The organism is Pseudocitrobacter sp. 73 (genome assembly GCF_008369545.1).
Taxonomy (GTDB): Bacteria; Pseudomonadota; Gammaproteobacteria; order Enterobacterales; family Enterobacteriaceae; genus Pseudocitrobacter; species Pseudocitrobacter vendiensis.
This window is the reverse complement of the sequence record NZ_VTZO01000016.1, coordinates 57,672-173,014: the sequence shown is the minus strand read 5'-3', so window position 1 is coordinate 173,014 and position 115,343 is coordinate 57,672. Positions and strand designations below refer to the sequence as shown.

Annotated in this window: 104 protein-coding genes (2 of these 104 cut by a window edge); 34 read left to right on the top strand and 70 right to left on the bottom strand. The window is 55.1% G+C overall.

The genetic code is table 11. From position 1 onward, the window contains the following. The 4 genes in view from F0Q32_RS18100 to mdcA are tightly spaced (at most 9 nt apart) and all read right to left on the bottom strand, a layout consistent with a single transcriptional unit that may run on beyond the window. A protein-coding gene (locus tag F0Q32_RS18100; protein ID WP_149464176.1) for a biotin-independent malonate decarboxylase subunit beta crosses the window boundary here: on the bottom strand, positions 1-786 show its 5' portion. 48 nt of this gene lie to the left of the window's left edge; 786 of the gene's 834 nt are visible here — the first part of the coding sequence; its start codon is at positions 784-786; its stop codon lies beyond the left edge, outside the window. Continuing rightward, positions 779-1,078, bottom strand: a complete 300-nt coding sequence (mdcC, locus tag F0Q32_RS18095) for a malonate decarboxylase acyl carrier protein (RefSeq protein WP_149464175.1) — start codon at positions 1,076-1,078, stop codon at positions 779-781. The genes F0Q32_RS18100 and mdcC overlap by 8 nt, the downstream gene beginning before the upstream one ends. Before the next feature lie 9 nt (positions 1,079-1,087). Next, positions 1,088-1,954: a triphosphoribosyl-dephospho-CoA synthase gene (locus tag F0Q32_RS18090; RefSeq protein WP_149464174.1), complete on the bottom strand. Its 867-nt coding sequence runs from the start codon at positions 1,952-1,954 to the stop codon at positions 1,088-1,090. Further along, a complete protein-coding gene (mdcA, locus tag F0Q32_RS18085) occupies positions 1,954-3,609 on the bottom strand; it encodes a malonate decarboxylase subunit alpha (RefSeq protein WP_108476626.1) in 1,656 nt (551 codons plus the stop codon). Before mdcA ends, F0Q32_RS18090 begins: the two co-directional genes overlap by 1 nt. Positions 3,610-3,858: 249 nt before the next feature. Between mdcA and F0Q32_RS18080 the strand changes: the two genes are divergently transcribed. From F0Q32_RS18080 to F0Q32_RS18070, 3 genes are read left to right on the top strand one after another with little or no spacing between them, the layout of a single operon-like run. Beyond that, on the top strand, positions 3,859-4,881 hold the full coding sequence (locus F0Q32_RS18080) for a hydrolase (protein WP_149464173.1): 1,023 nt from the start codon (positions 3,859-3,861) through the stop codon (positions 4,879-4,881). Continuing rightward, positions 4,878-5,096 carry a YheU family protein gene (locus tag F0Q32_RS18075; protein WP_015962712.1) on the top strand — a complete coding sequence of 73 codons (219 nt, stop codon included), beginning with the start codon at positions 4,878-4,880 and terminating at the stop codon, positions 5,094-5,096. Before F0Q32_RS18080 ends, F0Q32_RS18075 begins: the two co-directional genes overlap by 4 nt. A gap of 26 nt (positions 5,097-5,122) precedes the next feature. Beyond that, positions 5,123-5,992, top strand: coding sequence for a phosphoribulokinase (locus tag F0Q32_RS18070; RefSeq protein WP_149464172.1), 870 nt, complete (start codon positions 5,123-5,125; stop codon positions 5,990-5,992). A gap of 131 nt (positions 5,993-6,123) precedes the next feature. Here the strand turns inward: F0Q32_RS18070 and F0Q32_RS18065 are convergent, their stop codons facing one another. After that, positions 6,124-6,528, bottom strand: coding sequence for an OsmC family protein (locus F0Q32_RS18065; protein ID WP_149464171.1), 405 nt, complete (start codon positions 6,526-6,528; stop codon positions 6,124-6,126). 302 nt (positions 6,529-6,830) lie between these two features. Here F0Q32_RS18065 and crp point away from each other — a divergent pair, with 302 nt between their 5' ends. Beyond that, positions 6,831-7,463: a cAMP-activated global transcriptional regulator CRP gene (gene crp, locus F0Q32_RS18060; RefSeq protein ID WP_000242758.1), complete on the top strand. Its 633-nt coding sequence runs from the start codon at positions 6,831-6,833 to the stop codon at positions 7,461-7,463. Positions 7,464-7,511: 48 nt separating this feature from the next. Then, positions 7,512-9,587 carry a YccS/YhfK family putative transporter gene (locus F0Q32_RS18055; protein WP_149464191.1) on the top strand — a complete coding sequence of 692 codons (2,076 nt, stop codon included), beginning with the start codon at positions 7,512-7,514 and terminating at the stop codon, positions 9,585-9,587. Here F0Q32_RS18055 and F0Q32_RS18050 read toward each other — a convergent pair. The 5 genes from F0Q32_RS18050 to ppiA form a co-directional block, all read right to left on the bottom strand. Continuing rightward, entirely contained in the window at positions 9,580-10,797 is a 1,218-nt protein-coding gene (locus tag F0Q32_RS18050) for an aspartate aminotransferase family protein (protein ID WP_149464170.1), read from the bottom strand. The two genes, F0Q32_RS18055 and F0Q32_RS18050, sit on opposite strands and share 8 nt — an antisense overlap. Before the next feature lie 88 nt (positions 10,798-10,885). Next, complete coding sequence (pabA, locus tag F0Q32_RS18045; protein WP_149464169.1) at positions 10,886-11,449, bottom strand: aminodeoxychorismate synthase component 2; 564 nt, start codon at positions 11,447-11,449, stop codon at positions 10,886-10,888. Between the two features lie 181 nt (positions 11,450-11,630). Then, positions 11,631-12,227, bottom strand: a complete 597-nt coding sequence (locus tag F0Q32_RS18040; protein ID WP_149464168.1) for a putative adenosine monophosphate-protein transferase Fic — start codon at positions 12,225-12,227, stop codon at positions 11,631-11,633. After that, a complete protein-coding gene (locus F0Q32_RS18035; protein ID WP_149464167.1) occupies positions 12,217-12,384 on the bottom strand; it encodes a YhfG family protein in 168 nt (55 codons plus the stop codon). Before F0Q32_RS18035 ends, F0Q32_RS18040 begins: the two co-directional genes overlap by 11 nt. Positions 12,385-12,614: 230 nt before the next feature. Next, positions 12,615-13,187: a peptidylprolyl isomerase A gene (ppiA, locus tag F0Q32_RS18030; RefSeq protein ID WP_149464166.1), complete on the bottom strand. Its 573-nt coding sequence runs from the start codon at positions 13,185-13,187 to the stop codon at positions 12,615-12,617. Between the two features lie 279 nt (positions 13,188-13,466). Here ppiA and tsgA point away from each other — a divergent pair, with 279 nt between their 5' ends. Beyond that, positions 13,467-14,645: an MFS transporter TsgA gene (gene tsgA / locus F0Q32_RS18025; protein WP_149464165.1), complete on the top strand. Its 1,179-nt coding sequence runs from the start codon at positions 13,467-13,469 to the stop codon at positions 14,643-14,645. Positions 14,646-14,743: 98 nt separating this feature from the next. Here tsgA and F0Q32_RS18020 read toward each other — a convergent pair whose 3' ends face one another. Then, positions 14,744-16,024, bottom strand: a complete 1,281-nt coding sequence (locus F0Q32_RS18020; protein WP_149464164.1) for a cytosine deaminase — start codon at positions 16,022-16,024, stop codon at positions 14,744-14,746. A gap of 237 nt (positions 16,025-16,261) precedes the next feature. On the opposite strand from F0Q32_RS18020, the gene nirB reads away from it, so the two are divergent. The 3 genes from nirB (at position 16,262) to cysG (ending at position 20,637) form a co-directional block, all read left to right on the top strand. After that, positions 16,262-18,805, top strand: coding sequence for a nitrite reductase large subunit NirB (nirB, locus tag F0Q32_RS18010; protein WP_149464163.1), 2,544 nt, complete (start codon positions 16,262-16,264; stop codon positions 18,803-18,805). After that, a complete protein-coding gene (nirD, locus tag F0Q32_RS18005) occupies positions 18,802-19,128 on the top strand; it encodes a nitrite reductase small subunit NirD (protein ID WP_149464162.1) in 327 nt (108 codons plus the stop codon). Before nirB ends, nirD begins: the two co-directional genes overlap by 4 nt. 135 nt (positions 19,129-19,263) lie before the next feature. Continuing rightward, a complete protein-coding gene (gene cysG, locus F0Q32_RS18000) occupies positions 19,264-20,637 on the top strand; it encodes a siroheme synthase CysG (protein WP_149464161.1) in 1,374 nt (457 codons plus the stop codon). Between the two features lie 74 nt (positions 20,638-20,711). Here the strand turns inward: cysG and trpS are convergent, their stop codons facing one another. The 12 genes from trpS to F0Q32_RS17940 form a co-directional block, all read right to left on the bottom strand. After that, positions 20,712-21,719, bottom strand: coding sequence for a tryptophan--tRNA ligase (gene trpS / locus F0Q32_RS17995; protein ID WP_149464160.1), 1,008 nt, complete (start codon positions 21,717-21,719; stop codon positions 20,712-20,714). Next, positions 21,712-22,473, bottom strand: coding sequence for a phosphoglycolate phosphatase (gene gph / locus F0Q32_RS17990; RefSeq protein WP_149464159.1), 762 nt, complete (start codon positions 22,471-22,473; stop codon positions 21,712-21,714). The genes trpS and gph overlap by 8 nt, the downstream gene beginning before the upstream one ends. Then, positions 22,466-23,143, bottom strand: a complete 678-nt coding sequence (rpe, locus tag F0Q32_RS17985) for a ribulose-phosphate 3-epimerase (protein WP_108476607.1) — start codon at positions 23,141-23,143, stop codon at positions 22,466-22,468. Before rpe ends, gph begins: the two co-directional genes overlap by 8 nt. Positions 23,144-23,159: 16 nt before the next feature. Continuing rightward, positions 23,160-23,990: an adenine-specific DNA-methyltransferase gene (gene dam, locus F0Q32_RS17980; protein WP_149464158.1), complete on the bottom strand. Its 831-nt coding sequence runs from the start codon at positions 23,988-23,990 to the stop codon at positions 23,160-23,162. A 74-nt stretch (positions 23,991-24,064) separates the two neighbouring features. Next, entirely contained in the window at positions 24,065-25,411 is a 1,347-nt protein-coding gene (gene damX / locus F0Q32_RS17975) for a cell division protein DamX (RefSeq protein WP_149464157.1), read from the bottom strand. 85 nt (positions 25,412-25,496) lie between these two features. After that, the gene (gene aroB, locus F0Q32_RS17970) at positions 25,497-26,591 is read right to left on the bottom strand and encodes a 3-dehydroquinate synthase (protein WP_149464156.1); all 1,095 of its coding nucleotides are present in this window, start codon (positions 26,589-26,591) and stop codon (positions 25,497-25,499) included. Between the two features lie 72 nt (positions 26,592-26,663). Continuing rightward, positions 26,664-27,185, bottom strand: coding sequence for a shikimate kinase AroK (aroK, locus tag F0Q32_RS17965; protein ID WP_108476603.1), 522 nt, complete (start codon positions 27,183-27,185; stop codon positions 26,664-26,666). A 269-nt stretch (positions 27,186-27,454) separates the two neighbouring features. Continuing rightward, entirely contained in the window at positions 27,455-28,687 is a 1,233-nt protein-coding gene (gene hofQ, locus F0Q32_RS17960; protein WP_149464155.1) for a DNA uptake porin HofQ, read from the bottom strand. Beyond that, positions 28,629-29,003, bottom strand: coding sequence for a HofP DNA utilization family protein (locus F0Q32_RS17955; protein WP_149464154.1), 375 nt, complete (start codon positions 29,001-29,003; stop codon positions 28,629-28,631). Before F0Q32_RS17955 ends, hofQ begins: the two co-directional genes overlap by 59 nt. Further along, positions 28,993-29,424, bottom strand: a complete 432-nt coding sequence (locus tag F0Q32_RS17950) for a hypothetical protein (protein ID WP_149464153.1) — start codon at positions 29,422-29,424, stop codon at positions 28,993-28,995. Before F0Q32_RS17950 ends, F0Q32_RS17955 begins: the two co-directional genes overlap by 11 nt. Continuing rightward, entirely contained in the window at positions 29,411-29,947 is a 537-nt protein-coding gene (locus F0Q32_RS17945) for a PilN domain-containing protein (protein WP_149464152.1), read from the bottom strand. The genes F0Q32_RS17950 and F0Q32_RS17945 overlap by 14 nt, the downstream gene beginning before the upstream one ends. Beyond that, entirely contained in the window at positions 29,944-30,732 is a 789-nt protein-coding gene (locus tag F0Q32_RS17940) for a pilus assembly protein (protein WP_149464151.1), read from the bottom strand. Before F0Q32_RS17940 ends, F0Q32_RS17945 begins: the two co-directional genes overlap by 4 nt. A gap of 119 nt (positions 30,733-30,851) precedes the next feature. Here F0Q32_RS17940 and mrcA point away from each other — a divergent pair, with 119 nt between their 5' ends. After that, complete coding sequence (mrcA, locus tag F0Q32_RS17935) at positions 30,852-33,404, top strand: peptidoglycan glycosyltransferase/peptidoglycan DD-transpeptidase MrcA (protein WP_188016885.1); 2,553 nt, start codon at positions 30,852-30,854, stop codon at positions 33,402-33,404. A gap of 96 nt (positions 33,405-33,500) precedes the next feature. Here mrcA and nudE read toward each other — a convergent pair whose 3' ends face one another. After that, positions 33,501-34,061 carry an ADP compounds hydrolase NudE gene (gene nudE / locus F0Q32_RS17930; RefSeq protein ID WP_149464149.1) on the bottom strand — a complete coding sequence of 187 codons (561 nt, stop codon included), beginning with the start codon at positions 34,059-34,061 and terminating at the stop codon, positions 33,501-33,503. Positions 34,062-34,366: 305 nt separating this feature from the next. Between nudE and F0Q32_RS17925 the strand changes: the two genes are divergently transcribed. The 4 genes from F0Q32_RS17925 to hslO all read left to right on the top strand — a co-directional run bounded on the left by F0Q32_RS17925 (position 34,367) and on the right by hslO (position 38,568). Further along, the gene (locus F0Q32_RS17925; protein WP_149464148.1) at positions 34,367-36,514 is read left to right on the top strand and encodes an intracellular growth attenuator family protein; all 2,148 of its coding nucleotides are present in this window, start codon (positions 34,367-34,369) and stop codon (positions 36,512-36,514) included. A 71-nt stretch (positions 36,515-36,585) separates the two neighbouring features. Further along, positions 36,586-37,254 carry a GMP/IMP nucleotidase gene (gene yrfG / locus F0Q32_RS17920; RefSeq protein ID WP_149464147.1) on the top strand — a complete coding sequence of 223 codons (669 nt, stop codon included), beginning with the start codon at positions 36,586-36,588 and terminating at the stop codon, positions 37,252-37,254. A 10-nt stretch (positions 37,255-37,264) separates the two neighbouring features. Next, a complete protein-coding gene (hslR, locus tag F0Q32_RS17915; RefSeq protein ID WP_149464146.1) occupies positions 37,265-37,666 on the top strand; it encodes a ribosome-associated heat shock protein Hsp15 in 402 nt (133 codons plus the stop codon). Between the two features lie 23 nt (positions 37,667-37,689). Next, entirely contained in the window at positions 37,690-38,568 is an 879-nt protein-coding gene (hslO, locus tag F0Q32_RS17910; protein WP_015962680.1) for an Hsp33 family molecular chaperone HslO, read from the top strand. A gap of 70 nt (positions 38,569-38,638) precedes the next feature. Here the strand turns inward: hslO and F0Q32_RS17905 are convergent, their stop codons facing one another. Then, a complete protein-coding gene (locus F0Q32_RS17905) occupies positions 38,639-40,354 on the bottom strand; it encodes a DUF4153 domain-containing protein (RefSeq protein WP_149464145.1) in 1,716 nt (571 codons plus the stop codon). Positions 40,355-40,732: 378 nt separating this feature from the next. Here F0Q32_RS17905 and pckA point away from each other — a divergent pair, with 378 nt between their 5' ends. Beyond that, positions 40,733-42,349 (top strand): phosphoenolpyruvate carboxykinase (ATP), encoded by a 1,617-nt coding sequence (pckA, locus tag F0Q32_RS17900; protein ID WP_108476591.1) that lies wholly within the window; start codon positions 40,733-40,735, stop codon positions 42,347-42,349. Between the two features lie 207 nt (positions 42,350-42,556). Here pckA and envZ read toward each other — a convergent pair whose 3' ends face one another. Then, positions 42,557-43,909 carry a two-component system sensor histidine kinase EnvZ gene (gene envZ / locus F0Q32_RS17895; RefSeq protein WP_149464144.1) on the bottom strand — a complete coding sequence of 451 codons (1,353 nt, stop codon included), beginning with the start codon at positions 43,907-43,909 and terminating at the stop codon, positions 42,557-42,559. Then, complete coding sequence (gene ompR / locus F0Q32_RS17890) at positions 43,906-44,625, bottom strand: two-component system response regulator OmpR (protein WP_001157751.1); 720 nt, start codon at positions 44,623-44,625, stop codon at positions 43,906-43,908. Before ompR ends, envZ begins: the two co-directional genes overlap by 4 nt. 215 nt (positions 44,626-44,840) lie before the next feature. Between ompR and greB the strand changes: the two genes are divergently transcribed. From greB to feoC, 5 genes are all read left to right on the top strand, one after another. Further along, a complete protein-coding gene (gene greB, locus F0Q32_RS17885) occupies positions 44,841-45,314 on the top strand; it encodes a transcription elongation factor GreB (protein ID WP_015962674.1) in 474 nt (157 codons plus the stop codon). Positions 45,315-45,417: 103 nt separating this feature from the next. Then, on the top strand, positions 45,418-47,751 hold the full coding sequence (locus F0Q32_RS17880) for a Tex family protein (protein ID WP_149464143.1): 2,334 nt from the start codon (positions 45,418-45,420) through the stop codon (positions 47,749-47,751). A 379-nt stretch (positions 47,752-48,130) separates the two neighbouring features. Next, complete coding sequence (feoA, locus tag F0Q32_RS17875) at positions 48,131-48,358, top strand: ferrous iron transporter A (RefSeq protein ID WP_149464142.1); 228 nt, start codon at positions 48,131-48,133, stop codon at positions 48,356-48,358. Between the two features lie 31 nt (positions 48,359-48,389). Continuing rightward, positions 48,390-50,702: a Fe(2+) transporter permease subunit FeoB gene (feoB, locus tag F0Q32_RS17870; RefSeq protein WP_149464141.1), complete on the top strand. Its 2,313-nt coding sequence runs from the start codon at positions 48,390-48,392 to the stop codon at positions 50,700-50,702. Between the two features lie 9 nt (positions 50,703-50,711). Then, entirely contained in the window at positions 50,712-50,948 is a 237-nt protein-coding gene (feoC, locus tag F0Q32_RS17865) for a [Fe-S]-dependent transcriptional repressor FeoC (protein WP_015962670.1), read from the top strand. 139 nt (positions 50,949-51,087) lie between these two features. Here feoC and F0Q32_RS17860 read toward each other — a convergent pair whose 3' ends face one another. Together F0Q32_RS17860 and bioH are read right to left on the bottom strand one after the other, a co-directional pair. After that, positions 51,088-51,357, bottom strand: coding sequence for a YdgH/BhsA/McbA-like domain containing protein (locus F0Q32_RS17860; RefSeq protein ID WP_149464140.1), 270 nt, complete (start codon positions 51,355-51,357; stop codon positions 51,088-51,090). A 121-nt stretch (positions 51,358-51,478) separates the two neighbouring features. After that, positions 51,479-52,252 (bottom strand): pimeloyl-ACP methyl ester esterase BioH, encoded by a 774-nt coding sequence (gene bioH / locus F0Q32_RS17855; RefSeq protein ID WP_149464139.1) that lies wholly within the window; start codon positions 52,250-52,252, stop codon positions 51,479-51,481. 37 nt (positions 52,253-52,289) lie between these two features. Between bioH and gntX the strand changes: the two genes are divergently transcribed. From gntX to gntT, 3 genes are all read left to right on the top strand, one after another. Next, positions 52,290-52,964, top strand: coding sequence for a DNA utilization protein GntX (gene gntX / locus F0Q32_RS17850; protein WP_149464138.1), 675 nt, complete (start codon positions 52,290-52,292; stop codon positions 52,962-52,964). A 58-nt stretch (positions 52,965-53,022) separates the two neighbouring features. Then, entirely contained in the window at positions 53,023-53,598 is a 576-nt protein-coding gene (gene nfuA / locus F0Q32_RS17845; RefSeq protein WP_015962666.1) for a Fe-S biogenesis protein NfuA, read from the top strand. A 472-nt stretch (positions 53,599-54,070) separates the two neighbouring features. Further along, complete coding sequence (gene gntT / locus F0Q32_RS17840; protein WP_149464137.1) at positions 54,071-55,387, top strand: gluconate transporter; 1,317 nt, start codon at positions 54,071-54,073, stop codon at positions 55,385-55,387. 135 nt (positions 55,388-55,522) lie between these two features. On the opposite strand, the gene malQ is transcribed toward gntT, so the two are convergent. Beyond that, entirely contained in the window at positions 55,523-57,604 is a 2,082-nt protein-coding gene (gene malQ, locus F0Q32_RS17835) for a 4-alpha-glucanotransferase (protein ID WP_149464136.1), read from the bottom strand. 10 nt (positions 57,605-57,614) lie between these two features. Next, complete coding sequence (gene malP / locus F0Q32_RS17830) at positions 57,615-60,005, bottom strand: maltodextrin phosphorylase (protein ID WP_149464135.1); 2,391 nt, start codon at positions 60,003-60,005, stop codon at positions 57,615-57,617. A gap of 625 nt (positions 60,006-60,630) precedes the next feature. Between malP and malT the strand changes: the two genes are divergently transcribed. Together malT and F0Q32_RS17820 are read left to right on the top strand one after the other, a co-directional pair. Further along, complete coding sequence (gene malT / locus F0Q32_RS17825; protein WP_149464134.1) at positions 60,631-63,336, top strand: HTH-type transcriptional regulator MalT; 2,706 nt, start codon at positions 60,631-60,633, stop codon at positions 63,334-63,336. A gap of 187 nt (positions 63,337-63,523) precedes the next feature. Then, on the top strand, positions 63,524-64,882 hold the full coding sequence (locus F0Q32_RS17820) for a glycoside-pentoside-hexuronide (GPH):cation symporter (RefSeq protein ID WP_149464133.1): 1,359 nt from the start codon (positions 63,524-63,526) through the stop codon (positions 64,880-64,882). 87 nt (positions 64,883-64,969) lie between these two features. On the opposite strand, the gene F0Q32_RS17815 is transcribed toward F0Q32_RS17820, so the two are convergent. From F0Q32_RS17815 to glpE, 3 genes are read right to left on the bottom strand one after another with little or no spacing between them, the layout of a single operon-like run. Further along, complete coding sequence (locus tag F0Q32_RS17815) at positions 64,970-65,734, bottom strand: DeoR/GlpR family transcriptional regulator (RefSeq protein WP_149464132.1); 765 nt, start codon at positions 65,732-65,734, stop codon at positions 64,970-64,972. Positions 65,735-65,752: 18 nt separating this feature from the next. Further along, positions 65,753-66,583, bottom strand: a complete 831-nt coding sequence (gene glpG / locus F0Q32_RS17810) for a rhomboid family intramembrane serine protease GlpG (protein WP_149464131.1) — start codon at positions 66,581-66,583, stop codon at positions 65,753-65,755. Between the two features lie 56 nt (positions 66,584-66,639). Then, on the bottom strand, positions 66,640-66,969 hold the full coding sequence (gene glpE, locus F0Q32_RS17805; protein ID WP_015962658.1) for a thiosulfate sulfurtransferase GlpE: 330 nt from the start codon (positions 66,967-66,969) through the stop codon (positions 66,640-66,642). Between the two features lie 201 nt (positions 66,970-67,170). Here glpE and glpD point away from each other — a divergent pair, with 201 nt between their 5' ends. Further along, positions 67,171-68,679 carry a glycerol-3-phosphate dehydrogenase gene (glpD, locus tag F0Q32_RS17800; protein WP_149464130.1) on the top strand — a complete coding sequence of 503 codons (1,509 nt, stop codon included), beginning with the start codon at positions 67,171-67,173 and terminating at the stop codon, positions 68,677-68,679. Between the two features lie 43 nt (positions 68,680-68,722). Here glpD and F0Q32_RS17795 read toward each other — a convergent pair whose 3' ends face one another. The 9 genes from F0Q32_RS17795 to asd all read right to left on the bottom strand — a co-directional run bounded on the left by F0Q32_RS17795 (position 68,723) and on the right by asd (position 82,054). Next, positions 68,723-68,938 carry a hypothetical protein gene (locus F0Q32_RS17795; protein WP_149464129.1) on the bottom strand — a complete coding sequence of 72 codons (216 nt, stop codon included), beginning with the start codon at positions 68,936-68,938 and terminating at the stop codon, positions 68,723-68,725. A gap of 1 nt (position 68,939) precedes the next feature. Further along, on the bottom strand, positions 68,940-69,653 hold the full coding sequence (locus F0Q32_RS17790) for a hypothetical protein (protein WP_149464128.1): 714 nt from the start codon (positions 69,651-69,653) through the stop codon (positions 68,940-68,942). Position 69,654: 1 nt separating this feature from the next. Continuing rightward, positions 69,655-71,154 (bottom strand): PstS family phosphate ABC transporter substrate-binding protein, encoded by a 1,500-nt coding sequence (locus tag F0Q32_RS17785; protein ID WP_149464127.1) that lies wholly within the window; start codon positions 71,152-71,154, stop codon positions 69,655-69,657. Positions 71,155-71,280: 126 nt separating this feature from the next. Beyond that, positions 71,281-73,728: a glycogen phosphorylase gene (glgP, locus tag F0Q32_RS17780; RefSeq protein ID WP_149464126.1), complete on the bottom strand. Its 2,448-nt coding sequence runs from the start codon at positions 73,726-73,728 to the stop codon at positions 71,281-71,283. Positions 73,729-73,745: 17 nt separating this feature from the next. After that, complete coding sequence (gene glgA / locus F0Q32_RS17775) at positions 73,746-75,179, bottom strand: glycogen synthase GlgA (protein WP_149464125.1); 1,434 nt, start codon at positions 75,177-75,179, stop codon at positions 73,746-73,748. Then, on the bottom strand, positions 75,179-76,474 hold the full coding sequence (gene glgC / locus F0Q32_RS17770; protein ID WP_149464124.1) for a glucose-1-phosphate adenylyltransferase: 1,296 nt from the start codon (positions 76,472-76,474) through the stop codon (positions 75,179-75,181). Before glgC ends, glgA begins: the two co-directional genes overlap by 1 nt. A gap of 55 nt (positions 76,475-76,529) precedes the next feature. Then, positions 76,530-78,506, bottom strand: coding sequence for a glycogen debranching protein GlgX (gene glgX / locus F0Q32_RS17765; RefSeq protein WP_149464123.1), 1,977 nt, complete (start codon positions 78,504-78,506; stop codon positions 76,530-76,532). Beyond that, entirely contained in the window at positions 78,503-80,689 is a 2,187-nt protein-coding gene (glgB, locus tag F0Q32_RS17760) for a 1,4-alpha-glucan branching enzyme (protein WP_149464122.1), read from the bottom strand. Before glgB ends, glgX begins: the two co-directional genes overlap by 4 nt. A 258-nt stretch (positions 80,690-80,947) precedes the next feature. Further along, positions 80,948-82,054, bottom strand: a complete 1,107-nt coding sequence (gene asd / locus F0Q32_RS17755; protein WP_149464121.1) for an aspartate-semialdehyde dehydrogenase — start codon at positions 82,052-82,054, stop codon at positions 80,948-80,950. 231 nt (positions 82,055-82,285) lie between these two features. On the opposite strand from asd, the gene F0Q32_RS17750 reads away from it, so the two are divergent. Next, positions 82,286-82,879 carry a YhgN family NAAT transporter gene (locus F0Q32_RS17750; RefSeq protein WP_108476567.1) on the top strand — a complete coding sequence of 198 codons (594 nt, stop codon included), beginning with the start codon at positions 82,286-82,288 and terminating at the stop codon, positions 82,877-82,879. Between the two features lie 155 nt (positions 82,880-83,034). Here the strand turns inward: F0Q32_RS17750 and gntU are convergent, their stop codons facing one another. From gntU to F0Q32_RS17725, 5 genes are all read right to left on the bottom strand, one after another. Continuing rightward, on the bottom strand, positions 83,035-84,375 hold the full coding sequence (gene gntU / locus F0Q32_RS17745; protein WP_108476565.1) for a gluconate transporter: 1,341 nt from the start codon (positions 84,373-84,375) through the stop codon (positions 83,035-83,037). Beyond that, positions 84,372-84,905 carry a gluconokinase gene (gene gntK, locus F0Q32_RS17740; protein ID WP_149464120.1) on the bottom strand — a complete coding sequence of 178 codons (534 nt, stop codon included), beginning with the start codon at positions 84,903-84,905 and terminating at the stop codon, positions 84,372-84,374. The genes gntU and gntK overlap by 4 nt, the downstream gene beginning before the upstream one ends. 135 nt (positions 84,906-85,040) lie before the next feature. Next, the gene (gntR, locus tag F0Q32_RS17735; protein WP_015962646.1) at positions 85,041-86,036 is read right to left on the bottom strand and encodes a gluconate operon transcriptional repressor GntR; all 996 of its coding nucleotides are present in this window, start codon (positions 86,034-86,036) and stop codon (positions 85,041-85,043) included. A 102-nt stretch (positions 86,037-86,138) separates the two neighbouring features. Beyond that, positions 86,139-86,834 carry a pirin family protein gene (locus F0Q32_RS17730; protein WP_149464119.1) on the bottom strand — a complete coding sequence of 232 codons (696 nt, stop codon included), beginning with the start codon at positions 86,832-86,834 and terminating at the stop codon, positions 86,139-86,141. A 120-nt stretch (positions 86,835-86,954) separates the two neighbouring features. Then, positions 86,955-87,992, bottom strand: a complete 1,038-nt coding sequence (locus tag F0Q32_RS17725; RefSeq protein WP_149464118.1) for an oxidoreductase — start codon at positions 87,990-87,992, stop codon at positions 86,955-86,957. 402 nt (positions 87,993-88,394) lie between these two features. Between F0Q32_RS17725 and yhhY the strand changes: the two genes are divergently transcribed. Beyond that, positions 88,395-88,898: an N-acetyltransferase gene (gene yhhY, locus F0Q32_RS17720; protein WP_149464117.1), complete on the top strand. Its 504-nt coding sequence runs from the start codon at positions 88,395-88,397 to the stop codon at positions 88,896-88,898. A gap of 90 nt (positions 88,899-88,988) precedes the next feature. Here yhhY and ggt read toward each other — a convergent pair whose 3' ends face one another. Continuing rightward, positions 88,989-90,740, bottom strand: coding sequence for a gamma-glutamyltransferase (gene ggt / locus F0Q32_RS17715; RefSeq protein WP_149464116.1), 1,752 nt, complete (start codon positions 90,738-90,740; stop codon positions 88,989-88,991). A gap of 121 nt (positions 90,741-90,861) precedes the next feature. On the opposite strand from ggt, the gene F0Q32_RS17710 reads away from it, so the two are divergent. Further along, a complete protein-coding gene (locus F0Q32_RS17710) occupies positions 90,862-91,302 on the top strand; it encodes a DUF2756 family protein (RefSeq protein ID WP_149464115.1) in 441 nt (146 codons plus the stop codon). Here the strand turns inward: F0Q32_RS17710 and ugpQ are convergent. From ugpQ to livK, 10 genes are all read right to left on the bottom strand, one after another. Further along, entirely contained in the window at positions 91,299-92,039 is a 741-nt protein-coding gene (ugpQ, locus tag F0Q32_RS17705; RefSeq protein WP_149464114.1) for a glycerophosphodiester phosphodiesterase, read from the bottom strand. The two genes, F0Q32_RS17710 and ugpQ, sit on opposite strands and share 4 nt — an antisense overlap. Then, entirely contained in the window at positions 92,036-93,106 is a 1,071-nt protein-coding gene (locus F0Q32_RS17700) for a sn-glycerol-3-phosphate import ATP-binding protein UgpC (protein WP_149464113.1), read from the bottom strand. Before F0Q32_RS17700 ends, ugpQ begins: the two co-directional genes overlap by 4 nt. 1 nt (position 93,107) lies before the next feature. Next, positions 93,108-93,953 carry a sn-glycerol-3-phosphate ABC transporter permease UgpE gene (ugpE, locus tag F0Q32_RS17695; protein WP_149464112.1) on the bottom strand — a complete coding sequence of 282 codons (846 nt, stop codon included), beginning with the start codon at positions 93,951-93,953 and terminating at the stop codon, positions 93,108-93,110. Then, positions 93,950-94,837: a sn-glycerol-3-phosphate ABC transporter permease UgpA gene (gene ugpA, locus F0Q32_RS17690; protein ID WP_149464111.1), complete on the bottom strand. Its 888-nt coding sequence runs from the start codon at positions 94,835-94,837 to the stop codon at positions 93,950-93,952. The genes ugpE and ugpA overlap by 4 nt, the downstream gene beginning before the upstream one ends. A gap of 124 nt (positions 94,838-94,961) precedes the next feature. Continuing rightward, the gene (gene ugpB / locus F0Q32_RS17685; RefSeq protein WP_149464110.1) at positions 94,962-96,278 is read right to left on the bottom strand and encodes a sn-glycerol-3-phosphate ABC transporter substrate-binding protein UgpB; all 1,317 of its coding nucleotides are present in this window, start codon (positions 96,276-96,278) and stop codon (positions 94,962-94,964) included. Positions 96,279-96,567: 289 nt separating this feature from the next. After that, entirely contained in the window at positions 96,568-97,281 is a 714-nt protein-coding gene (gene livF, locus F0Q32_RS17680) for a high-affinity branched-chain amino acid ABC transporter ATP-binding protein LivF (RefSeq protein ID WP_015962635.1), read from the bottom strand. Between the two features lies 1 nt (position 97,282). Next, positions 97,283-98,050, bottom strand: coding sequence for a high-affinity branched-chain amino acid ABC transporter ATP-binding protein LivG (gene livG, locus F0Q32_RS17675; protein ID WP_149464109.1), 768 nt, complete (start codon positions 98,048-98,050; stop codon positions 97,283-97,285). After that, positions 98,047-99,324 carry a high-affinity branched-chain amino acid ABC transporter permease LivM gene (locus F0Q32_RS17670; RefSeq protein WP_149464108.1) on the bottom strand — a complete coding sequence of 426 codons (1,278 nt, stop codon included), beginning with the start codon at positions 99,322-99,324 and terminating at the stop codon, positions 98,047-98,049. The genes livG and F0Q32_RS17670 overlap by 4 nt, the downstream gene beginning before the upstream one ends. Beyond that, a complete protein-coding gene (gene livH, locus F0Q32_RS17665; protein WP_149464107.1) occupies positions 99,321-100,247 on the bottom strand; it encodes a high-affinity branched-chain amino acid ABC transporter permease LivH in 927 nt (308 codons plus the stop codon). The genes F0Q32_RS17670 and livH overlap by 4 nt, the downstream gene beginning before the upstream one ends. A 54-nt stretch (positions 100,248-100,301) precedes the next feature. Further along, positions 100,302-101,411: a high-affinity branched-chain amino acid ABC transporter substrate-binding protein LivK gene (gene livK / locus F0Q32_RS17660; protein WP_149464106.1), complete on the bottom strand. Its 1,110-nt coding sequence runs from the start codon at positions 101,409-101,411 to the stop codon at positions 100,302-100,304. Positions 101,412-101,831: 420 nt separating this feature from the next. On the opposite strand from livK, the gene panM reads away from it, so the two are divergent. Continuing rightward, a complete protein-coding gene (gene panM / locus F0Q32_RS17655; protein WP_149464105.1) occupies positions 101,832-102,215 on the top strand; it encodes an aspartate 1-decarboxylase autocleavage activator PanM in 384 nt (127 codons plus the stop codon). Here the strand turns inward: panM and F0Q32_RS17650 are convergent. The 7 genes from F0Q32_RS17650 to ftsY form a co-directional block, all read right to left on the bottom strand. Then, entirely contained in the window at positions 102,181-102,717 is a 537-nt protein-coding gene (locus tag F0Q32_RS17650) for a GNAT family N-acetyltransferase (protein WP_149464104.1), read from the bottom strand. The genes panM and F0Q32_RS17650 overlap by 35 nt on opposite strands. A 3-nt stretch (positions 102,718-102,720) precedes the next feature. After that, positions 102,721-102,990 (bottom strand): DUF1778 domain-containing protein, encoded by a 270-nt coding sequence (locus tag F0Q32_RS17645; RefSeq protein WP_149464103.1) that lies wholly within the window; start codon positions 102,988-102,990, stop codon positions 102,721-102,723. Positions 102,991-103,140: 150 nt separating this feature from the next. Then, complete coding sequence (gene livJ, locus F0Q32_RS17640) at positions 103,141-104,244, bottom strand: branched chain amino acid ABC transporter substrate-binding protein LivJ (protein ID WP_149464102.1); 1,104 nt, start codon at positions 104,242-104,244, stop codon at positions 103,141-103,143. Positions 104,245-104,583: 339 nt separating this feature from the next. Beyond that, positions 104,584-105,438, bottom strand: coding sequence for an RNA polymerase sigma factor RpoH (gene rpoH, locus F0Q32_RS17635; RefSeq protein ID WP_015962625.1), 855 nt, complete (start codon positions 105,436-105,438; stop codon positions 104,584-104,586). Between the two features lie 243 nt (positions 105,439-105,681). Then, the gene (gene ftsX, locus F0Q32_RS17630) at positions 105,682-106,737 is read right to left on the bottom strand and encodes a permease-like cell division protein FtsX (protein ID WP_149464101.1); all 1,056 of its coding nucleotides are present in this window, start codon (positions 106,735-106,737) and stop codon (positions 105,682-105,684) included. Then, positions 106,730-107,398: a cell division ATP-binding protein FtsE gene (ftsE, locus tag F0Q32_RS17625; RefSeq protein WP_015962623.1), complete on the bottom strand. Its 669-nt coding sequence runs from the start codon at positions 107,396-107,398 to the stop codon at positions 106,730-106,732. The genes ftsX and ftsE overlap by 8 nt, the downstream gene beginning before the upstream one ends. A 2-nt stretch (positions 107,399-107,400) precedes the next feature. Continuing rightward, a complete protein-coding gene (gene ftsY / locus F0Q32_RS17620) occupies positions 107,401-108,990 on the bottom strand; it encodes a signal recognition particle-docking protein FtsY (protein ID WP_149464100.1) in 1,590 nt (529 codons plus the stop codon). Between the two features lie 192 nt (positions 108,991-109,182). Between ftsY and rsmD the strand changes: the two genes are divergently transcribed. Further along, positions 109,183-109,779, top strand: coding sequence for a 16S rRNA (guanine(966)-N(2))-methyltransferase (gene rsmD / locus F0Q32_RS17615; RefSeq protein ID WP_149464099.1), 597 nt, complete (start codon positions 109,183-109,185; stop codon positions 109,777-109,779). Beyond that, positions 109,769-110,041, top strand: coding sequence for a DUF1145 family protein (locus tag F0Q32_RS17610; protein ID WP_149464098.1), 273 nt, complete (start codon positions 109,769-109,771; stop codon positions 110,039-110,041). The genes rsmD and F0Q32_RS17610 overlap by 11 nt, the downstream gene beginning before the upstream one ends. A gap of 89 nt (positions 110,042-110,130) precedes the next feature. Here the strand turns inward: F0Q32_RS17610 and F0Q32_RS17605 are convergent, their stop codons facing one another. Continuing rightward, the gene (locus tag F0Q32_RS17605; protein ID WP_149464189.1) at positions 110,131-110,499 is read right to left on the bottom strand and encodes a DUF2500 domain-containing protein; all 369 of its coding nucleotides are present in this window, start codon (positions 110,497-110,499) and stop codon (positions 110,131-110,133) included. A 135-nt stretch (positions 110,500-110,634) separates the two neighbouring features. Between F0Q32_RS17605 and F0Q32_RS17600 the strand changes: the two genes are divergently transcribed. Beyond that, a complete protein-coding gene (locus F0Q32_RS17600; RefSeq protein WP_149464097.1) occupies positions 110,635-111,261 on the top strand; it encodes a lysoplasmalogenase in 627 nt (208 codons plus the stop codon). A 78-nt stretch (positions 111,262-111,339) separates the two neighbouring features. Next, a complete protein-coding gene (gene zntA / locus F0Q32_RS17595) occupies positions 111,340-113,541 on the top strand; it encodes a Zn(II)/Cd(II)/Pb(II) translocating P-type ATPase ZntA (RefSeq protein ID WP_149464096.1) in 2,202 nt (733 codons plus the stop codon). A 35-nt stretch (positions 113,542-113,576) separates the two neighbouring features. Here the strand turns inward: zntA and F0Q32_RS26200 are convergent, their stop codons facing one another. The 3 genes in view from F0Q32_RS26200 to F0Q32_RS17585 are tightly spaced (at most 10 nt apart) and all read right to left on the bottom strand, a layout consistent with a single transcriptional unit that may run on beyond the window. Then, on the bottom strand, positions 113,577-113,720 hold the full coding sequence (locus F0Q32_RS26200; protein WP_188016884.1) for a hypothetical protein: 144 nt from the start codon (positions 113,718-113,720) through the stop codon (positions 113,577-113,579). 5 nt (positions 113,721-113,725) lie between these two features. Further along, positions 113,726-115,009, bottom strand: a complete 1,284-nt coding sequence (locus tag F0Q32_RS17590; RefSeq protein ID WP_149464095.1) for a TRAP transporter large permease — start codon at positions 115,007-115,009, stop codon at positions 113,726-113,728. A 10-nt stretch (positions 115,010-115,019) separates the two neighbouring features. After that, a protein-coding gene (locus F0Q32_RS17585) for a TRAP transporter small permease (RefSeq protein ID WP_149464094.1) crosses the window boundary here: on the bottom strand, positions 115,020-115,343 show its 3' portion. It continues 186 nt past the right edge of the window; the window shows 324 of its 510 coding nt (coding positions 187-510); its start codon lies off the right edge, out of view; its stop codon occupies positions 115,020-115,022.

Sequence of the window (115,343 nt, the reverse complement as noted above, 5' to 3'; positions counted from 1 at the left end):
CTGTTTGCGGGTGTCGAAATTCGTCAGGCGATCCAGATACCAGTCGTAGTTATCGGTGCGATGTTTCGCCGGTACGCCTTTGGCAATCGCGTCGTTCATCGCCGCTTTCACCGCGTTAACGCCGTCACCCACCAGCGCATCGACCAGACCGCTTTGATAACGCACTTCGCCACCGGTCATGCTCCAGATAAACGGACGATCGCGGGAGTCATATTCGGCAATCCCGGCTTCCTGTTCGATAACCTGCGGGCCGTTCAGACCAAGACGCGCTTCGCGGGTGACAATCAGATAGCTGCACAGCGCGGCCGCGATAGACATCCCGCCGAAGCAACCCACGGTACCGGCAACAATTCCCACTACCGGGGTATAACGGCGCAGGTCAACAATCGCGGCATGGATATCGGCAATCGCCGCCAGACCGAGATTCGCTTCCTGTAAGCGCACGCCACCGGTTTCGAGGCAAAGTACCGCCTGCGTCGGGATACCCTTACGGTTATCTTCCGCCGCCAGTTCAAGCGCCGCCGCCATTTTTGCGCCGGAAACTTCACCCATGCTACCGCCCTGGAACGCGCCTTCAATCGCCACAACCACGGCAGGTTGACCGTTGATGGTACCTTTGGCGACAACCATGCCGTCATCGGCCTGCGGCACGATGCCCTGCGGCCCAAGCCACGGAGAAACGATGCCTTCAAACGGGTCCAGTAGTTCGCGGTAGCTGCCGTCATCCAGCAGCGCGTGCGCACGCTGACGTGCTTTTAATTCGATAAAACTGCGGTCATCACGCATAGCTCACCTCCTCAAAGACCTGTTCGATACGAATGCGAGCCACGCCAGGGGTTGCGCCAAAATCGTGGACAACCATCTTGCCGGAGGGCAGTTCGCTCACAAGGCTCAGGCGGTTGAACAGCGCTTCCCAGCGGGCGCGGCTGTTGTCCACCGAGGTGGTGATATCAATCGTCAGGGTTTTCTCCTGGTCGGCGGTGAATAACACCTCCATATCCCCGGAGCCCACAACGCCCGCCAGTGCTTTGCCGCTTACAGTGCGGCTGGCAGGCAAAGAGATCGTAATGTGTTCCATAACATCCTCTTAATTCGGTAAATAAGGCGCGGAAGACGCGTCAATACGGTCGAGAAACAGCGTGGCGGCCAGCAGGTCGGCAGCGCCGCCCGGTGACGCGTTGAGCGCCAGCATTTGTGCATCGAGTATGGCAAGCGCCTCGCGGCCTTCAGGCTGTGCGGTGCCGCCAGCAAGCAGGACAGCACGCGCGCCGTTTTGCATGGTTTCAAGGCCTTGCATTCCGCTGCGCGAGAGCACGCAGGTGTCGCTGAGCGAGGTCATAATCGCCATCAGCGCATCCAGCCTGGCGTGCGTTTCGCTGCTGCCGTTGAAGCGGCTTAAACGAAGCTGAGGTAAAGCGCGCTGCATCACGTGCGGAAAAGCCTGCTGCGCTTCTTCCCTCGCCCCTGGCACGCGATAGCGGTGCGTGGCGCGAAGCCCTTTGCTGAACACTTTCGGCGCGACAGCATCCGGCAACATCGCCAGTTTCGCCGCCGTGGTGCTGATGGCTTTCGCCGTACCGGCACCGCCGAGCATCGCCACCGCGCTGACCAGCAGGCCCAGCGCCCAAATCGCGCCACGGTGAGTATTCACACCGTTCGTGGCAGCCATCATCTGTTGCTCGCCTTCGCGTCCCAGTCGCCCAATGGTTTGTCTGAGCGCGACATCCGCCGGACGCTGCCAGCTTTGCTGCGCCAGGGCATGAAACGTCGGGGTCAGGCTGTGGGCGGAACGCTCCATCAGCGCCAGCGTCAGGTCGTGATGCGCCCCGCTGCCCCGGCTGTCCACCAGACCGGGTTTCGGGCTTAAACGTGCTTCGTCGACAAGACATTGCGTGGCGGTTCGCGCCAGCCATTCGGCACCGCCTTCAACCTGAATCTGTGGCAGAAGTTTCATTACCAGCTCCGGAATTTCGCAGGTGGGTTGTACAAACCACCGGACCATTCCACCAGGTCGGACACGCTGCTGGCAGCCAGCAGGGAACGGGTGGCGTCGGTACGGCGAATACCCATATCTTCCGGGTAAACCACTTTGCCGCTCTTACGCAGCTCAGCAACACGTTTGGCATCTACGCCCAGGCCAATATCGGTAATACCGGCAACGGCGGCGACCATCGCGCGGCGCTCTTCCAGGCTTTCCGCACGGTAGAGGTAAGCGATACCTTCTTCGGTCAGCACGTGGGTCACGTCATCGCCGTAAATCATGACCGGCGCCAGCGGCATCCCGGAGGATTTCGCCACTTCAACGGCATCCAGCGTTTCGACGAAGGTCGGTTTCACACCCGCCTGGAAGGTTTCCACCATCTGGACGACGAGTTTTTTACCGCGCTGCATCGGGTCTGGTTCGGTGATCATGTTCAGCCAGGCAGGCGTTGCATGACGACGACCGTGTGGGTCATGGCCCATGTTTGGCGCGCCACCGAAACCGGAGAGACGACCACGGGTGACGGTCGAGGAGTTGGCGAGGCCATCAACCTGTAACGTTGAACCGATAAACATATCCACCGCGTACTGACCTGCTAACTGGCAGAACGCGCGGTTAGAACGCATTGAACCGTCGGCACCGGTAAAGAACACATCAGGACGGGCGCGGATGTACTCTTCCATCCCCAGTTCGCCACCGAAGCAGTGCACGCTTTCCACCCAACCGCTCTCAATCGCCGGGATCAGCGTCGGATGCGGGTTAAGCGTCCAGTGTTTACAGATTTTGCCTTTCAGGCCGAGCTGTTCGCCGTAGGTTGGCAGCAGCAGTTCAATCGCGGCGGTGTTAAAACCGATACCGTGGTTGAGTGACTGCACCTGATGCTCTGCGTAGATGCCTTTAATCGCCATCATCGCCATCAGGATGTGTTCTTGTTTAATCAGACGCGGGTCGCGGGTAAACAGCGGTTCGATAAAGAACGGTTTGTCTGCGACGACCACGAAATCAATCCACGAGCCGGGAATATCCACGCGCGGCAGGTCGCATTCGTCGTCCACCAGTTCGTTTACCTGTGCGATGACGATACCGTCGTGGAAGGCGGCCGCTTCAACCAGCGCTGGCGTATCTTCAGTACTGGCGCCGGTGTAAAGGTTGCCTTTGCTGTCGGCTTTAAAACCGGCAATCAGCGCCACGTTCGGGGCCAGGTCAACATAAAGACGGGAGTAGAGTTCGATGTAAGTGTGAATCGCACCGATCTCCAGCAAGCCATCTTCCAGCAGTTGCGAAATACGCAGGCTCTGCGTGCCGGAGAAAGAGAAATCCAGCTTATGAGCGATGCCTTTCTCGAAGATGTCGAGGTGTTCACTGCGACCTACGCTTGGCATGATCATATGCAGGTCATGAACAATCTGCGGGTTCACTTCAGCAAGGGAACGAGACAGGAAATCTGCCTGTTTTTGGTTATTCCCTTCTAATACCACTCTGTCGCCCGGCGCGATCAGTTTTTCCAGCATTGCGACAAGGTCTGCCGTCGGTAGCACCTTGCCCTGCACCGGTACAGACGCCAGGCGGCGCTGTTTCTCAGTGCGTCGCGTGTTCCATACCCGTGCGGGTGTTTGCCCAGATAACATTATTAACCTCCTGATTCAGCGAATCATTTTGATTTGCTTAACACTGAGAAGAGTCTGAACCCTGGTGAGAAAGTCATCAATTAAGCTTAGGAAGGAATCATTAGCCTGAGAGTAATAATCACATTAAAAATTTGTGACGCAGGTCAACTCAAAAAGGGGTAAAAGAGGCTACCACCGCCCATTTTCTTAAACAGAATCAAAAAGTGACGGTATAGTAGTCAGCAGATTAAAAGAGAACATCGCAACGTTATGGCCCAAATTACTCCCGCAGAGTTTGCTGTCCCACAGGACGATTCTTCCACGTTTCGCCCGATGCCCGGCATCAGCAACCCGCATCTGCAAACCATGCTGCCGAGGCTCATCCGCCGTCGGCTACACTTTACGCCGCACTGGCAGCGCCTCGATTTACCCGACGGCGACTTTCTGGATATCGCCTGGAGCGAAGATCCCATGCAGGCGAAGCACAAACCCCGCCTGGTGGTGTTTCACGGTCTGGAAGGCAGCCTGCACAGCCCCTATGCACACGGTCTGATTCAGGCAGCGAAAGAACGCGGCTGGCTCGGCGTGGTGATGCATTTTCGCGGCTGCAGCGGCGAACCGAATCGCCTTAACCGTATTTATCACTCCGGTGAAACAGAAGACGGCACCTGGTTTTTAAACTGGCTGAAGCAGGAACTGGGCGATGCGCCCACGGCGGCGGTCGGTTATTCACTCGGCGGCAACATGCTGGCCTGCCTGCTGGCGAAAGAAGGCCCTACGGTTCCGCTGGATGCTGCGGTGATTGTCTCCGCGCCATTTGTGCTGGAGGCCTGTAGCTATCATATGGAAAAGGGCTTTTCGCGGGTGTATCAGCGCTATTTGCTCAACCTGTTAAAAGGCAACGCCTCGCGCAAACTGGCGGCGTATCCTGGCACGCTGCCGGTCGATTTGCGCCAGCTTAAGCGCGTGCGCAAAATCCGTGAATTTGATGACTTGATTACTGCCAAAATTCACGGTTTCGCCGACGCTATCGACTATTATCGTCAATGTAGCGCCATGCCGTTGCTCAATCAGATAGCCATTCCAACGCTGATTATTCATGCGAAGGACGATCCCTTTATGGATCAACACGTTATCCCCGATGCCGACTCACTCCCCGCCTGCGTCGAATACCAGTTAACGGAACATGGCGGCCATGTCGGCTTTATCGGCGGCACCTTCCGCCGACCGCAAATGTGGCTGGAGCAACGTATTCCCAACTGGCTGATGCCGTGGCTTGGAGGTGAAAAATGATCATTCCGTGGCAAGACATCGACGCTGAAACGCTCGATAACCTGATTGAAAGCTTTGTGTTGCGTGAAGGCACCGATTATGGTGAATATGAACGTTCACTTGCGCAAAAGGTCGCCGACGTAAAACAGCAACTACAACGCGGCGAAGCGGTACTGGTGTGGTCGGAACTTCATGAAACCGTCAACATCATGCCCCGCAGCCAGTTTCGCGGTTAATCTTACCGACTCGGGAGTTGTTCGCTATGTCTGCCAAACATCCGGTTATCGCCGTCACGGGTTCCAGCGGGGCGGGAACCACCACCACCAGCCTCGCGTTCCGCAAGATTTTCGCCCAGCTTAAACTCCACGCCGCAGAGGTGGAAGGCGACAGCTTCCACCGCTACACGCGTCCGGAAATGGACTTAGCGATTCGTAAGGCGCGCGATATGGGGCGTCATATCAGCTACTTCGGCCCGGATGCCAACGACTTCAGCCTGCTGGAACAAACCTTCCGCGAGTACGGGTACAGCGGCACCGGACAATCGCGAAAATATCTGCATACCTATGATGAAGCGGTGCCGTGGAATCAGGTGCCGGGAACCTTCACCCCGTGGCAGCCGCTGCCTGAGCCGACCGACGTGCTGTTTTATGAAGGGCTGCACGGCGGCGTGGTTACGCCGCATCACGATGTGGCGAAACATGTCGATTTACTGGTGGGCGTGGTGCCAATTGTGAACCTGGAGTGGATCCAGAAGATGATCCGCGACACCAGCGAGCGGGGTCACTCCCGCGAGGCGGTGATGGATTCCGTGGTCCGTTCGATGGAAGATTACATCAACTACATCACCCCGCAGTTCTCGCGCACACATCTTAACTTCCAGCGCGTGCCAACGGTCGATACCTCCGATCCCTTCGCCGCCAAAGGCATTCCGTCGCTGGATGAAAGCTTTGTGGTGATCCACTTCCGCAATCTCGACAATATCGACTTCCCATGGCTGCTGGCAATGTTGCAGGGCTCGTTTATCTCGCATATGAATACGCTGGTGGTGCCTGGCGGCAAGATGGGGCTGGCGATGGAATTGATCATGACGCCGCTGGTGCAGCGGTTGATGGAAGGGAAGAAGATTGGGTGAAGGGTGCAGGCTGGGCCCCTCACCCCGGCCCTCTCCCGCAGGGAGAGGGAGAAAATCAGCGCAGAACCTGAACACCGCACGGTCAGTCCCCTCTCCCTGCGGGAGAGGGTTAGGGTGAGGGGTGTCTCAACTTACCCCTCCACCACCTCATAAGAATGGGTAATGTTCACCGCTTTGCCCAGCATCAGCGCCACTGAACAGTACTTCTCTGCCGACAAATCCACCGCGCGGGACACCGCAGCATCTTTCAGTTCTTTACCCGTCACGATGAAGTGCAGGTTGATGTGGGTAAAAATACGCGGGGCTTCTTCGCGGCGTTCAGAGGTCAGTTTAACTTCACAATCGGTCACGTTATAACGCCCCTTTTGCAGAATCGACACCACGTCGATAGCGCTACAGCCGCCCGCTGCCATCAGCACGATTTCCATCGGGCTTGGTGCTTTATCACCTGAGTTGCCATCCATCAAAATCTGGTGCCCGGAAGCTGATTCACCCAGGAAGGTTAACCCTTCAACCCATTTCACACGCGCTTGCATAGTTGTCACTCCAAAGTTGCAAATTTATTGTCAGATTACGCGCACATAACAAATCTCGCAACGGAAGTAGACCTGGGTCATGCTGAAGCGAGACACCAGGAGACACACGGCGAAAGCTATGCTAAAACAGTCGGGATGCTACAGAGATACATAAACGTACTGCATGTATGCAGAGGACATCACATACTGGTCGCGACAATCTTTGACGACCGACTTCCCAGGTAGAGGGAAGGATATTATTTCAACCAGTGGCGGCCTGATTTATGCCGCTGGCGATAGCTTATAACAGAGGATAACCGCGCATGGTGCTTGGCAAACCGCAAACAGACCCGACTCTCGAATGGTTCTTGTCTCATTGCCACATTCATAAGTACCCATCGAAGAGCACGCTGATTCACCAGGGTGAAAAAGCGGAAACGCTGTATTACATCGTTAAAGGCTCCGTGGCAGTACTCATCAAGGATGAGGAAGGCAAAGAGATGATCCTTTCCTACCTCAACCAGGGCGATTTCATCGGTGAACTGGGCCTGTTTGAAGAGGGCCAGGAACGTAGCGCCTGGGTTCGAGCGAAAACCGCCTGTGAAGTGGCGGAAATCTCCTATAAGAAATTCCGTCAGCTTATCCAGGTTAACCCGGATATCCTGATGCGTCTCTCCTCTCAGATGGCGCGCCGTCTGCAGGTGACCTCTGAGAAAGTCGGTAACCTGGCGTTCCTCGACGTTACCGGTCGTATCGCACAGACGCTGCTGAATCTGGCGAAACAGCCGGATGCCATGACCCACCCGGACGGTATGCAAATCAAAATAACCCGTCAGGAAATCGGTCAGATCGTTGGTTGCTCCCGTGAAACGGTGGGTCGCATCCTGAAGATGCTGGAAGATCAGAATCTGATCTCCGCACACGGTAAAACGATCGTCGTTTACGGCACGCGTTAATCCCGTCTGACGGCGTATTGTTCACGCAATACGCCGTTTTTGTCTCTTATGTGGCGCAGGCTGATTTACCACCCGGAAGTCAACTATGCACTGCGGCAAACGCTGGTGTTATGTTTGCCGGTCGCCGTCGGCCTGATCCTCGGCCAGCTTCAACACGGTTTACTGTTCTCTTTAGTGCCTGCCTGCTGCAACATCGCCGGGCTGGATACTCCCCATAAACGCTTCTTCAAACGCCTGATTATTGGTGGATCGCTGTTCGCCGGATGCAGCCTGATTGTGCAATTGCTGCTGGCTGATGATATCCCGCTGCCGTTTATCCTCACGGGTCTGGCGATGGTGCTGGGTGTTACCGCCGAAATCAGCGCACTGCACGGGCGATTGCTTCCGGCTTCGCTGATTGCCGCGATTTTTACCCTAAGCCTGGCGGGTAACATGCCCATCTGGGAGCCGTTACTTATCTACGCACTCGGCACGTTGTGGTACGGGCTGTTTAACTGGTTTTGGTTCTGGTTGTGGCGCGAACAACCGCTGCGCGAATCGTTAAGCCTGCTCTATCGCCAACTGGCGGAGTACTGCGAAGCCAAATATAGCCTGCTGACGCAACATACCGACCCGAACACCGCCCTGCCGCCGTTGCTCAACCGTCAGCAGAAAGTGGTCGATCTTATCTCCCAGTGCTATCAGCAGATGCACATGCTGGCGGCGAATCAGCACAATGATTACAAGCGCCTGCTACGCGCCTTCCAGATGGGGCTGGATTTGCAGGAGCACATCTCGGTGAGCCTGCACCAGCCGGAAGAGGTACAAAAACTGGTCGAGCGCAGCCACGCCGAAGTGGTGATTCGCTGGAACGCACAAACCGTCGCCGCGCGCCTGCGGGTCATGGCCGATGACATTCTTTATCACCGCTTCCCGACGCGCTTCAATATGGATAAGCAAATTGGCGCGCTGGAGAAAATTGCCCGCCAGCATCCCGATAACCCGGTTGGGCAGTTCTGCGCCTGGCACTTCAGCCGCATCGCCAAAGTGTTGCGTTCTCAGCGCCCGCTTTATCCGCGTAATCTGATGGCCGATAAAGAGCGCCGCCTGCCGTTGTTCCCGGCGTTGAAAAGCTATCTGTCACTGAAATCACCCGCCCTGCGTAATGCCGCGCGTTTAAGCGTGATGTTGAGCATCGCCAGCCTGATGGGGGCGGCACTGCATCTGCCAAAACCTTACTGGATCTTAATGACCGTGCTGTTGGTGACGCAAAACGGCTACGGCGCGACGCGCGTGCGTATCTTCCACCGTGCAGCGGGTACGCTGGCGGGGCTGGTGATTGCCGCTGCAACGTTGCACTATCATTTCCCGGAAGGGCTTGCGCTGGCCGCGATGCTGGTGATCACCCTGATAAGCTATCTGATCATTCGCAAAAGCTACGGCTGGGCAACCGTGGGATTTACCATTACGGCGGTATATACCCTGCAATTGCTGACGCTCAACGGTGAGCAGTTTATTGTCGCACGTTTCGCCGACACCATTATTGGCTGCCTGATCGCCTTTGGTGGCATGCTGTGGCTGTGGCCGCAGTGGCAAAGTGGTTTGCTGCGGAAAAATGCGCATTCAGCGCTGGAAGCGGATCAGGAGGCAATCCAGTTAATTTTGAGTGACGACCCTGCCGCGGAAAAACTGGCGTATCAACGTATGCGCGTCAACCAGGCCCATAACGCCTTGTTTAACTCGCTCAATCAGGCGATGCAGGAACCGGGCTTCAATACGCACTATCTGGAAGATATGAAACTGTGGGTGACGCACAGCCAGTTCATCGTTGAGCATATCAACGCGATGACCACGCTGGCGCGTGAGCACGATACGCTCTCGCCGGAACTGATGCAGCGTTATCTGGAATCGTGTGAAGTCGCCCTGCAACGCTGTCAGCAGCGTCTGGAGTATGATGAATCGGGCAGCAGCGGGGATGTGAACATCATGGAGTCGCCGGATACGCTGTCCCATGGGCCACTCAGCACCATGGAACAGCATCTCCAGCGTATTCTGGGCCACCTCAACACCATGCACACTATTTCGTCGGTGGCATGGCGTCAGCGGCCACGGCACGGTATCTGGCTAAACCGCCATATTAACTAACGACCTTTGCCACTGCCTGAGCAAAGCGCGTCATGCCGTCGTCGATGTCTTTTTCTTCCACCACCAGCGACGGCGCGAAACGCATCACGTCCGGCCCGGCGTTCAGCACCATGACACCCGCCTCGGCGGCGGCGTAAAGGAATTCACGCGCGCGGCCTTTGTACGGCTCTTTCAGTTCGGCGCCAATCAGCAGCCCCATTCCGCGAATATCGCTGAAGATATCAAACTTCGCGTCAATATCCTGCAAATGCTTCACGAAACGCTCGCGTTTGGCGTGAACGCCATCGAGCACGTCAGGCGTGTTGATAATATCGAATGCCGCACCCGCCACAGCACAGGCCAACGGGTTACCGCCGTAGGTCGAGCCGTGGGAGCCGACGTGAAATGCGCTGGCAATATCTTCAGTCGTGAGCATGGCGCTAATCGGGAAACCACCGCCCAGGGCTTTCGCGCTGGTAAGGATATCCGGCGTCACGCCATAGTGCATATAGGCAAACAGCGAGCCGGTACGGCCCATCCCGCTCTGCACTTCATCAAACACCAACAGCGCCTGATGTTTATCGCACAGGTCACGCAGCCCCTGTAAAAATTCCGGGGTCGCGGCCAGCACGCCGCCTTCGCCCTGAACGGGTTCGACCACAATCGCGCAGGTATGGTCATCAATTACCGCTTCAACCGCATGCAGATCGTTAAACGGCACGTGGACGATATCCGCCGGTTTCGGGCCAAAGCCATCGGAATATTTCGGCTGACCGCCGACAGAAACAGTAAACAGCGAGCGACCATGGAAGGCATTATGGAAGGCAATAATCTTACTTTTGTACGGGCTATGACGCGTAGAGGCGTAGTAACGCGCCAGTTTGAACGCGGTTTCGTTGGCTTCTGTACCGGAGTTCATGAACACTACGCGCTCGGCAAAGGTGGCGTCCACCAGCTTCTGCCCCAGACGCAGCGCCGGTTCGTTGGTAAACACGTTACTGGTGTGCCACAAGGTTTCACCCTGCGATTTTAGCGCCTCTACCAGCGCCGGATGGCAATGCCCCAGCGCCGTTACCGCAATCCCGCCGGCGAAATCGACGTACTCTTTCCCCTGCTGATCCCACACGCGGCTGCCTTTACCTTTTACCGGGATAAACTCCGCCGGTGCATAAATTGGCAGGATCACCTGATCGAATGTCGCGCGGGTAATTGCAGGTTGTTTGGTTGTCATGTCATGCCCTTCTGTGATTATGCAGCAATGATTATGAAATTATAATCACAAAATATGCATAAAAGATCACTTGATAGCAATGACTAAATTAGCGATTAAGAAAGTTTGCCAGCAGCGCATGCCCTTGTTCGCTGAGAATACTTTCCGGGTGGAACTGCACGCCTTCAAGATCCCACTGGTGATGGCGAATGCCCATAATCTCACCGCTTTCACTGCGCGCGGTCACCTCGAAGCTTTCAGGTAGCGTATCCGGGTCAATCAGCAGGGAATGGTAGCGAGTGACGGTCAGCGGGTTATTCAGCCCCTGAAAAACGCCCTGCCCGTTGTGCGTGACAGGTGAGGTTTTGCCATGCATCACTTTTTGCGCCCGCACGATGCGCGCGCCAAACGCCTGCGCAATCGCCTGATGCCCCAGGCACACGCCCAGCAGCGGCGTTTTTCCTGCGTAATGGCGAATGACCTCCAGCGAAATACCCGCGTCATCCGGCGTACAGGGACCGGGGGAGATAACAATTTTCGCCGGGCTAAGCGCATCGATTTGCGCGAGGGTGATGTCATCGTTGCGCTTCACGAGTACCTCAGCACCCAGCTCGCAGAAATACTGGTAAAGGTTCCAGGTAAAGGAATCGTAGTTATCAATTAGCAGGATCATGGCGGCTCCGGTTACAGCAAACCGGAGCATTCTACCGTTTGTGCCGCGTCTGGACGATGAAAAGGTGCGTTTAGATACCCCTCACCCCGGCCCTCTCCCGCAGGGAGAGGGAGAAGGGCTCGATCGGTTCCCTCTCCCTGCGGGAGAGGGTTAGGGTGAGGGGAAACAAGCTGCGCCAATATCAAACACGCCCTTCCCTCACCACCTTAGTAAACAGTGCCAGCAGCGGCTTCAAATCCCCCATCGCCCCCTGCTGGTTGGCGTCGTTCCAGCGTAGCGGTTCAATCTCCCGCCAGTCCAGCGCGTAACCCGCGTGAATAGCCAGTTGCTCAAAGAATATACGCTGCGCCAGGCCACTGCCAATGCGAAACGGATGCAGTACGTTGATTTCGCAGTAATACCACGTTAGCCGCTCAATAAACGCGTCTTTTTCCAGCCCCGACAGCCAGTCCTCGTCTTCCAGTTCCTGCATCAGGGCGTTGCCCTCTTTTTCAATGCGCGTGAAATGACAGAACGGTGTATCGCCGTGGTAGATATTGATTTCCCGATATTTTCCGGCCCAGTCAAACACATCCTGATAGAGCTGATAATGAATGGCGCACAGCCAGGGAAGCCCGCGCACCTGCGGGCCCAGTTCGAGGGTCGCGGCACGTAGTGAGGTAAGCTCCAAGGCGGCCTGTTCAAGGCGAGTGGCTTCGCGGATGCCCAGTTTATTACGCATCACGTTTAAACCAGGGAACAGATAAGGGTCGCGGTCGTTACCGAATTTATCGCTCATAGTGCCCCCGCAGTTGTTCAATGCGTGTCAGCGCGTCTTCGGCACTGAGGGTGACCAACGGGATATCAACACCTTCCAGGCGGCGACTGGCCTGAAAATTCTCGTTGCGTGTTTTTTCCCAGAGCTGAGCTTTTTGCTTATCGGTGAGTTTTTTCATGCAGCCTCCCTGAACTGATCCCGTTTGCCACAAGTATAAGCAGCAATTGCAGGTTATACACATCATCATTCAAGCTGCCTCTGCGTTGGCTGCACTCGTTCACCCCAGTCACGTACTTATGTACGCTCCAGGGGATTCACTCCCTTGCCGCCTTGATGCAGCTCGAATGATTTTGTGTATATGCAGGAAGGCAAAAACGCGCGGACGGCATCGCCCGCGCGAAGAAGAATTTACGGCAGGACTTTTGCGGAGAGGATAACAATCGGTTTGGTCGGCACATTCTGGTACGGGCCAACGTTATGGGACTGCACCTGAGAAATTTTATCAGCAACATCCATCCCTTTGACAACCTTACCAAATACCGCGTAGCCAAAATCACGCTGACCGTGATCGAGGAAGGCATTATCCGCTACGTTGATGAAGAACTGGCTGGTTGCGCTATCTTTATCAGCAGTACGCGCCATTGCGATAGTGCCACGGGTGTTACGCAGGCCGTTGTCAGCTTCGTTTTTGATTGGCGGGTTCGGCTGTTTCTGCTGCATCTGCTCATTAAAACCGCCGCCCTGCACCATGAAGCCCGGGATCACGCGGTGAAAAGTGGTGTTGTTGTAGAAACCGCTGTTGACGTAGTTCACGAAGTTTTCAACGGAAACCGGCGCTTTCTGGCTGTTCAGCTCCAGCTCAATATTCCCTGCGGAAGTCGTCAGCAGCACATGCGGGTCGCCAGTCGCTGCAAGAGCTGCCGGGGAGATCGCTGAGAGTGCAAAAACAGCCGTCATGGCCGCCAGAGTTGATTTGAGCATGAGAATTCCTTAACGGGTGCAGTAAAGAAGGCAAGTGGCTTGATTCTAAAGAGGGTTTGCACCCCAGGCCAGACTTTTACTTAAGTTTACTTAGTTGAAACAGATGTAACCAGCACGGCGCTGAAATCTACACATTTTTAATGTGACGCGCATCACGTTAGCTGGTGCAATAAATAACATTGATGCAATAAAACTAGGAATGCATCACTTAAATGAATAAAATCTGCGCACCCGGCGGGGTGTCAACGCGTTTTACGTTTCTATTCATACAGGCCAGTCATGACTAACAGCAACCGTATCAAGCTCACATGGATCAGCTTCTTCTCCTACGCCCTTACCGGTGCGTTGGTGATTGTCACCGGGATGGTGATGGGAAATATCGCCGATTACTTCAATCTGCCCGTTTCCAGCATGAGTAACACCTTCACCTTCCTGAACGCCGGGATCCTGATTTCTATCTTCCTGAACGCGTGGCTGATGGAAATCGTGCCGCTGAAAACGCAGCTCCGCTTTGGCTTTGTGCTGATGGTGCTGGCGGTTGCCGGTCTGATGACCACGCACAGCCTGGCGCTGTTCTCCGCCGCGATGTTCGTACTCGGCCTGGTCAGCGGGATCACCATGTCGATCGGTACATTCCTGATCACCCACATGTATGAAGGTCGCCAGCGCGGCGCGCGTCTGCTGTTCACCGACTCCTTCTTCAGCATGGCCGGGATGATCTTCCCGATGGTCGCCGCGGTTCTGCTGGCGCGCAGCATCGAATGGTACTGGGTGTATGCCTGCATTGGTCTGGTTTACGTGGCTATCTTTATTCTGACCTTCGGTTGCGACTTCCCGGTTCTCGGCAAAAAAGCCGCGCCCGATGCGCAGCCTGTGGTGAAAGAAAAATGGGGTATCGGCGTACTGTTCCTGTCGATTGCCGCGCTGTGCTACATCCTTGGTCAGCTCGGGTTTATCTCCTGGGTGCCGGAATACGCCAAAGGCCTGGGCATGAGCCTGAACGACGCGGGTAAACTGGTGAGCGATTTCTGGATGTCATATATGTTCGGTATGTGGGCGTTCAGCTTCATTCTGCGCTTCTTCGACCTGCAACGCATTCTGACCGCGCTGGCGGGCCTGGCAACCGTGCTGATGTACTTCTTCATTCACGGCGAGCCGCAACATCTGGCGTGGTTCATCCTGACGCTGGGTTTCTTCTCCAGCGCGATTTACACCTCAATCATTACGCTGGGTTCGCTGCAAACCAAAGTGGCCTCGCCGAAGCTGGTTAACTTTGTACTGACCTGCGGCACCATCGGCACCATGCTGACCTTTGTGGTCACCGGCCCGATTGTGGCCCACAGCGGCCCGCATGCGGCGCTGGTAACCGCCAACGCTCTCTACGCTGTGGTCTTCGTGATGTGCGTCATCCTCGGCTTCGTTAGCCGCCATCGCCAACACGGCGCGGCGTCTCACTAAGACGATTGTTGTTGTACCCGGTGGCGCTGCCGCTTACCGGGCCTACGAGGCGTGTCGCCTTGCAGGCCCGGCAAAGCGCCATCCGGCATTTCATCGCCTCATGTGTTTCGCGCGAAATTCACGCGCTCTCCCCGCACCCAGGTTTTCGCCAGCTGGGTTTCCGCAATCACCGTCCCTTCTCTTATCGACCAGCGTACCGGCACCTGACGGCGTACCGCCTCAAAACCATTCTCCGCCGGTAAAATTATCAGGTTAGCCCTATTCCCCGACGCGATGCCGTAATCCGTCACGCCAAACGTCCGCGCGCTGTGGTGCGTAATCAGCTTCAGCCCCTCGTTGATTTGCTGATACCCCATCAACTGGCAAACGTGCAGCCCCATATGCAGCACCTGCAACATATTCCCGGTGCCGAGCGGATACCACGGGTCGAACACATCATCATGCCCGAAGCAGACGTTAATCTCTGCCGCCAGCATCTCTTTCACGCGGGTAATACCGCGACGTTTCGGATAATCGTCAAAACGACCTTGTAGATGAATATTCACCAACGGGTTAGCGACAAAGTTAATGCCCGACATCTTCAGCAAGCGGAATAAGCGCGAGGTATACGCGCCGTTATAGGAGTGCATCGCCGTAGTGTGGCTCGCCGTCACCCGACTGCCGATGCCCTCTTTCAGCGCCAGTGCCGCCACGGTTTCGACAAAGCGTGACTGCTCATCGTCGATTTCATCGCAGTGGATATCCAGCGGGCGGTCATATTTCTGCGCCAGACGAAACGCGATATGCAGCGACTCCACGCCATACTCGCGGGTAAATTCAAAATGCGGGATTGCCCCCACCACATCCGCGCCGAGCTTGAGTGCCTCTTCCAGCAGCGCTTCACCGTTGGGATAGGACAGAATCCCCTCCTGCGGGAAGGCCACGATTTGCAGGTCAACCCACGGCGCAACTTCCTGCTTCACTTCCAGCATCGCTTTCAGCGCCGTAAGCGACGGGTCAGAGACATCCACATGGGTACGCACATATTGAATGCCGTTCGCCATCTGCCACTTCAGGGTCTTCCACGCCCGAGCTTTCACATCGTCGTGACTGAGCAGCGCTTTGCGCTCGGCCCAGCGTTCAATACCCTCAAACAACGTGCCGGACTGATTCCAGTTTGGTTCACCCGCCGTTTGCGTGGTGTCGAGGTGAATATGCGGCTCAATAAACGGCGGCAGCGCTAAACCGCCCTCAGCATCGAGCACCTGTGGGTCGTCAGCCCGCACCACCTCCATGGGGGTAATCGCGCCAAACCGGCCATTTTCTATCGCGATTTGCCAACATCCTTCCTGATTCGGCAAACGCACATTCTGGATTAAGCGAAGCGGTAGCGTTGTCATTCCTTTCTCCCAATTTAGTCGCTGTTTTTTTCACCAGCACGAAATGTTCATTTACCACTATTTTGTACATAAAAAGAGCAACCTGGAAAAGCGTGTCTTTTCCGTAACTTATAAAAATACTGACAAATCAGTGATATACCCATTAAGTGGTAGGCAAAGGTGTATTTGATTTGTATCAATAATCGCCATAGCTGAATCGTTAAGGTAGGCAGTAATAGAAAAGAAATCGAGGCAATAATGAGCAAAGTCAGACTCGCAATTATCGGTAACGGCATGGTCGGCCACCGCTTTATCGAGGATCTTCTCGATAAGTCCGACGCCAGCCTTTACGACATCACCGTGTTCTGTGAAGAACCGCGTAAAGCCTATGACCGCGTGCACCTTTCTTCCTACTTCTCTCATCATACAGCGGAAGAGCTGTCGCTGGTGCGCGAAGGTTACTATGAGAAGCATGGCGTTAAGGCGCTGATTGGCGAACGCGCCATCACCATTAACCGTCAGGAAAAGGTGATCCACTCCAGCGCCGGTCGTACAGTATTTTATGACAAATTGATCATGGCGACGGGTTCGTACCCGTGGGTCCCACCGATCAAGGGCTCTGAAACGCAGGACTGCTTTGTTTATCGTACCATCGAAGATCTTAACGCCATTGAATCCTGCGCACGTCGCAGCAAACGCGGCGCGGTGGTTGGCGGCGGGCTGCTCGGCCTGGAAGCGGCTGGCGCACTGAAAAGTTTAGGCGTAGAAACCCACGTCATCGAGTTCGCGCCCATGCTGATGGCTGAACAGCTTGATCAGATGGGCGGCGAGCAGTTGCGTCGTAAGATTGAAAGCATGGGCGTGCGCGTGCACACCAGCAAAAACACCAAAGAGATCGTTCAGGAAGGCAAAGAAGCGCGCAAAACCATGCGCTTTGCCGACGGCAGCGATTTAGAAGTCGACTTTATCGTCTTCTCTACCGGTATTCGTCCGCGCGATAAACTGGCGACCCAATGCGGCCTGGCCGTGGCGCAGCGCGGCGGTATCGTGATTAATGATACCTGCCAGACCTCCGACCCGGATATCTACGCTATCGGTGAATGTGCCAGCTGGAATAACCGTGTTTACGGCCTGGTGGCGCCTGGCTACAAAATGGCGCAGGTCGCCGTTGACCATATCCTCGGTACGCAGAACGCATTCCAGGGCGCAGACCTCAGCGCCAAACTGAAGCTGCTGGGCGTTGATGTCGGCGGTATCGGTGATGCGCACGGCCGCACACCGGGGGCACGCAGCTACGTTTACCTCGACGAAAGCAAAGAAGTCTACAAACGTCTGATCGTCAGCGAAGACAACAAATACCTGCTCGGCGCAGTGCTGGTGGGCGACACCAGCGACTACGGCAACCTGTTGCAGCTGGAGATGAACAAGATTGAGCTGCCGGAAAACCCGGACTCCTTGATTCTTCCTGCACATGCGGGCAGCGGTAAACCGTCTATTGGCGTCGATAAACTGCCGGACAGCGCACAAATCTGTTCCTGCTTCGACGTCACCAAAGGTGACCTCGTCGCGGCGATTAACCGTGGCTGCCACACCGTTGCGGCACTGAAAGCGGAAACCAAAGCCGGTACCGGCTGCGGCGGTTGTATCCCGCTGGTGACGCAAGTGCTGAACGCGGAACTGTCAAAACAGGGCATCGAAGTAAACAACAACCTGTGTGAACACTTCGCCTTTACCCGCCAGGAGCTGTATCACCTCATCCGCGTGGAAGGGATTAAATCCTTCGACGAACTGCTGCAAAAATACGGGAAAGGCTACGGCTGCGAAGTGTGTAAACCGACTGTCGGTTCACTGCTCGCCTCCTGCTGGAATGAGTACATTCTCAAACCAGAACATACGCCATTGCAGGATACCAACGACAACTTCCTGGCGAATATCCAGAAAGACGGGACCTATTCCGTTATCCCACGCTCTGCGGGCGGTGAAATCACCCCGGAAGGGCTGGTCGCCGTGGGCCGTATCGCGCGTGAGTTTAATCTGTACACCAAAATCACCGGTTCTCAGCGTATCGGCCTGTTTGGCGCACAAAAAGACGACCTGCCGGAAATCTGGCGTCAGCTGATTGATGCTGGCTTCGAAACCGGCCATGCATATGCGAAAGCGCTGCGTATGGCGAAAACCTGCGTGGGCAGCACCTGGTGCCGCTACGGCGTAGGCGATAGCGTGGGCTTCGGCGTTGAGCTGGAAAACCGCTACAAAGGCATCCGCACGCCGCACAAAATGAAATTCGGCGTCTCCGGCTGTACCCGTGAATGTGCGGAAGCGCAGGGTAAAGACGTGGGCATCATCGCCACCGAGAAAGGCTGGAACCTGTATGTCTGCGGTAACGGCGGGATGAAACCGCGTCACGCGGACCTCCTGGCGGCTGACCTCGATCGCGATACGCTGGTGAAATACCTCGACCGCTTCATGATGTTCTACATTCGCACAGCCGATAAGCTGACGCGTACCGCGCCGTGGCTCGATAATCTGGAAGGCGGGATCGACTACCTGCGCGCCGTGATTATCGACGACAAACTGGGCCTGAACGAACATCTGGAATCTGAAATTGCCCGTCTGCGTGCGGCCTTCGCCTGCGAGTGGACTGAAACCGTCAACAACCCGGCGGCGCAGGTGCGTTTCAAACACTTTATCAACAGCGAACAGCGTGACCCGAACGTGCAGGTTGTGCCTGAACGTGAACAGCATCGCCCGGCCACGCCGTACGAACGCATCCCGGTCACCATGGTGGAGGAAAACGCATGAGCCAGTGGGTAAACATCTGCAAAATCGACGCTATTTTGCCGGCAACCGGCGTTTGCGCCCTGCTGGGCGACCAGCAGGTGGCGATTTTCCGCCCCTACGCTGACGACCAGGTTTACGCCATCAGCAACATCGACCCGTTCTTTGAGTCCAGCGTGTTATCTCGCGGCCTGATCGCAGAACATCAGGGCGATTTATGGGTCGCCAGCCCGCTGAAAAAACAGCGTTTCCGCCTGCGCGATGGTCTGTGTATGGAAGATGAAAGCCACTCTGTCGCCCATTTTGAGGCCCGCGTCAAAGACGGCCAGGTGCAGCTTAAAGCCTGACGTGACAGGTCATAGGTTCCTCCTATGACCTCTTAGAGGTAACAGCAGGAAAAGTCGTATGTTTCATACGGCTTCTGCTGTTATTCTACTCACCATTATCCCCCCCCTGATTCTGTCCATTTAAGAGGCTACACCGTGGATCACTTACCTATCTTCTGCCAGTTACACGACCGTGACTGTTTATTGGTTGGCGGCGGTGATGTTGCTGAACGCAAGGCGCGTCTGCTGCTTGATGCAGGAGCTCGCTTGACGGTCAACGCGCTGGAGTACGTTCCTCAGTTCAGGATATGGGAAGATGCAGGTATGTTGACGCTGGTTGAGGGCGAATTTGCTCCGTCGCTGCTTGATACCTGCTGGCTGGCGATTGCCGCCACGGATAACGATGTGGTGAATCAGCAGGTCAGCGAAGCGGCGGAAGCGCGGCGCATTTTCTGCAACGTGGTCGATGCCCCGAAAGCCGCCAGTTTTATCATGCCGTCGATTATCGACCGCTCGCCGCTGATGGTGGCGGTCTCTTCCGGCGGCACGTCTCCGGTGCTGGCGCGTCTGCTGCGCGAAAAACTGGAATCGCTGCTGCCGTTGCATCTTGGCCAGGTAGCACACTACGCGGGCCAGCTACGTTCACGGGTGAAAAAGCAGTTTTCCACCATCGCTGAACGCCGCCGTTTCTGGGAAAAACTGTTCAGCCATGACCGTTTAGCCCAGTCGCTGGCAAATCAGGACAACGTTGCCATTAATCAGGTCACTGAACACCTGCTCACCGAACCGCTTGATCATCGCGGTGAAGTGGTGCTGGTTGGCGCCGGGCCGGGCGATGCGGGCTTATTGACGCTCAAAGGGCTGCAACAGATCCAGCAGGCGGATGTGGTGGTTTATGACCGTCTGGTCTCTGATGACATTATGAATCTGGTGCGTCGTGACGCGGACCGCATCTTCGTCGGAAAACGTGCCGGTTATCACTGCGTGCCGCAGGATGAGATCAACCAGATCCTGCTGCGCGAAGCGCAGAAAGGGAAACGCGTGGTGCGACTGAAAGGCGGCGATCCGTTTATCTTCGGGCGCGGGGGTGAAGAACTGGAAACCCTCTGTGATGCGGGAATCCCCTTCTCCGTTGTGCCGGGTATTACGGCGGCATCCGGTTGCTCGGCGTATTCGGGTATCCCACTCACGCACCGCGACTATGCGCAAAGCGTGCGTCTGGTCACCGGCCACCTGAAAACCGGTGGTGAGCTGGACTGGGAAAATCTGGCGGCAGAGAAACAAACGCTGGTGTTCTACATGGGGCTGAATCAGGCAGCAACCATCCAGGAAAAACTGATTGAACACGGTATGTCGGCGGAGATGCCGGTGGCGATTGTGGAAAACGGTACGGCCATTAAACAGCGCGTCGTTGACGGTACGCTGTCTGAGTTGGGTGCACTGGCGCAGCAGATGGAAAGCCCGGCACTGATTATCGTAGGCCGGGTGGTTGGGCTTCGCGAGAAGCTGAACTGGTTCTCAAATCATTAATGCATTTTGAGCTGCCGATTGGCTGCTGCACCAATGATTTAAAAGCCGGGAATATTCCCGGCTTCAATCATTTATTATAAAGGCTTACCGACAAAACCAATCGCTTCATACACCGCTTTCAGGGTTTGCCCTGCGCGCGCGCTAGCTTTGTCCGCGCCCTCTTTCATGATTTTGTTGAGCAGCGCTTCATCGTTACGGAAGCGATGATAGCGTTCCTGAAGCTCGGTCAGCATGCCGGAAACGGCTTCCGCCACTTCGCCTTTCAGGTGGCCGTACATTTTGCCTTCGAAGTGTTTTTCCAGCTCCGGAATGCTCTGGCCCGTCACGGCAGAGAGAATATCCAGCAGGTTGGAAACGCCCGCTTTCTCTTTCACGTCATAACGCACCACCGGCGGCTCTTCCGAGTCAGTCATCGCGCGTTTGATTTTCTTCACGACGGATTTCGGATCTTCCAGCAGGCCGATAACGTTGTTGCGGTTGTCATCCGATTTGGACATCTTTTTGGTCGGCTCCAGCAGCGACATCACGCGCGCGCCGGATTTCGGAATGAACGGCTCTGGCACTTTAAAGATATCGCCGTAAATGGCGTTAAAGCGCTGGGCAATATCGCGGCTCAGTTCCAGGTGCTGTTTCTGATCTTCACCCACCGGGACCTGATTGGTTTGATACAGCAGGATGTCTGCCGCCATCAGCACCGGGTAGTCAAACAGACCGGCATTGATGTTTTCCGCATAACGTGCGGATTTATCTTTAAACTGGGTCATGCGGCTCAGTTCACCGAAGTAGGTATAGCAGTTCAACGCCCAGCTCAGCTGCGCGTGTTCCGGCACGTGAGACTGAACGAAGATGGTGCTTTTTTCCGGGTCGATGCCGCAGGCCAGATAGAGCGCCAGGGTATCTAACGTTGCTTTGCGCAGCGCCTGCGGGTCCTGACGCACGGTGATCGCGTGTTGGTCAACGATGCAGTAGATGCAATGGTAATCATCCTGCATGTTTACCCACTGACGCAGCGCACCCATGTAGTTGCCAATGGTCAATTCACCTGACGGCTGTGCGCCACTAAAAACGATGGGCTTAGTCATTTTCTAATTCCTGATTTTCACTGTGCGGAAGCCCGAGCGCGGGCAAGAGTTCGTTAAACTGGTCGAAGATATAATCGGGCGAGCTGAGCGCGATAGATTCGCCATAGTTGTAGCCGTAGGTCAGCCCCACAGAGCAGCAGCCCGCCGCCTGTGCCGCCTGAATATCGTTGCGTGAATCACCCACAAACAACAGTTCAGCCGGTTCAATTTCCAGACGCTTCGCTACCAGCAGCAGCGGCTCCGGATGCGGCTTCTTGTTCTGTACGTCATCGCCGCCAATCACCACGCTAAAGAAGCGCGCAATGCCCAGCGACTCAAGCAGCGGCGCGACGAACGGCGTCGGCTTGTTGGTCACCAGCGCCAGCGGCAGGCCTTTGTCATGCAGCGCCGCCAGCGTCTGTTCAACATGCGGGAAGAGGAAACTGCCTTCTTCGGCAAACTCGGCGTAGTAGCGATCAAACAGGCGACGCAACACGCGCAGCTGTTCATCCTGCGGAATATCCGCATGGTCCACGGAAGGTTTCCCCTGGGCGGCTCGTTGAGTCGCTCGCTCCTGACGAGACCAGACCAACGCCCGTTCCATCAGGACATCAGCACCGTTGCCAATCCAGGTCACCACGCGTTCTTCGCCTGCGACAGGGAGTTCCAGCGCATAAAGCGCGCTATCTACCGCCGCGGTGAGCCCCGGCGCGCTATCCACCAGTGTGCCGTCGAGATCGAAGGCCACGCCGCGGAGGTTTTGCAATTTATCCATGACTTACCTTTGCCAGTTCACTGCGCATTTCATCTATCACTTTTTTGTAATCTGGCTGATCGAAAATCGCAGAGCCTGCGACAAACATATCTGCCCCGGCGGCAGCGATTTCGCCAATGTTGTTCACCTTCACCCCGCCGTCCACTTCCAGGCGGATATCATAGCCAGATTCGTCAATGCGACGGCGCACCTCACGCAGTTTATCGAGGGTGTGAGGAATGAAGGACTGGCCGCCAAAGCCTGGGTTCACCGACATCAGCAGGATCACGTCCAGCTTATCCATTACATAATCGAGATAGCTCAGCGGCGTCGCCGGGTTGAATACCAGCCCCGCTTTACAGCCGTGTTCTTTGATCAGCTGCAGCGTGCGGTCAACGTGCTCAGAGGCTTCGGGATGGAAGGTAATAATGCTGGCGCCTGCTGCCGCAAAATCGGGAACAATGCGATCAACCGGTTTCACCATCAGGTGAACGTCGATAGGCGCGGTAATACCGTATTTGCGCAGGGCTTTCAGCACCATCGGGCCGATGGTCAGGTTCGGCACATAGTGGTTATCCATAACATCGAAATGAACCACATCCGCACCGGCTGCCAGTGCGTTGGCGGTGTCTTCACCCAGGCGGGCAAAATCAGCCGACAGAATTGAGGGGGCAATCAAAAACTGTTTCATCCGCATCTCCTAAAAACTATTTTTTATCTGCCGGACGATACAACGCCAGCAGCTCATCCACCTTATTACGCGTGCCGCCGTTGCGACTAATGCTGCGTCGCACTTTTACGACGTGCTGTACTGCGTTGTTATACCACGCCACCGTCTCGGGTGTGCGATGGTTTGAAATCAGTACCGGAATACGCTTCGCCACCAGCTCTTCTGCTTTATCAGCCAGCAGCTTTTGCTGTTCACTGCTGAAGCTATTGGTGTGGTAGGCCGTAAAGTTGGCCGTTGCAGAGAGCGGCGCGTATGGCGGATCGCAATAGACTACCGCTTTCTGTGCCTGATGGGCGCGATCCATACACACTTCATACGACTCGCAATAGAACTCTGCGTTCTGCGCTTTTTCGGCGAAATGGTACAGTTCGGCTTCCGGGAAGTAGGGCTTCTTGTATCGGCCAAACGGCACGTTGAACTCGCCGCGCAAATTGTAACGGCACAGGCCGTTGTAACCGTGGCGATTCAGGTACAAGAAGAGAACCGCACGGCGCATTTTATCCGTGCTGGCGTTAAATTCGCTGCGAAACGCATAGTAGCTATCGGCGTTATTCGTTTCAGGCGCAAAAACCTTGCGCGCCTCGGCGACATAGTCATCAGGCTGGTTTTTAACAATCTTGTACAGTTCGATAAGATCGCTGTTGATATCAGCAAGGATATAACGAGAAAAGTCGGTATTAAGAAATACCGACCCGGCGCCCACGAAGGGCTCCACCAGGCAGTCACCTGATGGCAAGTGATGTCTAATATCTTCGAGCAGGGGGAACTTTCCCCCTGCCCATTTTAAAAAAGCGCGATTTTTTTTCATGCTGCCTAACTAATTACACTTTCTCCGGCTGTGGAGAAAGCTCCGACAGCATCCTGCGCTTGTAGCACGTCACATTACTTCAGATCAGACTGCACCTGATGCAACGGTTTCGCCCACGGATTTTTTGCCTGAACATCGGCAGGCAGCGTGGTGACCGCGCGTTTCGCTTCATCTTTAGACGCGTAAACACCTGTTACCAGCACATACCATGGCTGACCATTACGTGTGGTCTGATAAACCACGTAGTCTTTCAGATTCTCTTTCTTCGCCCAACCATTCAGATTGTTGTAGTTGGAAGAGGAGCTGAGCTGCAGCGTGTAATGACCGCCAGGCGCAGATTTCAGTGAGTTCACATCACCGGCGGATTTCGCCGCGCTGCTGGCTGCCGGAGCGCTGGTTGCCGCAGTGGCAGCCGGTGCAGTGGTCGCCGCAGGAGTCGTCGTCGATGTTGCCGCAGGAGCCGTGGTGGTTGCCGTTGCAGCCGGTTTCGCCGGAGCGGTAGAGGTGGCTGGCGTTTTCGCTGGCGTGCTCGTGGCTGCGGTTTCAGTGTGTTTCGGCTGCTGAGCAACTGGTTTAGGCGTTGTCACCGGAGCCGGTTTCGCCGCCGCGGTGGTTTGCGGTTTGCTCTGCGGTTTCGGTTCAATCACAGCTTGTTTACGCTCAGGACGCGTAGCCGCCGTCTGCTGGCGCGGTGCCGTTTCCGTTGCCGCCGGGCGAGAAGACGCGCCATGGCGAACAGGCGCAACGGTAGCCGGTTCGGTTGGCAGCGTGGAATTCACAACCACGTTGTAAACCTGGCCCTGCTGCTGAGTCAGTGCGTTGTTCAGATCGCCCTGTACTTCCACACGCTGCTGGCCTTCAGCCGTTGCGGCTGGCTGACCCTGAGTCGGCGTAGAAGAGATTGGCGGCAGAGAAACGTCCTGCTGCGGGTTAGCGCCTGCGGTCTGTTCTGCGGGAGTGGTGCCTGGCGCAGGCTGCGTGCCATTTGCCTGATCGGCAGCATCACCGGAGAGATCGATATTTTTCTCCGCTGACGCGCTCTGGTCGCTGGAAGAGGAAGACGGCGACTTCAGCGCCGAGCCGATGCCAACGATCAGCAGCAACAGCACCAGAATCCCGACGCCCATCATAATGTACTGGCGGGAAGCCGGTTTACGCGGTGGGGATTTACGTTTACGCGGACGACGCTCAACGACTTCTTCCGCCTCTGCGTCATCTTCGTCGTCATACAGCTCATCTTCGGGCTCGACATCTTCACGTGCCTTGCGGCTACGGGCCGGACGGCGCTCATCCGCTTCCAGCTCCACATCATCAAAATTGATCTGCGGCTCATTGTCACGATCGGAAGATTGACGAGAGCGACCAGTACGACGATCGCTGGGATCGGGTTTCAGCTCGTCTTCTGGTTTAAATTCATCCATTTAACACCCCACTAAAAGGCTCACGCCCACAACTATTGCACTTCACCTGAAGATAAAACGCCGCGCGAACGCGGCTTGACCTTTCTTATTGTTGCGCCCGCTGAGTATCAGCGATAGCGCCAAGAACCACATCATGCGGCACACCGCCGCGCACTTCACTTTTACCGATTGCCAGCGGGAGGACGAGTCGCATCTCACCAGCTAAAACTTTTTTGTCGCGCATCATATGCGGCAGATAGGCTTGTGCCGTCATCTCCTGCGGGCCCGTGACCGGCAGGTTTGCGCGCTTGAGCAGCGCAATAATACGCTGTGTCTCTTCCGGCTTAAACTGACCTAAGCGTTCAGAGGTATGCGCCGCCATGACCATGCCAGCAGCAACCGCTTCACCGTGAAGCCAGTTACCGTAACCCATCTCGGCTTCAATCGCATGTCCAAATGTATGTCCAAGATTGAGTAAAGCACGTAAGCCGGTTTCGCGCTCGTCCGCAGCGACAACTTCTGCTTTTAATTCGCAACAGCGACGAATGCAGTACGCCATGGCTTTCTCATCGAGGGCCATCAGGGCATCGATATTCTCTTCCAGCCAGTCGAAGAACGGCGCGTCGAGGATAATGCCATATTTGATGACCTCAGCGAGTCCAGAAGAGAGTTCACGCGCAGGCAGGGTTTTCAGGCAGTTCAAATCGACAACCACGGAAGCCGGTTGCCAGAACGCGCCAATCATATTCTTGCCAAGGGGATGGTTTACGGCTGTTTTGCCGCCAACCGAGGAATCTACCTGCGAAAGTAGCGTGGTAGGAACCTGAATAAAGCGCACGCCGCGCTGATAGCTCGCCGCCGCAAACCCGGTTAAATCGCCAATGACGCCGCCGCCAAGGGCTACCAGAGTCGTATCGCGACCGTGCGGTTTTTGCAGGAGTGCAGTAAAGACCGTGTCCATCACGGCCAGGCTTTTGTACTTCTCGCCATCGGGAAGGATCACGCTATCGACCTTGACGCCAGCCTGTTCTAACACAGAACGGACCTTATCAAGATAGAGCGGCGCCAGCGTTTCGTTGGTGACCAGCATAACCTGGCAGCCAGACTTGAGCGGTAAGAAGGAAGCTGGATCGTTAAACAAACCAGCCGCGATGGTTATCGGGTAACTACGTTCCCCGAGAGTTACAGTAAGCCTCTCCATAACGCGACGTCCACCTTGGTTACTTATATTCGCTTAAACGCTTTACGCTGACGCTGTGTTCGCTGCCCAGTATCAGTTGCTTTCCAGCATGTGAATGATCTGGTTCGCGACCACTTTTGCACTCTGATCGTCAGTACGGATAGTGATGTCGGCAATCTCTTCATACAGCGGGTTGCGCTCATCGGCCAACGCCACGAAGACATCGCGCTGCGGTGCATCAACCTGCAACAGCGGACGTTTTTTATCGCGCTGCGTACGTGCCAGCTGTTTTTCGATGGTCGTTTCGAGATAAACCACCACACCGCGGGCGGAGAGACGATTACGCGTTTCGCGAGATTTAACAGAGCCACCACCCGTCGCCAGAACAATGCCCTGCTTTTCGGTCAGCTCGTTGATGATCTTTTCTTCGCGGTCACGGAAACCTTCTTCGCCTTCGACATCAAAGACCCAGCCCACGTCAGCGCCTGTCCGTTTCTCAATCTCTTGATCAGAATCGTAAAATTCCATATTGAGCTGTTGGGCTAACTGGCGCCCAATAGTGCTTTTGCCGGCACCCATAGGTCCAACCAGAAAGATATTGCGTTTCTCTGCCATTTTTTTGGTACTACTAAGACTATTCGTTAATGATAAATCCGCGCCGCAAACATTCTGGCGTCGCCGGACATGAACTGAAACCTCTTGTGCGATACTGCGAGAGTCAGACTGAAAATTATCTCAATACTCCGGCTGGTTTGGCAACAGAATAAATTGCCGTCTTAAAGGAGACGGGAAAGAGGCGCCGACGCTCAAATCGGTACTCCTTGTATGCTAAATCCTGTCTCACGTCAAACACCTGACGCCAGTTCGTAAAGAAATTTCAGTGATTAGCGAGCTGAAATGATCCGTGGTGTGATAAATACCACCAGCTCTCGTCGCTCATTATCTTTGCCGTCATGGCGGAAAAGCTGGCCCAATAGCGGGATATCGCCCAATAAAGGTATACCATCCCGCGCGGTTTTGTTTTTTTGCGAGAATATTCCGCCCAGCGCCAGCGTTTCGCCGCTCTGAACTTCCACCTGGGTTTCTATCTCTTGTTTGTCGATAGCCAGCACTTCGCCATCGGCCTGTTGCAGTACCTGCCCTGGCATATTCTCACTGATGTGCAGTTTCAGGCGCACACGGTTTTTCTGTAGCACTGTAGGGGTCACTTCCATCCCCAGCACCGCCTCTTTAAATTCTACCGAGGTCGCGCCGCTTTCGCCGCTGGAGACCTGATACGGAATTTCGCTCCCTTGTTTGATGCTGGCAGGCTGTAGGTGCGAAGCCAGTAAACGTGGGCTGGCGATAATTTCCAGTTGCTGCTTTTGTTCCAGCGCAGAGAGTTCCAGCTCCAGCAGGCGGCCATTAATGCGGCCAATGTTAAACCCCGCGCGGGTGGTCGCATCCGCCACGGACAAGTCGCTACTGAGGGTGGTCACTTTGCCCAGCCCCGGCGGATTGGCTGCATCCGCCAGCGTCCACTTCACGCCAAGCTCGCGCAGGCTCTTTTCATTAATGGTAACGATGTGCGCCGCCAGCTCAACCTGGCCCACAGGAATATCCATTTCGCTGGCCCAGCTATCAAACAGTGGCAGATGATTTTCATCGTCACGCAGAATGAGCCGATTAGTGCGTTTGTCGACGGTAAGGGTACCACGTGGGCTCAACAACTTTTCCCCGGCTTTGGCGAGTTCCGCTGCATCCGCGTGATACAGCACGATGCTGCGGCTTTTTAGCGGAAGCGCCTGCTGGCGTTTTTCCTGCTCGGCCTGCGCACGCTGCTGACGAGCTTCCTGCCAGGCCTGCGAATGAATGGCGATAACGCTGCCTTGCTGGGTCATGGTTAAACCGCTGCTGGTTAACACGGTTTGAAGCGCCTGCTTCCACGGCACATTTTTCAGCTGCAACGACAGCGTGCCCTGCACATCGGGCGCAATCACCATATTGCGCTGCTCCAGATCGGCCAGGCTTTGCAGCACCTGCGCCACCGGCACCTCATCGACAACCAGCGACACATTTTTACTGGCGGCCAGCAGCGGCAGCAGTAACAGCGCCAGCAGGCTTATCCTTTTTTTCATGCTCTGTTTCTCCTTTAATGATTCGCCACTGCGACGGTTCGCAGGCTTCACCCGTCTCCATCGTCAGGCTTTCCGTCGCGATCGCCGTAATACGCCAGCCTGGCAGGGGGGCATCTTCTCGCTCTACCCGCTGCCACTTACCTTTTTCATCACGCAAAAATGCAATCTGTCGTTGCCCGCTATCAATATTGCCCGCGTACTGCAACTGGCTGAGCTGCACGGTTCGACAGGGATCGTCTACCGGCAAAAAGGGGTCGCGCATACCCAGCAGCAACGGGAGGAACAGCATTAGCGCGCCGTGTAAATTATTCTGCATCGATGCCCTCCAGTTGCAGCGTCAGCACATGCCGCGTCTCGCCAGCCTGAAGAGTGAATGCCGATAATCGCATTCCCCGTTCAGCCAGAAGCATAAACACCGATGGCACCTGCTCCCATTCCGTTTCCAACACCAGCTCACCGCCCCGCCCGGCAGGTGTCCAGCTCATCAACTCAGCCCCTGGACGTTGAAAATCGACAGGGGAAAAGGGTTTAGTCGCCGCCAGAGTGGTGTCAGCGGTAATGTTCAGCGCCGCCTGTAGCGGCATCACGCTCTGCCAGCGGGCGATGCGCAGTCTCTGCTGTTGCTCCCACGCGGCGTTCTGCGGAGCAGATGCAGATTGCAGCAGAAACGCCACACCACCCACCGCCATCAACAGCAAACCAGCAAGCCCGACATGCCAGCGTTCAGGGCGCAACATCGGCAACTCTCCTTTTCATCTGATAGTGGAACAGCCAGCGTCCGTCTTTATCGCGCGCCATTTTTCCGGCAATGGCAGGCCCGAAACCGTCGATACGCTGCATCTGCTCATCAAGAGAATGGAGGGCGGAAAAACGCGCCAGCACGCCGGAAAGCGAAAGAACGTCTTTCTGGTAGCTCAGGCCGGTCAGCCACGCCTGCGCGGGCAACTGTTCGGCAAGCTCCACCAGCCGTGCCTGCCAGGCGAACGTTTGCTGCCGCGTGGCCTGTTGACGCTGCAACAGCGCGCGCTCCTCCAACTGTTGCCTGAAGTGCTCTTCGCGCTGGGTTAGTGCGCGAATCAACTGACGTTCGGCATCAATGCGGCAAACCAGCAACGCTTCTTGCAGGCGCGATTCCACCTGCCTGCTTGCCCCAGCCACCAGAAGCGCCAGCACGACGCCAGTCACGATGAGGCATGCAAGACGGAGCCGTTTTCGCTGACGAGATTGTCGCCAGGGCAGAAAGTTAACCGACGCACTCATTTATGAGCTCCCAGCGCCAGGCCAATGGCGATGGCAAACGCATCGCTGTCGGCGGGCAACGGCGGCTGAATCTGCCCAATAACACTCCAGGGATCGAAGCGAGGAGTGCCTTCAGCCTGCGCGGTACAGCACATCAGTTCAGGCATAGACAGTCGCGTGCTAAGTTGATGCAACGAGGACGCTTCAGACCGCAACACGCTTCCCCAGCCTGCTGCGCTGGCCCACAGCCAATGCGCATCGTCCTGCCATGCCAGCGCGCTCGCCCCGTGGGAAAGCCAGGGAAGAAAGTGGCGCAGCGCACAGGCGTCAGGCGTAATCGCCGTCACATGCAGGCGAAGCGCGCGCGCGACGCGCTGCAACGGTTCAACATCCTTACGCTGAGCCGCAGTGACGCTCCAGCCTTCTGCCTGCATGTTTGGCTGATAATCAAAACAGAGGGCAGAAGGCTCCATCGCCACCTGTTGCGCCATCGCGCCGGCGATCCACTGCGCCTGCTCACTGTCACGTAGCGTCATCGACGCCTGCGGCAACGTTTTTTGTAAGGTGCGATACGCCGGAAACGCCAGGCTAACCGCATGCTGCCACGGAAGCTCGCGCCGCCAGGCCGAGAGGACCGCCACCAGCGCGTTTTCCGCCTGTGAGGGTGAAAATGTGGAGAAATCAGCAGGAAGCGGCAGAAGCCACCAGCGTCGCAGCGCCCAGCCGCCGCGCACGCGCTGGAGCGCAAGGGCCGCAATTTTATCCTGTTGAATGTGAAGACCTATTTGCCAGCATCCGAAAGCCATTTCGTGATATCCCTTAAACGCCATCATGGTGACGGCTATATCAATGCATCTGGCTTGCCTTTATACTACCGCGCGTTTGTTTATAAACTGCCCAAATGAAACTAAATGGGAAATCTCCGGTGAAGTTCGTAAAGTATTTATTAATCCTTGCAGTCTGTTGCATTCTGCTGGGAGCAGGCTCGGTTTATGGCCTCTACAAGTATATTGAGCCCCAGCTTCCTGATGTTGCGACGCTCAGAGACGTGCGTCTGCAAATTCCAATGCAGGTTTACAGCGCAGATGGCGAGCTGATCGCCCAATATGGCGAAAAACGGCGTATTCCGGTCACCCTCAGTCAAATGCCGCCTGAGCTGGTGAAGGCGTTTATTGCCACGGAAGACAGCCGTTTCTACGAGCACCACGGGGTTGATCCGGTGGGGATTTTCCGTGCCGCCAGCGTCGCGCTGTTCTCCGGCCACGCGTCGCAGGGGGCGAGTACCATCACCCAGCAGTTGGCGCGTAACTTCTTCCTCAGCCCTGAAAAGACGCTGATGCGTAAAATAAAGGAAGTGTTCCTGGCCATTCGCATCGAGCAGTTGCTGAGCAAAGATGAGATCCTCGAACTCTATCTGAACAAAATCTACCTCGGCTACCGTGCGTACGGTGTGGGCGCTGCGGCGCATGTTTACTTCGGTAAATCCATCGATCAACTGAGCCTGAGCGAAATGGCGGTGATCGCCGGCTTGCCGAAAGCGCCTTCCACCTTCAACCCGCTCTATTCTATGGATCGCGCCACGGCCCGTCGTAACGTGGTGCTGTCGCGCATGCTGAACGAGGGGTATATCACTCAGGCACAGTACGATCAGGCACGTAATCAGCCGATAGATGCCGACTACCATGCCCCGGAAATAGCCTTCTCTGCCCCGTATCTGACCGAAATGGTGCGCCAGGAGATGGTGAAACGCTACGGCGAGCAGGCGTATGAAGACGGCTACCGCGTTTACACCACCATCACACGTAAAAACCAGCAGGCCGCGCAGTTGGCCGTGCGGACCAACGTGATGGATTACGATATGCGCCACGGTTATCGCGGCCCGTCTAATGTGCTGTGGAAAGTGGGCGAGACGCCGTGGGACAGCAAAAAAATTACCGATTCCCTGAAAGCGCTGCCGACTTACGGGCCGCTGCGTCCGGCGGTGGTAATGTCAGCCAGCGCAACGGAAGCGACCGCACAGCTGGCTGATGGCAGTTCTGTCTCCCTGACAATGGAAGGCGTTCGCTGGGCGCGCGCCTGGCGTTCAGATACATCACAGGGGCCAACCCCGCGTCGCGTTAGCGAAGTCGTTCAGGCCGGGCAGCAGATTTGGGTGCGTCAGGTTGGCGAAAACTGGTGGCTGTCGCAGGTGCCGGATGTGAACTCGGCGCTGGTTTCCATCAATCCGCAGAATGGCGCGATCATCGCGCTGGTCGGCGGCTTCGATTTCAACCAAAGCAAATTTAACCGCGCCACGCAGGCGCTGCGTCAGGTGGGCTCCAACATCAAGCCGTTCCTGTACACGGCGGCAATGGACAAAGGCTTAACGCTTGCCAGCATCCTGAATGACGTGCCGATTTCCCGCTGGGATGCCGGGGCCGGTTCAGACTGGCGTCCGAAGAACTCCCCGAACGAGTACGCGGGCCCGATTCGCCTGCGTCAGGGTTTAGGTCAGTCGAAAAACGTGGTGATGGTACGCGCCATGCGTGCGATGGGCGTCGATTATGCGGCGGAGTATCTCCAGCGCTTTGGCTTCCCGTCGGAGAACATCGTTCGCACAGAATCACTGGCGCTGGGCTCGCCGTCATTCACTCCGCTACAGGTCGCGCGCGGCTACGCCGTAATGGCGAACGGCGGTTTCCTGGTTGACCCGTACTTTATCAGCAAGATTGAGAACGATCAGGGCGGCGTGATTTTTGAAGCGAAACCGAAAATCGCCTGTCCGGAATGTGATATTCCGGTGATTTACGGCGAAACGCAGAAATCCGACGTGCTGGAAAACAAAAACGTTGAGGATGTCGCCGCATCACAAACACCGCAGAATGCCAGCGTACCGATGCCACAGCTTGAACAAGCTAATCAGTCGCTGGTGGCACAGACCGGCGCGCAGGAGTATGCCCCACACGTGATCAACACGCCGTTATCGTTCCTGATTAAGAGCGCGCTGAATACTAACATCTTCGGCGAGCCCGGCTGGCAGGGTACCGGCTGGCGCGCGGGTCGCGATCTGCAACGTCACGATATCGGCGGTAAAACCGGGACCACCAACAGCTCGAAAGATGCGTGGTTCTCAGGTTACGGCCCAGGTGCGGTGACTTCAGTGTGGATTGGCTTTGACGATCACCGCCGCGATCTCGGCAGAACGTCTGCTTCTGGCGCGATTAAAGATCAGATTTCCGGTTACGAAGGCGGTGCGAAAAGCGCGCAGCCTGCGTGGGATGCGTTTATGAAAGCCATTCTGGCCGGAGTGCCGGAACAGCCGTTAACGCCGCCGCCGGGTATCGTCACTATCAATATCGACCGCAGCACCGGCCAGTTGGCCAGCGGCGGCAACAGCCGTGCCGAATACTTTATCGAAGGCACCCAACCGACGCATCAGTCGATTCGCGAGGTGGGAACGGAGATTATTGATAACGGGGAATCGCAGGAATTGTTCTGACGGCCCCGAAAATTGCCTGATGGCGCTTTGCTTATCAGGCCTACAAGCACTATGAATTGTAGGCCGGGTAAGCGAAGCGCCACCCGGCTAATCTCTTTAAACCCTGCCCTGCCCCTTCAGCCATTCCCGCACTAAAAACAGCGCGCTCACATTACGGGCTTCGTTGAAATCCGGCTCTTCAAGCAGTTCCATCATATTGGCGATAGGCCAGCGCACCTGCGGCAGCGGTTCCGGTTCATCGCCTTCCAGCGATTCGGGATAGAGGTCTTCCGCCACCACGATATTCATCTTACTGGAGAAGTAAGACGGCGCCATACTGAGCTGTTTCAGGAAGGTCAGGTTGTTGGCCCCGAACCCTACCTCTTCTTTCAGCTCGCGGTTAGCCGCTTCAAAGACGGTTTCACCCGGGTCGATGAGCCCTTTTGAGAACCCCAGCTCATAGGATTCAGTACCCACTGCATACTCACGGATGAGAATTAAGTGATCGTCCACCACCGGCACAATCATGACGGCTTCACGCGACGACGGTTTCATGCGTTCATAAACGCGGCGTACTCCGTTACTAAACTCCAGATCTACGCTTTCAACATTAAACAAACGGGAGCGCGCGACCGTTTCAACATGGAGAATCGTGGGTTTTTGTAATGGTTTACTCATTGGACCGTTCTTTGCTGTGATGACTGTTGTCATTGTGAGCCAGGAGGCGCATTCCGGCAATTTAAAATGGCTGCTATTTACATTTTCGTAACTATTGTTTTTAACAACCCTCATTTGTTCCAAAAAGTCAAGAAGTTGAAACAAATTTGAGAATTTGCTGATATTCGCCGCAAGAGGGGTTTGTTATCCTCGCGAGTTACGATAGTGTGCAACAAATCTTTTAAGACCTGGGTCATTCGTATTAAAAGTGAATAATAAAAAAGACGAATGAAGCGACCGACAAAAATAAGGATAATGGCAATAGCATGGGCACATTGACTCTCTTTACCGCGGCAATTCTGGTCTGTGCCTTACTGGCGGGCTGGTTTATTCGCCTGCGCGCAAAGCGACGCCGTTTACCCTGGCTGCATGCATTCCCTGGCGCGACCACGCGCAAATTAACCGACGATGAGCGTCGCGGCATTGAGAACTATCTTGAAGATCTCAACCAGAGTCAGCAGATCCCCGCATCGGGTTCCACGGTCGCCCCGGCGCTTATCTCGTTAAATGCGCAAAGCAATACCGTTTTCACCCTGACCCGCGCCATTACCCGCTACGGCATCACGACCGACGATCCCAATAAATGGCGCTATTTCCTCGACTCCATCGAAGTTCATCTGCCGCCATTCTGGGAGCAGCACATCAATGACGAAAACAGCATCGAACTTATCGTCACCGATGATATTCCGCTGGTGATTGCCCTCAACGGTTATTCGCTGAAAGAGTACACCCTTGAAGGCCAGCGCAAGGCGCTGGAATCCCCCACCTCGACGCAGGCGTCTATTCGCGGCGAAGAGAGCGAACAGATCGAACTACTCAACATTCGTCAGGAGACGCATGAAGAGTACGCACTAAGCCGCCCGGACGGGCTGCGGGAAGCGCTGCTGATCGTTGGCGCATTCGTCCTTTTCTATTGCAGCCTCGTCCTGCCCGGCGTCTTTACGCCCTGGCTGCTTGGCGGTGGCGTTTTGCTGCTGCTGGCGGGCGTGTGGGGCCTGTTTGCACCGCCCACCAAAACGTCGCTGCGTGAAATTCACTGCCTGCGCGGCACGCCAAAACGCTGGGGTTTGTTTGGCGAAAACGATCAGGAACATATAAATAATATTTCACTCGGCATTATTGACCTGATCTACCCGCGTCACTGGCAGCCGTTTGTCGCGCAGGATCTTGGTCAGCAAACCGATATTGATATCTATCTCGACAGGCATGTAGTGCGTCAGGGACGTTTCCTGTCGCTGCACGATGAGGTCAAAAACTTCCCGCTTCAGCACTGGTTGCGTAGCGCCGTCATTGCCGGTGGCGCGTTGCTGGTGGTGGTGATGCTGTGGGTGAGCGTGCCGCTCAACATGCCGTTTAAATTCACGCTCTCCTGGCTGAAAGGCGCGCAGGTGATTGAAGCCACCACCGTCGATCAGCTCGCTAAAGCAGGCGTGCGTGTAGGCGATACGCTACAGCTTCAGGGCACCGGGATGTGTAATATTCATTCGCCCGGTACCTGGACGGCACAGGAGAGTTCACCTTTCCTGCCGTTCGATTGCTCGCAAATTATCTGGAATAACGCGCCGCGCCTGCCGCTACCAGAGTCTGATATCGTCAACAAAGCCACGGCGCTGGTGCAGGCAGTGAACCGTCAGTTGCACCCAACGCCGGATGACAACTCTCGCGTCAGCCCGGCGCTACGCTCAGCGATTCAAAAATCAGGCATGGTGCTGCTGGATGACTTCGCCGATATCGTGCTGAAAACAAAAGATCTGTGCTCGACGGCGGACGAGTGTTCGCGTCTTAAAAATGCCCTAGTAAACCTTGGAAACACGCGCGATTGGGAAACACTGGTCAAGCGCGCCAATTCGGGGCGTCTGGACGGCGTGAATGTGCTGTTACGCCCGGTCAGCGCCGAGTCGCTCGATAACCTGGTTGATACCTCCACCGCGCCGTTTATTCTGCGGGAAACCGCGCGCGCGGCACAGGCCCTGAACAGCCCGGCACCTGGTGGTTTTCTTATCACCAGTGATGAAGGCAGCGATCTCGTTACTCAACCTTATCCGACGATGAGCCTGTATGACTTCCCGGCACATCAGCAATGGAGCGAGTTCCAGCGTCTGGCGGGTATGCTGATGCACACTCCGTTCCACGCGGAAGGCATCGTCACCAATATCTTTACCGACGCCAACGGCACGCAGCATGTAAACCTGCACCGCATGCCGGACAGCAGCGGCTTGTGGCGCTATCTGGCGACCACCCTGCTGATGATTACGATGATTATCTGCGCCGTCTACAACGGTATTCAGGCGCTGCGCCGTTATCAGCGTCATCGCGAGCGTTTGGCCGAAATTCAGAAATATTACGAAAGCTGCACCAACCCCGTTTTGCTCTCCAACCCTGAGGATTATGAGCAAAATATGCCGCATCATTGATCCCATCCGGCATGAAGCAAAGCGGCAGGTTGTGCTAACCTGTCGCGCAATTCTATGGCTGGAGGCTCCTCATGCATTTTGACATCGCCTGGCAGGACGTCGATACCGTCCTGCTGGATATGGATGGTACGCTGCTCGACCTCGCATTCGATAATTACTTCTGGCAAACGCTTGTGCCTGAGACCTACGGCAGCCAGAAGGGCCTGACGCCGCAGGAAGCGCGCGACGCGCTGCGCCAGGAGTACCACGATGTGCAGCATACGCTAAACTGGTACTGTCTTGATTACTGGAGCGACCGGCTGGGTTTGGATATTTGTGCGATGACCCGCGAGCAGGGGCCACGTGCGGCGCTGCGTGATGATACTGTGCCATTTCTCAATGCCTTACAGGCGAGCGGTAAGCGGGGCATTCTGCTGACGAACGCGCATCCGTACAATCTTTCCGTCAAGCTGGAGCATACCGGTCTTGATGCACACCTTGATTTATTACTTTCCACCCACACATTTGGTTATCCGAAAGAGGATCAGCGGTTGTGGCAGGCGGTAGCGGAACATACAGGGCTGAAAGCGGAGCGCACGCTGTTTATCGACGATAGCGAAGCGATTCTGGACGCGGCGGCGACATTTGGCATTCGCTACTGTTTAGGCGTCACTAACCCGGACTCCGGTCTGGCGGATAAAAGCTATTTACGTCATCCCGCCCTGAATGATTACCGTCGTCTGATCCCCTCACTCAAGTGAAGGAGTGACCATGAAAGAGAAGTCCGTAGCGGGCGTTCGGCTGGATAAATGGTTATGGGCCGCGCGTTTCTATAAAACCCGGGCGCTGGCGAGGGAGATGGTTGACGGCGGCAAGGTTCACTATAACGGGCAGCGCAGCAAGCCCAGCAAGATAGTCGAACTCAACGCCCTGCTCACCTTACGCCAGGGCAACGACGAACGTACCGTCGTGGTGAAAAGCATTACCGAGCAACGCCGCCCGGCCAGCGAAGCCATGCTGCTTTATGAAGAGACGGCTGAAAGCATTGAGAAGCGCGAGAAAGTCGCGCTGGCACGTAAACTCAACGCGCTGACGATGCCGCATCCGGACCGACGTCCGGATAAAAAAGAGCGCCGCGACCTGATGAGATTTAAATATGGCGACAGCGAGTGACTGGCGCCTCAAGAGAGAAAATTATGACTCAACACGATCAATTACATCGCTATCTGTTTGAAAACTATGCCGTCCGTGGCGAACTGGTCACCGTATCAGACACCCTCGAACAGATCCTCGCGAACCACGACTACCCGCAGCCGGTGAAAAACGTGCTGGCCGAGCTGCTGGTCGCCACCAGCCTGCTGACCGCAACGCTGAAGTTCGCTGGCGATATTACCGTTCAGTTGCAGGGCGACGGCCCGATGACGCTGGCTGTGATCAACGGCAATAACCAGCAGCAGCTGCGCGGCGTGGCGCGCGTGCAGGGCGATATTCCTGCCGATGCTGACCTGAAAGCGCTGGTGGGGAATGGTTATCTTGTCATCACCATCACGCCGGAAGAAGGCGAGCGCTATCAGGGTGTGGTGGGTCTGGAAGGCGATACGCTGGCCGAATGTCTGGAAGATTACTTCCAGCGCTCTGAACAGCTGCCGACGCGTCTGTTTATCCGCACCGGCGAAGCGAACGGTAAGCCTGCGGCGGGCGGTATGCTGTTGCAGGTGATGCCAGCGCAGGACGCCCAGCGTGATGATTTCGATCACCTGGCGGCGCTGACAGAGACCATCAAAGGCGAAGAGCTGTTCACCCTGCCGGCGAACGATGTGTTGTGGCGTCTGTATCACGAAGAAGAAGTGACGATTTACGACCCGCAGGACGTGGAGTTCAAGTGCACCTGCTCCCGCGAGCGCTGCGCTGGCGCGCTGAAAACGCTGCCGGATGAAGAAATTGACAGCATCCTTGCCGATGAAGGCGAAATCGATATGCACTGCGATTACTGCGGCAGCCATTACGTTTTCAACGCCATGGATATTGCGGAAATCCGTAATAACGCCTCTCCTGCAGATCCGCAGGTGCATTAATTATCCGGCGTTGAAAAATGCCATATGTAGGCCCGGTAAGCGTAGCGCCACCGGGCATTTTTTTGACCTGTCAGTTGCTGTAATACGTTTCCAGCGCTTCACCATTAATCGTCAAGTCGCGCCATGATTTTGCTTTAGTCCCAATTTTTCCTTCACGCATCGCACGCAAAACCTGCTCTTCCGTCATGCCTTTCGGTAATTTCACCGAGCCTTTATTAGCCCAGGCTTTTTTTGCCGGATCGTATGCGTAAATCAGGCTTCCCTCTCCTGCGAAAGAAAAAAGTATGCGTTCAGGCTGGCCATCATCATTTAAATCCTGGGTCGTCAGTAAGCAGGCATTTTTTTCACCACAGGATGCAAACCGATAACGATCTTCATTCACCACTTGCCAGAAGGCCTCATCCGGTTGGGAAGTGCCTGGCGCTAAGACAACATTATCCGCCAGATCTTTCATAAAGAGTTGATCGCGATTCCCGCCCAGCATCGTCAGTAATTCACGCTTACGTTTAGCATCCTTCATATACTCCGCATCGTTTTTCAGCGACACCAGCGCGGCGCGCCCGGTACGACCGCTGTGGTCGAGCAGATAGAGGCTGACCTGTTCAGCAGTAATCTTACCGCTGTGATAACGTCCCATATGGCTGTTCACGCTGATACGCCAGCTATCCAGCACCGGTGAATTGAGCAGCACGAGAATCACCAACGCCAGTAGCGAAACAGCCTGGTTGATCTTGCCCTGAAGCACCAGCGGGTTCTGTCCGTTACGTCGCACAATGCTAAAGAAATATCCCAACGTCCATACCAGCAGCACCATCACCACCAGCACGCCATGCAGGCGGCCGGGCGTCCAGCCATATTGATTCACGCGCAGCCACAGCGCCCACGCCGCAATCAGCACATAGATCGGCGCGACCAGAAGCGACGTTTTAATCAGGCACCGCAGCGCACCGGTAAACGGCAGCGATATTTTTTGTGGATCGCGAACAATCGCCATCAACAAAAGCAGCAGGAATGCCAGCGTCGAAAGCAGGCCTGCGGCAGAGACGTGGCGGGAAATGGCACTCAGGCCGGTAAACGGTAACGTAACGATAAACAATAGCGTCAACAGCGATACCAGCGGCAGCAGGCCGGTGGCGATGAGTGTCATCAGTTTTTGAATAGCGCCTACCAGCCGCGACTGGGTCCGCGCCAGAATCACCGCCAGCGCCGTAATCAGCCCCAGCGCAAGGTAGATAAACCACTGGGTGTCAAAAAAGAGCGTTTTAAAAAACGAGATACCGACAATCTTAAACAGTTCACTCCACAGTAAGAGCACCAGCCACGTCAGGCCATTAGCGATAAATATCACCAGCAACGTAAGTGCGTTATGCCAGGCTAATCCATAAAATCGGGCATAGCGTGTCACTCCCTGGCGCGGATTCAGGTTCTGCTGTATCCAGGGCAACAGCAGCATCGCCATCAGCAGCAGGTAGCAGCCATAATCCCAGAGCAGGCTATTCGCTCGCCAGCCAACCTCGCCGTCGATTTGCCACTTCATCCAACCGCTCATTCCCAGTACGGCGACAAAGACCAGCGCCAGCCATCCCCACAAGCGCTTTTGCCTGAAAGAAATAACCGTGAAAAGAAGTGTCGACGGGAGCGCCACCGTTGCGGGTACGCCGTAAAATAACCAGCCGCTGTTTTTCGGTGCCAGCCAGGTGATCAACAGGTAGCACATCAGCCCCTGAACCAGGCCAGTGGCAATCATTCCCCAGCGTGTGGGGCGAGAGAGTTCAACGTTATCCATGTTGGTATCCACAAATGAGCAGTAGGCGGGATTATCGCATTACGTCTGGTATCACGCTCAAAAAGTGTGGAAATTCGGAAAAGAGCTCAGCGAGGTGAATCGATTTTTTCCATGAAAGGGTTACGTAATTTTCTTTCAGAAATGCGATTACATTCACATAAACATCGTATTTTAAACTATTTTTTAACCAATTAAGAACATTTACCCCAATTCAAGTCATTTTCCTGCCATAATCGGGGCCGCTTCGTGACAGGAGTCACAATGAATTCGTAAGTAGACGTTTTGTCGGGATACGTAAATCTATGAGCCTGGTCGCGGTCAACACCCCTAAAATACCCATAGAATTTGTAGCAATACAATTGGCTAAGGAGCAGTGAAATGCGCAATGGTTTAACTCCGCAGGATCTCAAGGCTTATGGTATCAACGACGCACAGGAGATTGTCTACAATCCGGATTACGACACGCTGTATCAGGAAGAACTTGATCCTAACCTGGAAGGTTACGAGCGTGGCGTCCTGACCAATCTTGGTGCGATCAACGTCGACACCGGTATCTTTACCGGCCGTTCACCGAAAGATAAATACATCGTCCGTGACGATACAACCCGTGATACCGTTTGGTGGTCTGATAAAGGCAAAGGAAAGAACGACAACAAGCCGCTCTCTCAGGAAACCTGGCAGCACCTGAAAGGACTCGTTTCAAAACAACTTTCTGGTAAGCGTCTGTTTATTATCGACGCTTTCTGTGGCGCGAACGAAGATACCCGTCTTTCCGTGCGCTTCATCACCGAAGTGGCCTGGCAGGCGCACTTTGTCAAAAACATGTTTATTCGCCCAACCGAAGAAGAACTGGCAACCTTTAAGCCAGACTTTATCGTGATGAACGGCGCGAAATGCACCAACCCGCAGTGGAAAGAACAGGGTCTGAACTCTGAAAACTTCATTGCCTTTAACCTGACCGAGCGCATTCAGTTGATTGGCGGCACCTGGTACGGCGGCGAAATGAAGAAAGGGATGTTCTCTATTATGAACTACCTGCTGCCGCTGAAGGGTATCGCGTCGATGCACTGCTCGGCAAACGTCGGTGAGAAAGGTGATGTGGCGGTCTTCTTTGGCCTTTCCGGTACGGGTAAAACCACGCTATCCACTGACCCGAAACGTCGCCTGATTGGTGATGATGAACACGGCTGGGATGACGATGGCGTCTTCAACTTCGAAGGCGGTTGCTACGCGAAAACCATCAAGCTTTCCAAAGAAGCGGAACCGGAAATCTACAACGCGATTCGCCGCGATGCGCTACTGGAAAACGTGGTGGTACGCGCCGATGGCACCATCGATTTCGACGACAACTCGAAAACCGAAAACACCCGCGTCTCTTACCCGATTTATCACATCGATAATATCGTCAAGCCAGTATCCAAAGCGGGCCACGCCACCAAAGTTATCTTCCTGACGGCGGATGCGTTTGGCGTACTGCCGCCGGTGTCTCGTCTGACCGCTGACCAGACGCAGTACCACTTCCTGTCTGGCTTTACCGCCAAACTGGCCGGTACAGAGCGTGGCGTCAACGAACCGACCCCAACCTTCTCCTCCTGCTTCGGCGCGGCATTCCTGTCGCTGCACCCAACGCAGTATGCAGAAGTGCTGGTGAAACGCATGAAAGCCTCTGGCGCGCAGGCGTACCTGGTGAACACCGGCTGGAACGGCACCGGCAAACGTATCTCGATCAAAGATACCCGCGCCATTATCGACGCTATCCTGAACGGTTCGCTGGATAACGCAGAAACCTTCACCCTGCCGATGTTCGATTTGCAGATCCCAACCGAACTGCCGGGCGTGGATACGCATATTCTCGACCCGCGTAACACCTACGGTTCCCCGGAACAGTGGCAGGAAAAAGCCACCGCGCTGGCGAAACTGTTTATCGAGAACTTCGAGAAATACACCGATACCCCGGCTGGCGCCGCGCTGGTAAGCGCTGGGCCAAAGCTGTAATCGGTCTGGTGAGATGATGAAATCCCCCTTCCGTGAGGTTGGGGGATTTTTTTGGCCAGGATTTAGCGCCTGTTGCCGGGGGCGCTGCGCTTGTTCGGCCTACGACAGCCCCCTCACCCCGGCCCTCTCCCGCAGGGAGAGGGGAAAAACAACGAGCACGAGCGGTTCCCTCTCCCTGCGGGAGAGGGGTAGGGTGAGGGGGTGCTTTTAACTCTCTTTCACCGGCCCCTGCACATGCGCCACCGGAACCGGGAGCCAGGCGCGAATCAACAGCCCGCCACGTTCGCTGGTGTCAATTTCCAGCAAGCCGTTATGGTTGTCGATAATACGTTGCACAATTGCCAGGCCGAGCCCCGTGCCGCTGGTGCTGCGGGCGCTGTCACCGCGCACAAACGGCTGGAACAGATGTTTGCGCTGCTCGGGTTTAATTCCCGGCCCGTTATCTTCAACCTGGAACCACGCGCGGTTGAGCTCGCTGCCGCTGCTGACCTTGATCCAGCCATTACCGTAACGCGCCGCGTTCACCACCATATTGGCCAGCGCGCGTTTGATGGAGAGCGGATGCATACGCAGCAGAATTTCGCCAGCCTGGAGATCGGTTTCAATCTCGCGCTCATAACCACTTTCAGCGGCGATCACTTCGCCCAGTACCGCATTAAGATCTGCCATCTCCATCGGCATCTCCTGCCCGGTGCGCAGGTAGTCGATGAATTGTTCGATGATCGCGTTGCACTCTTCGATGTCTTTGTTGATCGATTCCGCCAGATACCCGTCCTGCTCGCCCATCATCTCTGTTGCCAGGCGAATACGGGTAAGCGGCGTACGCAGGTCGTGGCTGACGCCCGCCATCAGCAAGGTGCGGTCATCGGCCAGTTGCTTCACGCCTGCGGCCATATGGTTAAACGCACGGGTCACCGAACGCACTTCCGACGCGCCATATTCGCGCAGCGGCGGCGGGATCATGCCTTTACCGACCTGTAGCGCGGCATGTTCGAGGTCAACTAAGGGGCGGTTTTGGATGCGGATAAACAGCCACGCACCGCCTATAGCCAGCAGCATGATCGCGAGTGTGTAACGGAACAGTGGCGAGAAATCGCCCTGATGAATTTCAGTGAGGGGAACGCGCACCCAGATGTTGGGAGACAACCAGGTTTTCAGCCAGACGACAGGCGAGCTTTTGTTCACCTCGACGCGCACTTCCGTCGGGCCACCAAGCTGTGTTGCCATCTGCTGGCTTAAAAATTCGTAATGCTGCGCCCAGCGCAGCCCCGCCTCTTCCGCCGCTTCATCGGAATAGAGCGAGATGCCAAGTTCGCGGTAAATTTCGCGGCGGAACGCAGGCGGCACTACCAGCTGCGTACCGTCCTCCAGCTCAAGTTTATCGGTCATCAGCATACGGACTTCGTAGGCGAGGACCTTATTAAACTGCTGGAGGCTTGGCAAAATCGCGAAGTTCAGCACCACAAGATAGGTTGTCACCAGGCTGACAAACAGCAAGGTGACGATCAGTAATAACGTGCGGGCAAACGAACTTCGCGGTGAGAAGCGCAATCGCCTCATGCCTTAGAACCGTCCGGGACAAAGACGTACCCCAGGCCCCAAACGGTCTGGATATAGCGTGGATGGGCCGGATCTTCTTCCACCATGCGGCGCAGACGGGAGATCTGTACGTCAATGGAACGTTCCATCGCGGAATATTCGCGACCGCGCGCCAGGTTCATCAGTTTATCGCGGGAGAGCGGTTCACGCGGGTGGCTCACCAGCGCTTTGAGTACCGCAAATTCCCCACTGGTCAGCGGCATCGGCTCATCTTCACGGAACATTTCACGCGTACCGAGGTTCAGCTTGAACTTACCGAAGGCAATCACCGCCTCTTCCTGAGAAGGCGCGCCCGGCAGTTCGTTCGCCTGACGACGCAGCACCGCACGAATACGGGCCAACAGTTCACGCGGGTTGAACGGTTTTGGAATGTAGTCGTCAGCGCCGATTTCCAGGCCGACGATACGGTCAACTTCTTCGCCCTTCGCCGTCACCATGATGATCGGCATTGGGTTGCTTTGGCTACGCAGACGGCGGCAGATGGACAAACCGTCTTCGCCTGGCAGCATTAAATCCAGTACCATAAGATGGAAGGATTCGCGGGTTAGCAGACGATCCATCTGTTCGGCGTTGGCTACACTTCGAACCTGGAAACCCTGCTCGGTCAGATAACGTTCAAGCAGCGCACGCAGGCGCATGTCGTCATCGACCACCAGAATCTTATAATTCTCTTGCATTGTTTTTACTCCCAAAGGTTCGCAACAATTATCAGTGCGTATTCTTAAAAAAGCGTAAGCCGGTCACCAGTTAAATCTGGTATAAATTCCAGGCTAAATTGTTACAAAGCATATTTTACAGCGGCTTAAGTATACATTTAATCATAAGACACATTATTCATCCTGTTGGACTCTTTTGTGCTTTCCAACAGGCCAGCAGAAGGCAGGAAACGCGGATGAAAACGCCTTTAATTACCCGTGAAGGGTATGAAAAACTGAAAAAAGAGATGGATTACCTCTGGCGCGAGGAACGCCCGGAAGTCACCAAAAAAGTCACCTGGGCTGCAAGTCTGGGCGATCGCAGTGAAAATGCCGATTACCAGTACAACAAAAAGCGCCTGCGTGAAATCGACCGCCGCGTGCGTTATCTCACCAAATGTCTGGAAAACCTGAAGATTGTCGATTATTCCCCGCAGCAGGAAGGCAAAGTCTTCTTTGGCGCGTGGGTGGAGATTGAAAACGACGACGGCGATGTGAAGCGCTTTCGCATTGTCGGCTACGATGAAATTTTTGGCCGTAACGACTACATCTCAATTGATTCGCCGATGGCGCGCGGCCTGCTGAAAAAAGAGGTGGGCGACCTGGCTGTGGTGCAGACCCCTGCCGGTGAAGCGAGCTGGTACATCAATGAGATCGAATATGTGAAGTAGCGCGCCCGGAACAATCCGAGAGAATACGGTGGCGACTGGCATTTTTGCCGGTCAATCCGTATAACTATCCCCTGATTTTTTCGACCCAACAGATGACAACACCATGATGAATGATTCGCTCTGCCGCATTATTGCGGGTGAACTTCAGGCACGCGCAGAACAGGTGGAAGCCGCCGTTCGCCTGCTTGATGATGGGAATACCGTGCCGTTTATTGCACGTTATCGTAAGGAAGTCACCGGCGGTCTGGATGACACGCAGTTGCGTAATCTGGAATCCCGACTGGGCTATTTGCGTGAACTGGAAGATCGTCGCCAGACCATTCTTAAGTCCATCAGCGAGCAAGGTAAACTGACCGAGTCGCTGGAAAAAGCCATTAACGGCACCCTCAGCAAAACCGAGCTTGAAGACCTTTACCTTCCGTATAAACAAAAACGTCGCACGCGCGGGCAAATCGCCATTGAAGCCGGGCTGGAGCCGCTGGCTGAGCTGCTGTGGAACGAACCGTCCCATGACCCGGAGACGGAAGCCGCCAAATTTATCGATGCCGACAAAGGCGTAGCGGACACCAAAGCCGCGCTGGATGGCGCGCGCTATATCCTGATGGAGCGTTTTGCTGAAGACGCGGGCCTGTTGGCGAAAGTGCGTGATTATCTGTGGAAAAACGCCCATATCGTGGCGACCGTGGTGGCAGGTAAAGAGGAAGAAGGCGCGAAATTCCGCGACTACTTCGACCATCACGAACCGATTTCTACCGTACCGTCTCACCGCGCGCTGGCGATGTTCCGAGGCCGCAACGAAGGCATCCTGCAACTCTCGCTGAATGCCGACCCGCAGTTCGACGAGCCGCCGAAAGAGAGCCACGGCGAACAGATTATTATCGACCACCTTGGCCTGCGCCTGAACAACGCCCCAGCGGATAGCTGGCGCAAAGGCGTGGTGAGCTGGACGTGGCGCATCAAGGTGCTGATGCACCTGGAAACCGAACTGATGGGTACCGTGCGTGAACGTGCGGAAGACGAAGCGATTAACGTCTTCGCCCGTAACCTGCACGACCTGCTGATGGCCGCACCTGCGGGCCTGCGCGCGACGATGGGCCTCGATCCGGGCCTGCGTACCGGCGTGAAAGTGGCCGTTGTGGATGGCACCGGCAAACTGGTTGCTACCGACACTATCTACCCGCACACCGGGCAGGCGGCGAAAGCGGCTGTCGCGGTGGCAGCGCTGTGCGAGAAGCATAACGTTGAGCTGGTCGCTATCGGTAACGGTACGGCTTCACGCGAAACGGAGCGTTTCTTCCTCGACGTGCAGAAACAGTTCCCGAAAGTGACGGCGCAGAAAGTGATCGTCAGCGAAGCAGGGGCATCGGTTTACTCCGCGTCTGAACTGGCGGCGCTGGAATTCCCGGACCTCGACGTTTCTCTGCGTGGCGCGGTCTCTATCGCCCGTCGTTTGCAGGACCCGCTCGCCGAGTTGGTAAAAATCGACCCGAAATCCATCGGCGTCGGCCAGTATCAACACGACGTCAGCCAGACCTCGCTGGCGCGTAAGCTGGATGCGGTGGTGGAAGACTGCGTAAACGCCGTCGGCGTAGACCTGAATACCGCTTCCGTTCCGCTATTAACTCGCGTAGCGGGCCTGACGCGCATGATGGCGCAGAATATTGTGAGCTGGCGCGATGAGAACGGTCAGTTCCAGAACCGCCAGCAACTGCTGAAAGTCAGCCGTCTGGGGCCGAAAGCCTTTGAGCAGTGCGCGGGCTTCCTGCGTATCAACCACGGTGACAACCCGCTGGATGCCTCAACGGTGCACCCGGAAGCGTATCCGGTGGTCGAGCGTATTCTGGCGCGGACGCAACAGGCGCTGAAAGATCTGATGGGTAATAGCAGCGAGTTGCGTAACCTGAAAGCCTCTGAATTCACCGACGAGCGTTTCGGCGTGCCAACCGTCACCGATATCATCAAAGAGCTGGAAAAACCAGGCCGTGACCCGCGCCCTGAGTTTAAAACGGCGAAGTTCGCCGATGGTGTTGAGACCATGAACGACCTGCTGCCGGGGATGATTCTGGAAGGCGCGGTCACTAACGTCACCAACTTCGGCGCTTTTGTCGATATCGGCGTGCATCAGGATGGTCTGGTTCACATCTCATCGCTGGCGGATAAGTTTGTGGAAGATCCGCACACGGTGGTGAAAGCTGGCGATATCGTGAAAGTGAAAGTGCTGGAAGTGGACCTGCCGCGTAAACGTATTGCGTTGACCATGCGTCTGGACGAGCAGCCAGGTGAAACCAACGCCCGTCGCGGCGGTAGCAGCAATGAGCGCAACCCGGGTAATCGCCCTGCGGCCAAAGCTGCAAAACCACGCGGTCGCGATGCACAGCCTGCGGGTAACAGCGCGATGATGGATGCGCTGGCGGCGGCGATGGGCAAAAAACGCTAAATCGTGCGGTTGGTTTGCCGGGTGGCGCTGCGCTTACCCGGCCTACAAACCAGAAACGTCTGTGGGCCCGATAAACGTTATCGGGCTTTTTATTTCGGAAATATATTAATTGTTTTTATATTTAGCATTATTATCACTGCATTAACATTCGATGAAATAAACAAACATACGGTTTACCCTAATTGTTTTGCGCCAAATCAACTTTGCCCCACTTTATTCTCAGAAAGAACATCCGGTCACATTTTATCTATTGAAGATACAAACCATTCTCATTATCATCGTATTGTAGATTAATTAACCTCTCTCATGTCCGCGCGCCTTTCCGTTCGTTTCTGTTGAACCCGCGCGACAGTGACTCGCGATGAAATAAGTAGGCCCTATGCAATTTACTCCTGATAGTGCGTGGAAAATTACTGGCTTCTCCCGTGACATCAGCCCGGCCTGGCGTCAGAAACTGCTGTCGCTCGGTATGCTGCCCGGTTCCTCTTTCCAGGTTGTGCGTGTCGCGCCATTAGGCGACCCCATTCATATTGAAACGCGTCGAGTCAGTTTAGTCCTACGCAAAAAAGATTTGGAATTTCTGGATCTTGAATCCATTTCTCGTTAATCCGATTTAGCTGTTATAGAGTTCACAAAAAATGAAAAAACTAACCATTGGCTTAATTGGTAATCCTAATTCCGGCAAGACAACATTATTCAATCAATTAACCGGCGCGCGTCAGCGCGTGGGGAACTGGTCCGGTGTAACGGTCGAGCGTAAAGAAGGGACGTTTTCTACGACCGATCACAGTGTCACGCTGGTCGACCTGCCAGGGACCTACTCCCTGACCACCATCTCCTCGCAAACCTCACTCGATGAGCAAATCGCCTGCCACTATATTTTGAGCGGCGACGCCGACCTTCTGATTAACGTCGTCGATGCCTCTAACCTGGAGCGCAACCTCTATCTGACACTGCAACTGCTTGAGCTGGGTATTCCCTGCATCGTGGCGCTCAACATGCTGGATATCGCGGAGAAACAGCAAATCCGCATTGATATCGACGCCCTCTCCGCTCGTCTGGGTTGCCCGGTTGTTCCGCTGGTTTCCACGCGTGGCCGCGGGATAGACGCCCTGAAGCTGGCGGTTGACCGCTACCAAAGCAACGATGAGATTGAGCTGGTGCACTACGCCGCACCGCTACTGCGTGAAGCAGAGAATCTGGCGCGCGCGATGCCGGAGTCTATTCCGGCAAAACAGCGCCGCTGGCTCGGTATGCAGATGCTGGAAGGCGATATCTATAGCCGCGCCTATGCGGGCGATGCGGCGGATAAACTCAATATCGCGCTGGCTAACCTGAGCGACGAACTGGATGACCCGGCGCTACATATCGCCGATGCGCGTTACCAGAGCATCTCTGCCATTTGCGACAGCGTCAGTAACACGCTGACCGCCGAGCCAAGCCGTTTCACCGCTGCCGTGGATAAAATCGTACTCAACCGCGTGCTGGGGCTGCCGATTTTCCTGTTCGTGATGTACCTGATGTTCCTGCTGGCGATTAACATCGGCGGCGCATTGCAGCCTATTTTCGACGGCGGCTCGGTCGCTATCTTTATTCACGGCATTCAATGGGTGGGTGCAACGCTGCACTTCCCGGAATGGCTGACGATTTTCCTCGCCCAGGGGATTGGCGGCGGCATCAACACCGTGCTGCCGCTGGTACCGCAAATCGGCATGATGTACCTGTTCCTCTCCTTCCTTGAGGATTCCGGTTACATGGCGCGTGCGGCATTTGTTATGGACCGCCTGATGCAGTCGCTTGGTCTGCCGGGCAAATCCTTCGTGCCGCTGATTGTGGGTTTCGGCTGTAACGTGCCGTCGGTAATGGGCGCACGTACGCTGGACGCCCCGCGTGAACGTCTGATGACGATCATGATGGCGCCGTTTATGTCCTGCGGCGCACGTCTGGCTATTTTCGCCGTCTTCGCGGCGGCCTTCTTTGGTCAACAGGGCGCGCTGGCGGTCTTCTCGCTTTATGTACTGGGCATCGTGATGGCGATCCTCACCGGCCTGATGCTCAAATACACCATCATGCGTGGTGAAGCGTCACCGTTCGTGATGGAGCTGCCGGTTTATCACATTCCGCATCTGAAGAGTTTGTTTATCCAGACCTGGCAGCGCCTGAAAGGCTTTGTCGTTCGCGCGGGTAAAGTGATTGTCATCGTCAGTATTTTCCTGAGTGCCCTGAACAGCTTCTCGCTGAGCGGCCAGGCGGTCGATAATATCAACGACTCTGCCCTTGCCTCTGTCAGCCGTCAGTTAACGCCGCTATTGAAACCGATTGGCGTTCACGAAGACAACTGGCAGGCTGCGGTCGGCCTGTTTACCGGGGCGATGGCGAAAGAAGTGGTGGTCGGTACGCTGAACACGCTCTACACCGCTGAAAATATTCAGGAAGAAGATTTCGATCCTGCCACCTTTAGCTTGACCGACGAGCTGCTGGGCGCAGCCGATGAAACCTGGCAGAGCCTGAAAGACACCTTCAGCCTGAGCGTGCTGGCGAACCCAATCGAAGCCAGCAAGGGCGACGGCGAAATGGCCACCGGCGCAATGGGCGTGATGAGCAGCAAATTCGGCAGTGCAGCGGCGGCCTACAGCTACCTGATTTTCGTTCTGCTCTACATTCCGTGCATTTCGGTGATGGGCGCAATTGCCCGTGAATCCAGCCGCGGCTGGATGGGCTTCTCGGTGTTGTGGGGGCTGAACATCGCTTACTCACTGTCGACGCTGTTTTATCAGGTCACCAGCTTCAAACAACACCCGCAGTACAGCCTGGTGTGCATTCTGGCGGTGATTCTGTTTAACGTGATAGTGATTGGCGCGCTGCGCCGGGCACGCAGCCGCGTGGATGTGAATCTGCTGGCGACGCGCAAAACCGTTCACGCTCATGAAACCTCTGGCAGCTGCCACTAAGGAGAGGCGATGGCATCGTTAATTGAGGTTCGCGATATGCTGGCACTGCAAGGACGCATGGGGGCATCACAACTCAGCGCGCAGTTACACACGCCGCAGCCGATGATCGATGCCATGCTCGAACGCCTGGAAGCGATGGGTAAAGCGCGTCGCGTGCAGGAAGACGCGGATGGCTGTCTGTCGGGAAGCTGTAAGCAGTGCCCGGAAGGGCGCGCCTGCCTGAGCGAGTGGTGGGTGCTGTGCTGATCTGCCCGGTGGCGCGTTGCTTACCGGGCCTACAAAATGGGCCAACATCCGCTTACCCGTAGGCCTGATAAGCGCAGCACCATCCGGCAAAAATGCAGGCACTCATGGCAAAAGCGGGTCCGAAGACCCGCTTTTTTAATTACTTATAAACGTCTGCGTTACCGTGCACGGTTTTCTCATTCTTTGAACCGGCGATAATCACATAGTACTTCCCGCCCAGCTCGTCCGCTTTTTTCGACAAATCGCGCTTCGCGTCCATCGGAGAGGTGGTACGCGAAGTTGTAATTTCACCAATTTTGGTGAGATTCATCTTCGCGACATCTTCTTTCTGAATCTCTTGTGCCGCCAGCGCACCAAAAGAGAGCGAGCCCATAACCAGAGTCGCGACAATACCTGTAACAAGTTTCATAACGTTATCCCTATATAAGTTTTTGTTTTATATGCGGTACGCAACGGCTATCAACGCATTAAGCGTACCGGCAGGATAAGTATTATTCCGCTTTGAAACTTTTTCCATGTGGACGCAAAAATTAAATTTTAGCGTCGGCAAACTCGCGAATAACCTGACAAAATTCATCCGGATGCGAGATAAACGGCGCATGGGCGGCTTTGGCAAAAAGGTACGATTCACTCTGCGGCCACAGGGCATCAAGCACAGGCACAACCTTGCGCGGCACCAGACCATCCAGTCGGCCATAAAGACGCAGGAAAGGTTTATCCAGCGAGGTCAGCGCCTGACGCAAATCAGCGGTTTTCAGGATCTCCAGACCGCCATTAAGCGCATCGACGGTCGGCATCGGCAGTGACAGTACCGTGCTTTTCAGCGCACGCGCATCCTGCCTGGCGCTTTCCGTGCCCAGCGTTTGCAGTGCGAGGAAGCGCTCAACGGTACGCTGAAAATCTTCACTCAGTTGCTGCTGGAAGCCCGCCAGAATCTCGGGCTTGATGCCGGCCCAGTCGTCCTGCGCACAGAAACAAGGTGAGGACGCGACAGTAACCAGCGCCTGGACGCGTTGTGGATGCGTCAGGGCTATCTGGCTCGCCACCAGCCCGCCGAGGCTCCAGCCCAACCAAACTGCCTGCTCAGGCGCCTGAGCAAGAACATGCTCCACCATCGCATCCAGCGACATTGCACCGAAATCACGGCTGCGGCCAAAACCTGGCAGGTCGACAAGATGCAGCGTGAAATGCGCGCTCAGTTCCGGCGTTATGCAATCCCACACCTGCGCGTTCAGCCCCCATCCGTGCAGCAGCACAAGATGACAATCTCCTTCACCTTTGGTTTGCCACCAAACGTTGTTCATCAGTTATTGTTCCCACATCCAGATTTCGAGGTGCAATATGCTAACAGTCCACAGCTTGTGCTGGCTATGCCAAATGCCGCTGGCGATTTCACGCTGGGGCGTCTGTTCCCGCTGCGCGCGAACCTTATTCAACACACAAACGCGTTGCCCACAATGCGGCCTTCCGGCGGCGGTCGGGCACGTCGTATGTGGGCGCTGCCTGCGCAAGGCGCCGCCCTGGAGCCGGTTAATAGCGGTGAATGATTATGTTCCGCCGCTCAGTCATTTGATTCATGAATTTAAATTCTGCGATAAGCCGGAGCTCGCCCCAATTCTGGCACGGCTCATGCTCTTGAACGTTCGGCAAAGGTCGGGATTACCCCGGCCCGACCGGCTCATCAGCGTGCCGCTCTGGCAGCGACGCCACTGGCGACGGGGATTTAATCAGAGCGACCTGTTGTGTCAGGCGCTGGCAAAATGGCTTGGCTGCGCCTGGCATCCTTTTGCTCTTAAACGGGTGCGAAAAACCGCCACCCAGCACCAGCTCAGCGCGCGGTTACGCGCCCGTAACCTGAAAAATGCCTTCCGGCTTGAATTACCGGTGAAGGGGCTCCATATGGTGATTGTGGATGATGTCGTCACCACGGGCAGCACTGTCGCCGAAATTTCCCGCCTGCTTTTGCGAAACGGCGCGGCGAGCGTTCAGGTATGGTGCCTGTGTCGCACCTTGTAGACCCCCTCTGATGGGCGTATTATAACCAACTAAAGTAGTCAACTATTAGGCCAAAGCTATGATCCGTATTTCCGATGCTGCACAAGCGCACTTTGCCAAACTGCTGGTAAATCAGGAAGAAGGTACACAAATCCGCGTATTTGTTATCAATCCTGGCACGCCAAACGCAGAATGTGGCGTTTCTTATTGCCCGCCGGATGCGGTGGAAGCAAGTGATACTGCCCTGAAATTTGAACAACTCACCGCCTATGTCGATGAGCTGAGCGCACCGTATCTCGAAGATGCGGAAATTGATTTTGTTACCGATCAGCTGGGTTCTCAGCTAACCCTGAAAGCGCCAAATGCCAAAATGCGTAAAGTGTCTGACGATGCGCCGCTGATGGAACGCGTTGAGTACATGATTCAGGCGCAGGTTAACCCGCAGCTGGCAGGCCACGGCGGCCGCGTGACGCTGATGGAAATCACCGACGAAGGTTACGCGATTCTGCAATTCGGCGGTGGCTGTAACGGTTGCTCGATGGTAGACGTGACGCTGAAAGAAGGGATTGAAAAGCAGCTGCTGGCTGAATTCCCGGAACTGAAAGGCGTGCGCGACCTGACTGAACACCAGCGCGGCGAACACTCTTACTACTAAGTTTTCCCCCTTCCCTGATTGCCCGGTGGCGCTGCGCTTACCGGGCCTACGGTTTGTGCTCGCTGTTGCCCGATGCGCTTTGCTTATCGGGCCTACGTGTTGTGCAGATTTTGTAGGCCGGATAAGGCGAAGCCGCATCCGGCAAATGCTTCACTCCACACAAATCCATCCTCGTAATGTTACCGCGCAACATGGCTCGCAATTCCCTATACACATCTTTGCAAAACCCCGGCAAATAGTATGACATCTGTCGCAATTTTTACATTTATGCTGCACAGGTAATTCTCACCCCCGCATGTTACCCGTATCATCCGCCCCATAGCGTCGTCACGTAAATCAATAGCCAGCTATCCTTTAGCTGGCAAAAGTGAGATTCCGACGCAATGAAGTGTGTCCACCCTCTCCAGGGGACAATTGGACGTTGTCACTGAAACAATGACGTTACCCATATAAATTAAAGGCCAGGTGCATCATGCCATTAGTCATAGTAGCTATCGGGGTTATCCTGTTATTACTGCTGATGATCCGCTTTAAAATGAACGGCTTTATTGCCCTTATCCTGGTGGCGCTCGCCGTCGGGTTGATGCAGGGTATGCCGCTCGACAAAGTCATCGTCTCCATCAAAAACGGTGTGGGTGGAACCCTGGGCAGCCTTGCGCTGATTATGGGCTTCGGCGCAATGCTCGGGAAACTGCTGGCAGACTGCGGCGGTGCTCAGCGTATCGCCACCACGCTTATCGAAAAGTTCGGCCGCAAAAACATTCAGTGGGCTGTGGTTCTGACCGGTTTCACCGTCGGTTTTGCCCTGTTCTATGAAGTAGGCTTCGTTCTGCTGCTGCCGCTGGTGTTCACCATTGCCGCTTCCGCACGTATTCCGCTGCTGTATATCGGTGTACCGATGGCTGCCGCGCTGTCCGTTACGCACGGCTTCCTGCCGCCGCACCCGGGCCCGACCGCGATTGCAACCATCTTCCACGCAGACATGGGTAAAACCCTGCTGTACGGTACGCTGCTGGCAATCCCGACCGTAATTCTGGCGGGTCCGGTATATGCACGCTGCCTGAAAAGCATCGACAAACCCATTCCGGAAGGTCTGCACAACCCGAAAACCTTCACCGAAGAAGAAATGCCTTCTTTCGGCGTGAGCGTTTGGACAGCCCTGGTTCCAGTCATCCTGATGGCCCTGCGCGCCATTGCAGAAATGGTGCTGCCGAAAGGCCACGCGGTGCTGCCGTACGCTGAATTCTTCGGCGACCCGGTAATGGCTACGCTGATTGCCGTCCTGATTGCCGTGTTCACGTTCGGTCTGAACCGTGGTCGTAACATGGACCAGGTGAACGATACGCTGACCTCTTCCATCAAAATCATTGCCATGATGCTGTTGATCATCGGCGGTGGCGGTGCGTTTAAACAGGTTCTGGTTGATAGCGGCGTGGACAAATACATCGCTTCAATGATGCATGGTTCCAACGTTTCTCCGCTGCTGATGGCCTGGTCTATCGCCGCCGTGCTGCGTATCGCACTGGGTTCTGCAACCGTTGCAGCCATCACTGCCGGTGGTATCGCAGCGCCGCTGATTGCCACTACTGGCGTGAGCCCGGAGCTGATGGTTATCGCGGTCGGTTCCGGTAGCGTTATCTTCTCTCACGTGAACGATCCGGGCTTCTGGCTGTTCAAAGAGTACTTCAACCTGACTATCGGCGAGACCATCAAGTCCTGGTCGATGCTGGAAACCATCATCTCCGTGTGTGGTCTGGTAGGTTGTCTGCTGCTGGGAATGGTTGTTTGATGTGAGATTTTCACCCTCACCCTAACCCTCTCCCTTAGGGAGAGGGAACCGATTGTGCCAGTGGTCGGGTATATACGGTTTTCACCCTCTCCCTTAGGGAGAGGGCCGGGGTGAGGGAAATATTTTGATTCGCTTTTACTTCTTCTTACCTGCCGCTTTACGCCGCTTATCCAGGTCCTTAATCAGCTTATTTACCCGTTCATCGGCAAACATCTGCTCAAGACTGGTAGTCAGCTTACGACGCCAGTTTTTGTACTGATCGCTGGTACCGGGGATATTGACCGGCTCTTCCATACTCAGCCAGTCTTCCGGTTGCAGCCCCAGCAGTGCGCTATTGCTGTCGGCGATATAACGCTGCATAGCGCGATTAAGCGTATCGGTCATGCTCATCAGGCTGGCTTTATGCCCGGCACGTTTTGGCAGCACACCATATTTGTGCAGCGCATCAAGCAGGCCCTGCTTCGCCAGTTCACGATCCTGGTACAAACCACGCAGCACCACTTCGTCCGGATAGAGCCCCAGCGCCCGACCCAGCGTCAGGTCACCGCTTTCCCAGTAACCGCGCAGCGTCGGCAGGTCATGGGTGGTGGCGACCGCCATGGATTGCTCCGGGTACGCTTTTGGCGCGCGGAAGGTTTTGTCGCTGTCATTTTCGAAGTAGAGCACTTTGTATGAGTAAACTCCGCTCTTGCGCAGTTTGCCGACAATCTCCACCGGTACGGTACCGAGATCTTCGCCAATCACCATGCAGCGATGACGTTTACTCTCCAGCGCCAGAATCGACAGCAGATCGTCTACCGGATAATGCACGTACGCACCGTGGTCCGCCGTCTCACCGTAAGGGATCCACCACAGACGCAGCACGGACATCACATGGTCGATACGCAGCGCGCCGCAGTTTTTCATGTTTGCGCGCAGCAGGTCGATAAACGGCTCATAAGCACGCGCAGTAATGATATGCGGATCCATCGGCGGCAAGCCCCAGTTTTGCCCCAGCGGCCCAAGGATATCTGGTGGTGCGCCCACTGACGCTTTCAGGCAGTAAAGCTCGCGGTCACACCAGGTTTCCGCGCCACCTTCCGCCACGCCCACGGCGAGGTCGCGATAAAGGCCAATCGGCATGTCATATTGCTGGCTTTCCTGCCAGCAGGCCGCGAACTGGGTGTACGCCAGCCATTGCAGCCAAAGGTAGAAATCGACTTCATCGGCATGCTGCGCGCAGAACGCACGCACTTCAGGGCTGTCGACATCCTGATACGCTTCCGGCCAGGCCGGCCAGCCCCAGCGCAGTTTGTCGATTTTCACCTGGTTGGCATGCAGCGCGTCATACGCCGCCTGCCAGTAAAGGCTGTCACCTTCACGTTCCACAAAGTTGCGGAACTGGGTCATCTGCGCGTCGTCACGTTTGGCAAAACGCGTCCACGCCATACGCAGGGCGGTCATTTTCAGTTCTGTAACCGCCGTGTAGTCAACCCACACCGCATCACAGGCGGCTTTCAGCGCCTTCTGCGTGGCCGGTTTTTTCCACCAGGCCTGCGCTTCTTCGCTGTGCTGGAAATCCTCCACCGCATTGACGTCGATATAAATCACGTTCAGCCAGCGGCGTGAAGACGGGCTATACGGGCTGGCACTTTCCGGGTTCGCCGGGTAGAGCGCGTGAATCGGGTTGAGGCCGATAAACGCCCCGCCACGTTTGGCGATTTCCGGCAGCATCGCTTTCAGATCGCCAAAGTCGCCAATCCCCCAGTTCTTTTCAGAACGCAGTGTGTAGAGCTGTACGCACGCCCCCCACAGTTTTTCTTTCTCTTTCAACGCCAGCGGTTCATAGCAACGTTCCGGGGCGACAATCACCCGGCAGTGCCAGCGTTCATCAGACTGGGTCAGCGTGAGGGAGTGATAACCCTCAGGCAGACGCGCGGGCAGCGCCAGGTTTTTGCCTCCTGTCGCTTCGCCCTGATACTGCTTGCCCTCTTCGGTGGTCAGCAGCCAATGAAACTCACCGCTGCCTTCAACCGTAAGCGCCATTTTTTTGCCATGCGTCCAGACCATGACGTTCGGGACGGGCGTCACCGCCACTTTCGTGGCGGTAGCATGCATTGCGTCCAGCAAACGCCGTTTGGTGTCAGCACCGATAGACTGCGGTTTACCGTGCGCATTGATATAGTTGGGGCTGATCCCCGCCGCCAGCGCGGCATTGTCGAGGCGTTTGCTTTCCATAGGCCTGTCCTTAGCGTTTTGCCTGCCAGATACGTTTCTGATAATCGCGAATGGAGCGATCGGAGCTAAACATGCCGCAGCGCGCGGTGTTCAGGATAGTAGCGCGAGTCCACGCTTCCTGATCGCGATACAGCACATCGACCTGTTTCTGCGCTGCCACGTAGGCTTCGAAATCAGCCAGCACCAGGTACGGGTCGCCGCCTTTCAGCAGGCTGTGCAACATCTGGTCGAACGCGTGTTTGTCGCCGTCGCTGTATTTGCCGCTCTCCAGCTCTTTGAGCACCGCGTCCAGCAGTTTATCTTTCTTACGCCATTTCAGCGGATCGTAGCCTTTGGCTTTCAGCGCCTTCACCTGTTCTACGGTGTTACCGAAAATGAAGATGTTTTCATCGCCAACCACTTCCGCGATTTCCACGTTCGCGCCATCCAGCGTACCGACGGTTAACGCACCGTTCAGCGCCAGCTTCATGTTGCCGGTACCGGATGCCTCTTTACCTGCGGTAGAGATCTGCTCGGAAACATCCGCCGCCGGGATCAGTTTTTCCGCCGCCGACACACAGTAATCCGGCAGGAAGACCACTTTCAGCTTGTCGCCCACTTTCGGATCGTTATTGACCGCTTCTGCCACCTTGTTAATCGCGAAGATGATGTTCTTCGCCAGATAGTAGCCCGGTGCTGCTTTCGCGCCGAACAGGAATACGCGCGGTACGCGGTCTGCCTGCGGGTTCTCGCGGATCTCTTTATACAACGCCAGAATGTGCAGCAGGTTCAGGTGCTGGCGTTTGTACTCATGCAGACGCTTGATCTGGATATCAAAAATCGCCTGAGTATTGATTTCAATGCCAGTACGCGCTTTCACGAACTCCGCCAGACGCTCTTTGTTGGCCTGTTTGATTTCACGATAGGTCTGGCGGAAGTTCGCGTCATCGGCGAATTTCTCCAGATTGCTCAACTGATCGAGATCGTTCGCCCACTCTTTCTTCAGCGACTTATCGAGCAATGCAGCCAGTGCCGGGTTGCACTGTTTGATCCAGCGACGCGGCGTAATGCCGTTGGTGACGTTATGGAATTTGTTCGGCCACAGCTGGTGATATTCCGGGAACAGATCTTTCACCACCAGGTCGGAGTGCAGCGCGGCCACACCGTTCACCGCAAAGCCGCTGACCACGCACATGTTCGCCATGCGCACCTGTTTATCATGTACCACCGCCAGTTTAGCCCAAACCGCTTTGTCGCCCGGCCAGGTGTTATCAACCAGCTTTTTAAAACGCGCGTTGATTTCGTTGATGATCTGCATATGGCGCGGCAGCAGCGCTTTAATCAGTTTTTCATCCCAGCACTCAAGTGCTTCTGGCATCAGGGTGTGGTTGGTGTAGGCAAAGGTTTTGCTGGTGATAGCCCAGGCATCGTCCCAGCTCAACTGGTGCTCATCAATCAGCACGCGCAACAGTTCCGGAATGGCGATAGTCGGGTGTGTATCGTTAAGCTGAATGACTTCGAAATTCGCCAGTTCATGCAGTTTGCGGCCCGCCAGATGATGACGACGCAGAATATCCGCGACTGAACAGGCGCACTGGAAGTATTGCTGCATCAGGCGCAGTTTTTTACCCGCCGTATGGTTGTCGTTCGGGTAGAGTACTTTCGTCAGTTTTTCGGCATCAATGCCCTGCTGTTCTGCACGCAGGAAGTCGCCGTCGTTGAATTTGGTCAGGTTAAACGGATGCGCGTGCTTCGCCTGCCACAGGCGCAGCGGCTGTGCGACGCCATTACGGTAGCCGAGTACCGGCAGGTCCCAGGCTTCACCCGTGATTTCGAATGCCGGGGTCCAGTGGCCCTCTTTGCTGACTTTCCCGCCGATACCGACCAGCACATCCAGCGCCGCGTTATGGCGGAACCACGGGTAGCTACCGCGCTGCCAGTCATCCGGCGCTTCCATCTGCTGACCGCCTTCGAAGGACTGACGGAACAGGCCATATTGATAGTTCAGGCCATAGCCCGTCGCCGACTGACCCACGGTCGCCATGGAGTCGAGGAAGCAGGCCGCCAGACGCCCCAGACCACCATTCCCCAGTGCAGGATCGGTTTCTTCTTCCAGCAGGTCGGTCAGGTTGATATCAAAGGCGTTCAGGGCTTCGCTTACGCCTTCATACCAGCCGAGGTTAAGCAGGTTGTTGCCGGTCAGACGACCAATCAGGAACTCCATCGAAATGTAGTTCACATGGCGTTGATCCTTCGCCGGTTTCGCCACGGGTTGAGCGGAGAGCATTTCTGCCAGCGCGCCGCTCACAGCCTGCCACCACTGGTGAGAGGTCATCTCAGAAGCAGCCTGTAAACCAAATCGTTGCCACTGACGCGTCAGGGCAGCCTGAAACAGTTCTTTATTGAAGGTGGGCTGTGACATAGGGAATTCGAGTCCTTTTTACATAAACGTTAGTGATAGTTTGCCTGGCTGACTGTGTGTCTTCCTCATCCCGTCCCGGATTAGGCGGGGAGGAGTCGCAGGGATGAGCGAAAAGTGTGATCGCAGACACTATTACGTTAGTGACTAACCCCGACATTGCGCAAATTTCACCCAGCATCAGGCGGCCATCCATTCTGCCAGGCGGCAGTTTCAGTTATCAGAACGAAGATATCCGCGCGGTGTGTCATAAAAATGAAATGGTGTTTTTCCTAATTTATGGCCGCAAGGAAATAGTTTCGGTGATGAAATAACCTGAAATGAAAATAAGATGATCCATAAGGCAAATAGCGCAGCTGACTATAAATTTAATAGATGTTTAATTAACCCCATGCACTTTGTCGCTTTTTCAGAGTTTTACCCTTTTTGACAAACCCAGACACCACGCGCCCTGCAACCGGTCTCTGTCTTTTAAATGGGCATTAAGTAGAATTGTGACAGAGTGCAAATTCGCAAACATCAATAACGGACATAACTTGCAATAAATTGTCATTTGGCCGACCTTTGTATTGATTAATTACGAGCCCTAAAAAAAATATTTTTCTCTCCTCACAGTGAAGTGATTGCTATGTTGATTCCGTCAAAATTAAGTCGACCCGTCCGTCTTGAACACACAGTGATTCGGGAACGGCTGCTGGCGAAGCTTTCAGGCGCGAACAATTATCGTCTGGCGCTGATCACCAGCCCTGCAGGTTATGGCAAGACGACGCTCATTTCACAGTGGGCGGCGGGAAAAAACGAACTGGGCTGGTACTCCCTTGATGAAGGGGATAACCAGCAGGAACGGTTCGCCAGCTACCTTATCGCCGCGATTCAGCAGGCGACGGGCGGCCATTGCAGCGCCAGTGAAAACATGGTGCAAAAACGCCAGTATGCGAGCCTGTCCTCACTGTTTTCTCAGCTTTTTGTTGAGCTGAGCGAATGGCAGAAACCGTTGTATCTGGTGATTGACGATTACCATCTGATCACCAATCCGGTGATCCATGACGCCATGCGTTTTTTCCTGCGCCATCAGCCGGAAAACCTGACGTTAGTTGTTCTGTCGCGTAATTTACCGCAGTTGGGTATCGCCAACCTTCGCGTGCGCGACCAACTGCTGGAAATCGGTAGCCAACAGCTGGCCTTTAACCACTGTGAAACTAAACAATTCTTCGACTGCCGCCTCACCTCGCCTATCGAGCTTGCTGAGAGCAGCCGTCTGTGTGACGACGTTGCCGGTTGGGCGACGGCGTTACAGCTGATCGCCCTGTCGGCGCGTCAGCGTAATAATGCCACCCAGCACTCCGCCCGCCGCCTCTCCGGCATTAATGTCAGCCATCTGTCCGATTATCTGGTCGATGAAGTGCTGGATAACGTGGAGCCTGCGACGCGTAATTTCCTGCTAAAAAGCTCGCTGCTGCGCTCGATGAACGACGCGCTCATTGTGCGTGTCACCGGCGAAGAAAACGGCCAGATGCGGCTGGAAGAGATTGAGCGTCAGGGGCTGTTCCTGCAACGCATGGATGACTCGGGTGAATGGTTTAACTATCACCCGCTGTTCTGTAGCTTCCTGCGCCAGCGCTGTCAGTGGGAGCTGGCGACAGAATTACCCGATATTCATCGCGCCGCCGCCGAAAGTTGGATGGCGCAAGGCTTCCCAAGCGAGGCGATTCATCACGCCCTTGCGGCGGGCGACCCCAAAATGCTGCGCGATATTCTGCTGAATCACGCCTGGGGTCTGTTCCATCACAGCGAACTCGCACTGCTGGAAGAGTCGCTCTCCGCCCTGCCGTGGGAAAGCCTGCTGGAAAACCCGCGCCTGGTGCTGTTACAGGCATGGCTGATGCAGAGTCAGCATCGCTATAGCGAAGTTAACACTCTACTCGCACGAGCCGAGCAGGAGATGGACTTCGAAATGGACAAAGCCCTGCATGGTGATTTCAACGCTTTGCGCGCGCAGGTAGCAATAAACGATGGCGACCCGGAAGAAGCCGAACGTCTGGCGATGGTGGCCCTTGATGAGCTGCCGCTGGCTAGTTTCTACAGCCGCATCGTCGCCACCTCGGTGCACGGCGAAGTGCTGCACTGCAAAGGGCAACTGGGTCAGTCGCTGTCTGTAATGCAGCAAACGGAGCAGATGGCGCGCCGTCATGACGTCTGGCATTACGCGCTGTGGAGCCTGATCCAGCAAAGTGAAATTCTGTTTGCCCAGGGCTTTTTACAGGCCGCCTGGGAGTGCCAGGAAAAAGCGTTCCAGCTGATTCGCGATCAACACCTCGAACAACTGCCCATGCACGAGTTCCTGTTGCGTATTCGCGCGCAATTACTGTGGGCGTGGGCGCGTCTGGATGAAGCCGAAGCCACTGCGCGTACCGGCATGGACGTGCTGGTGAACTATCAGCCACAGCAGCAGCTTCAGTGCCTGGCGCTGCTGGTACAATGCTCTCTGGCGCGTGGCGATCTCGATAATGCCCGCAGCCACCTGAATCGTCTGGAAAATTTACTCGGAAATGGCCCCTATCACAGCGACTGGGTCTCTAACGCCGATAAAGTGCGGGTGATTTACTGGCAAATGGTCGGCGACAAAAAATCTGCTGCCAACTGGCTGCGCCATACACCAAAACCGGCATTCGCCAATAACCACTTCCTGCAAAGCCAGTGGCGCAACATCGCCCGCGTGCAGATCCTGCTCGGCGAATTTGATGCCGCTGAAATGGTGCTGGAAGAGCTGAACGAAAATGCACGTTCACTGCGTCTGATGAGCGATCTCAACCGTAACCTGCTGTTATTGAATCAACTTTTCTGGCAGGCCGGGCGTAAAAATGAAGCCCAGCGCGTCCTGCTGGAAGCGCTGACGCTGGCCAACCGCACCGGATTTATCAGCCACTTTGTGATTGAGGGCGAGGCGATGGCGCAGCAGTTGCGTCAGCTTATTCAGCTCAATACGCTGCCGGAACTCGATCAGCATCGCGCTCAGCGCATTCTGCGCGAAATCAATCAGCACCATCGACATAAGTTTGCGCATTTTGATGAAAACTTCGTCGAACGTCTGCTAAATCACCCGGAAGTGCCGGAGCTTATCCGCACCAGCCCGCTCACTCAGCGTGAATGGCAGGTGCTGGGGCTTATCTACTCGGGTTACAGCAATGAGCAGATTGCCGGTGAACTGGACGTCGCCGCCACGACCATCAAGACGCATATCCGTAATCTATACCAGAAACTGGGCGTGGCACATCGTCAGGATGCGGTACAGCACGCGCAACAACTGCTGAAAATGATGGGATATGGCGTTTAATATATATTTTGGTGGTAAATTATTATCACCAAAATATATTGTATATTGATACTTCTAATTAAGAAGAGATAGCTACGTCACATTAGAGAAGAAACATAAATCAGAAGTGAAAAATTAGAATATTTCTTCCCCGCCTCACCTTTTATAACTACTGCTGCGAGTTGGCACGTTATAAAAGGGTGATTATATGTCGGCATTAACCGAAAAAGTCAGTGCTAAAGAGAAGTTTGGATTTGGTTTGGGCGATGCCGCAAGCCATATTGTTTTCGATTCCTCTGTTGCTATTCTGGCGTACTTCTACACAAATATTTATGGCTTACCCCCGGCAGTCATGGGGACACTATTTTTAGCCGTGAGGGTGCTGGATGCGATTACCGACCCCATTATGGGGGCAATTGCGGATCAGACAAAAAGTCGCTGGGGGCGCTTCCGCCCCTGGTTATTAATTATCTGCGTACCGTTTGCCGTAAGCTGTATTCTGGTTTATTCCACACCAGACTTTGACCAGACAGGAAAAATTATCTACGCCGTCATCGCCTATATATTTATGACACTGATGTATACCGCGATTAATATTCCTTACTGCTCATTAGGTGCGGCCATTACCGCAGACCCGTCAGAAAACCTCTCTCTGCAATCCTGGCGTTTCGCTATTGCGCCAATCGGTGGTGCAATGGGGACAGCGCTGATTCTGCCACTGGCAGATTTCCTCGCACCGGGCGATCGCGCAAGCGGTATGCAATGGGCGATGGGGATATTCGGCGCAATTGGTTGCATCATGTTCTTGATCTGCTTCATGACCACGAAAGAGCGTATCGAGCCGGTAAAAGAAGAGAACCTCAATATTCTGCGCGATGTGAAAATCCTGGTAAAAAACGATCAGTGGTGGATACTGTCGGTTTATAACCTGGCGATGCTGTGCGGTGTGGTGGTGCGTGGCAGTTTGCTGGTCTATTTCGTGCAATATATTCTGAATCAGGGTAGCAGCGTTATTTCCCTGTTTATGCTGGCGACGACGGTTGCTGCGGTGGTCGGAAGCCTGGCCGCAAAACCATTGGGTTCAAAGGTGTGCAAAATTCGCGCCTCCGTGTGGGTAAACATGCTGAGTGCGTTAATTGGTTTGCTGTTCCTCGTGCTGCCGAGCGAATATTGGGTGCCGGCATTTATCGTGCACATTATTCTGAACGTGTTGCAGGGTATTAACGCCCCGCTGCAGTGGTCAATGATCACCGATGCCAACAACTATGGCGAATGGAAAACTCAGCGTCGTATTACTGGTATGAACGTCGCAGCGAATATTTTCATCATCAAACTGGGTGTGGCAATTGGTGGCGCGTTAACAGGCTGGGGCCTGGCTTTCTACGGCTACCAGGCAGGCGTGGAGCAACAATCCGCCGAAGCGATTCGCGGCGTACTGATTCTGTTTACCGTGTTACCGGCTATCTTCTATCTGATTACCGCGATTTCCATTCGCTACTATCAACTGACGGAAGACAAAATGAAGACCATCGTGACTGACCTGAGCAAAGGGCAGTTCCAGATGTAACCGATGCCGAATGGCGGCTACGCCTTATCCGGCCTACCGATTGTTTGTAGGCCGGATAAGCGAAGCGCCATCCGGCACTTCTCACCGTTACGCCCGGCACAACTCCAGCTGGATGTTATGTTCGGCAATCACCTTCATTACCCCATCCGGCGGCAACACATCTGTGTAGACTGCATCCACCATGCTGATACTGCCCATATTCACCATCGCGTTGCGGCCAAACTTAGAATGGTCAACCACCAGCATCACATGACGCGAGTTCTCAATGATTGCACGCTTGGTGCGCACTTCATGGTAATCAAACTCAAGCAGCGAACCGTCGCTGTCGATACCGCTGATCCCCAGGATGCCGAAATCAAGGCGGAACTGGGAGATAAAATCGAGTGTGGCTTCACCGATAATTCCACCGTCACGGCTACGCAATTCGCCGCCCGCGAGGATAATACGGAAATCCTCTTTCACCATCAGGGTGTTCGCCACATTGAGGTTATTGGTGACGATACGCAGGTCGCTATGATTGAGCAGAGCGTGGGCGACCGCTTCCGGCGTGGTACCGATATCGATAAACAGCGTAGAGCCGTTAGGGATTTCGCTGGCCACCTTGCGGGCAATGCGCTCTTTCTCCGCCGTCTGCGTCGATTTTCGGTCGTGCCACGAGGCGTTTACCGAACTTGAAGGTAGCGCCGCGCCGCCGTGGTGGCGCAGGATCATCTTCTGCTCCGCCAGGTCGTTCAGGTCGCGGCGGATGGTTTGTGGGCTTACGGAAAAGTGCTCCACCAGCTCTTCAGTGCTGACGTAGCCCTGCAATTTGACCAGCTCAATTATCGCGTCATGACGTTGTGTTTGTTTCATGGTGAGTCCCTGAAAAAATTACGCGCGCTTTCGCGCATTTAGCGTATCGACAAACGCCATCGCCAGTCCGACCACCAGGCCGGTAACATGTGCGCCATTGGCAATCGACATGCCAAAAAGATCAAACCAACCGGCAACCAGCCAGACCAACGAAAAGATAATCAACCCGCGCTGCAGGTAAATACCGCTGTCCGGGTCGCGCTCACCGCGCAGCCAGACGTAACCCATCAGCGCATACACCACGCCAGACAGCCCACCAAACCAGGGGCCACTAAACTGGTGCTGGATAAAACCGCTCAACAGCGCGCTGATCGCGGTGATCACCACCAGTTTACCGCTGCCGATGCGTTTCTCCACCGCCCCGCCGAGATACCACCACCACAGCAGGTTAAACAGAATATGCAGCACCGAGAAGTGCATGAGCGCGTGGCTGAAGTAACGCCAGGCTTCAAACTGCACCGAGCTGTCATAGGGCCAGGCCAGCCACATCATCACGGCCTGATCGCCCACCACGTTCATCAGGACAAAAACCAGAATACAGGCGATCATCACCGTCATGGTCACCGGACCGGCATTGGCCTTCAGCGTTTCGAGGAACGGAAAACGACGATAGTGCAGCCCACTGTTGGTGTGGCCCGATTGCCAGCTCGCCGCCAGATAACGCGGGTCTGCCGGGTTTTCCAGAAAACGGTTCAACTCGGCGCGCACGCGCTCGGCCTGGCTTTCATCGGCGAGCCACACATCACTCTGAGTATGTTGTTGTATTGTCAGGATAACACCCTGCGTCGCCATGTAGTCCACAAAGGCCTGGGCGACGCGCGGATTCGTAAAAGAGGTAATCATCAACATGCAGAGGGTCGCTTATTCCACACAAAGGGGGACAGTATAACATCGCATTCAAATGCCTAAAGCGCGATGTGTTCAACCTCTGCCGGGAAGTGGCGATGCCAGGCGTCGAAGCCGCCGTCCACGCTGTAGACTTCATCGTAGCCCTGCTGTAGCAGATATTGCGCTGCGCCTTTGCTGCTGTTGCCGTGATAGCACATCACCATCACCGGCGTGTCAAAATCATTGTCGCGCATAAACGCGCCCAGCGTATCGTTGGTCAGATGAAACGCACCCGGTGTGTGGCCCAGCGCATAGCTCTGCGGGTCACGAATATCGACCAGCACGGCCGTCTGCTGGCGTAACTTCTGGTGCGCTTCTTCTACATTGATACACACAAACTGTTCCATGGTTTCTCTTCTCTTTATTGCAGGTGGGCGAACTCACGCCATTTTACCGCCAAGTGTACGTCCTGACGGCAGTGAAACGCCAATATGTTACACACATCACTGTAAATTGTTTTTTTGATGTTACCGAACGCGCGTTTGTTTGCTATTATTTTCGTTATCGAGCATTATTGAGCTATAACGAAAGTGAACGAGGTAGCGAGCATGGAAACCAAAGATCTGATTGTGATAGGTGGCGGGATCAACGGCGCAGGGATCGCAGCGGATGCCGCCGGGCGCGGATTATCCGTTTTGATGCTGGAAGCGCAGGATCTGGCATGCGCCACCTCCAGCGCCAGTTCTAAGCTCATCCACGGCGGCCTGCGCTACCTTGAACACTATGAATTCCGCCTGGTGAGCGAAGCGCTCGCCGAACGGGAAGTGCTGTTAAAAATGGCACCTCATATCGCTTTCCCGATGCGTTTTCGTCTGCCGCATCGCCCGCATCTGCGTCCAGCCTGGATGATCCGTATTGGTTTGTTTATGTACGATCACCTGGGCAAACGCACCAGTCTGCCGGGCTCGACTGGTTTGCGTTTTGGCGCAGAATCGGTCCTCAAGCCGGAAATCGTGCGCGGATTCGAATATTCCGACTGCTGGGTCGACGATGCGCGCCTGGTACTCGCCAACGCGCAAATGGTAGCGCGTAAAGGTGGCGAGGTACTGACCCGCACCCGCGCCACCTCCGCTCGCCGTGAAAATGGCCTGTGGATTGTGGAAGCGGAAGACATCGATACCGGTAAAAAATACACCTGGCAGGCGCGTGGCCTGGTCAACGCCACCGGCCCGTGGGTGAAACAGTTCTTCGATGACGGCATGCACCTTCCCTCGCCTTACGGTATTCGCCTGATCAAAGGCAGCCACATTGTGGTGCCGCGCGTGCATACGCAGAAACAGGCCTACATCCTGCAAAACGAAGATAAGCGTATTGTGTTCGTTATCCCGTGGATGGATGAGTTTTCGATTATCGGTACCACCGACCAGGAGTATCACGGCGATCCGAAGAATGTCGAAATCGACGAAGGGGAAATCAGCTATTTGCTGAAGGTCTATAACGCGCACTTTAAAAAACAACTGGGGCGCGACGATATCGTCTGGACTTACTCTGGTGTTCGTCCGCTGTGCGATGATGAATCAGATTCACCGCAGGCCATTACCCGCGACTACACGCTGGACGTACACGACGTCGATAACCAGGCCCCGCTTCTGTCGGTGTTCGGCGGAAAGCTCACCACCTATCGCAAGCTGGCAGAGCACGCGCTGGAGAAACTGGCGCCGTATTACAAAAATATCGGCCCGGCATGGACCAAAAGCGCGACACTGCCCGGTGGCGACATCAACGGCGACCGCGACGACTACGCGGCTACCCTGCGCCGCCGCTATCCGTTTATCAGTGAATCGCTGGCACGCCACTTCGCCCGCACCTACGGCAGTAACAGCGAGTTGTTACTGGGCCAGGCGAAAAGCGTGGCTGATTTAGGCGAAGATTTCGGTCATGAGTTTTATGAAGCCGAACTGCGTTATCTGGTTGAACATGAATGGGTTCGCCGCGCCGATGACGCGCTGTGGCGCAGGACTAAGCAGGGAATGTGGCTGAACGCGGAACAGCAGTCACGCGTAGCACAATGGCTGCTGCAAAACGCGGGAAAGCGTGAACTGTCGCTGGCGTCTTAACAGAATGCCGGGTAAGGCGTTGCCGTACCCGGCGTTGTCTCTGCTACAAATCTGACATCGCGCACAAACACTCATCAATCATCCAGTCATTTAATAATGCATAAGGGATGGCGCGTAGCGAGGTTAGCTGTAACACCTTTTGCTGTTGTTTATTGAGGCAGTATTCACAGCACACCACAAATTGTTTAGGCACCGTATACCGACGGAAGGTGTGATAAATCTGTTCAATCAGATTAAGCATAGCGGGGCTGGGTTGCATATTACTTCCTCCGCTTTTGTGAGCGCGTAAAGGGTATATACACAAAGCTCGCATTAGCCGCATTCAGCCTAATGAGGGTACTGCGCGACAAAGAAAAACTGGGGCGAACACAGTTATCCTCACAGGAGTGGCATCCTTCATCCGTACAGTTTGTTGAGGAATAATTACGGCAGTAGTACGTCAGCGTCGCCAGCTTCTTGCGGAATCCGCGCAGGCTGTTATCCCCATGAAATTTTAGCGCTTCTCTGAAGACCCAATGAGTGTATATATCCTCAATCCAGGAGGTGCATTCCCTAAGTGGGCGGCAGGCAATGATTGTTCGCTCATCAGGATTTTTCATTGCCGAGAAATGAACGGTAAAGTCATCTGTTGTGTTGAGTTCACACGTGATATCAGGCACATCGCTAATATAAGGATCAAAACCAAACTCAGCCCCGCTGGCACAAAGCCGACTGATAGTCGCAGGGGCGATGGAAAACCCAGGCCAGATATGACTCGAGGACAAACCGACATTCAGAGTGACATCATAACGGTGCAAGCCATCAAGTCCTGCTACACCAACAAACTTTTCCCCTTCGTCCAGTGCCTGATTAATCAGGCGTGGAACCATATCCTCATCCCAATATGCTGATTCGCAATTAGCAATGGTGATTTCAACGCCGGTGTAGGGATCGGTGCCGACGAGGTCGGCAAATAATCTATCAACTGATTCCATGTTACTGCCCTGAGTTAGCGAGTGCTTCATACATCGGCACATACCCCACATCCTGCACCAGCCTTTGTCCCTGTGGGCTTAAAAACCACTCGACTACTTTCTGAGTTTCCGTAGTTGGGTTTTCCTGAGTAACCATATAAACACCCGCGCCCCAGGGATAAACGTTGTTGTGAATGTTCTCAGCCGTGGGGGCAATGCCATTAATCGCCAGCAGTTTGACGCCCTCACGGGCATGCATCCGCGTGGCGTAATAACGGAAGGTGTAACCAATCGCGCCGGGGGTATCCTGATATTGCGCCACCACATCCAACAGTTCGCCCATTTGGTTAGCAACCTTCATCTCCCTGGGTTTGAGCATTGGCATCCCCTTCATGACCTTCGCCAGCATGACGGTCTGACTACCTGACCCCTCGGGCCGCTGCCAGGGCTCAATTTCCACATCCAGACCGCCGACCTGTTGCCAGTTGGTAATTTTGCCGCTGAAAATATCGCGGACCTGCTCAGTGGTGAGGCTGTTAATGGGGTTATTTTTGTTGACGATAAAGACAAACGCTTCACGTGCGAGCGGTGTGTAGGTCAACTTAACGCCCATTTTCTGCGCATCTGATTTCTGTCCGGCAGAAGGCTGTGCGACGAAAATAATATCGACATTGCCTTTGATAATATTTTCCCAGGCAGTCGGCGTGCGCGAATTGAGCAGGTATTTCTGCTCATCAAACCGTTTCGGTAAAACGTTAAGCGCATAAAACGCAGACGCATAGAGAGGATAGCCCGCCGTCGCGCCGTCCATCCGCGGCCAGTTGTGGGTGACTTGTAACGCGGGTTCGCCCTGAAGCGGGATGAGTTCGTTATGCCATTTATCAGGCCGGTAGTTGCGGGTATCACGCTCTTCATAAATAACGTTGGGATATTTGAGTTGCTGCTGCCACGCCTGGTACGCCGCGTAAGTTGAGGCTAAGGCGATAAGAAAAAGAATGATGCTTCGGCAGATGCCAGCTTTGTTTGTGAAGAAACACCGCCTGAACGACCAACCATAGCCGAGCGTAAAGCTTAGCTGCGAACAAACCGGTATCAGCAGACTTCCCCAGTACCATTGGCAGACAAGTGTAACGATATGAATCCCCATCCAGGGGAACAATACGGCGAGTGTTCCACTACCCATCGTGTAAAAACGGAGGTCAGCCTGATGTAATGCGTAAATCCATCCCAACAATGCCAGGAGCGCGGGCAGTAACAGAATCACATGCCGCCAGATGAGGTTCTCTTCCGGCGCGTTATCTCTCGACCAAATGCGACCACCTAAAAACATCAGATTGCAAACGGCGAGCAGCAGCAATGCGGAAGGAAGCCCATCCGTCTCTTTTGCCAGACCAAGCCCCTCTAAAACATAAGCGATAATGGCAACACAGAGTCCACAGAATAATGCCAGGCAGTGCACCAGAATGGGCACACCGATAAAAGCCATGATCAGAGACAGAAATATCCATTTTATGTTTTTCATTGTGCAATCCGCATTTCCCTGCGAAAAGGCAATTGTAAATCACGACAACCTACTTATGCCCCACGCACTTTTCCGAAATATGCACGTAAAAAAGGGGCCATTCGGCCCCTTCGCATTTTTAGTGAATTACAATCTCACCGGATCAATATGCCAGATATTTTTGGCGTATTCCTGGATGGTACGGTCTGACGAGAAGTAGCCCATATTGGCGATGTTATGCATCGCTTTGGTCGTCCACTCTTCCGGGTTACGGTAAAGCTCATCGACTTTATCCTGTGTATCGATATAGCTACGGTAATCCGCCAGCACCTGATAGTGGTCGCCGAAGTTGATCAGAGAATCAACCAGGTCGCGGTAACGTCCCGGCTCCTCCGGGCTGAACAGCCCGCTGCCGATTTGCGTCAGCACCTGATGCAGCTCTTCATCCTGCTCGTAGTAGTCACGCGGTTTGTAGCCGTTACGACGCAACTCCTCCACCTCTTCGGCGGTGTTACCGAAGATGAAGATATTGTCTTCGCCCACTTTCTCCTGCATCTCGACGTTTGCGCCATCCAACGTACCGATGGTCAACGCACCATTAAGCGCAAACTTCATGTTACTGGTACCGGACGCTTCCGTTCCTGCCAGCGAGATCTGCTCGGAGAGATCGGCCGCCGGAATGATCACCTGCGCGAGACTGACGCTGTAGTTCGGCACAAATACCACTTTCAGCTTGTCGCCAATTTGCGGATCGTTGTTGATCACATTGGCAACATCGTTGATCAGGTGGATGATGTGCTTCGCCATGTAGTACGCCGACGCCGCCTTTCCGGCAAAGATGTTCACACGCGGTACCCACTCCGCCGTCGGGTCAGCTTTGATACGGTTGTATCGTGTTATCACGTGCAGCACGTTCATTAACTGACGTTTGTATTCGTGGATACGCTTAATCTGCACATCAAACAGCGCGTTCGGGTTGACCACCACATTGAGATGTTGGGCAATCGCCGCCGCCAGCCGTTTTTTGTTTTCCAGCTTGGCGCGATGTACTGCCTGATTTACCGTCGGGTAATCGATATGCTGTTCGAGGTCACTCAGCTGGCTAAGGTCGGTACGCCAGGTGCGGCCAATGTTCTCATCCAGCACCTCTGACAGCGACGGGTTCGCCAGCGCCAGCCAGCGGCGCGGCGTGACGCCGTTGGTGACGTTGGTAAAGCGCATCGGGAAGATGGTCGCGAAGTCAGCAAACAGTGATTGCACCATTAGATTGGAGTGCAATTCAGACACACCGTTCACCTTGTGGCTGGCGACGACTGCAAGCCAGGCCATGCGCACGCGACGCCCGTTAGATTCATCAATGATGGAGGTACGGCTTAGCATCCCCATATCCTGCGGGTATTGCTCTTGCAGGGTTTTAAGGAAGTAGTCGTTGATTTCAAAGATGATTTGCAAGTGACGTGGCAGAATCTTACCGAGCATGTCGACCGGCCACGTTTCCAGCGCTTCGCTCATCAGCGTGTGGTTGGTGTAAGAGAAGACCTGGCAGGTCACCTCAAACGCGTCATCCCAGCTGAATTTGTGCTCATCAATTAACAGGCGCATCAGCTCAGGAATGGACAGCACCGGGTGGGTGTCGTTGAGGTGAATCGCGATTTTATCCGCCAGGTTGGCATAGGTTTTATGCAACTGGTAGTGACGGCTTAAAATATCCTGAATGGTGGCGGAAACGAGGAAATACTCCTGACGCAGACGCAGTTCGCGGCCCGAATAGGTGGAGTCATCCGGGTAGAGAACGCGGGAGACGTTTTCCGAGTGGTTTTTGTCTTCCACCGCTGCGAAGTAATCACCCTGGTTAAATTTACCGAGGTTGATTTCACTGCTTGCCTGAGCGCTCCACAGACGCAGCGTGTTGGTCGCGTCGGTGTCATAGCCAGGAATGATTTGGTCGTAGGCTTCGGCGATAATTTCTTCGGTTTCGACCCAGCGGCTCTTTTTGCCTTCCTGCTGGATACGGCCGCCAAAGCGCACTTTGTAGCGGGTGTTATGACGTTCGAACTCCCACGGGTTACCGTATTCCAGCCAGTAATCCGGCGATTCTTTCTGGCGACCATCGACGATGTTCTGGCGGAACATGCCGTAGTCGTAGCGGATGCCGTAGCCGCGCCCTGGTAGACCAAGGGTAGCGAGGGAATCCAGGAAGCAGGCCGCCAGTCGGCCTAAGCCGCCGTTGCCGAGCCCTGGGTCGTTTTCTTCGTCAATCAACTCTTCAAGGTCTAACCCCATCCCTTCCAGCGCGTTTTTGACATCTTCATAGATGCCGAGGGATAACAGCGCGTTGGAAAGGGTGCGGCCAATCAAAAACTCCATCGACAGGTAATAAACCTGCCGCGTTTCCTGAGAAAGTTGTGCGCGGTTGGAGCGCAACCAGCGCTCCACCATGCGGTCACGCACCGCAAACAGCGTGGCGTTCAGCCACTCATGTTTGTTGGCAATGGCCGGATCTTTCCCAATTGTGAACATCAGCTTATAGGCAATAGAGTGCTTGAGAGCCTCAACGCTAAGAGTCGGTGATGCATAGCTAAATGGCGCATTCATAGAAATGGTTCCTGTGATTACATCAAGCGTTGATAAAGCTCGCGGTAAGAGTGCGCCGCGACTTGCCAGCTAAAATCCACGCTCATCGCCTGACGCTGTACATAGCGCCAGAGCGATGGGCGAGACCACAACACGAAAGCACGCCGGATGGCTCGCAATAGCGACCAGGCATTACTGTCCTCAAAGACAAAACCGCTGGCGACACCATCGGCCAGGTTTTCCAGCGAACTGTCTGAGACCGTATCCGCCAGGCCACCGGTACGACGCACAAGCGGTAGCGTGCCGTACTTCAGGCCATAGAGCTGCGTTAAGCCGCAAGGCTCAAAACGGCTCGGCACGAGGATGACGTCCGCGCCGCCCATAATGCGGTGCGAGAAGGCTTCGTGATAGCCGATCTGGACGCCAACCTGCCCCGGATGCTCCGCCGCAGCCGCAAGGAAGCCTTCCTGCAGAACAGGATCGCCGGCCCCCAGCAGCGCCAGTTGCCCGCCTTGTTCCAGCAAACCCGGTAGAGCTTCCAGAACAAGATCCAGACCCTTCTGGCTGGTTAATCGGCTGACAACGGCAAAAAGCGGCACTTTATCGTTAACATTAAGGCCCATCGCAATTTGTAGCTGGCGTTTGTTTTCCGCTTTCTCCTCAAGAGTATCGCGGTTATATCGAGACGCCAGCAGTATGTCCTTTTCCGGACTCCATACGTTGTCATCCACGCCATTCAGGATGCCGGAAAGACGGCCTTCCTGGTGGCGCTGGCGCAGCAATCCTTCCATGCCGTAAGCAAACTGTGGTTCGGTAATCTCTCGTGCATAGGTTGGGCTCACCGCCGTGATGTGATCGGCGTAGTAGAGCCCTGCTTTCAGGAACGAAATCTGGCCGTTAAACTCCAGCCCGTGCATGTTGAAGAACGACCACGGCAGATCAATGTCATTCATGTGATGCGCATAGAACATGCCCTGGTAAGCCAGGTTATGCACCGTAAACACCGACTTCGCCGGGCGACCACGCGCCGCCAGGTAAGCCGGGGCCAGGCCCGCATGCCAGTCGTGCGCGTGCACCACTTCCGGACGCCAGAACGGATCAAGCCCGCAAGCCATCTCGCAGCCTACCCACCCCAGCAGCGCAAAGCGCAGAACGTTATCGGTGTAGGCATGCAGGTTAGTATCGTGGTACGGGCTCCCCGGGCGGTCATACAAATGCGGCGCGTCGATCAGGTAAATGCCCACGCCGTTAAAATGCCCGAACAGCAGCGTAATCGGCCCGGCAAACGTCTGACGGCGCGTAACGACCTGCGCATCCGTGATGCCCCGGCGGATATCCGGAAAACCTGGTAACAGCACGCGCGTATCCGTTCCATCAGCAATTTGCGCTGCAGGCAGCGCGCCAATAACATCAGCCAGACCGCCAGTTTTCAGTAACGGGAACATCTCTGAACAAACATGTAAAACCTGCATTATCGCTCCTGTTTGACCTGCAATTTGCGCAGCATGTCACGCGTTACCAGCACAATCCCCTCTTCCGAGCGGTAGAAACGGCGTGCATCGTCTTCCGCATTTTCACCAATCACCATTCCTTCTGGAATGACGCAGGCGCGGTCGATAACGCAACGGCGTAAGCGGCATGAGCGGCCAACCCAAACGTCCGGTAATAAGACTGCCGAATCAATGTTACAGAACGAGTTCACGCGTACGCGCGGGAACAGTACCGATTGCACCACCACGGAACCTGAAATAATGCAGCCGCCGGAGACCAGCGAGTTCAGGGTCATGCCGTGGCTACCGGAGCGGTCCTGAACGAATTTCGCTGGCGGCAGAGATTCCATGTGAGTACGAATCGGCCAGTTCTGGTCATACATGTCCAGTTCGGGCGTGACGGACGCCAGGTCAAGGTTCGCTTTCCAGTACGCTTCCAGCGTACCCACGTCACGCCAGTACGGTTCTGCATTGGGGTCAGACTGTACGCAGGAGAGTGGGAATGGATGTGCATAAGCCATGCCAGCTTTGGTGATTTTCGGGATGATGTCTTTGCCGAAGTCGTGGCTGGAGTTTTCGTCCAGATCGTCTTCTTTAAGCAGCTCATAAAGATATTCAGCATCAAAGACATAGATACCCATACTGGCGAGGGATTTGCTCGGGTCGTTGGGCATGGCCGGTGGATTAGCCGGTTTCTCGACGAAGTCGATTATCTTCTCACTTTCGTCTACCGCCATAACGCCAAATGCCGTTGCTTCTTCAATGGGCACTGGCATGCACGCCACGGTGCAGCGCGCGCCTTTTTCGACGTGGTCGATAAGCATGCGCGAGTAATCTTGTTTGTAGATATGGTCGCCCGCGAGGATCACCACATATTCCGCTTTATAGCGATTGATGATGTCGAGGTTCTGGGTTACCGCATCGGCGGTACCGCGATACCAGTTTTCGCCATGTACGCGCTGCTGCGCCGGCAGAAGATCGACAAACTCGTTCATCTCTTCGCTAAAGAAGGACCAGCCGCGCTGGATGTGTTGTACGAGCGTGTGTGACTGATACTGCGTAATCACGCCAATACGACGAATCCCTGAGTTGATGCAGTTCGACAGCGCAAAGTCGATGATGCGGAATTTCCCGCCAAAGTGCACCGCCGGTTTCGCACGCTTGATGGTGAGATCTTTTAAGCGCGTGCCGCGGCCACCCGCGAGGATCAGCGCAACCGTTTTATTCGGTAACTGGCGCGCCAGCATTAAGGGATCGTTTTTTTCCAGCCTAACCATGATTAACTCCTTTTGTTGCTCGTCTTCATCCGCTATCTGCGGAATGTTTCAGAGCCTATGACCTTTGAAATACGCACACTCCGTGCGCGGGCCCATGCCAGACAGCCATGACGACCGGATTATCCTCTCCGGCGAAGGGGGGAACAGCACGCCACTCCCCCTCAGGTAAAACGAGTGTAGCCACGTCGTGCGTCGCATTGAGCGTAATAAGCCAGCGATGGGAAAGCAGAACTTGCATCCGCCTTACGCCGTTTTGCCACTCATCAGGATGCAGCGGTTGCGCATGTTGATTGAGCCACTGCACATTGCCGTCTCCCTCCTGCCACCAGGTATCCTGCGTTAAGGCAGGGATGGTCTGGCGCAGATGAATCAGCGCGGCGGTAAATGCGGTAAGCCCGGCATTGGCGTTTTCCCAATCCAGCCAGGTCAACGGATTGTCCTGGCAGTAGGCGTTGTTATTACCGTGCTGGCTATGACCATGTTCGTCACCGGCCAGCAGCATCGGTGTCCCCTGAGACAGCAGTAGCATTGTGAGCAGCGCATGTACACTGGCCCGACGGCGCTCAATAATGTCCAGGTTACCACCTAATCCTTCTATACCATGATTATTGCTATGGTTATTGCTAGTGCCGTCGCGATTTTCCTCACCGTTGGCTTCGTTATGCTTATTATTGAAGCAAACGCAGTCACGCAGCGTGAAGCCATCGTGCGCCGTCACCAGATTCACCGCAGCCGACGGGCTACGCCCCCCTCGCGCAAAAACGTCGCTGGAGGCGGCAAAACGTTGGGCAAACTCGCCCAACGAGAGATTTTCCTGCAACCAAAAACGGCGCATTGCATCGCGAAAATGGTCGTTCCATTCCACAAACGGCGGCGGGAAATTACCCACCTGATAACCGCCCATCCCGATATCCCACGGCTCAGCAATCAGCTTCACCGCAGACAGAACCGGGTCGTGTTTAATGGCTTCGAACAGTGGCGCATCCTGACGAAATTCCGGCGTACGTCCCATAACGGTCGCTAAATCGAAGCGAAAACCATCAACATGGCAGACATCTACCCAAAAACGCAGGCACTGACGGGCATACTCCACGCCGCCAGAATGACTGAGGTTGAGCGTGTTCCCACACCCCGTCCAGTTGTGGTAATCACCATCTTCCCTGATCCAATAATAGCTACGGTTATCAATTCCGCGCAGCGAGAAGGTCGGACCATCAAGGTCAATCTCCGCGCTGTGGTTCAGCACAACGTCAAGAATCACTTCAATTCCGGCACGGTGCAGCGCTTTTATAGCATCGCGAAATTCATCCAGCGCGCGCTCGGGCGAACTGGCGTAGCGCGGGTCGAGGGCAAACATCGCCATCGGGTTGTAGCCCCAGTAATTGCTTAACCCCATGCGTTGCAGGCGCGGTTCGCTGGCAAAATGCGCTACTGGCATCAGCTCCAGCGCGGTAATACCCAACGTTTTGAAGTAGTTAATCATCACCGGGTGAGCGAGCGCTTTATAGGTGCCGCGAATTTCCTGCGGAATCCCCGGATGGCGATAGGTCAGCCCCTTTACATGCGCTTCGTAGATGACAGTTTTGCCCCACGCGGTACGCGGTGGCGCGTCGTCTTCCCACTGATAATCCAGCGCAGCCACGACCGATTTCGGCGCGATCGCTGCGCTGTCGCTGTTATCCGGCTGCTGATGCCCGCCGTGCAGGGTTGGATCATCGTTCAGCGCGCCATCGACCCGAAAGCAGCATGGGTCGATAAGCAGTTTCGCCGGGTTAAAGCGGTGGCCCTGCGCAGGGTCCCACGGCCCGTGGACGCGATAGCCATAACGTAGCCCCGGGCGCGCTTTTGGCAGATATCCGTGCCAGACATCACCACTGCGCGCAGGTAAGTCGTAGCGCGACTCGTTGCCCTGCGCATCGAACACGCAGAGTTCCACCCGCTCGGCATGGGCAGAGAAGAGCGTGAAATTCACGCCCTTGCCGTCATAGCGCGCGCCTAACGGCGTGGGTGTTCCTGCTGCGAGTACAGTCATTCCCCCTCCCGGACCAGCCAGATAGTCGACAGCGGCGGCAGCGTCAGGCTCAGGGAGTGCTCACGACCGTGGCTGGCAATATGGTCACTGTGCACCACGCCGCCATTCCCGGCATTACTGCCGTGATAGTGTGCCGAGTCAGTATTCAGCTCTTCGCGCCAGCTACCCGGCTGATTGATACCAAAACGATAATCATGGCGCGGCACCGGCGTAAAGTTACTGGCGACGATCAGTTCATTGCCTTGCTTGTCACGACGCACAAAGATAAAGACCGAACGCGCGTGGTCATCGACCACCAGCCATTCGAAGCCGTACGGGTCAAAATCCAGCTCGTGCAGCGCTTTATGGTGGCGATAGGTGTGGTTCAGGTCGCGAACCAATCGCTGAACGCCGTGGTGCCAGTTGTCGCCGCCTTCCAGCAGATGCCAGTCGAGACTGCCGTCGTGGTTCCACTCGCGCCCCTGAGCAAACTCATTGCCCATAAACAGCAGCTTTTTACCCGGGAAGGCGAAGAGCCAGCCGTAGTAGGCGCGCAGGTTGGCAAACTTCTGCCAGGCATCGCCCGGCATACGGTCGAGAATCGATTTCTTTCCGTGGACGACTTCATCATGCGACAGAGGCAGCACGAAGTTTTCCGTGTAGTTATAAAGCAGCCCAAAGGTCATTTTGTCGTGATGATACTGACGATAGACCGGGTCAAGCTTCATGTAGTCGAGCGTGTCGTGCATCCAGCCCAGATTCCACTTGTACCAGAAACCCAGGCCGCCGGTTTCCTGCGGGCGCGAAACGCCGGGAAAATCGGTCGACTCTTCTGCCATACTTACCGCACCGGGTACCTGCTCACCCAGCACGCGGTTGGTATTGCGCAGGAATTCAATCGCTTGCAGGTTTTCGCGGCCACCAAATTCATTGGGGATCCACTCGCCCTCTTTACGGCTATAGTCGCGGTAGATCATGGAAGCTACCGCATCCACGCGCAGTGCATCGATGCCAAAGCGTTCTATCCAGTACAGCGCATTACCCGTCAGATAGTTGCTGACTTCACGGCGGCCATAGTTGTAAATCAGGGTATTCCAGTCCTGATGGTAGCCTTCACGCGGGTCATCATGTTCGTAGAGTTTGGTGCCATCGAACTCCGCCAGCGCAAAGTCATCCGACGGGAAATGGCCAGGCACCCAGTCGAGAATCACGTTCAGACCGGCAGCGTGCGCGGCATTGATAAAGTAACGGAAATCTTCGCGCGTACCGAAACGGCGCGTCGGTGCGTACAGTCCGGTTGGCTGGTAGCCCCAGCTTCCGTCGAACGGATGCTCGTTAACAGGCAGCAGTTCCAGATGGGTGAAGCCCATCCATTTAGCGTAAGGCACTAACTGGTCTGCCAGCTCACGATAGCTCAGCCAGAAGTTGTTATCCGTATGGCGACGCCAGGAACCGAGATGCACTTCATAAATGGAAATCGGCGCATCGAAGCCATTTGCTTTCTTACGCTCTTCCGTCTGCACCACTTTTTCCGGCAAGCCGCAAATCAGCGATGCCGTTTCGGGGCGCATCTGGGCTTCAAAGGCGTAGGGGTCCGCTTTGATACGAAGCTGGCCATGTGCGTCAATCATCTCAAACTTATAGAGCTGACCATTGTGCGCGCCGGGCACAAACAGTTCCCAAATCCCCGTTTCTTTACGCAGACGCATCGGATGACGACGACCATCCCAGTAGTTGAACTGCCCAACCACAGAGACGCGACGGGCATTCGGGGCCCACACCGAGAAACGCGTGCCGGTAACGCCGTCCATTGTGTCGGCATGCGCACCCAGCGTCTCGTACGGACGCAGGTGTGTGCCTTCAGACAACAGCCATGCGTCCATCTCCTGCAGCAGCGGGCCGAAGCGATAAGGGTCGTCGATCAGATTCTGCTGACCATGCCAAACCACCGCCAGTTGATAACGAAATGGATTTTTACGTCGCGGCAGAACGCCGCAAAAGAAACCGCGCGAGTCTAAACACTCGAGCTTACCGACTTTACGCCCGGTTTTCGGTTCGATAACCCAGACATCAGTCGCATCAGGTAAAAGCGCCCGGACTTCCAGCCCTGCTTCGGTACTATGCATACCCAAAACGGAAAAAGGATCCGCAAAATGGCCAGCAATTAGCGCGTTAATCACGTCTCTATCAATACGATCGGACATGGTTCATCATCCTGTTATATGAGTGTCGTCTCGTTCCAGTTATGTGGACGACATTTTTGACCTGCACGGCACAGCACAATGTGCTTCCTCTCTGCACCGCCCAACCTTCAGCCAAGGTCACAAATATGGAACCTTGCTTACAGCATAGCCAACGCTTTATTTAACCTCAGAGAAAAATGAATACATTCGCGTTTACTCCTTGTAGTACGCAAAACCTATCAGATGTAAACAGGGGGGCATAAAGCCCCCCTGAGAATATTAAGCCAGCTGACGCAGCATGCGGCGCAGCGGTTCTGCTGCCCCCCACAGTAGCTGGTCGCCAACCGTAAAGGCAGAAAGATACTCCGGCCCCATGTTCAGTTTACGCAAACGCCCAACCGGCGTGGTCAGCGTGCCGGTGACCGCCGCTGGGGTCAGCTCGCGCATGGTGATGTCACGATCGTTCGGGATGACTTTCGCCCACGGGTTGTGAGCCGCCAGCAGCTCTTCAACGGTGGCGATAGAAATATCTTTTTTCAGTTTCAGCGTGAAGGCCTGGCTGTGACAACGCAGCGCGCCGACACGGACGCACAGGCCGTCAACCGGGATGGTGGACGCGGTGGCGAGGATTTTGTTGGTCTCGGCCTGGCCTTTCCATTCTTCACGGCTCTGGCCGTTATCGAGTTGTTTGTCGATCCACGGGATCAGGCTACCTGCCAGCGGTACGCCGAAGTTATCGACCGCCAGATCGCCACTGCGCGTCAGCGCCGTGACTTTACGTTCGATATCGAGAATGGCGGAAGCCGGATTCGCCAGTTCATCAGCGACATGATTGTGCAACTGGCCCATTTGGGTCAGCAGTTCGCGCATATGACGCGCACCGCCGCCGGAGGCCGCCTGATAGGTAGCAACGGACGCCCACTCCACCAGGTCGTTAGCGAACAGGCCGCCTAAGGACATCAGCATCAGGCTGACGGTGCAGTTGCCGCCCACAAAGGTTTTCACGCCGTTGTTCAGGCCATCGGTGATGACTTTCTGGTTGACCGGGTCAAGAATGATAATGGCATCATCTTTCATGCGCAGCGACGAAGCCGCGTCAATCCAGTAGCCCTGCCAACCGCTTTCACGAAGCTTTGGATAGATTTCGTTGGTATAATCGCCGCCCTGGCAGGTGACAATAATGTCCAGGGCCTTCAGCGCGTCAAGATCGTAAGCATCCTGCAGCGTACCACCGGTGGTGGTGCCAAAAGACGGCGCCGCCTGCCCAAGCTGGGAGGTGGAGAAGAAGACCGGGCGAATGGCGTCGAAATCGCGCTCTTCCACCATGCGTTGCATGAGTACAGAGCCGACCATTCCACGCCAGCCGATAAAACCAACATTTTTCATAACGTTTTTTCCTGCAGAGATGTGCTGTTAATGCCACCAGATCCGGTGCGACATCCTTCACATTACAAAAAGCAGCCAAAGTCGCAAGTGAAATTAATCAATGATTGCAAAGCAATCAGAAATGCAACTTATTACCCCCATTTTGGGAGCCAACACGCGCCACTTCGGAAACCTTTCCATCGGCTACGTGCTTAGCAGAAAATCCGCAATGATTATCAGGGAATTTAGGTTATGAATGAAATCTTTTCTGCATCCGTTTTGTTGATCCTGATTATGGATCCATTAGGAAACTTGCCGATTTTTATGTCGGTATTAAAACACACGGAACCCAGGCGCCGCAGGGCGATCATGATACGTGAGCTTTTAATCGCACTTCTCGTCATGCTGATTTTCCTGTTCGCCGGCGAGAAGATTTTGGCCTTTTTGAACCTGCGTGCCGAAACGGTTTCTATCTCTGGCGGCATCATTCTGTTTTTGATTGCCATTAAGATGATATTTCCGAGTAGTTCCGAAAATAGTTCCGGTTTACCGGCGGGTGAAGAGCCGTTTATTGTGCCGCTCGCCATTCCGCTGGTCGCCGGGCCGACCCTTCTGGCGACGTTAATGCTGCTCTCGCATCAATATCCCAACAATATAAGCCACCTCGTTATCGCGTTACTGATTGCCTGGGGCGGCACGGTAGCGATTCTGCTGCAATCGTCGCTGTTCTTACGGCTGCTGGGCGAGAAAGGCGTGAACGCACTGGAGCGCCTGATGGGGCTGATTCTGGTAATGATGGCAACCCAGATGTTCCTGGACGGTATTCGGATGTGGATGAAGGGCTGATAGCCCGGACCGACGCCGGGTGGCGGCTGCGCCTTACCCAGCCTACAACAATTTCGCCACCCCGTAGGCCCGGTAAGCAAAGCGCCACCGGGCATTTTCGCCAATAAAAAAGGGCTTCCATCGGGAAGCCCTTTCGCAATAACGTTCTGTAAAACCTAGCTCAGCAGGGTAAACGCAATCATACCGACAATCGCGCCCACGGTACCGAGGATGGTTTCCATCATGGTCCAGGTTTTCAGCGTCTGTGCTTCAGTGGCGTTAGTGAACTTACCGAATAACCAGAAACCAGCATCGTTCACGTGGCTGACCACAATCGAGCCGCCCGCGATACAGATAGAGAGCGCCGCCATCTGCGCGCCGTTGTAGTTCAGTTGTTCGATAACTGGCATTACCAGACCAACCGCCGTTAAGCAGGCAACCGTTGCAGAACCCTGAATGATACGTACCGCAGCCGCCAGGATGAAGCAGGTCAGCGCAATCGGCAGACCCATACCGGTCAGTGCTTCGCCCAGTGCCGGGCCTACGCCGGAGTCAACCAGAACCTGTTTGAACACGCCACCTGCACCGATAACCAGCAGGATAATGCCCGCAGGTTGCAGCGCGTGACCACAGATTTCCATCACTTTGTCTTTCGCCATACCCTGACGATACGCCAGGCCATAAATAGCAACCAGACACGCAATCAGGATTGCGGTGAAGGGGTGACCGATAAATTCAAACCATTCGTATGCGGTAGAACCTTCAGCGACAAAGCGCGCCGCAATGGTTTTCAGGCCAACCAGCACCAGCGGCAGCAGAATCAGCGCGAGGCTGAAACCGAACGACGGCATTTTTCCTTCGCCCAGGTGCGGCTCGGTGATGTCTTCCGGAATGCTCAGCTCAACGTAGCGGCTGATAAAGTTGCCCCACAGCGGGCCGGCAATGATCATGCCCGGGATCGCCGCGCACAGACCAATCAGGATCATCCAACCAAAATCGGCGTGCATCTGGGAAGCCAGCAGCATCGGTGCAGGCCCAGGCAGCAGGAACGCCGCCGCCGCCGCAACACCGGCAAACAGAGGAATCACCAGTTTCACCAGGTTCGTCCCGGTGTGACGCGCCATAGAGAACGCGACGCTAATCAGAAGCACAATCGCCACTTCGAAGAACAGCGGCAGTGCACAAATCAGACCCGCCAGGCCAATCGCATAGTGCGCGCGGTTGTGGCCAAAAGATTTCAGCATTTTGACGGCAATCTGATCGACTGCGCCCGTTTCATGCAGAATTTTGCCGAACATCGCGCCCAGCGCGACCACGATAGCCAGGAAGCCCAGCGTACCGCCCATCCCCTTTTCCATGGTTTGCGCGATCTTAATCAGCGGCATACCCGAGAAAAGACCTGCACCAATAGAAACCACCATCAAAGCCAGGAAGGCGTGCATACGCGCCTTCATGACTAAAAACAACAGCAGTAGAACAGAGCCTACTGCTGTTAAAACCAGCGTTAAAGTTGTCACGCGTTACTGCCTTTGTTAATCACTTCAATAGTACTGTTGATAACGCCTTCCAGCGGCTGATCGATATCAACCACCAGCACATCACGTTCATCCGCATTCGGTTCCTGCAGCGTTTCGAACTGCGTCACCAGCATTTGCGTTTTGAAGAAGTGACCTTTACGTGCCTTCAAACGGCTTTCGATCAGATCGAAATCGCCTTTCAGGTACACGAAGGAGAGATTCGGGTTACCTTCACGCAGAATGTCGCGGTACGCTTTTTTCAGCGCAGAGCAGACAATCAGGGAAACTTTGTTAGTACGTTGCATAGCGAATGCGGCGTCGTTCAGCGCTTGCAGCCACGGTTTACGGTCGTCGTCGTTCAGCGGTTCGCCGGAGGACATTTTGACGATGTTGCAACGCGGATGAAGGAAATCGCCATCAAGAAACGCGGCATTCAGTCGATGCGCCACTTCACTGGCGACTGCGGATTTACCACTGCCAGATACGCCCATCAGAACGTAGACATGGTGATCATGATTAGTCGTGCTCAAAGCGTCCTCCTGCTGGACACAAGAATTTGTTACGGGTAACTGTTATCGGTAACATTGTCATGCCGGACCAGTGGAGAAGCAATCACCATTCGTGCCGGAAATGAATATGTGTGATCTAGTTCAAATTTGTCAGGGCTAAATTGAACCGCCCGGTGACAAAGTGAAACCTAAATCTAACATTTTAGGCGTAACTGCTTCACCTCGGATCCGCGCTAACAGGCGTTCCGCGCCGATGCGCCCCATCCGCTCACGCGGCGTCAGGACGCTTGCCAGGCGGGGTTCCATCACTTGCCCAATGTCATGGCCGTGGAAACCGGCGATGGCAATATCATCAGGAATACGTAAGCCCAGACGCTGGCACTCAAAGGATGCGCCCACCGCAAGGTCATCGTTGGTACAGAAGATGCCGTCAAGCTGCGGATATTCGCGACGCGCCTGGCGCATCAGCTCAATCCCCGACGAGTATGAGGATGACTGCTCGACCATCACGCTGTAAGGCACTAACCCGGCGTCAAGCATCGCCTGCTCGTAACCCTTCTGTTTGATGATAGTACGTTCATCGAGACGCGCGCCAAGATAGGCGATATGCCGATGGCCGCGTGCAATAATCGCCGCCGTCATCTGCCGCGCGGCTTCGAAGTTATCGAAACCAACCGCGATGTCCAGGCATGGCGATTTGCTGTCCATCAGTTCGACAACCGGAATGCCTGCGACTTCGATCATCTTCAGAGTACGCGGCGTATGCGAACGCTCGGTAAGGATCAGGCCGTCAATATTCCACGACAACATCGATTCCAGACGCTCCTGCTCCAGCTCCGGCTTATAGCCGTAGTGCGCAAGCATCGTCTGATAACCATAGGCGTCGGTCACACTTTCAATGCCGCGAAGCACTTCAGCGAAAACCTGGTTGGTTAAGGAAGGTAGGAGAACGCCAACCGCACGGCTGGTCGCATTGGAGAGAATATCGGGGGCACGATTAGGAATATAACCCAGCTCATCCAGGGCCTGAGCAATTTTACCTCGCAGTGCGACGGAGACCTGCTCCGGATTGCGTAAGAAACGGCTGACCGTCATTTTGGTCACGCCAACGCGATCGGCCACATCCTGAAGTACGGGTCTTTTCTTTTTCATCGTCCTGAGAGAAATAAAAGTGAAACATCCTCTCAGTTTACCACGGAGACAAAAGAACCTCCCCGGTTGATTGGGGAGGTTCTCTTATTTATTTACGCGTTATTATACTGGCGGCAGATCGAAGAGCAGAATTTCGCTTTCGCTGTCAGCATGAACAGAAATCGCCTGCTCATCCCAAATCGCCAGGCCATCGCTGGTGGTGGCTTTGGTACCATTGATGGTGACGTTACCTTTTACCACCTGAATCCACACGCGGCGGTCAGCGGCAATCTGATGCACCGACTGTTCATCTTTCGCCAGCGCCCAGCGGTAAAGTTCCATATCCTGGTGCACTTTCAGCGAACCCTCACGCGCATCCGGTGACAGCACCAGTTGTTTACCCTGCTCGGCATCAAAGCGACGCTGTTCGTAGCGCGGCGTAATACCGGTTTCTTCTGGAATGATCCAGATTTGATACAGACGCAGACGGTCAGTGTTGCTCGGGTTGTACTCGGAGTGACGTACACCGGTACCCGCGCTCATAATCTGGAACTCACCCGCCGGAACCTGTTCTTTGTTGCCCATGCTGTCCTGGTGCTCAACGGCGCCTTCCAGTACATAGGTCAAAATTTCCATATCTTTATGCGGGTGCGTACCGAACCCCTGGCCTGCGTCAATCACGTCATCGTTGATGACGCGCAGTGCCGAGAAGCCCATAAAATTCGGGTCGTAATAGTTAGCAAACGAGAAGGTATGCCAGGAATCCAGCCAACCATGATTTGCATGACCACGTTCATTTGCTTTGCGTAAGAAAATCATTTGTTACCCCCTCATGTTTTGATGGAGTAAGTGTGGCCCTAAACCGCCTGGGATGATAGTGGGTGAAAATTGACTCCTCTGTTCAAAAAATGTGAACAAGAATAGAGGAGCCGTAACATCTTATCTGGCGAGGGCAATCGTGGCAGGCGAAGCCTGTTCGAAGGCACGTTCGAGGATCTCAAGATTCGCCAGAGCTTCAGATTCCTTGACGTAATTCGGCGCGCCCTGGGTAAGGGTTTGATACAGCGCATCGTAGACGCGGCCATAGTCGCCGGTTTCCGGTTTCACCTCTTCTTTCACCGTCACGCCTTCATCGTTGACGTACTCAAGCTGCCCAATGGAGTCATCAGCCGCAAAGCCCGGTTCACCCGGCATAATATTGGCTTTGAGGCTGGTTTCCTGCTGGTCGATGCCATATTTCAGGTACGAGCCTTTGGTGCCGTGCACGATAAATTTCGGGTAATCGATTTTCACCAGGTGGCTGGTTTTGACGATGGCCTTCAGATCGCCGTAGAAAAGCTGCGCTTCAAAGGTGTCGTCCGGGTTGGCTTTATTACGCAGGCTACGGATGTCATAAGCGACGTGATCCGGGCGGCCAAACAGGGAAATAATCTGATCCATCGTATGCACGCCAAGGCCATAAAACGCGCCGTCCTGCGGTAACCCTGGTTTGGTTTCCGCTACCGGGCGGAAATAGTCAAAGTGGCTTTCGATTTCCACGATATCGCCGAGCTTGCCACTCTCAATCGCCTTTTTCGCAGTCAGGAAGCAGGAGTCAAAACGGCGGTTCTGATATGGCGTAACGGTCAGCCCTTTGCTTTTCGCCAGCGCAAACAGTTCTTTCGCTTCGGCAAGCGTGGGGGTGAACGGCTTTTCGACCAACACGTTTTTCCCGGCTTCCAGCGCGCGCTTCGCGTAGTCGAAGTGGCTATCAGCGTGGGTACACACCACCACCAGCTTCACTTCGGGGTCATTGAGCACTTCATCCAGGTCGCTGGTGAAGTGAATGTGAGAATACTGCGGATGCTGCTCTTCCGGCTTCGCGCTGCGACGATAGATATGCGCCACGTGCCAGCTGTCTTTGCGGTTCAGAACATAGGGAAGATGATAGCGGGTGGTGCTTTTACCAAAACCAATGAATGCACAATGTAGGGCCATGATGTCGTCCTTTAAAGGTATCTGGTTACACCATAGCGCAAAGCAAAGAGAGACAAAATGAGGAAGTTTGGACAAGGAATGACACCAATGCCCGCGCAGCAACCGGAGCGTACTTAATGTACGTGAGGATTGCGAGCACAGCCCGGGAACAAAATGGCAAGTAAGCCAGGCTGGAACAATCCCCAAAAAAAAAGCCAGCACGCGGCTGGCTAAAGTAATACTGGAAGCAATGTGAGCAATGTCGTGCTTTCAGGTTCTCCCTCAGGGGTCTTCCTGAATGCAGGACAATAATAATCATTCTCATTCGCACTTGTCCAACACTTTTTGCAAAAAATGTCAGTTGACTCCGCTTTTAAAGTCAATGATGTTGAAAGGGATAATCCCCCACAGAGGAAACAAGGAATGAGTGAGATAGTAATACGCCACGCGGAACCGAAAGATTACGCTGCCATTCGGCAGATCCACGCCCAACCGGAGGTGTATTACAACACGCTACAGGTTCCCCATCCTTCTGAGCAAATGTGGGAAGCGCGTCTCGCCGACCAGCCCGGCATCAAGCAGCTGGTCGCCTGCATTGACGACACGGTGGTCGGGCATCTGTGTATCGACGTAGCGCAACGCCCACGTCGCAGCCATGTGGCCGATTTCGGCATTTGCGTTGATGCTGGCTGGCAAAACCGCGGCGTCGCCAGTGCGTTAGTGCGCGAGATGATTGATATGTGCGACAACTGGCTGCGCGTAGAGCGTATAGAGCTCACCGTGTTTGTCGATAACGCCCCGGCGGTTGCGGTGTATAAGAAGCACGGATTTGAAATTGAAGGCACCGGGAAGAAGTACGGGCTGCGCAACGGCGAATATGTGGATGCGTATTTTATGGCGCGAGTGAAAGGCGTTCGTGCGGCCTGATGCCCTCACCCCGGCCCTCTCCCACAGGGAGAGGGAGAATCGGTCCCCTCTCCCTTGAGGGAGAGGGTTAGGGTGAGGGGGTGGGTAAATTCAGTACCCCGCCGCCAAATCATCCACCGAACGCGGGTCAGACGCGCCATACAGCGTGCCATCTGGCCCTACCATAATGCTCTGCGTACTGCCCATCGCCTCTTTCAGGGCCACTTTCTGCCCCTTCTGCTCAAGCAACTTCAACGTATCCGGGCTAAAGCCCTTCTCCACGCGCAGTTCATCCGGTAGCCACTGGTGGTGGAATCGCGGTGCGTTAGTGGCTTCGGCGACATTCATCCCATAATCGATGGTATTCACCACCATTTGCAGCACCGTGGTGATAATCCGGCTGCCGCCAGGGCTACCGGTAACCAGCCAGGTTTTGCCGTCTTTCACCACAATCGTTGGCGACATCGACGACAACGGACGCTTCTTCGGCCCAACCGCGTTCGCGTCACCGCCGACCAGACCATAAACGTTCGGCACGCCTGGCTTGGCGGAGAAATCATCCATCTGGTTATTCATCAGAATGCCGCTGTTCCCGGCAACAATCCCGGTACCGAAGGTGGTGTTCAGTGTATAGGTCACCGCCACCGCGTTACCGTCTTTATCCACCACTGAGAAATGGGTGGTTTGATTACTCTCGTAAGGCGCGAGCTTGCCAGGACGAATTTCGCTGGAGGGTTTCGCCTTGTTGACGTCAATCTGTTCGGCTATCGACTTCGCATAGGCTTTGCTGGTCAGCGCCTGCCACGGCACCTTCACAAAATCGGGGTCGCCAAGATATTCCGAGCGATCCGCATAGGCGCGCTTCTCAGCTTCCGCCATCACCTGCATGGCGTCAGCGCTGCCAAAGCCATATTTATGCATGTCGAAATTTTCGAGAATATTGAGGATTTGCACAATGTGGATCCCACCAGAAGACGGCGGCGGCATCGAGAAGACCTGATAACCGCGATAATCACCGCTGATTGGCGTTCGCTCTACCGCTTTGTACTCCGCAAGATCCGCTTTGGTGATAAGCCCACCGTGTTTGTGCATCTCGTCGGCAATCTGATCGGCGATAACACCTTTATAAAACGCATCCGGGCCGTTTTCAGCAATCATCTCCAGGCTTTTCGCCAGATCTTTCTGTACCAGCTTGTCGCCCTTTTTCAGCGGCTCACCGTCTTTCCAGAAAATCGCTTTACTGTTTTCATGGTTGGGAATGACTTCACTGCCGTAGGTTTTGAGATCGTCGGCCAGCGCGTCGTTCACCACAAAGCCATCGCGCGCCAGTTTGTACGCGGGCTGAACCACTTTATTGAGCGGCAGCGTGCCGTACTTTTCCAGCGCCAGTGAGAAACCCGCCACCGTGCCCGGCGTGCCGGAGGCCAGATGTGAGGTCAGCGATTTTTTGCTGTCCGGGTTGCCGTGATCATCGAGGAACATATCGCGCGTAGCCTGGGCGGGGGCCATTTCACGGAAGTCGATAGCCGTTGTCTTCCCGTCTTTGGTGCGCAGCAGCATAAATCCACCGCCGCCCAGGTTCCCGGCTTGCGGATGCGTCACCGCCAGCGCATACCCCACCGCCACGGCCGCATCAACGGCATTACCGCCCTCTTTCAGGATTTGCACCCCGACCTGGGTGGCGAGCGCGTCCACCGACGCCACCATCCCCTGATGCGCGCGCACCGGGTGAAAAACATCTTCCTCTACGCCATAAGATACCGGTGGTGCAGCAGGCTCGGTCGTCGCTGCCGCCACGGCAAAACTCCCTCCGGCGGTCAGCGCAGCAATCGCCAGCCAACGCGCAAACGTCTGTTTCATCATCGTTGTTCTCCAGAATTGGGGTAACAGGTCCCGTTTAAGCCTGGTTCAAAACTCCTAAATAATCATCGTTATGGCGAAAACGAGGTAAACTTAAGTGATCCCTCAGAAGGGAGGAGAGACAATGAAACGATTATTGATTCTGGCGGCACTGCTTCCGTTTGCCGCTTTAGCGCAGCCGCTTAATACCACCAACAACCCCAATCTGCCGGATTACAAAATTCCGAGCCAGCAGCGGTTACAGACCCAAATGAAATCGCAGCAGGTGCAGCAGAAAGGGATGCTGAATCAGCAGTTACAGACGCAGACACGCGTCCAGCAGCAGCAATTACAAACGCAGATGAATAATGACAGGCAGCGTATCCAGCAGGCCCAGCCGGGGGAGCGAAACCCCGCCGGTCAGCAAATGCTCCCCAATACTAACGGCGGGATGCTGAACCAGGGCGGGGCATCACGCAATAGCGATTCAATGCTGAATAATCAGCAACATATGCTGCCGCAGCGGCAAAACGGCGACATGCTGAATAACAATCCGAATCTGCCGGTGAAAACGAATTTGCCCTAAGGCTGGAAATCCGGGCCGATAATATCAATGGCATCAGTACAGATGCAGTTCACGCCCCAGCGTAGCAGTTGTGATGCGCGCTGGGGCCTGTTCACCGTGTACACCAGAATCTTCAGACCCGCCTCACGCAGGGCATCCACGCGCGCTTCATCCAGCAGTTTATGGTTGAGGTGAATCGATACGCAGCCCAGCCGCGTGGTCAGTTCACGCCAGTCATCACGCCATTCATCAAGCAGTAAGCCGCGCGGCAATTCCGGTGCAACCTCCTGTGCCGCTTCCAGCGCATCAATTTCAAACGATGAGAGCAGTGGCGGCGTCATATCCGCCCACAGTTCACGCGCCGCCAGCGCCACGATTTTCCCTGTAAGTGGCCCGGTTCCGGTGGTCGGTTTGATTTCGATGTTCGCCATCATCCCGTATTCACGACAACGTTCCGCCACCTGCGAGAGCAGCGGTAGCGGTTCACCTTTGAATTCACCGCTAAACCAGCCACCCGCATCCACGCGCAGTAAATCGTGCCAGTTCAGTTCACCCGCTACGCCCCAGCCGTTGCTGGTGCGTTCGAGGTTATCGTCGTGCAGCAGGAAAATTTCGCCGTCTTTCGACAATTTTACGTCGAACTCAATCATGGTGTGACCGTATCGCGCCCCCACATCAATCGCCGCCAGCGTGTTTTCCGGGGCCAGTCTGCCGCCGCCACGATGGGCCGCAACGTGGGGATAAGGCCAGTTACTCATATTCTTTGTCCTGTTTCGCCATCAAAAAGATGCAAATGATTATCCGGCACATGCAGCCACAGCGTGCTGCCCGCCGTCGGGCGTTCCTGATGAGACAGACGCACCACCAGCTTTTGCGCGCCCCAGCGACCATGTGCGAGGTTATCCGCACCGAGCATCTCCAGCGTGTCCATCACCAACGGTATGCCGCCTTCCGCCTGCGAGCTTAACGCAATATGCTCCGGGCGGATACCGAGCGTCATTTTACGCCCGGCGTGCTGGCGAGCCTCACCCTTCAACGGTATCGTCAGGCCCTCTTCCAGTTCAAAGTGCGTGCCTTCGTTGTTGATACGCCCGGCCAGCAGGTTCATCGCCGGGCTACCGATAAAGCTCGCCACAAACAGGCTGGCGGGTTTTTCGTACACTTCAACCGGCGTACCAATCTGTTCGGCAACGCCGCCGTTCATCACCATCACCCGCTGGGCGAGGGTCATCGCCTCAACCTGATCGTGGGTCACGTACAGCGAAGTGGTTTTCAGGCGGCGATGCAGTTGTTGCAGCTCAAGGCGCATCTGCACACGCAGCTTGGCATCCAGATTCGAGAGTGGCTCATCGAACAGGAACACCGCTGGGTCGCGCACAATTGCGCGGCCCATCGCCACGCGCTGACGCTGACCGCCAGAAAGCTCGCGCGGGCGACGCTTGAGCAGGCCGTCCAGCTCCAGAATACGCGCGGCCTCTTTCACCCGCTCAGCAATCTGCTGTTTACCCATGCCGCGAATTTTCAACCCCCACGCCATGTTCTCTTCTACGCTCATATGCGGGTAGAGAGCGTAGTTCTGGAACACCATCGCAATGCCGCGATCTTTCGGCTCCATTTCGGTCACACGCTTGCCGTCAATCCAGATATCGCCACTGGTCGCCCGTTCAAGCCCGGCGACCATGCGCAGCAGCGTAGATTTCCCGCAGCCGGACGGCCCAACCATTACGATAAATTCGCCATCGGCCACGTCCAGCGTCAGCGGTTTAATGACCTGGGTTTTGCCATCCCAGCTTTTGGTTATTGCCTGTAATTTCAGTCCTGCCATCTTATTTCTCACTGTCCACTAAACCGCGTACAAAGGCACGCTGCATCACTAAAACAATCACCACGGGTGGTATAAGCGTTAATAACATTGCTGCCATCACCTGGTTCCATTGGGTTGTGCCTTCGCCGGTGGCGATCATGCCTTTGATACCCGCAACGGTGGTGCCGAGATCCACATCAGTGATGATCAGCAGCGGCCACAGATACTGGTTCCAGCCGTAGATAAAGGTGATCACGAAAAGCGCCGCCAGATTGGTTTTCGACAGCGGGAAGACAATGTCGCGGAAGAAACGCATCGGCGATGCGCCATCAATACGCGCGGCTTCCACCAGTTCGTCCGGGAGCGTCATAAAGAACTGACGAAACAGGAATGTCGCGGTTGCCGAGGCCATTAACGGCAGCGTTAGCCCGGCGTAGCTATCCAGCATCTTCAGGTTGGCAATGACCTCTACCGTCGGGAAGATACGCACTTCAACCGGCAGCATCAGCGTGATAAAAATCATCCAGAAAAAGAGGTTACGCAGCGGAAAGCGAAACCAGACAATCGCAAACGCAGAGAGCATCGAGACGGTGATTTTGCCCACCGTTATACTGAAGGCCATCACAAAACTGTTCAGCATCATTCGCCAGAACGGTGCGCTGTTCACGCCAACACCGTTCACCCAGATGTGGTGCATATTTTCCAGCAGATGCGTCCCTGGTATCAGCGTCATTGGCGTGGCAAATACCGCCTGATCATCCAGCGTCGCCGCCACAAAGGCGACATACAGCGGGAAGAGAATGACCGCAATTCCCATAATCAACATCGTATGGCTGAATATCGTCAGCCCCGGACGGTTCTCAATCATTGGTAACGCACCTTACTTTCCACATAGCGGAACTGCACCACCGTCAGCACGATGACGAGGAACATCAGCACCACCGACTGCGCAGCCGAGGCCGAGAGATCCAGCCCGGTAAAACCTTCGCGGTAAATTTTATAAATCAGCGTGGTCGTCGCCTGTACCGGCCCGCCCGCCGTCGCGGCATCAATCACCGGGAAGGTGTCGAAGAAGGCGTAGACCAGGTTCACCACCAGCAGGAAAAAACTCACCGGCGCAATCAGCGGCAGAGCGAGTTTGAAGAAGCGGCGAATCGGGCCCGCACCATCAATCGCCGCCGCCTCAATCAGCGAACGCGGAATGGATTGCAGCGCAGCGTAGAAGAACAGGAAGTTGTAGCTGATTTGCTTCCACACCGAGGCGAACACCACGAGGAACATCGCCTGGCCGCTGTTTTGCGCGTGGTTCCAGTCGTAGCCAAATTCGGCGAGGAAATGGGTGATCAACCCGCGTCCTGGGTTGAAGAGGAAAATCCACAATACGGCGGCGACGGCGGGCGCGACGGCGTAAGGCAGCAGCATCAGCGTTTGATACAACCGACTGCCGCGCACGATGTATTCCACCAGCGCGGCAAAAATAAGCGAAATCACCAGGCCGCTGACGGTCACCATGGTGCTGAATTTGATCGTCGTCCAGAAAGCATCGAGATAGTAGCTGTCCTGGAACAGGGTGACGAAGTTATCCAGGCCGACAAACTGGCTGGAAAAACCAAACGGATCGACGCTTTGCAGCGAGTACCACAGCGCTTCGCCCGCAGGCCAGATAAAGAAAATAATGGTGATAACCAACTGCGGGGCAACCAGCAAATAAGGCAGCCAGCGCGAGCGGAACACCGGACGGGAAGATGACATAGTTGGACTCTTGGTTGAATTTGCCCCTCACCCCGGCCCTCTCCCTGAGGGAGAGGGTGAAAAAACGCGCCGATCTGTCCCCTCTCCCCTGGGGAGAGGGTTAGGGTGAGGGGGAAAGTACTGATTAAGACTTCGTCGATTTCTCGAAGCGGCGCAGCATCTGATTCCCGCGCTCGACGGCAGAATCCAGCGCCTGCTGTGGAGTTTTCTTCCCGGTCCACACGCTTTCCAGCTCTTCATCGACAATGACGCGAATTTGCGGCATGTTGCCCAGACGCAGCCCTTTAGTGAACGGCAGCAGCGGCTTGTTCAACATCTGACGCGTCGCGGTATCCGCGCCCGGGTTCTTGTCGTAGTAGCCCTGTTCGCGGGTCAGGTCATACGCCGCGGTGGTGATTGGCAGATAACCGGTTTTCTGATGCCATTCGGCGGCATTTTCCGGCTTCGCCAGGAATTCGAGGAACTTCGCCACGCCGGTGTAGGTTTCTTTATCTTTGCCCTGCATCACCCACAGGCTTGCCCCGCCGATAATGGCGTTCTGCGGCGCGCCTTTGGCGTTCGCATCGTACGGCATCATGCCCACGCCGTAGTTAAATTTGGCGTACTGACGGATATTCGCCAGCGAGCCGGAAGAGGCGGTAGTAATCGCGCAATCGCCGTTATAGAACTTCTCGGTCGATTCATCTTTACGGCCCACGTAGCTGAAATCGCCCTTCTTGTTCATCTCCTGCAACAGCGCGATGTGTTTCACCTGTTCCGGTTTGTTGAATTCCAGCACCGCATCCGTGCCGTCAAAACCGTTGTTTTTGCTGGCAAACGGCAGGCCATTCCAGGCGCTGAAGTTTTCCAGTTGGATCCACCCCTGCCAGCCGCTGGCGTAACCGCACTTCATTCCCGCCGCTTTCAGTTTTTCGGTATAGGCCGCTAAGTCCTGCCAGGTTTTCGGCGGCTGTTCCGGGTCCAGACCCGCTTTTTTGAAGGCGTCTTTGTTGTAGTAGAGAACAGGCGTTGAGCTGTTAAACGGCTGAGAAAGGAGATGCCCGGTTTTCGCGTCAGAGTAGTAACCGGATACCGTCGGCACAAACTGCGACTCATCGAAGTTAATCCCGGCGTCTTTAAACACTTCATACACCGGCTTGATGGCTTTCGACGCCATCATCGTGGCGGTACCCACTTCATACACCTGCAAAATCGCCGGGGCATTCCCGGTACGGAACGCGGCGATACCCGCGCTCAGGTTCTGTTCGTAGTTACCCTTATAGATGGGTACAATTTTGTAATCCGGGTTGGCGGCATTAAAACGCTGCGCCAGAGAATCAACTTCTTTACCCAACTCCCCTTCCATCGAATGCCAGAACGGAATGTTAGTCACTGCCAGTGCCTGGCCAACAAATACCAGGCTGAGCGCCAATCCTGAGGCTGTATGTCGTAACAGTTTCATTGATTATCTCTCTTGTTGTTTCGAATGCGCGATTTCACGCGTTTTATGCTCGCGGGGGTAACATGACATGCTCGAATTACAGAAAAATAACGTTTTTATTACAAAAAAAAGATAGTCAGGCGTCAGAGGGATGGCAAGACGATGACGCTGCGGTGACAGGAAAATGGGAGGTGGGGCACGTATAGGTACGATTCAGGCACAATAAAGCCGGGTGGCGACGTCGCCTTACCCGGCCTGATGAGTATTGAAATTGTAGGCCCGGTAAGCGCAGCGCCACCGGGCATGTGCGTTACCCGCCCAAATACGCGCTTCTCACTGCTTCGTTCGCCAGCAGCGCATCGCCGGTATCTTCGAGCACCACGTGACCGTTTTCGAGCACGTAGCCGCGGTCAGCGAGTTTCAGCGCCTGGTTGGCGTTCTGTTCGACGAGGAAGATGGTCATCCCCTGCTCGCGCAGTTGTTCGATGGTGTCGAATATCTGCTGAATGATGATTGGTGCCAGGCCGAGCGACGGCTCATCCAGCAGCAGCAGGCGCGGGTTGCTCATCAGCGCGCGACCAATCGCCAGCATCTGTTGCTCACCGCCGGACATCGTACCCGCACGCTGGATTCGGCGCTCGTGCAGACGCGGGAAGAGTTCATATACCCACTTAATACGCTCCTGGAACTGATCGCGTTCGGCAAAGAAGCCGCCCATCGCCAGGTTCTCTTCCACCGTCATGCGCGAGAAGACGCGACGCCCTTCCGGGACAATCGCCACCGCTTCGCGCATGATTTTCGCCGTCTGCCAGTCGGTAATGTCTTTATCATCAAAGACGATGCGCCCGCTGGTGGCGCGCGGGTCACCACATAATGTTCCCAGCAGCGTGGTTTTCCCCGCGCCGTTGGCGCCAATCAGGGTGACGATTTCGCCCTGGTTGATATGCAGACTCACCTCATGCAGCGCCTGGATCTTGCCGTAGTGGGCATTGACCTTGTCAAAAGACAACATGACTTTTTCCATTTTATGCCTCACCTAAATACGCACGGATGACGTCCGGGTTGTTACGAATTTGCTCCGGCGTACCGTTCGCCAGCGGCGTGCCCTGATTCACCACGTAGATGCGGTCCGAAATGCCCATCACCAGCTTCATGTCATGCTCAATCAGCAAAATGGTGGTGTTGTGTGCGTTACGCAGTTCGGCAATCAGTTCGTCCAGCTCTTTGGTTTCCTTCGGGTTGAGGCCCGCAGCAGGCTCATCGAGCATCAGAATTTCCGGCTGCGTGACCATGCAGCGGGCAATCTCCAGACGACGCTGGTCACCGTACGCCAGGTTACTGGCCTGACGGTTAGCATGTTCCAGCAGCCCAATACGCTCAAGCCAGGTCGCGGCGCGATCGAGCGCTTCGCTCTGGGCGCGACGGAATGACGGGGTTTTCAGCAGGCCGGAGAAAACGCCGGTTTTCAGTTGCTGATGCTGCGCCACCAGCAGGTTTTCAATCACCGTCATTTCACGGAACAGGCGCACGTGCTGGAAGGTACGCACCACGCCCATGCGGGCGATTTGCTGCCCCGGCAACCCTTCCAGGTGCTGGTCGCGCAGCATGATGGTGCCGCCCGTCGGCTTGTAGAAACCGGTCAGGCAGTTGAAGACCGTGGTTTTCCCCGCGCCGTTCGGGCCAATCAGGGAGACAATCTCCTGCGGGCGCAGCTCCAGATTGACGTTATTGACCGCCAGCAGGCCGCCAAAACGCATCATCAGACCGCTAACGGATAATAATGGCTGACTCATGCCTGCTCTCCTTTCGCTTTCCCGTTTTTCAACTTCATCTGCACACGGGTCATTGGCAGCAAGCCCTGCGGACGCCAGATCATCATCAGCACCATCAAACCACCCAGCATTAACATGCTGTATTCGTTAAAGTCACGCATCAGTTCACGCGATACCACCAGCAGGATGGCCGCAAGAATAACGGCAAACTGCGAGCCCATCCCACCCAGTACCACAATCGCCAGCACAAACGCAGATTCGGCGAAGGTGAACGATTCCGGGCTGACAAAGCCCTGACGCGCGGCAAACAACGTACCGGCAAAACCAGCGAACGCAGCGCTGATGGTAAAGGCCGTCAGCTTGATACGCGTCGGGCTCAGGCCCAGGGAGCGGCAGGCGATTTCATCTTCACGCAGCGCTTCCCACGCACGGCCCAGCGGCATACGCAGCAGGCGGTTAATCACGAACAGCGAGAACACCACCAGCAGCAGCGCCACCAGATAGAGCCAGATAACGCGGTCGGACGGATCATACTTCACGCCGAAGAAGTTGCTAAAAGTATCCCAGCCGCCTTCACGCGCGGAACGGCTGAACTCCAGGCCGAAGAAGGTCGGTTTAGGGATCTGGCTGATCCCGTTCGGGCCGCCGGTAATTTCAGTATTGTTGAGCAGCAGAATGCGAACGATTTCCCCAAAGCCTAAGGTGACAATCGCCAGATAATCACCACGCAAACGCAGCACCGGGAAGCCGAGCAGGAAGCCCGCCGCCGCAGAAACCAGCCCCGCCAGCGGTAAACAGGTCCAGAAACCAAGGCCGTAATAGTGATTCAGCAGCGCAAAGGTGTACGCACCAATGGCGTAAAAACCGCCGTAGCCCAGCACCAGCAGGCCAGAAAGGCCAACAACCACGTTCAGACCGAGGCCGAGGATGATATAAATCATGGTCAGGGTGGCGATATCCACCGTACCGCGCGAAACCATAAACGGCCATGCCACGGCAATCACCAGCAGCGCCACGAGGAACAGCTTCTGTTTAACGGTGGAGCCGTCAATCGCCGGCAGAACAAACTTCGGCCCGGAGACGTTTTTCAGGGTGCTCTGGAAGACAGGGCGCAGCAACTGGAAGAAGAAAACCACTGCCGTGCCGATATATACCCACTGCCAGCGAATATCCGCCGCTGAGCCCACCACCAGTTTGGTGCCATCCAACTGTAACTGAACGCCCATAAAGACGCCCGCCAGAATAAAGAACATGACGGCAGAGAGCAGCGCCATTGCAAAATGCATCGGTTTCATACTTTCTCTACCTCCGGACGACCCAGAATACCGGTCGGCATCACCAGCAGCACCAGAATCAGCAGGGCAAATGACACCACATCTTTATATTCAGTACTCAAATAAGCAGAAGAGAGCGCCTCGGCGATACCGAGGATCAGGCCGCCAATCATCGCGCCAGGAATACTGCCGATCCCGCCCAGCACTGCCGCGGTGAAAGCTTTCATCCCGGCCATAAAGCCGATATACGGGTTAATCACGCCGTAGAACTGGCCGAGCAGCACGCCCGCCACCGCCGCCATCGCCGCACCAATCACGAAGGTGAGTGCAATCACGCGGTCAGTGTTGATACCCAGCAGGCTCGCCATTTTCAGGTCTTCCGAACAGGCACGACAGGCGCGGCCCATGCGGGAATAGCGGATAAACAGCGTCAGCGCCAGCATGGAAATAAAGGTCACGATCCAGATAACCAGCTGCATGGTAGTGATGCTGGCCGAGAAGTTTTCGCTGCTGCCAATCGTCCACTGACCGTTAAACAGGCTTGGCAGCGCGACGTCACGCGAGCCTTCTGTCAGGCTAACGTAGTTTTGCAGGAAGATGGACATCCCGATGGCAGAGATGAGCGCGATCAGGCGCTTGGAGTTACGCACAGGCCGATAGGCGACACGTTCAATACTCCAGCCGTAGGCGCTGGCGATAATAATCGCACCGATAAACCCGGCAGCAACCAGCAGCCAGCTGGTATCAATACCCATCATCATCAGGGCAGCGATGATCATAAAGGAGACATAGCTGCCGATCATATACACCTCGCCGTGGGCGAAGTTAATCATGCCGATAATGCCGTAAACCATGGTGTAACCGATGGCGATCAATGCATAGGTGCTTCCCAGCGTAACGCCGTTAAACATCTGCTGCATGAAATAGAGAAACTGCTCTGACATAGAATGACCTTTTTCAACCCCTCCGGGTGTTGCGCCCGGAGGGTGGGATGACAGTTACTTCGCCGGGGTTGATGAGCCGTCGGCGTGCCACTGGAAGACACCAAATTCAAATCCCTTCAGATCGCCTTTTTCATCCCATTTCAGCGGCCCAATCACGGTGTTCGCACCGTTTGCTTTCAAATCTTTTACCAGCGCCAGCGGCTCATCGCTGCCGGTACGCTCCATCGCGGTTGCCAGAGACTGCACCGCCGCGTAGGTGATCCACACATACGGGCCGCTCGGATCTTTCTTCTGCGCCTTCAGTGCATCCACAATCGCTTTGTTGGCCGGTTCCTGGTCATAGCGTTTCGGCATCGTGACCAGCATGCCTTCCCCGGCATCGCCCGCGATGTTAGAGAGTGATGCGTTGCCCACGCCTTCCGGCCCCATAAACTGGGTTTTCAGGCCGACGGAACGCGCCTGGCGCAGCATTTGCCCCATTTCCGGGTAGTAGCCGCCGAAGTAAACGAAATCGATATTCTCTTTTTTCAGACGTGCGATCAGCGCCGAGAAATCTTTCTCACCCGCAGTAATACCGTCGAAGAAGACGATATTGGCTTTACCCGCTTTCAGACCATCCTGCACGGAACGCGCCAGGCCTTCACCGTATTGCTGTTTGTCGTGGATGATAGCGATACGCTGCGGTTTCACCTTCTCCAGAATATATTTCGCGGCGGTCGGACCCTGAGAGGAGTCGAGACCGGCGGTGCGCATGATGTGCTGATAGCCACGCTGCGTCAGTTCCGTGTTGGTTGCGCCCGGCGTGATCATCAGAATGCCTTCATCTTCATAGATGTCGGAAGCCGGCTGCGTGGAGGAGGAGCAAAGGTGACCGATAACGTACTGAATGCCGTCATTGACGATTTTGTTAGCCACGGCAACGGCCTGTTTCGGGTCGCACGCGTCGTCATACTCCACGCCAACCAGTTTATTGCCTTTAATACCGCCTTTGGCGTTGATGTCTTTAATCGCCTGACGCGCGCCGTTGAACTCCATGTCACCCCACTGGGCGACCGGGCCAGACATCGCGCCGACAACGGCCACTTTAATATCCTCTGCCATCGCAACTTGCGACATCGCCAGTGCGATCAATCCTGCGATCGCTGTTTTCGCATTCGGTCTCATTTTTATGGATCCCCACTCGTGACGTGATTTATTTATTTTGTAGTTTTATGGTTAAAACGCACTTTGTTCTTTTTTTAAACAACGCTATTTTTACCAGTCTCTTTAATGGTTTAGCGCAGTTTTTTGGCCATAACCAGACTAAAATCTCTATTTTTCAGTCTATTAAGCAGAGATAATATTCTGTATTTCTGCCGAGATAAACAAAAAAAGTCCAGAATTCAGCATAAAATAACGGTACATAAGGCGGAATAAATCACTACTTTTCAGGGTAAAACACTGCCTGTTTTTCAATCCATATTGAATAAAACTGCCTTTACCTGTCTAAAAAAATTAATCAGCTAATGAATGGATAAAAAACAGAATCGCCCTGAAAGGAAAATTAGGTACACTCAGTTACCCGTTTTGGCAGGATTTTTTCGAATGAAACTGACCATCATCCGCTTACAGCACTTCAGCGAACAGGATCGTCTCGATCTGGCAAAAATATGGCCGGAGTACGACATCGACACGCTCGCCCTTGATGACAACCATCGTATTTATGCAGCGCGCTTTAACGAGCGTCTGCTCGGCGCCGTGCGCGTCACACTTGAAGGTACTCAGGCGACGCTCGACTCACTGCGCGTACGCGAAATCACCCGCCGTCGCGGCGTGGGGCAATATCTGCTGGAAGAAACGCTGGCGGATAACGCGCAAGCATCCAGCTGGTGGATGGCGGATATCGGCGTGGAAGACCGCGGCGTAATGGCGGCGTTTATGCAGGCGCTGGGCTTTACGGCACAGGCGGATGGGTGGGAGAAGCGGTAAACAGTTTCTCGATTGATTGGGTAGGATAAAACAGCGCCCGACGATTTTCCCGAACCAGCGGGATAAAGCCCAGTGAAAGATAAAAAGCATGGGCTTTATCATTCAACGCTTCTACAAACAGGCCATAAATCCCCACGGCCTGTGAGGCCTGATACACCACTTTCATGGCATGTGTCACCAGCAGCGAACCCCATCCTTCTCCCTGAAGCGATTTGTCCACCGCCAGTCGACCCAACGTAACGCTGGGTATATTGCGATAAGGCATTTTCTTTTGCCCTGATTTCGAAGGCAGTGCCATGCGCTCAAAACAGCTGCCAGATAAGGTGTAGTACCCTAGCACCTCATTACCCCTTCTGAGCACATAACCACGCAAGACTTTGCCATCATGCTGGCGGTGCAGATGCTCTTTTAGAAAGAGATTCAACGACGCCTCGCCGCAATCAAACTGACGCCAGTCATACTCCACGTCATCCTGGAGAATCTCAATAATCAGATCTTGCACGCTCTACTCCATGTCTAAAAGACGTCTCGCCGCGCGTTTCAGTTTTTCGTTCGGCTCCGGAGGCGTATCAAGTGCATCCATCACGCTCTTCCAGGAGTCTTCGTTTAAGACAATGCGTCGATGCTCTTCGATGACAGCCGCCGCCCTTTCCGAGGCGCTGTTCAGCATGAACTGAGTCACGGACTGATTGGTGATCGCCGCGGCTTCCTCAATCATGCTTTTATCATCATCACTTAACCGGAGATCGATTCGCTGTTTTTTTAGTGCTGACATAACAGCCTCTTAATGTTCAACTTCAATTTGTACGGAAAATCACCGTACAAATAACTATACACCAGTTAACAATGTTGGCAATAGTTGTATTAAAAGCAGGCATAAAAAAGCCCCGGTCATAAACCGAGGCCCATTATTCAAGGAATAACCTTATTTGGCGTCAGTCGCCGTACCGTTAGCATGCCAGTCAAACACACCGAACTCGAAGCCTTTCAGGTCACCCTTCTCATCCCATGACAGCGGCCCCATTACGGTTTCTACGGAGTTCGCTTTCAGGTATTTGGCGATTTCCGCCGGGTCTTCAGACTGATTCAGGCCCGCCTGCAGTGATTGCAGCGCAGCATAGGTGGTCCATACGAACGCGCCGCTCGGGTCCTGTTTCTTCGCCTTAATCGCATCCACAATCGGTTTGTTCGCCGGAACCTGGTCATAGTTCTTCGGCTTGGTCACTAACAGACCTTCCGCAGAATCGCCCGCGATGTTAGACAGTGAAACGTTCGCCACGCCTTCCGGCCCCATAAACTGGGTTTTCAGACCTGCCGCGCGAGACTGACGCAGGATCTGCCCCATCTCAGGGTGATAGCCGCCGAAGTAGACGAAATCGATGTTCTCTTTCTTCAGACGCGCGACCAGGGTCGAGAAGTCTTTCTCGCCTGCGGTGATGCCGTCAAAGAAGACCACGTTGGCGTTGCCTTTCTTCAGGTTGTCCTGAACGGCACGCGCCAGGCCTTCACCGTACTGCTGCTTATCGTGCACGATAGCGATACGCTGCGGCTTCACTTTATCGAGAATGTATTTTGCCGCGGTTGGGCCCTGGTCTGAGTCCAGGCCGGTGGTACGCAGCAACAAGTGATAACCGCGGGCGGTCAGCTCCGGAGCGGTCGCCGCCGGGGTGATCATCAGAATGCCTTCATCTTCGTAGATATCAGAAGCGGGCTGAGTGGAAGAAGAGCAAAGGTGGCCGATAACATATTTGATGCCATCGTTAACCACTTTGTTCGCCACCGCGACCGCCTGTTTCGGGTCACAGGCATCATCATATTTTACGATTTGCAGCTTATTACCTTTGATGCCGCCTTTGGCGTTGATATCCGCAACCGCCTGCTCAGCACCGGTAAACTCCTGGTCGCCATACTGCGCAACCGGGCCAGACATCGCGCCCACGACCGCGACTTTAATATTCTCTGCGAAAGCCATGTTACTGAACGCCAGCGCAATACATCCTGCCAGTAACGCTTTACCCTTCATGTTCATCCTGAGGTTCCCCATTGTTATGGTGATTGTATTTGTTGTGATGTTGTTGTGTGACACGTTATTCTGCTTTTATCTATAAGATAAGCATATGATAGTAGTAAGAACCGATGCATGCGGTGTCATAGCAGCATAGTCTGCTAAAAACATACCCCATTTTTCGGATTTTGAAACGAGAAATTTGGAAGGGATGTAACAGATTTATGACATTCTTAGTGCCGATAGCGATTGCCGGATGGCGCTTCGCTTATCCGCCCTGCCTAAGAATGTGCACGATATAAAAACAAAAACCCCCGGACTCGCATCCAGGGGTTATCGGGTACTGCTTAACGCGTTGTGCGGTTACGCTTCAATCGCGGCGCGCAGTTTTTTCATCGCGTTCTTTTCCAGCTGACGTACACGTTCAGCGGAAACGCCGTAACGATCGGCCAGTTCCTGCAACGTCGACTTGTTGTCTTCGTCCAGCCAGCGCGCGCGGATAATGTCCTGGCTACGTTCGTCCAGACCCATCATCGCGTCAGTCAGTTTGTTGGCTGCCTGCTCTTCCCAGTTATCGTCTTCGATGCCGTCGGCAAAGTTAGACGTTTTATCCTGCAGATAAAGCACCGGCGCCATTGGCTGGCTGTCGGACTCGTCGTCGGAAGACATGTCAAAGGTCATGTCTTGTGCCGCCATACGGGATTCCATTTCACGGACATCTTTGCTGGATACGCCCAGTTCGCGCGCGACCATCTCGACTTCATCCTGGTTGAACCAGCCCAGACGCTGCTTGGTTTTACGCAGGTTAAAGAACAGCTTACGCTGTGCTTTGGTCGTTGCGACTTTCACGATACGCCAGTTACGCAGCACGTATTCGTGAATTTCCGCTTTGATCCAGTGTACGGCGAAAGAGACCAGACGCACGCCCACTTCAGGGTTGAAGCGACGAACGGCTTTCATCAGGCCGATATTACCTTCCTGAATCAAGTCCGCCTGCGGCAGGCCATAGCCCGAGTAGTTACGAGCGATATGAACAACAAAGCGCAGGTGAGACAGGATCAGCGTTTTAGCTGCTTCCAGATCGCCCTGGTAATGCAGCTTTTCAGCGAGCGCCCGCTCTTCATCAGCCGTCAACATCGGCCATGCGTTCGCAGCCCGGATGTAAGACTCCAGGTTACCAACAGGGGCTAAAGCTAAATTTTGCATTTCTTTGGTCATTCAATCCTCTCAATCAATATCGTCTGGCCGTTGAGCAACAACCGTGCCAGAGCTTTTGAGCAACGAGATTATCATTCACTCTTTTATCAGACAGTGATTTTATCCACAAGTTCAATGCAACACTGTGAATAGATTACGCACAAAATGTGACACTCGATAAGCGAGGGCAGGGGAAGGGTAAGAGTGGAACGTATCCCCTGCTAACGGGAACTCGTAGCAGGGGAAGAGTATAACAGAACTTTATTACTCGGGAGTAAATCGACGTAAATGTTGTGCGGTGGCAAGCCATGCCGCAATCCAGCCGATCATCGAGCAAACCAGCAGCAGTAACAGGCATTCATCGAACGATAAGCCACTGAGTTCAAACTGAGTTCCGAAAACACGCGCCACTTCTGTCACTGCAGAAGAGAGCCGCATCACCAAAATTTCTGACAGAATCAGTGAAAGAAATGCGCCGGAAAAACCGAGCAGCGCGCCACCATAAAGGAACGGACGCAGGATGAAACCATCCGTTGCGCCAATCAATTTCTGTACGTTGATGGTATCGCGACGGGCAAAGATGCTCAGGCGCACGCTGTTTCCGATGACGAGGAATACCGCCGCCACCATCAGCACGCCGATCATAGCGGATACGCGGCCCACCAGCCCGGTCAGCGACGCCAGACGTGCAAACCAGCTATCGTCCATACGCACTTCGTCCACGCCATCGACCTGCGCCACACGGTCACGCAGGGTATTGAGCGAGTCAGTGCCCTGGAAATCAAGTTTCGGAATCACCACCGCCACCGCAGGCAACGGGTTCTCTTCCAGCATATCCAGCGCCCCGCCGAAGCCGGACCAGTTGCGGAATTCACCCAACGCTTCATCACGGGAGAGGTAGTTTACCTTCTCGACGCCCTGCTCCGCCTGCAACTGCGCGACCACGCGCGCTGCCGCATCGTCATCCAGCGTTTTTTGCAGATAGACCGTAATCTGCGGCGACGGATAATACTGAGATGCCGCCGTGTTCACGTTCTTGTAGACCATGTAGCACACGCTGGGCAGAGTCAGGGAGATGGCGATCACCATCACCGTCAGGAACGTGGCGAACGGTTTACTTTTCAGGTCCTGTAATGCGCCCTGCCAGGCATAACGCACCTGCTCATTGAACACATTGGTCTTGCGATTAGCCGGTTTCGGTGCGGCTTTCGGGCGTTTTGGCGCGTTACGCCCACCGCCGCCTTTACCCACCGATTGGCGAATACGATCCAGCCTGCCGCCGAACTGGCGGATGTGATTCATTGCTTCGCGTTTATTCACCCGTATGGCCTCCATGCAAATGGCCGTCGCTCAGCGTCAGCATGCGGTAAGCGCGGCTGGAGATGAGGCCCAGGTCGTGGGTCGCCATCAATACCGTTACGCCAACGCGGTTAAACTCTTCGAACAGGCGCAAAATGCCTTCCGACAACGCGTTATCGAGGTTACCCGTTGGTTCATCCGCCAGCAGAACGGCAGGCTTGTTCACCACCGCACGGGCAATACCCACGCGCTGCTGCTCACCGCCAGAAAGTTGAATCGGGAAGTTTTTCGCTTTGTCGAGCAGCCCGACTTTATCCAGTGCCGCCGAGACGCGGCGGCGGATATCATCATAGCTTGCTCCGGCAATAATCAGCGGGATCGCCACGTTATCAAACACGGTGCGGTCCATCAGCAGATGGTGATCCTGGAAAATCATGCCGATCTGGCGACGCAGGAACGGCACCTCGCGGTTTTTCAGGCGGCTGATATCATGCCCGCTGAAGTAGATTTTCCCGGCGCTGGGCCGTTCAATTCCACAGATAAGCTTCAGCAGGGTACTTTTCCCTGCGCCGGAATGGCCGGTCAGGAATGCCATCTCGCCTGGTTGCATGTGGAAGGTCACTCCCTGCAACGCTTGTCTCCCGCCGAGATAGGCTTTGCTGACGTGTTCAAAGCGAATCATTGTTAGTCCTCTCGGGCAAAAAGTGCCTCAATAAAATCGCCCGCTTTAAACGGACGCAAGTCCTCGATACGTTCGCCGACGCCGATATAACGAATAGGAATACCGAATTGGTCAGCCACAGAGAAGATAACCCCACCCTTCGCCGTACCGTCCAGTTTGGTGAGCGTAATCCCCGTCAGGCCAACGGCTTCATGGAACAATTTGGCCTGGCTGATCGCGTTCTGACCGGTGCTGGCGTCAATCGTCAGCATCACTTCATGCGGAGCCTCAACGTCGAGCTTTTTCATGACACGGACAATTTTCTTCAGTTCTTCCATCAGGTGCGATTTGTTCTGCAAACGCCCTGCGGTATCGGCGATAAGTACATCGACGTTACGCGCCTTCGCCGCCTGAATAGCATCGAAAATCACTGATGCGGAGTCCGCGCCCGTATGCTGCGCGACCACCGGAATATTGTTACGCTGGCCCCACACCTGAAGCTGTTCCACCGCTGCTGCGCGGAAGGTATCGCCCGCCGCCAGCATCACCGATTTGCCCTGCTGCTCGAACTGACGCGCCAGCTTACCGATGGTGGTGGTTTTACCCACGCCGTTGACGCCAACCATCAGAATGACGAACGGGGTTTTGCCTTCAATATTAAGCGGTTCATCCACTTTTGCGAGAATATCGCCCATTTCATCTTTCAGCAGGCCGTACAGGGCTTCGGCATCACGAAGCTGTTTGCGGCTGGCGCTTTCGGTCAGGCTGCTGATGATTTTACGGGTGGTATCCACGCCGACGTCAGCAATCAGCAACTGTTCTTCCAGCTCTTCAAAAAGATCATCGTCGATTTTCTTGCCACGGAACAGGCTGATAAATCCGGAACCGAGATTTTCTTTTGTTTTCAGAAGGCTGCGCTTCAGTCGCGCGAAGAAACCTTCTTTGGTCGGTTTTTCTTGTTCCTGTTGCTCAGGCTGTTCCTGCTGCTCTTCAACGGCTTCGTCGTCGATAGCGTTTTCTGCGGCATCTGCCGCGGCCAGCGCCTGTGTGTCGAGCTCTTCATCGCTAATTACCGGCTCGTCTTCGACGAGGGATTCTTCGGCAACAGGCTCGACAACAACCGGTTCTTCAACAGCCGGAGTTTCCACGACAGGTTCTTCAGCGGAGGGTTCCTCAACTACCGGCTCAGCAACTGCAACCTCTTCAATAATCGGTTCGGCCTCCTGAACAGGCTCAATCACCTCTTCAACGATAACCTCTTCCGGCTGAACTTCCGGCTCAGCAATGTCTTGCGCAATCTCTTCCGGCAGCGGCAGCTCTTCATGCTCAATCACCGCTTCTGGCGCGACTTCAGGCTCAACCGTTTCAACGGGCTGCGGCTTTTCGCGTTCCACAACCTCTTCGGTAACCTCAACCACCTCGGCGGCGAACGCTTCGCTCTCCTGCTGAGTGTGCTCAACAGGCGCGTCAACAATCGCTGCATCGTCCTGCGCAGGCTGCGCGTCTACCGCCGCCTGTTCTTCGATTTTTTGTTCAGATTCAACGTCCTGCTGCTGTTCTTTTTGCCCAAAGCCCAGCCAGGAAAAAAAGCCACGTTTCTTCTCTTTTGCCATTTGCGACTTAACTCCTCGCGGTTTATTTATGGCGCTGTTTCGCCATAACAGGGGCGAAAGCTAAAATAATGATGAAATTAGTCGGTTAGTCTACCACTTAACGCGGCGCGCATCACCGCCTGCGGATTAAGGTTTCGCCGAAGTAAGCAGATCGTTAGAATAGCAGGCCAAAAGAGCGACCTGAGCAATAAAATGAAGAAACCAACCTCTGCGGGCAGCGGCCAGATCCGGATTATCGGCGGCCAGTGGCGTGGCCGAAAATTACCGGTTCCGGACAGCCCCGGCCTGCGTCCTACCACCGATCGCGTGCGTGAAACCCTGTTTAACTGGCTGGCGCCGTCAATGGTCGATGCCCAGTGTCTGGACTGCTTCGCCGGAAGCGGCGCGCTCGGGCTGGAAGCGCTCTCGCGCTATGCGGCGGGCGCAACACTGCTGGAGATGGACAAACAGGTCGCCCAGCAGTTGCAGAAAAATCTCGCCACGCTGAAGGCGAATCAGGGCAAAGTCGTGAATACGAATACGCTCTCATTCCTCAACCAGCCAGGCACGCCGCATGATATCGTTTTTGTCGATCCGCCGTTCCGTAAAGGGCTGCTCGCTGAAACGCTCGCCCTGCTGGAGAACAACGGCTGGCTGGCGGACGATGCGCTTATCTATGTTGAAAGCGAAGTGGAAAATGGCCTGCCAGCGGTGCCGGTAAGCTGGGAACTACACCGTGAAAAAGTCGCCGGTCAGGTCGCATACCGCCTGTACCATCGTGAAGCACAAGGAGAAAAGGATGCTGATTAATTTCGGTCGGTTACTGATGCTGTGCGTGTGGGCGTTTTTGCTGCTCAATCTTTTCCAGCCCTTCCCGCGTCCGCTGAATATTTTTGTTAACGTCGCGCTGGTGTTTATGGTGCTGATGCACGGTATGCAACTGGCGTTATTGCAGTCCACCATTCCGAAAGATGGCCCGCAGATGACCAAAGCAGAGAAGGTGCGAATCTTCCTGTTTGGCGTTTTTGAACTGCTGGTGTGGCAGAAAAAAATCACGCCGAAGAAAAAGTAATGTGCGTTTTTTTGCCGGATGGCGCTGCGCTTATCCGGCCTACAAATGAGTGCAAACCGTAGGTCGGGTAAGCGTAGCGCCACCCGACATCACTGCCCCAAACTCTCTGCCTCAAACGTCACAAACCGCGAACCTTTATAACTCAGCACCCCTTTATCGCCCACCGTCAGCGCATGATACTGCGCACCGTCGAGGCGAAAATGCATCTCCAGCCCGCCCTGCTCAGGCTTAAAGCTCACGTCGTAGCGCATTGAACTGCCCGCCGGGATTTCCGTTTGCTGGCGCGAGCGGCGATCGTTAAGCACTTTTTCCCGCTTGTTACTGACCGTGACGCGCTTTTGCATCAGCGGTGCAGCCTCGTTTTCCTGCTTTTCCCGCCGCTGCTGCACATAGCGAAACGATGCGGCAATCACGATAATTGCGACCACGACGACAAAAAATAACGGCATCTTACTCATCATCACATCTCATAGGAATTTACGGAATTCGGGCGATACGGCATGGAAGGCGATTGTCATTAGGCGCTCATGAACACTACACTGAAGACCAAGACTACGCGTGTAATACCTAATTAATGATAACAGGGACTTAATATGCTTTGGTCGTTTATTGCTGTCTGCTTATCCGCATGGCTTTATGTCGATGCATCCTACCGTGGCCCGGTCTGGCAGCGCTGGGTATTTAAACCGGTTACGCTCATTCTTCTTCTGTTCCTCGCCTGGCAAGCGCCGATGTTTGAGACGATTGGCTATCTGGTGGTTGCAGGTCTATGTGCCTCTCTGGTTGGCGATGCGCTAACGCTACTGCCGCGCCAGCGCCTGCTTTATGCCATTGGCGCATTCTTCCTGTCGCATCTGCTGTACACCATTTGGTTTGCCAGCCAAATGACGCTCAGCATTTTCTGGCCACTGCCGCTGGTGCTGTTAGTGATTGGCGCACTGCTGCTGGCGGTTATCTGGAGCAAACTGGAAGAGCTGCGTATCCCGGTCGCCACCTTTATCGCCATGACGCTGGTCATGGTCTGGCTGGCGGGTGAACTGTGGTTCCTGCGTCCTACCAGCCCGGCGCTTTCGGGCTTCGTGGGCGCTGCACTACTGTTGCTGGGGAATATCGTCTGGCTGGTCAGCCACTATCGCTATCGCTTCCGCGCCGATAACGCCATTTCGTCGGCCTGCTACTTCGCCGGACACTTTTTGATCGTCCGCGCACTCTATCTGTAAAATGGTTCTTGACTCTGGAGTCGACTCCAGAGTGTATGCTGCGTTTAATGAAACAACGATCATTAACCGGAGGATACCATGTCGACTCCAGAGACGAAGCCCGCTAAAGCGCCGCAGTTTTCCTCGCTGAAGTTTACCCCTGCACCTGCCAAAACGGACGACTGCTGCTGCGACGGCGAATGCGCGTCAACCGCTGCCGACAACCTGCCGGATGCCCGCTACAGCTGGCTTGTCGATGGCATGGACTGCGCCGCCTGCGCCCGCAAAGTCGAAACGGCGGTAAGTCAGATCCCCGGCGTTAAACAGGTCAAAGTGCTGTTCGCCACCGAAAAGCTGCTGGTCGATGCCGATAATGACATTCGCGACCAGGTCGAACGCGCGGTCACCGCCGCCGGGTACACGCTGCGCGGCGAAAACGCACCGAAAACGGAACAAGCCCCTTCCCGTATGCGTGAAAATCTCCCCCTCATTCTGCTGACGCTGCTGATGGTGATCAGCTGGGGGCTGGAGCATTTCAATCACCCTCTCGGGAATGCCGCGTTTATTGCGACGACGCTGGTCGGCCTCTATCCGGCGGCGCGTCAGGCGTTACGCCTGATCAAAAGCGGTAGCTGGTTTGCTATCGAAACGCTGATGAGCGTTGCGGCCATCGGCGCGCTGTTTATTGGCGCAACGGCGGAAGCGGCGATGGTGTTGTTGCTGTTTTTGATCGGCGAACGACTCGAAGGCTGGGCGGCGACCCGCGCGCGTCAGGGCGTGAGCGCGCTGATGGCGCTGAAACCCGACACCGCTGTGCGCGTGCGTGGCGACCAGCGTGAAACCGTCGCGCAGCAGGATTTACGCCCTGGCGATGTGATTGAAGTAGCAGCGGGCGGACGCTTACCTGCCGACGGCACGCTGCTTTCTGCCTTTGCCAGCTTTGATGAAAGTGCCTTAACCGGTGAATCTATTCCGGTGGAACACAGTGCGGGCGAGCGCGTCAGCGCCGGAGCCACCAGCGTTGATCGCCTGGTGCAGATCACCGTCACTTCACAGCCTGGCGACAGTGCTATCGACCGCATTCTGCGTTTAATTGAAGAAGCGGAAGAGCGCCGCGCGCCGATTGAGCGCTTTATTGACCGCTTCAGCCGCATCTACACCCCGGCGATTATGGTCGTGGCGCTGCTGGTTGCGCTGGTCCCGCCGCTGGCGTTTTCTGCGCCCTGGCTGGAGTGGATTTATAAAGGCCTGACGCTACTGTTGATTGGCTGCCCGTGCGCGCTGGTTATCTCCACTCCGGCGGCGATTACTTCTGGCCTGGCAACCGCCGCACGCTACGGCGCGTTGATCAAAGGCGGCGCGGCGCTGGAACAACTGGGGCGCGTGCAGCAGGTGGCATTCGATAAAACCGGCACCCTGACCGTCGGCAAACCGCAGGTGACATCCGTTGTCGCTACCGCAGAACTCAATGAAAACAGTTTGCTGGCGCTGGCCGCCGCCGTGGAGCAAGGCTCAACGCACCCGCTGGCGCAGGCGATTGTTCGCGAGGCACAGCAGCGCCAGCTAACGCTACACGCAGCCAACAACCAGCGCACGCTGGCCGGTTCCGGTATCGAAGCCGACGTGAACGGGCAACGCATTCTGATTTGCGCGGCGGGTAAATTCCCGGCTGATGCCTATCAAGTGCAGATTGAAGAACTGGAAAAAGCCGGTAACACGGTAGTTCTGGTGACACGTGAAGAGACGCTGCTGGGCGTACTGGCACTGCGCGATACGCTGCGTGACGACGCGCGCGAAGCTATCGACACCCTGCATACGCTGGGCATTCAGGGCATTATTCTGACCGGCGATAACCCGCGTGCGGCAGCGGCCATTGCGGGCGAACTGGGGCTCGATTTCCGCGCCGGGCTACTGCCGGCGGATAAAGTCACCGAAGTCACGGTGCTGAATGCGAAAGCGCCGCTGGCGATGGTCGGCGACGGCATTAACGACGCGCCCGCCATGAAGGCCTCCACCATTGGCATTGCGATGGGCAGCGGCAGCGACGTGGCGCTGGAAACCGCCGATGCTGCGTTGACGCACAACCGCTTAACCGGGCTGGCGCAAATGCTGCGCCTGGCGCGGGCCACGCACGCTAACGTGCGGCAGAACATCGCCATTGCGCTGGGGTTGAAAGGCATCTTCCTCGTCACCACCCTGCTTGGCATTACCGGGTTGTGGCTGGCAGTGTTGGCAGATACCGGGGCAACGGTACTGGTCACGCTGAACGCACTGCGATTGTTGCGGATGAAGCTTCGGTGATGGGTTTGCCGGATGGCGGCTGCGCCTTATCCGGCCTACGAGAACATGCGAGCGTCAATGAATACGGTGGCGGAGTTTGCCGGATGCGGCTGCGCCTTATCCGGCCTACGGTAAGATTGCGGCGTGCCAATACATTTGTAGGCCGGATAAGCGAAGCGCCATCCGGCAACAACGCGCATCAAACTCACATCCCCAATACTCTCGGCAACCATAGCGATATCGCCGGAACGTAGGTGACCAGCGCCAGCACCATCAACAGCATGCCGTAAAACGGCAGCATCGCTTTCACCACACTTTCGATCTTCTGCTTACTCACTGCGCTTGCGACAAACAGCACCGAGCCCACCGGCGGGGTAATCAGACCAATCCCCAGATTCACCATCATGATCATGCCAAAATGCACCGGGTCGATGCCTAACGCATTGGTCACCGGCAACAGCACCGGCGTCAGGATCAGGATAATCGGTGCCATGTCCATCAGCGTACCAATCAGCAGCAGCATGATGTTGAGATACATCAGGATGACGTATTTGTTATCTGACAGCGACGTGAAGAACCCGGTAATGCGCACCGGAAGCTGCATATAGGTCATCACCGCACCAAATGCGGCGGCAAAACCAATCAAAATCATTACGATACTGACCGTTTTCACCGTCCGGCACATCAGCTTCGGTAGCTCGTTCCATTTGTAATCACGGTAGATAAACATGGTCACGAAGAATGCCCACAGGCAGGCTACCGCCGCCGATTCCGTGGCGGTGAAAATGCCCGAGAGAATGCCGCCGAGAATAATGACCACCGTCATCAGCCCCCACAGCGCATCGACAAAAATCTTCAGCGCCTGCCTGAGCGGAATGCGTTCGCCTTTTGGATAACCACGCTTGTGGGCAAAACCGAGGCACAGAATCATCAGGCACAATCCCAGTAGCAGCCCCGGCAGCACGCCCGCAATAAACAACGACGCGATAGAGACCGTACCGCCCGCCGCCAGCGAGTAAATCACCGAGTTATGGCTGGGTGGAATCAGAATCGCCTGCACCGAACCGCTTGCCGTCACCGCCGCCGCGTATTCGCGTGGATAGCCCTTTTTCTCCATCTCCGGGATCATCACGCTGCCAATAGACGCCGTATCCGCCACCGATGAACCAGAAATCGCACCGAAAAAGGTCGAGGCGACAATGTTCACCAGCGATAGCCCGCCGCGAATAAAGCCCACGAACAGATAGGCGAAATTGACCAACCGCCGGGCGATACCCCCCTCAGCCATAATCGCTCCCGCCAGAATAAAGAACGGGATCGCCAGCAGGGTAAACTTGTTCACCCCGCTGGTTATCTGGATCATCAACGCCTCCAGCGGCAGGTCAATCCACAGCGCGCCGGCAACGGCGCTTAAGCCCACCGCGAACGCGACGGGCATCCCCACGGCCAACAAAATGGCGAGGGTGAAAAGCAAAATAAACGCATCCATCTTTCACCTCTTAACCGTGGTTACCGATGAGCACCACCGGGCGGTGTTCCTGCGAACCGAACAGCAGACGCTCAATCACAAACAGAATCAGCACCGCAGAACCTACAGGCAGCGGCAGATAGCTCTCGCCGGAAGTCATTACCGGGAATTCCGCAACGGGCTGCTCCCACAACTCGACACAGAGCCAAAGGCTGTACCAGAACATGATGGCGGTCACGACCAGCATCAATAAGTCCACCAGCCGCGCCGCCGCTTTCTGCAGCGTAGCGGGCAGTCGGTCGGTGAGCATGTTGACCGCGATATGCGACCCGGCGCGATAACCCACCGCCGCGCC

Bases quoted from the DNA above. Each gene is read 5' to 3' on its own strand.
- mdcC (WP_149464175.1), bottom strand. From the start codon at position 1,078: ATGGAACACATTACGATCTCTTTGCCTGCCAGCCGCACTGTAAGCGGC.
- F0Q32_RS18090 (WP_149464174.1), bottom strand. From the start codon at position 1,954: ATGAAACTTCTGCCACAGATTCAGGTTGAAGGCGGTGCCGAATGGCTG.
- mdcA (WP_108476626.1), bottom strand. From the start codon at position 3,609: ATGTTATCTGGGCAAACACCCGCACGGGTATGGAACACGCGACGCACT.
- F0Q32_RS18080 (WP_149464173.1), top strand. From the start codon at position 3,859: ATGGCCCAAATTACTCCCGCAGAGTTTGCTGTCCCACAGGACGATTCT.
- F0Q32_RS18075 (WP_015962712.1), top strand. From the start codon at position 4,878: ATGATCATTCCGTGGCAAGACATCGACGCTGAAACGCTCGATAACCTG.
- F0Q32_RS18070 (WP_149464172.1), top strand. From the start codon at position 5,123: ATGTCTGCCAAACATCCGGTTATCGCCGTCACGGGTTCCAGCGGGGCG.
- F0Q32_RS18065 (WP_149464171.1), bottom strand. From the start codon at position 6,528: ATGCAAGCGCGTGTGAAATGGGTTGAAGGGTTAACCTTCCTGGGTGAA.
- crp (WP_000242758.1), top strand. From the start codon at position 6,831: ATGGTGCTTGGCAAACCGCAAACAGACCCGACTCTCGAATGGTTCTTG.
- F0Q32_RS18055 (WP_149464191.1), top strand. From the start codon at position 7,512: ATGTGGCGCAGGCTGATTTACCACCCGGAAGTCAACTATGCACTGCGG.
- F0Q32_RS18050 (WP_149464170.1), bottom strand. From the start codon at position 10,797: ATGACAACCAAACAACCTGCAATTACCCGCGCGACATTCGATCAGGTG.
- pabA (WP_149464169.1), bottom strand. From the start codon at position 11,449: ATGATCCTGCTAATTGATAACTACGATTCCTTTACCTGGAACCTTTAC.
- F0Q32_RS18040 (WP_149464168.1), bottom strand. From the start codon at position 12,227: ATGAGCGATAAATTCGGTAACGACCGCGACCCTTATCTGTTCCCTGGT.
- F0Q32_RS18035 (WP_149464167.1), bottom strand. From the start codon at position 12,384: ATGAAAAAACTCACCGATAAGCAAAAAGCTCAGCTCTGGGAAAAAACA.
- ppiA (WP_149464166.1), bottom strand. From the start codon at position 13,187: ATGCTCAAATCAACTCTGGCGGCCATGACGGCTGTTTTTGCACTCTCA.
- tsgA (WP_149464165.1), top strand. From the start codon at position 13,467: ATGACTAACAGCAACCGTATCAAGCTCACATGGATCAGCTTCTTCTCC.
- F0Q32_RS18020 (WP_149464164.1), bottom strand. From the start codon at position 16,024: ATGACAACGCTACCGCTTCGCTTAATCCAGAATGTGCGTTTGCCGAAT.
- nirB (WP_149464163.1), top strand. From the start codon at position 16,262: ATGAGCAAAGTCAGACTCGCAATTATCGGTAACGGCATGGTCGGCCAC.
- nirD (WP_149464162.1), top strand. From the start codon at position 18,802: ATGAGCCAGTGGGTAAACATCTGCAAAATCGACGCTATTTTGCCGGCA.
- trpS (WP_149464160.1), bottom strand. From the start codon at position 21,719: ATGACTAAGCCCATCGTTTTTAGTGGCGCACAGCCGTCAGGTGAATTG.
- gph (WP_149464159.1), bottom strand. From the start codon at position 22,473: ATGGATAAATTGCAAAACCTCCGCGGCGTGGCCTTCGATCTCGACGGC.
- rpe (WP_108476607.1), bottom strand. From the start codon at position 23,143: ATGAAACAGTTTTTGATTGCCCCCTCAATTCTGTCGGCTGATTTTGCC.
- dam (WP_149464158.1), bottom strand. From the start codon at position 23,990: ATGAAAAAAAATCGCGCTTTTTTAAAATGGGCAGGGGGAAAGTTCCCC.
- damX (WP_149464157.1), bottom strand. From the start codon at position 25,411: ATGGATGAATTTAAACCAGAAGACGAGCTGAAACCCGATCCCAGCGAT.
- aroB (WP_149464156.1), bottom strand. From the start codon at position 26,591: ATGGAGAGGCTTACTGTAACTCTCGGGGAACGTAGTTACCCGATAACC.
- aroK (WP_108476603.1), bottom strand. From the start codon at position 27,185: ATGGCAGAGAAACGCAATATCTTTCTGGTTGGACCTATGGGTGCCGGC.
- hofQ (WP_149464155.1), bottom strand. From the start codon at position 28,687: ATGAAAAAAAGGATAAGCCTGCTGGCGCTGTTACTGCTGCCGCTGCTG.
- F0Q32_RS17955 (WP_149464154.1), bottom strand. From the start codon at position 29,003: ATGCAGAATAATTTACACGGCGCGCTAATGCTGTTCCTCCCGTTGCTG.
- F0Q32_RS17950 (WP_149464153.1), bottom strand. From the start codon at position 29,424: ATGTTGCGCCCTGAACGCTGGCATGTCGGGCTTGCTGGTTTGCTGTTG.
- F0Q32_RS17945 (WP_149464152.1), bottom strand. From the start codon at position 29,947: ATGAGTGCGTCGGTTAACTTTCTGCCCTGGCGACAATCTCGTCAGCGA.
- F0Q32_RS17940 (WP_149464151.1), bottom strand. From the start codon at position 30,732: ATGGCTTTCGGATGCTGGCAAATAGGTCTTCACATTCAACAGGATAAA.
- nudE (WP_149464149.1), bottom strand. From the start codon at position 34,061: ATGAGTAAACCATTACAAAAACCCACGATTCTCCATGTTGAAACGGTC.
- F0Q32_RS17925 (WP_149464148.1), top strand. From the start codon at position 34,367: ATGGGCACATTGACTCTCTTTACCGCGGCAATTCTGGTCTGTGCCTTA.
- yrfG (WP_149464147.1), top strand. From the start codon at position 36,586: ATGCATTTTGACATCGCCTGGCAGGACGTCGATACCGTCCTGCTGGAT.
- hslR (WP_149464146.1), top strand. From the start codon at position 37,265: ATGAAAGAGAAGTCCGTAGCGGGCGTTCGGCTGGATAAATGGTTATGG.
- hslO (WP_015962680.1), top strand. From the start codon at position 37,690: ATGACTCAACACGATCAATTACATCGCTATCTGTTTGAAAACTATGCC.
- F0Q32_RS17905 (WP_149464145.1), bottom strand. From the start codon at position 40,354: ATGGATAACGTTGAACTCTCTCGCCCCACACGCTGGGGAATGATTGCC.
- pckA (WP_108476591.1), top strand. From the start codon at position 40,733: ATGCGCAATGGTTTAACTCCGCAGGATCTCAAGGCTTATGGTATCAAC.
- envZ (WP_149464144.1), bottom strand. From the start codon at position 43,909: ATGAGGCGATTGCGCTTCTCACCGCGAAGTTCGTTTGCCCGCACGTTA.
- ompR (WP_001157751.1), bottom strand. From the start codon at position 44,625: ATGCAAGAGAATTATAAGATTCTGGTGGTCGATGACGACATGCGCCTG.
- greB (WP_015962674.1), top strand. From the start codon at position 44,841: ATGAAAACGCCTTTAATTACCCGTGAAGGGTATGAAAAACTGAAAAAA.
- F0Q32_RS17880 (WP_149464143.1), top strand. From the start codon at position 45,418: ATGATGAATGATTCGCTCTGCCGCATTATTGCGGGTGAACTTCAGGCA.
- feoA (WP_149464142.1), top strand. From the start codon at position 48,131: ATGCAATTTACTCCTGATAGTGCGTGGAAAATTACTGGCTTCTCCCGT.
- feoB (WP_149464141.1), top strand. From the start codon at position 48,390: ATGAAAAAACTAACCATTGGCTTAATTGGTAATCCTAATTCCGGCAAG.
- feoC (WP_015962670.1), top strand. From the start codon at position 50,712: ATGGCATCGTTAATTGAGGTTCGCGATATGCTGGCACTGCAAGGACGC.
- F0Q32_RS17860 (WP_149464140.1), bottom strand. From the start codon at position 51,357: ATGAAACTTGTTACAGGTATTGTCGCGACTCTGGTTATGGGCTCGCTC.
- bioH (WP_149464139.1), bottom strand. From the start codon at position 52,252: ATGAACAACGTTTGGTGGCAAACCAAAGGTGAAGGAGATTGTCATCTT.
- gntX (WP_149464138.1), top strand. From the start codon at position 52,290: ATGCTAACAGTCCACAGCTTGTGCTGGCTATGCCAAATGCCGCTGGCG.
- nfuA (WP_015962666.1), top strand. From the start codon at position 53,023: ATGATCCGTATTTCCGATGCTGCACAAGCGCACTTTGCCAAACTGCTG.
- gntT (WP_149464137.1), top strand. From the start codon at position 54,071: ATGCCATTAGTCATAGTAGCTATCGGGGTTATCCTGTTATTACTGCTG.
- malQ (WP_149464136.1), bottom strand. From the start codon at position 57,604: ATGGAAAGCAAACGCCTCGACAATGCCGCGCTGGCGGCGGGGATCAGC.
- malP (WP_149464135.1), bottom strand. From the start codon at position 60,005: ATGTCACAGCCCACCTTCAATAAAGAACTGTTTCAGGCTGCCCTGACG.
- malT (WP_149464134.1), top strand. From the start codon at position 60,631: ATGTTGATTCCGTCAAAATTAAGTCGACCCGTCCGTCTTGAACACACA.
- F0Q32_RS17820 (WP_149464133.1), top strand. From the start codon at position 63,524: ATGTCGGCATTAACCGAAAAAGTCAGTGCTAAAGAGAAGTTTGGATTT.
- F0Q32_RS17815 (WP_149464132.1), bottom strand. From the start codon at position 65,734: ATGAAACAAACACAACGTCATGACGCGATAATTGAGCTGGTCAAATTG.
- glpG (WP_149464131.1), bottom strand. From the start codon at position 66,583: ATGTTGATGATTACCTCTTTTACGAATCCGCGCGTCGCCCAGGCCTTT.
- glpE (WP_015962658.1), bottom strand. From the start codon at position 66,969: ATGGAACAGTTTGTGTGTATCAATGTAGAAGAAGCGCACCAGAAGTTA.
- glpD (WP_149464130.1), top strand. From the start codon at position 67,171: ATGGAAACCAAAGATCTGATTGTGATAGGTGGCGGGATCAACGGCGCA.
- F0Q32_RS17795 (WP_149464129.1), bottom strand. From the start codon at position 68,938: ATGCAACCCAGCCCCGCTATGCTTAATCTGATTGAACAGATTTATCAC.
- F0Q32_RS17790 (WP_149464128.1), bottom strand. From the start codon at position 69,653: ATGGAATCAGTTGATAGATTATTTGCCGACCTCGTCGGCACCGATCCC.
- F0Q32_RS17785 (WP_149464127.1), bottom strand. From the start codon at position 71,154: ATGAAAAACATAAAATGGATATTTCTGTCTCTGATCATGGCTTTTATC.
- glgP (WP_149464126.1), bottom strand. From the start codon at position 73,728: ATGAATGCGCCATTTAGCTATGCATCACCGACTCTTAGCGTTGAGGCT.
- glgA (WP_149464125.1), bottom strand. From the start codon at position 75,179: ATGCAGGTTTTACATGTTTGTTCAGAGATGTTCCCGTTACTGAAAACT.
- glgC (WP_149464124.1), bottom strand. From the start codon at position 76,474: ATGGTTAGGCTGGAAAAAAACGATCCCTTAATGCTGGCGCGCCAGTTA.
- glgX (WP_149464123.1), bottom strand. From the start codon at position 78,506: ATGACTGTACTCGCAGCAGGAACACCCACGCCGTTAGGCGCGCGCTAT.
- glgB (WP_149464122.1), bottom strand. From the start codon at position 80,689: ATGTCCGATCGTATTGATAGAGACGTGATTAACGCGCTAATTGCTGGC.
- asd (WP_149464121.1), bottom strand. From the start codon at position 82,054: ATGAAAAATGTTGGTTTTATCGGCTGGCGTGGAATGGTCGGCTCTGTA.
- F0Q32_RS17750 (WP_108476567.1), top strand. From the start codon at position 82,286: ATGAATGAAATCTTTTCTGCATCCGTTTTGTTGATCCTGATTATGGAT.
- gntR (WP_015962646.1), bottom strand. From the start codon at position 86,036: ATGAAAAAGAAAAGACCCGTACTTCAGGATGTGGCCGATCGCGTTGGC.
- F0Q32_RS17730 (WP_149464119.1), bottom strand. From the start codon at position 86,834: ATGATTTTCTTACGCAAAGCAAATGAACGTGGTCATGCAAATCATGGT.
- F0Q32_RS17725 (WP_149464118.1), bottom strand. From the start codon at position 87,992: ATGGCCCTACATTGTGCATTCATTGGTTTTGGTAAAAGCACCACCCGC.
- yhhY (WP_149464117.1), top strand. From the start codon at position 88,395: ATGAGTGAGATAGTAATACGCCACGCGGAACCGAAAGATTACGCTGCC.
- ggt (WP_149464116.1), bottom strand. From the start codon at position 90,740: ATGATGAAACAGACGTTTGCGCGTTGGCTGGCGATTGCTGCGCTGACC.
- F0Q32_RS17710 (WP_149464115.1), top strand. From the start codon at position 90,862: ATGAAACGATTATTGATTCTGGCGGCACTGCTTCCGTTTGCCGCTTTA.
- ugpQ (WP_149464114.1), bottom strand. From the start codon at position 92,039: ATGAGTAACTGGCCTTATCCCCACGTTGCGGCCCATCGTGGCGGCGGC.
- F0Q32_RS17700 (WP_149464113.1), bottom strand. From the start codon at position 93,106: ATGGCAGGACTGAAATTACAGGCAATAACCAAAAGCTGGGATGGCAAA.
- ugpE (WP_149464112.1), bottom strand. From the start codon at position 93,953: ATGATTGAGAACCGTCCGGGGCTGACGATATTCAGCCATACGATGTTG.
- ugpA (WP_149464111.1), bottom strand. From the start codon at position 94,837: ATGTCATCTTCCCGTCCGGTGTTCCGCTCGCGCTGGCTGCCTTATTTG.
- ugpB (WP_149464110.1), bottom strand. From the start codon at position 96,278: ATGAAACTGTTACGACATACAGCCTCAGGATTGGCGCTCAGCCTGGTA.
- livF (WP_015962635.1), bottom strand. From the start codon at position 97,281: ATGGAAAAAGTCATGTTGTCTTTTGACAAGGTCAATGCCCACTACGGC.
- livG (WP_149464109.1), bottom strand. From the start codon at position 98,050: ATGAGTCAGCCATTATTATCCGTTAGCGGTCTGATGATGCGTTTTGGC.
- F0Q32_RS17670 (WP_149464108.1), bottom strand. From the start codon at position 99,324: ATGAAACCGATGCATTTTGCAATGGCGCTGCTCTCTGCCGTCATGTTC.
- livH (WP_149464107.1), bottom strand. From the start codon at position 100,247: ATGTCAGAGCAGTTTCTCTATTTCATGCAGCAGATGTTTAACGGCGTT.
- livK (WP_149464106.1), bottom strand. From the start codon at position 101,411: ATGAGACCGAATGCGAAAACAGCGATCGCAGGATTGATCGCACTGGCG.
- panM (WP_149464105.1), top strand. From the start codon at position 101,832: ATGAAACTGACCATCATCCGCTTACAGCACTTCAGCGAACAGGATCGT.
- F0Q32_RS17645 (WP_149464103.1), bottom strand. From the start codon at position 102,990: ATGTCAGCACTAAAAAAACAGCGAATCGATCTCCGGTTAAGTGATGAT.
- livJ (WP_149464102.1), bottom strand. From the start codon at position 104,244: ATGAACATGAAGGGTAAAGCGTTACTGGCAGGATGTATTGCGCTGGCG.
- rpoH (WP_015962625.1), bottom strand. From the start codon at position 105,438: ATGACCAAAGAAATGCAAAATTTAGCTTTAGCCCCTGTTGGTAACCTG.
- ftsE (WP_015962623.1), bottom strand. From the start codon at position 107,398: ATGATTCGCTTTGAACACGTCAGCAAAGCCTATCTCGGCGGGAGACAA.
- ftsY (WP_149464100.1), bottom strand. From the start codon at position 108,990: ATGGCAAAAGAGAAGAAACGTGGCTTTTTTTCCTGGCTGGGCTTTGGG.
- rsmD (WP_149464099.1), top strand. From the start codon at position 109,183: ATGAAGAAACCAACCTCTGCGGGCAGCGGCCAGATCCGGATTATCGGC.
- F0Q32_RS17610 (WP_149464098.1), top strand. From the start codon at position 109,769: ATGCTGATTAATTTCGGTCGGTTACTGATGCTGTGCGTGTGGGCGTTT.
- F0Q32_RS17605 (WP_149464189.1), bottom strand. From the start codon at position 110,499: ATGAGTAAGATGCCGTTATTTTTTGTCGTCGTGGTCGCAATTATCGTG.
- F0Q32_RS17600 (WP_149464097.1), top strand. From the start codon at position 110,635: ATGCTTTGGTCGTTTATTGCTGTCTGCTTATCCGCATGGCTTTATGTC.
- zntA (WP_149464096.1), top strand. From the start codon at position 111,340: ATGTCGACTCCAGAGACGAAGCCCGCTAAAGCGCCGCAGTTTTCCTCG.
- F0Q32_RS26200 (WP_188016884.1), bottom strand. From the start codon at position 113,720: ATGCGCGTTGTTGCCGGATGGCGCTTCGCTTATCCGGCCTACAAATGT.
- F0Q32_RS17590 (WP_149464095.1), bottom strand. From the start codon at position 115,009: ATGGATGCGTTTATTTTGCTTTTCACCCTCGCCATTTTGTTGGCCGTG.